The sequence below is a fragment of the Rhizobium sp. L9 genome, from assembly GCF_002531885.1.
Lineage (GTDB): Bacteria > Pseudomonadota > Alphaproteobacteria > Rhizobiales > Rhizobiaceae > Rhizobium.
Map to the genome: position 1 here is coordinate 1 of NZ_NWSZ01000005.1, position 113141 is coordinate 113141.

The window sequence follows — 113141 nt, forward strand, 5'->3', positions numbered from 1 at the left end:
CAGATATTGTATTCGGTTCTTTGATTTCATGATTCCCACGTCCTTTGCTTCATTGCTGAAGCGGACGTGCAGCGACTTAAGAGCCGCCCCTCAGTTGGGAGGATAATCCTCGCACAAGACGACGCCTATTGGCGTCACTCCGCAGTCTTTGAACGGTACGACGCGGCTAAATCCGCGCTACGCTGACGGTGTTCGACCGACCCCAAGCAAGCCAATAGCTTGCCTCCGTCCGATCTCAAGCTAGCAAGACCGGTCCGGTTGTCAACTCGGCGCTGCATATCTGCCTACGGGCGCGCCGGTATGGATGGCCGGTCACCTAATCTTGCCCCCAGTGCCCAAAAATCAAAGCGCCCTGACGTACTTCACCAGTTCGAGCGCGTCTTTGAGTACGAGAAGGTCCGTCTTGTCGTCGTCGAACTTGTCGTACGGCCACACGACGATCCGGCTGACGAGCTGCTTGCCTTTAAGCATCTGGGCGATGTACCCGCCGCCGAGACAGCCGTCGTCGCCCGTTTCGACCGCCTTGTTCTTGTCGACGCGCATGAACGCCGTGCGCCCTGGGAAATCATGGCCGGGAAGACAGATTTCGGTCGGATGGTCAGTGGTGTCGAACCCGACAACGACCCGCTCGAAAATGTCGTATGTGCCGCAGTTCTTGTCGTCGTTAATAGGGTCGACCTTGCAGCTGACGACCCAGATGACACCTTCTTTCGCAATGGTGGCGGTTTTGTCGGGCATGATCCGATATTCCGCTCCGCTGGGAGTTGTCCCCGTGCGGATGCCTTGTTCAACGGTATGCTCGTTCGGATACCAGCTTCCAGCCGCCGCATTGACGGCAGCGAACAGGAAGGCACTGAGAAACGCTAGAAACCTTCGCATCGCTGCGGCCCTAGAGGTTGCACTCGGCGACGCTGGAGCCGCTGACAGGCGAAACAATCTGAAGTGTCCAGCCCGGCGCGAATTGAGCACCGACCTGATGCATCTGGCTGACGGCACCGGCGCAGAAGGTCCGAGCCTCGCTCGACACCATGTTGATGGTAATCGTAACCGTGTGGCTTGCGGTGGACACGGTGCAGACCGAAGCAACTCCCGTGTTCTCCATTGCCGAACACATGCGGTAGGCGTGGTCGGTGCTTTCATCGGCAAGGGCCGCCATTGGTGAAGCAATTGCCGCGGCAAGAAATAACCAAACGAATCTCAAGTAAACCCCCAAAAGACATTTATCAGGTTATGCAAATTTCCACGGTTTTCCAATACCAAGTTCGACCAAGCGCGGGTGCGAAGTTGAACGCACTGGTTCGCCTGTTAGCGGAAGCCGGAAAATTCAGCTGTCGTCGAGCTGATCATTCGACAGAGTTTGAAGATTGTGCTTTCAGTGCGTTGATGAATTCGTTGACTTGGTGAATTGCTGTCACCTCGGTAGAAAGCTTCCTCAACGCTTCCGCAATCTCTGCGCAGTCACATTTGGAGAGGGTCCGAAGATCGGAGCTTACGACATTGTAGGCGGGCGTCCCGCGAGAGGCGATAGAGCGGTTTATAACGAAGCGCTCGACCCTTCCGTCAATTCGTTCGACAAACAGCGCCCGCGAGCCGCCGTCAGTTGCCATGGCGCTGTCAACAATCGATGCGTACATGTTCACTCCGATCTGATCCCGGTTGTCCGCTATCGGCTTCCATCCCCGAAAAAATCAGCAGGAGTTATCATATAGCTGAACGGCAATTCGCGGTGGGGACGTGAGACCCCTGGAGGATCGCGCGGTAAAATTTTTCGCGGTGCAGCGGTCATGTCAAGCCAGGGAAGCCGGTCTCGCAATTTGTGGGTGAACCGATCCGTCGTTATTTCAATGCCGAGGCCCGTGAACTGGACGCCCGGAAAGTGCCGACCTAAATCCTGCGGCCGAACCTCAAATATCGTTTTTGGATCGGCTTCGCTCTTGAATGACACGAAGACGGGCAGTCTGCCTGTCTTATAGTATCTGAACGGGCGACGGCCCCTGGCATCACGTAGTAGCGCAAAGTCTGCTTCCGACAGTGATCCAATGCTATTCTTCACGCCCAGGCTTGTTAGTACTCCGCCCTCGTAAACTTGCGTCAGGCTGTTATTGGGATCGTGCTGAATTGGCAGAATGTAGACGGTCTCCTTGCCGCCAAGGTCGAAGATCCTCTTGTCCAAGCAGGCGGTCAAAGAGACAGTGAAGGACGTTGGAAACAGCCGGAAAAAGGTCGAGGACGCCTTGGATCGACAGGGCTAATGCCGGGCAGCTGCTAAAGGGGTATCCATCAACGTGACAGGAAGCAATGACCTGCTGCATGCATGATCGAACGAGGTCCCCCGGGAGACCGCCTTGATTGGCTCTCACGTGTCGTCATCTTCTGTGTCAGCAATGTCGTCAGCCAAGACAGCGGCGTGCTCGGATAGAATGGTAGCCACATTGTCGAGAAGCATCGCCAGGTCAGGGTCGCTGTCAAAAAGCTGTTCCTGCTTAGCTTTCAGCTTTCCGATATAGAAGTTGTGGATATGGAGTGATCCAGTCATCTGCGCGAGGGTTGGCATGCTGATGCTCCATTCATGTTCGCACGTCGGTGCCCACCAAGAATACGCTGCTCAGGCACTCCCATCAACGTCGCCATCTTCGTCGAGTTCGTGGACCGGGAGATAGGTGTTCTTCTCCATCCACTCCCTGACGATGAACCTGACCGTATCGTTGCGCGTTTTACCGAACTCGCCTGAGAGGTCCCGAAGGGCTTCGTCCACATCGTCATCAAAGGCGATCGATCCCGCGTTGCGCAACAGAAGCGCCGCACGGCGAAGCATGATCTGAATATCCGCTCGTGAGATATCGGCGATCCGATCGGCGGCGTCTTCGAGGAGGGCGGCGGTGTCGGGCATTGTCATGGCTTCACTCTGCCGCTGTCATTGGGCACTGCACAGCGAAATTCATGTTTCTCCACGATTTGCTGCTCTAACGGGCACCGGCCCAAGTGCGGCGGGCGCGTCTGTTAATATTATCTTCACCGCTTCGACGAATGAGCTTGCATTGTATGCAACCGAAGCACTACTGGTGTTTCGCCATGAAACTTATGGGGGTGCATTTTCCGTGGCATTGGTTGAAATCCTTGCAAAGTCTCTCAATCGGTGGTGGCCCTCCTGGTTAATCCCGGCTGCGGCACGCTCGGGATTGGTTAGAAGGCCTGTCCCTTTTGCCGCAGTTCTGGCCTCTCTTGCGTTCGCGTCGGCACTTCATGCCCCGTCACCCGCCGCCGCCACAGCAGCTAGAGATGAAGCTTTGTACGCCTATGTCTCGCGGTATCCACTTCATCGCGGCTATATGTATTGCTTGGTAGCGATAGAGTACTCAGGCGACTATCAAAGCCGGTTCTGTCCGGGCAGCCGAGGAGCAATAATTCTCGCGCAGAGGGCCTTGAAACAACCTCTTCTCGATCTGCACGATGACGGGGAGCTTCGGCGAATCCTGTTGATGTTCGCCAAATTTGCACAAGCGAGCCGAGATGCTCAGCCGGAGCATGGAGTGCAAGCTCCGGTCGCTCCCAGCACACTGGAGCATATATCTCGCCAATACGAGAAAACCGGTGTTGAGAGGCCATTTTTGTATTGTTATGCGGATATATTGTATTTTGCTGATCCCGATAGCGCTTACTGCAGATACGCAATAGCTAAAATAAACTTAGAACTATTCGAGGAAGGCGAAGGGGTTTTACCTGATCGTGATGTCCCAGTTCTTTTCTCAATACTGAAATCCATCATATTGAAGGAGAAACTCTGATGGGAATTCAAGATGTTCTGGCCAAGCTCGTTTTTGAAGATGCCGTCGGCGATGAGAAGGGACGCATCGAAACGCTGATAACTGATCTGTATAGGCTCTCACCAACGGCGCGGACTGTTTTCGATGTTGTGGCAGCTGGCACACAACTCCTTACGTTCAAGCACGTCCCAAATACGATGAAGTCGGAAGAAAGCTCATTTTTGGTTAAGTACGACCCGCAGGCCCTAGACGGCAAGTGCGTTATCGATACTGAGGGGACAGTATCACATTATTCCTTCGAACAGGCGCTCATGCATGAGATTATACATGGCGTCATGGGCTATACAGACGGTGCGAACAGGGGCGTTCCTCCTAATTTTCTGACAGGGAATTATGACTACGTGGGTGACACGGTCCGAACTGAGCAGATTATTGCTGGTGAAATGTCTAAGGACTCTTATTACGATCCTCTTTTCGTCGAGCGCGCGTCCTATCATTCGACGCTCTCAGAGGACCAACTAGCGACGCTTGACCCTTTCGGGGACTTCTTGAGTGATCTGACCGGGTTGGTGCTTGTTGATGATCTCGGAGAAGCGGGAATACGCGGGGGAAATGAGATCGACACAAGGGACTTCTCGGACCCGGTCTTATTAGTTGGCCTCAGCGGTGATGACGTAATCCACGCTGGTTCTGGGAACGACTATCTGTACGGGGGCACGGGTGGCGACAAATTGTTCGGTGGAGACGGCGATGACTACCTTGCGGGAAATTCGTATTCCGACAAGCTATTTGGGGAGGCTGGTAGCGACTACATTTTGGGAGGAGCAGACGACGATATCCTGATCGGTGGAGCGGGTAATCCAGATCAGTTAAACCTCTCCACCCTTCATTCTGAGTGGTATGATGGCGAGGTAGACTTCCTTAGGGGAGGCGATGGTTTCGACACGTACTACATTTTCGCCACCGAGGGATACTACGGCGGAGTCCAGAGTAGTCAAATTACTTGGGATGCGATTGAAAAATCAGACTGGCTTGATAAGAGCGACAATGACTTTGTCGCCAACATTCAAATCGTTCAGGATAACGTATGGGCCAACTTTGTACTGACGAGTGAAATGGTAGCCGCAGCCCTGAGTGGCTATAGTGGTGACCCATACCTCATCGGATTAGCCACTTTCAATACCGGCGGAGGATCGTTCCAGGAAGAGGTCCTCGGTAAAATGGTGGACGATTTCTTCGTGGTCTACACTGAAGTGAACGATGCAAAAAAAATCCTCTGCGTCTTCCCTAGTCTCCCGGAACCAGAGCAGCAACTGATAGCTGATCCGTCTTCGCCGGACGGCTTCGAACTGTGGCAATCCGCACAGCGATCTTTCGATGCCGATCTCCTGCTGGTCTAGTTAGCAAAAAGACGTCCGCAATCTCGCAAACCTCAGTCGGTGTACTCGCTCCGGCTGAGGTGTTTTGTTCTTCCTCGTATCATTCGCCGGGGCTGGCGGTGTTTCCACGCCCACGCAAACGTGGCGACGAGGGTGCAAATAATGACCGCCTGACCGTCTTAGTCCGGCGTCGAACTCGTTAGACCGCACGAACTTCGCCAAGCCGTCTAACCGAGTACTCGTCCGGCCAACATACGGCGGCTTCCCATGCGGCGGACGCCTGCGCGGCGACGTCATGCGCACCATCGTCGAGACCGGCGGCATTGCCGGGCAGCACCAGGTCGAGGTCGGGAACGTCGACATGTGACTCGTCCCAGTCGATCAACGCGACCCGATCGGCGGTCATGCGGATGTTGGCAGCACTGTTGGGGTTGCCGTGGACAACGCATGTCTGACGTCCGATGAGCCGCGCCCACGCTGCTCGACATCGAATGACGCCCTCGGGCGGCATCGAGGCAAGGTTGATCCTCGTTCCGGATTCGGCGTGAAGGAGATCGGTCGACGATCGCCAGCCTGGGCGCTGCGGCCAGCCCTGTGTCAACCGATGCAGCTCGCGGAGTGTGTCGGCGACGCGACGCCAGCCGGATTCCGTTTCAGGCGGTCCGCCTTCCATATACTTGATCACCACCAAACCATCCACGAACAGCCGACCGTCAGTCGTCGGAATCGGCACTGGAACGTGCATTCCTTCACTGTCGAGGTATCGCATCAGCTCGGTTTCCCATGCGAGATCGGCATCGGTTCTGCGGCCGAGACGACCAACCGCGATGTGCCCTCGGACGCGAACACTCCACACATCGTTGGCGACGCCACCCGTGAGCCGTTCGATGCGAACCGCGTCTTCACCCCAATGCCTGAGTGCGTCCCATCCCATCGGCAATATCCTTGGTGTACCTTCTTGAAATCAGTGCAAGAACTAGAGCGCGTCCACTTTACTCGGGGTATCCGCAGGATTTGAAGTAGTTGACGCACTCCTGCGGCTGGGTTGTGGTTACGACCTGCCCGACCGGTGTCCCATACCTGCCGCACCGCTTGCAACAGGTGCATTGCACCTCCCGACGCCTGTGAAATTCGATTAGTCGGGGTGCGGATACCATGGCGGCACACTCTAGCTCTGACCGGCCGCATTCGGTCAGGGAATGTTTGGGACTTTCTTACACCGCCATGAGGTGCAAACTGATGGTCGAACCGTTCTTTGAGGAAGGTAAGAAACTGCAAACGGGCAGTAAGTTACAATCACCGGCATTCGTTTGGCGCTCACCCAAAGACGCCGTAAGAGGCGTCGGTACATCCAGGAGGAGGCGGTTTGGGCGTGACGGTAACTTTGGCCAATACCATGGCGCGCGGCATCACGTCGGGAGCGGTTTTGATGCTGGTGGGATGCGGCTTGCCACTCCATGAGACCGTCCAACCAGAGGCGTCGCTTACAGTGAGATCGGAGACGGGCACGCCGATTCAAGGGGCGCAGGTGAGGCTCAACATGCACGCGATCCCCAGTACCAAGCGCGGGGTAGCCGTCGTGTTGACGGACACCGATGGGAGGGCCTCATTTCCTGAGGTGAAGGAGTGGCATACTAGATATCCGCTTATGATGCACGGAATGGTGGAATACCGATGGGCTTGGTGCGTTTCGAAGGCGGGTTATCAGGACCACGATGAAAGATGGTCTGAGTTTAAACCCTATGCGGTTGTGACCATGAAAGAAGGAAAATCAAGTGGCTGCGCAGACATGCCGCAGGATTTGAAGTAATTGGTGCACTCTTGCGGCTCGAACATGGTGACGACCTGGCCCTGCAGAACAAGGTCAACCGGTGGTCGATCAGGAGGTCATCATCCACGTCGTTGCAGATCAGGCTCAATATCTTCATCGCCGAGATCGAGCCACATCCAGGCTGCGTAGCCAAGATCGTGCATCCGCAGTCCGGGTGATGCGCTGTCGAAGTCGATGACCGCCACCGGTCGCCCCGAACGAAATACGAAGTTGCAAGGCGACAGGTCGTTGTGGCACACGACCTCAAGTTCAACGCTCTGCCCCGCAGGTGAAGCCACAAGTCCCTCCGTCGCATCGTGATTTCGGCGGATCAACCGCGCTGCGTCGCCGCCAAACCATCGTAATGCCAATGACCAACCACCCAGCACGAGCACACCCCATTCGCTTGGCCTGTCCGGGGTGAGGAGCGTTCCCTGGACCTTTCCGATCAAGCTCGTCTGGGAATGATTCAAGTTGTGATTCCGTTTGCGGTGTCAGAGAGGATCGCAGTCTCTTCGATGCATGTCGAGACATTACCGCCGATCAAATTTTGTTGTCGGTGTGCTCCACCTAATTGCGGCCCGCAGGACCCGGCGCGCAACCATATGCTTCTTACTCGTTGTTATCGTTGAACGATGGTCAGAGCAGCGATGCCCGCTTCATCGGCCGCGCGCAGGAACGCTTCCCAGAATTGCTCCGGAGCGATCTTCCCGCTGATCGCATCGACGCAAGCCTTCACCGCAGTCACATATTCTTCGCCGTCATCAATAGGCCAGTCCTTGAGCAGCATATATGCCGCGTCACGAAGGGTGCGGACGATCCTGTGAGCTGGCTGGCCGCGCAGAGCCAGCCCGACGGGTGTGAATGCAGAGGTGGCGTCCCAGCCCATGTTCTCGACCGCTCAAGGTATGGATTGTAGTCCTCGAGCTTCTAATATACGCGCGTATTCCATATTTCTAATTGACGATTGATTAACCGGAGTGACGGGGTGTGAAGGTATGCCACGAGAGGAGGGCGCTCTACGATGTCGTATCGGAGCGCCCCAAACTGCACCGGCTATTGTTGCGATGACGGCCGATGGCAGGACGCCCAAATGACGCAATTCTGGCCAGATTGCAACCTCAATCGCGTTTCGTAATCATTTACCAGATTCAAACGTGGACGCAGTCCTCGCTTGGAGAGTTCGGTTGTTTTTCCTATATCGAAGTTGCTAACAAGGGTTGCGCTTGGTGCTCTTCATTGCGATTGGCGTTCTCATTGCTAATGCCGCTCTCGCTGTGGCTGTTTTCGCCCTTCGTGACGGGCAGCATACTTGGGTGCTCACTCTCATCGTCACTTGGTATAGTTTCGCTACGCTCGCCCTCATCGCAACCGCATGGCTTCGTCGTAAGAATTCGACGCTGCCCGTAGCGCCCTCCGACTAACTGAAAGGGCCTCCAGCCATGCGGCCATTCCAGACGACAGGGCGCACTTGCTGATACCAGGGAGCTGAATCACCAAATGACCGAGGCACATCGTTGGACCACTGACCGCGACAGCGGCGCTACGCAGCCGGTGCTCGTCTTGCGTGGAAGAGTTCGATATCTACTCACGGTCCTCGGCGTCATGACACTCTGTTTCGGCTACCTCACACTCATCGCTCTTGGGCAGATCAAAATGAGCAGACCTACGAGCGGTGTCGGAGAGGGCCTTTTCGCGATAATCTTCCTCGGCGTCATCGTTTATGTTTTGGTAAACGCTCGGAAGGTTGACTTCGCGAAGCCGATAATGGTGATCGGGCCGGACGGCATCGCTGCACAGAGGCTACCGAAGCTCATCCCCTGGTCGATGATCGAACGTGTCGATACCCCCGAGACCTGGCGGGCGGGATTCATCTATCTGACAGTTCGCAAAGACGCTGATCCGGAGATTCTTGGACATTTGCGCAAGCGACAGCCTCTTGAAAGGACCGTCGCGATACCGCACAGATGGATTCCTGGGTTCACGTCAAGCGAAGTCAAGGACATCGTTAAGCGCTATTACGAAAGCGCCAAACGCGGGTGAAGAGGCGGCTCCTTGCTGACGGAGGAGAACTGAAAAGCCGCCGTGCCGAGGCTACGAACTCGCGAGCCAACGTAGCCAGTTATTCCCCAACCGCCGAAACGTCAATTTTCGTGCGGACGCGCGGTATGCTGCTCACGGACCTGCCCCCGGTACGGGGCTCCTCGTGATCCGCTGTCTTCAATCATTGCGAGCGGGAATGTCGGCCGGAGACAGTTACGGTGTGATCAGCAGGCGAGGGGATTGCCCCTATTTTGGGAAAATTTTGCTGACGCCACCGCTGTCCCGATTGGGCAGAATGCCCCGCGCACTAACGAGGCATTCTGTACTTCCGTTGCAACGAGCCGCGGGGGACACGGTAAGAAGAAAGATGACATGGTTCGGAATTTGGTCAATTAGCCTTAGCTTACTAATCTTGCTGCGGTTATTTCGCGCCAAGACCAGTCCAGCGTTTGTATCAGTCTGCGCGGCGGGTAATCAGCCGTATCGGCATTGCCTCGGCATCAAATCGCGTCATCATGCCAAACGGATCGGTCGGGGCAGCCTGCGCTAATAGTCATTCCGATGCAGAGCGACGGGCATACGGTCATGGATCGTCGCCATCATCTGAGACGTGAGTATTCGAACATGCTCGCAGTCCATTTCGTGGAGCGGCGGAACGATATTTTATCGGCAGCGTTGTGCTCGGACATTCAAAGTCCTGGAGGATAACATGAAAATTCTGGTCATCTCTGCCGCATCGCTGTTCCTGTCACTCGGCGGAGCGGCGGTCGCGCAGACTACGGTCGTCGTCCCTGGCGAGGTTAAAACCTATGTCATGAAACAGGAAACGCCATCTGTTACATTCGAAGGTGACGTTGCAGTCGGTACGGCACTTCCTGACACGGTCGAGATTCACACAATCCCCGACCAACCTGATTACGGTTATGTGGTCGTCAACAAAAAGCGTGTGCTCGTTAATCCGAAGACCCGCACGGTCATTGAGGTCATTCAATAAACTCGAGTGTATCGCGGGCCGACTGGCTGGCCGTGCAGAGCCAGCCCAACGGATGTGAATGCAGAGGTTGCGTCCAAGTCCAGTGCCGTCGACCTCGAGGCAGGGATCGATCCTTGGGGGCAATTTACGCGCGTATTCCGAAATCGTAATTGACGATTGATTACTCTGCGTGACCAGGTGTGAAGGCATCCAGCTATAAGGGAGTGGGTGCTTCACCATTTCGTATCGTTCGAGACGATCCGAATTTCGGTAGATTGCGGGCGCGTTCGCGCTATGATGACTCGGTTGGTCTTTGGGGGCCAGCTTGGGAGATGTTGACGCTCTCTGCCTCTGTCTGAGGGGTGGGAATTGGGCCTGCTTTCTGATTTCGCGATTGACATCGAGGATGTTGAATTCCTTGAGGCGATCCTTGTCGATGCATGCAACGAGCTGAAGATTTCTCCAGACCATCAGGGCTTCGTGACGCGTGTCGTAGACCTGCGCTCCCAAGGTCACTCCCGTGAGGAAATCCTTCAATGTCTTTGGGTGGAGTTCGCGAGTCACCTGACCGTGGGCACACTGTCGATTGATACATGAGGATTGTGGTAAATCGGATCGAGATGCTAGCCTGCCCGTATGACGAACAAAGACCTGATCGAACAAGCTGCAGAGCAAATTAAACCTTATCAGACCCCAGGTGGTCGATTATTCGGCGATGTCGGTGCGGTGGTTATTTCCCGCACGGGAAACCGATATGTCGGAATTTGCGTCGATACTCCAAGCTGGGGACTATGCGCCGAGAGAAGCGCAATGGCGGCGATGATCACTAACGGCGAATATCGCATTCACAAGGCGGTGGCGGTTTGGCGGAACGATCAAAACGGACAGCTTCACGTTCTGCCGCCTTGTGGCGTCTGCCGCGAATTCATGCGGCAGGTCGATGATAGCAATCTCGACGCAGAAATCATCCTTGACGCCGAACGAACCAAGACGCTTCGTGAACTGATCCCCGAGTGCGAGTGGCCGAAGGCACTTCTCTAAACAGGTGGAATCACGCCGCAATGAATGCCTCGAAGCAGAGGAGAGCAACTTGCGTTCCGCACTACTCGCACGAGGTAACCAGGACAAATTCGAGAGATGAGATGCCGAATGCGGCCGTACCAGGACGCTCGCGAACTGATCCCAGAGTGCGAGTTGCCGGAGCCGACCGGAGGACTGTGCACGGCTGCCTTCGACGCTCACAGCACCGAAGTTGACAGCCTCTATCAACGTCGCAGATAGCTCTTCGACCCGTCATCGGTAATGCAATAATGCCCGCCACGCGGACCTGTGCAATAGGAGCCATTTCGACACGAACAGCTCGTCGAGCTGCTCGGCTCCATCTCAGTTGCGCCAGACCCCAGGAGACCCAGACCGCCACCCATCACCGCTTCACAAGACTTCTTGCTTCCACTCACTGAGCCGTCACGACAGATGAAGGTCGATCCCTGGCAATGATCAATGCCACCCTTCTTGCCACTGCAGGGCGTGTTAGTTGCGAATGCCGAAGAGGACAACATGCAACTCGCGATTAACGTCACGACCGTCAGTGTCCGGAAAAGAAATGCCGATAGGTGGTTGAGCATGCTGACCGCCGCAAATATCGATCAGAGAATATAATCCGTTACACGTAAAAGACGAGTTACCGGTCGCCCTTTGGAGAAAGGCATAGCCCTCTCGAACATTTGCGGGTCGCCCAAAACTTCGCAGAAAACTCATAGTGATCGTTCGAAGAGAAGCTCGTTATCCTTCTCTCCAATATGCTCCCATCCAGTCGCTCGGTAGAACCTCTCGGCTCGGGTATCCGGATCAGTGGTGAGCCAAGCGCGTTCGATGCCCGCCTCCTTCAAGCAGGCGCAGGCTTCGGCCAGCAGAGCCGAGCCGATCCCTCTTCCTTCAAATCCGGGAGCGACAAAAAGCGCCCAAATGTTTCCGTCGCGTGGATCAGCGGCGGAAAAGCCAACCACGGTGCCGTTCTCTTCCCAAACGGCGACTCCAGGGTTCGTCACATACCACTCGTAGTCCGCGTCGGTGACCTTGGAGACGTCGCTTAAGGTATTTTCAACGACTGACGACCGGACAGCTTTGAGCGCCATTATGTCTGTCACGAGCGCTTTTCGGAGCATGCCACCATCTCACGTGCTTCCAAGGAGCTGTAAAACGCACAGCAAAAGGCCTTCATCACTGCCGCCTCCATTTGAAAGAGCTGACTTGTGGACGTGATCAAGAACGCGGATAAGAGTTATGACGACCCGATATCCAGCTAGCTCGACATGAAGCGGTTGAGTTCACCAAAAAAGCGTCAAGAAAACCGCTAAAAACGGAGCGCGTGTGCTGAGTTTTGAGATTCCAACAGACGAGTCAGCGACCACTTCGCGTTTTTTCGTCCAGTGCCCTCGAAAGCCAAAGGTCGCGTCTTTCAGAATAGCAGTCATGGCGACCAGACATGCAATCCCTCTCGTAGGTGTAGCGGGTTGGATTCATTCCCTCCAGGGACAACCCTAAAAGCGAATAGCCTCCAGCAATACCTGCGAACAGGCAGAACAAAACGACCGCAAGCGTAAAGTGACGTTGTGTGATCAATGGCTCCACCTCGACATTGATAGCTTACACCTCGATGACTGCCGGTTCGTCAAGAAAACGGCTAAAATTGCAAATGATCCACCCTGTTCGCAAAATGGAAAAGTCGCCGTCGGCCCAAGGACCATCACCGGGTGCGCCAAGAGTGCATTCGATCCACTGGGGACCACCATGCCCGTCGGACGCCTTTGAGATGAAGCGTTATCCGATTATCTCTTCGCGGTCTCGCATCCGGTCGTGTACATTCTCCGGACCCAATCATTGCGGCGATAGCCGTCGCTTTCTCCCGATCACCGAAATCGGACACATAGCCCTCCAACAGGACGCTTCTGCCGACCATTGCTCACAGAGATCGACGAGCTTTCCAGTTCTGGTCGGCGGACATCGCCGCCTGCACGCTCGCAAGCTGATCGGGGGCGAGATTTTCCGGCTCAATGGGCATGGCAGTCCTCCTTCGTCATGCGAAGGAAACAGCGGACAGCCGATTTGGTCGCGGTAGGGACTTAGGTCGGAGAAGGCTGTGGGCGGCCCCCGCAGTCGACCTGGGAGTTCATTCATCAGACATTGGATCGCCCGAAATCAAGTACAAACAAATTTACTTACGAGCTGTCCTGCAACAAGGACAGAAACTACAGCTGCGAGAAACGCCGAAACACCTGCGCCTGTAGGCGTGCGCCATATTCTGATTATCACGAGGATCGGAAAATAAGTCGCAAGGAAGCCTGCAGAAGCTGCGACATGCCTGAGGTAATGGAGTCTAATATTGTTGTAGCAAGCCTCATCGCCAAGTATTTTATGGTTTAAAACCAAGTTATACTGCGAGAAATAATTGTACCATATAAATAGTAAAAACACGGTGGGGTAAATCCCCAGAATAAGCGCTTCTCTAAGGCGAATGTGCCTATGTTTCCCCATTTCACCCATTAAGCTGATGTGACAGAAAACTGCCTTTACCATCAGCCCTCCCTTATGTGAATTCGAACTGCATCGGGTCATAACGAAGCATCAGGCCACCATCGACATCGCAGATGTTTATCACGCGAAGGGTCCTACTTCACTTCGAGATGCCCGCAGCCGGTCAAGAAATGAGCGACACACATACCAGGTTAAATAGGTCGCAAAAATGGCTAGCTGCTGCAAGGAGATGTACGACGGTCGGCGCGTCCATGGCAGACGCAAGCTCCTTCAAGGTGGCAAGCTCCCTCGTCCTCGCGACGAGAAGATCAAGCCAATTGTCGAAATAGCCCGCGAGGTCGGCGGTGGTCTCGCGAACATCGAAGGTGATGAGCGGTTGCATGCATACGCCACCCATCGCCTTTCACGCCGAGGTCGAAAGCAGCGGTATTCCGCCAACCTGTGTCGTCGACGATTAGGCCGACTCGCTTTCCTTGAAGTGTTTGCGGCATGGTGCGGGCGGCCACTGCTTCGCGAGGTGGCCCGCTCGGTCAATGATTGAGGTGATTGCCGCCAGCGGAAGCGAGTGGAACTCAAGGAAATCTCTGCTCGATTCAAAGTTCATGGTGCTCGCAACCGTGAGAATGTTGGTCTTAGCCTGGTGTGGACAAAGCTATCCCGCTGCTGTGCAAGTCTGCTTCGCCGCTGATAAAACTGATCTCCCCGTTCTTAAGGCAATGGAACGCATTTTGGGGCACGGGAAGTTCGAGCATGTCTTTCCGTGACATACCTGCGTAGACGCCTCGGATTATCCGGCCGAAGAGACCATGTGAAATCGCGACAGTCGGTCGCTTGACGCTAGCAATCCAACTGGATGCCCGACTACATGCAGCGTCGAAGCTCTCACCGTCAGGTGATCTAAAATACCAATTAAAAGCGTCGGTCCCATCGAGGATACCAGGAAATTCGTTGTCGATCTCGAACCGGGTCATTCCGTCCCATGAACCGACGGTCACTTCCTTAAGCAGATCAACCTCCCGGATAACTATGGGGAGAACATGATGTACCCTCTGGGCGGTCTCTCGGGCTCTTCCTAAGGGGCTTACTTGCATCTCGAACGAGCCGAGGTCGCGAGATACCGTCGCATGAAGAAGCCTCGCAACAATATCCGCTTGTTCAATCCCACGGTTTGTCAGCTGCGAGTCTAACTGCCCCTGAAATCGGCCAAGCCTATTCCAAACGGTCTCACCGTGACGCAGGAGATAAATCATATGTTTGCTTTCCGGCAACTGACCTTGCCGAATCAAGATCGAGTACGAGTGATGGGATTGGGGTTGTGTAGTCGACGAGGTTCATGAGCTTTTTATGACTGTGTTTTGCGCCGTGCTGCCGCACCTCATCGTCAATGCGCCGTCGAGGGTATTTTCCCCCTCGAATTTGGGCAGCATTGTTAACGCAACCTGCTGGAAAAATGACGCCATAGGTTGTTGCTTCATGACGAAGCCAAAGCTCAATGGCGGCCATCATGACATCAATCATTACAAATAACGGAGCCATGGCTGCCCTGCAGACCTTGCGGACGGTCGATGGCGACTTGACGAAAACACAGCAGCAGGTGTCGTCCGGCCTTCGCGTCGCGAACGCATCGGACAATGCCGCCTACTGGTCGATTTCCACAACGATGCGATCCGACAAAAAGGCAATGTCGGCAGTCTCTGACAGCATCGGCTTTGCGAAGGCCGTTCTTGATACGACCTATAACGGCATGGACAGCATCCGCGAGGAACTGACCACCATCCGCAATCTCGTCATCACCGCCCAAAGCCTGCCGCCGCCAGCAACCGATGGTTATACCAATTTTGTCCAGGATCAGCCCGATAGCGTCTACGATTCCTCGCTGGTCGCCAAAGTGGATGCGGAAATCTACCAGCACTGGCAGCAGATCAACTCCATCGTGGATTCTTCCTCATTCGGCGGCGTCAACCTTCTAAGGAACGACAAGGATGAGCCGGACCTGCCGGGTGCAAAGACAGAGTTCACCACCGGCTTCGTTAATGGACAGGTACTGACGATATCCCTCGATACCAAAGACACGACTATGATCAATTATGGTCGTACGGTCGACAATTCCTGGGGTGCTCCGGGTTCGGAAAACATGGGCTACCTCGACGGTGTCCTTTATTTCGGGCAAATCACCTCCACGCTCACCTATGTCGATGGCGGCGGCGAAGTGATCAAGAACGAGAACCAATATACGCTTCGCAACTCTGAGGTACGCATCGCGCAGAGTGGTTTGGACCGCGATCAGCAATACAATATCTTCATCAACCAGTTGGACGAGCGTATCCAAGCCGTCGTCACCGGCATGTCGTCAGTAGGCTCTGCTCAGAAGCGTGTTGCGATCCAGGACGAGTTCAATAACCACATGATCGACAACGTCGACAAGGGCGTTGGCAGGCTCGTTGACGCCGATATGGAGCAACAATCGGCGAAGCTTGCTGCCCTGCAGACACAGCAGCAGCTTGCCATTCAGTCATTAAACATGGCCAACCAGAGCCCGCAGGCGATTGTGCAGCTGTTTAGGTGATCATGGACTGACTGTACCCTTGGCAAGGCATCGCCGGATTGTCCTTGGGTGCACATTGTATCGTTCCGCCAATTTGCTTGGTAGCTCCAGTCCAGACCTCGCCAACTCTATGATCTCCGCCTGTTGTTCAACGCTCAACAATGGACGCCGCCCGAGCCGCTGTCCCTTGTCACGGGCGGCAGCGAGACCGGCGAGCGTTCGTTCCCGGATAACCTCTTTCTCGAACTCGGCAAATGCGCCCAACATGTGCAACGTCATGCGGCCAATTGGGGAGGAAGTGTCAAAGGCTTCGGTTAATGACATAAAATGGACGCCGCGCTTCTGGAGTCGGCTGATCAGAGTCACCAAATGCTCCAAGGAACGGGCAATGCGATCCATTTTCCACACAACTAACGTGTCGTCGCGTTTGAGGCTTCGTAGCGCGTCCGAGAGGCCAGTGCGGTCCCTTCGAGCACCTGATTTCTTGTCGCAGAGAACAGCATCGCAGCCCGAAGCTTTCAACGCGCTTATTTGTAGATCAAGGTTTTGATCGAGCGTCGAGACCCGCGCGTATCCAATTCTCATACGTATTCCTTGCCACTTCTCACGTTGACAAAAACCACCGTTTCCGCCACTCGGCTTCGGGCTGATTGGAAAATGAGCGTGGCAAGGAAATTGGCATCCGACAAAAGGTGATACCTTGGGGATGACAAAAACGGTCGTTTTCGCCGGATTTCAGCAAGGCCCAGAAAACCGCCGACCGGATTTCTCGCCGATGAAGCCCAGGAAGGGCTTTACTTACGCGTCCAGAGAAATTTGGGATGCGTGGATTCACAGCGAGGCCGACAGCTCTCCGGAACTCGTCTACCGTCCGGGGTTGAGCCTCTTCACTTCCAGCATGGTTCTCGCTGTTCTTGTGGACGGAAAATGCGTTGTCCCAAGGGGTTACGAGGCGGTCGACGGAGACGCACCAATTGCCAATGAGATCGCTCGCGAGCGGCTCGCTCTCCGGCACCACGAAACGCAGACGCATAAGCGACCAGTTGCGAACAAGGAAATGATCGAAAAAGCCGGGAGGTTTGCCGCGCTGGATTCTTTGTTGCTTCCACAAAAAGGTGGGGGCTGGTGCATCGCGGTCATTGATATCCGGCTGTTGCTTCCAATCCCTGTCGGCGACATGCATGCGGATGAAACCGACCATGGGATCCTGCAGGCGTTATACAGGGGGCTCTCCGCAAAGGAGATCGCGCAACAGGTCGAACTGTCTCATCGTACCATTGAACATCGGATCGAGCGGATGAAGGCAAAGACTGGCGCTCGCACAATTCCACAGCTGGTCGCCCTCACTATTGCCAGTCAACTGATGGGGAAAGCCTCGCCGTCTTAGCTGTCCTCGGAGCAAGATGTAGGAAATTTCGGAATAGCACTGGTGACGTAAGAAGGTACTCGACTCTCGATTGTAATTACCAATAGTATTGTTCCCATTTAGGGGGCGACCATGAAAATGATACTTTTTATACCTTTGTTTGCAGTGTTCATTTCGGGATGTGCGGACGTCTTAAGCTTACAGGGCGCAAAAAGATATCAGAGCAGCGTTGAGTCGGCTTCGTACGACCAAATAAAGATGCAACTTTCGAAAGCTATAGATGATCCCTATACCGTTCCAGCTTTTGCGAACATCTCGGGCGCAAGCCTGAAATATGACAGCTCGATAAATGCGTCTCCGAAGCGTACTTTTGCGCCTCCAGGTGTTACGAGCGAGGTCGCGCTGAGTGTCGGAGACTTTTCTAGTTCGTCAACGCTTTCGGTAACGCCGGTTAATAGCGCGAAAGCAGTCCAGGTTATGCGCGATCTGTATGCAAACGCTGTAAATGGCGATCCGATTCGGGCTGAAGACCTGGCAGCATTGACGATAAAACCTCCCCGGCATGGATGGCTATACCATGGTCGCAGTTCGACCCCGCCAAGCGGCTGTGGAGCGGCTGACTTACCGTGTGTGGCCTTGGGACATTACGGCAAGTATTGGCTATTTTCACAGGGAGGAAAATCATACAGCGATTTCGCACTTGCCGTGCTGCAGGCAATGACGCTAACGGAATCGCAGTCCGTATCAGCAGCGGCGCCATCTGGAAAGAGAGGCGGGAGTGCAAAGCCGACGCCTTCTGGCAGAGCGCCATCCAATGTCCAGAAACGAATTCAAAGCGATGGCCTCATCACACCGATGTATGTGCCGCCGGTTATCTTACAGCAGCAATGAAAAAGTTAAAATTTTAAGTTTTGACGGCGAAATGTCTCGCGGACCGACCGCGCTACCTGTCTTACGGGTTAAAAAAGGTAATATCGATGCCCGCAGTTGGCTTGATGAACTGGCACAAACGAGGAGACTTCCCGCCCTTGTCGCTCGTGATCAGGGGCCAAGCAAACGACAGACTGATCCGATCACTTGCCGATATCGCCGACGTGCTTATCGCAGGATGGCCAACGGACGATGGAGAGGAATATGTCGCGGCAGTGAAGACGTGTGTAGATGCCATTCAGGGTAATATTTCGGCAAAGGTCGCGCGTGCAGCGCTAGTTCGCGCTGCGGAGGGGGCCGGGATTCCAGTTGTCGCAGTCGTCCACTGATAGCCATGCGCCTCGGATTGGCCAAGGGGCGCGATCCGCTTCGAAGACATTCTGTATTTCGAGTGATTGCTCAAGCCCCGAGAGGAGGACAATTGTGACGACCCGCGTACCCTTCGACCTAGATCGCTACCTAGAAGGAATCAAGACGCGACCATGCTTCATCTGCGGCTGTGTCGCGAATGATCCAAGCTTCTTTCATCACCGCGTTTATGAAGACTCCGAGACGATCATTTTCTTGAGCAAGTATCCGACCCTGCAAGGGTATTGCCTCGTATGCCCTCGTGAGCATCGTGAGGACTTATCGAAAGACTTGAACAAAGCCGAGTACCTTCGCTTACAAGAGATGGTCTACCTCCTGTCTCGGGCGTTGAAAACGGCATTCAACGCTGAGCGGATATACGTGCTCTCCCTTGGCAGTCAGCAAGCAAATAGTCATCTTCATTTTCACGTTGCACCGCTACCAAGAGGTGTTCCACTAGAAAAGCAGCAATACAATGCACTGATGGTCGAGAATGGCATCCTGCAGATTGATGAGCTCGAAATGGCGCGGTTAGCAGAGCGCATTCGGATTGCGCTTACCGCTGAAATGACAGACCAACAAGCTAGCTCTTCGGATTGAGGATCGGTTTGCGCCGTCTAGAGCAGCGTCCTGACCTATTTCATTTAGGTTGCTGCCAATTGGTTTTTATGAATAAAAACATCCTCATCGTCGGCGGAAGCTCCGGCACGGTCTTGAACTTGCGAGATGCTGATCCGCTATTGCCTTTGCCCACATAGACATCTCACTCAAATCCTATCGGAGTTTTAGATGAATGAGCCTCGGCAAAACGATCTGCGGGTCGTTCAGGTGTCGACCCCACAACAATGGGAAGCCTATCACGAAATCCGCCGATCTGTTCTGTTCGACGTTCGGGGACTGGCAGGATATGACGCGAACCACCCCGATGACAGGATGCCTGGGCATCTGCCGATGCTCCTTATGATTGGAAGCACGCCTGTCGGGGCGGCGCGTCTCGATCTGATCGGCGACAACGAAGCCACGGTGCGGACGGTCGCGATCCACTCGGATTTCCAGCGGCGTGGGCTCGGTCGGGCGTTGATGAAAGGTCTCGACGAATTCGCAGCTCTGCATGGAATTGAAAGACTGATGGTTCATGCCGCGAGAGATGCTGTTGGGTTTTACGAGGCGCTCGGATGGACCATCATCGACGCCGCGCGAGAAAATCCGGTGCTGATGAAGGAATTGCGGGGCAATACCTAGTGGTGCTGGCTCTTGCCCATCATTGCACAGTTGGAGCAACACGTGACCTCGAATGAACCGGTAGAGATATCCGACTGGTCTCCTGAATGGACGACAAAATTCCGGGCAAAGGCGACTGCGCTCCGTGAAGCGCTCAGTAAACAGGCGCAGCGTATCGATCATATCGGATCGACCGCTATCCAAGGCTTGGCGGCGAAGCCAATCATCGATATTCAAATCTCAGTTGCTAACTTTGATCATATGGACGATTTGGTCGAAGCTCTCGAAACCGTTGGCTACGTTTGGCGCTCTTCCAACCCTGAGCTGACAAAGCGATATTTTCGAGAAATTCCTGGTCATGAGCGCACCCATATTCATATCCGGCGTCTGGGTAGCTGGCACGAGCAATGGACGTTGCTTTTTAGGGATTATATGCGGCTCCATGTCGAGGAGCACGGGACATATGCTGCTCTGAAGCGGAGCTTGGCTGCACAGTTTCGAAACGACCGGCTGGCTTACATTACGGGCAAAGAGGATTACCTGTGGCAGGTCATCCGTCGCGCAGATCGTTGGGCCGCAACGACCGGCTGGTCGCCTGGTGTTTCGGATGCCTAGACGATGGGCCGCACCACGACTGCAGCACCTGTGTGATCGCTGTCCATGCAGCCTCGCCAAGCCGCGCATCCGCTTCGTCGCTGCCGCCGTGAGCGACCTGGGTGTTCTCTCGCCCGGCAAAAGAGCCCGATGTCGAGCCTCAGGGTCATAGATCAAATCTGCGTCCAGGCCGATCATTTGACGTCGATCGACAATTGATCGCGCAAAAGCATCCGATGGCCAACGAGCATCGCCTCCGCACGCTACAACGATTATCCGAGCGGCGGGCATCTCAACGGAATAATCTGACCGAGGAAAGGGCGAAAGGGCGGGGATTTTGCCCGTCACGAGAACCTAGCCCGCCGCCGATACTCGCATGTCATCACCTGGAGCAAAGGCAGTTTCGATCTGCCTCTCAAGAGAAATGAGAGACCTCATTCCACGGCGTGCAATCTCTCCAGCCGGAAGTAACTTTAGCGCATCGCTGAAAATTTCCAGCGAGACGGGCCCCCGATAGCCGGTTGCAAGGACAGCCGCCAAGAACCCTGAAACGTCTAAATCTCCGTCGGCGGGAAGGCATCGATGATGTCGACTCCACTCAATAACCGGCAAATCCAGCTTCATAGCATCGGCGATTTGAACGTAAGCAATTCGACTTCCATCAATCTCAGCAATCGTATCCCAAGCAAAGGGGAGGGCGAGCGTATGGAAGCTGTCAACTACCAACCCAAGTGCCGGATGGTCCGCCTCCGCGATTATGCGATAAGCGTGATCGAACGTGCAAATGTGCGTTCCCCAGGACAATGCTTCAAAGCCAACCTTCAGGCCGTGCTTCGCTGCCTTTCCTGCCAAGTCCCGCAGTTGCGATGCACTCAGCCTATCGTCTCGAAGCGCTTGCTCCTGCGTATTGGAGCAAACCAGCATTCTGGCTGCTCCCAGTTCGTTCATACGATCGAAAATACGGTCCGCTTGATCAAGGTTGCGTTCATGTTGAAAGGATGAAATTCCTTCAAAATTTCGAAAGGGTTGAAGAACGTCTATTTGCAAGCCCCAATCCATCGCCATGGAGGCGATATCCCTTAGCGATATTTCTCCGATGTCGGCTTCACACAGCTCAATCCCTCCGAAGCCAGCGGCGCTAGCTGCTCGAAGCTTTTCAGGAAGTGTGCCAGTCATCGTCACCGTGGCAATGCTACGTTTCATCTTTCTCTCCTGGTTTACAGGCGCAAAATTTTCGACGGCTTTGGCCCGCCTTAGGAGGCTGGCGATGTGTGCCTTTCCGACAACTTAAAGAAGGGTGCCGGGAGAAGGATTTCGGAACGCATTTCTTGGATGAGCGGAGTGACCTTCGGGAGATAGGCATGCCAGGCCGAATCAGCCGCCAAAACCGAGCGGCGACGAGCACGATCGTTGATGTCCTGATATTGCCAGAGATGAATCACGGAATTTAGGACGCCGATATCCGTGAAATACCACCCGATCGGGTCTCCGAGGTGTCGGCTCTGCAGCTCCAATCCCTCTTCCTCATACAGCTTCATGTAATTGTGCAACTGGCCGGGGGTGATACGATAGGTTCGATGTTCAACTATCATTGAAATCCCCTACGCTGTTGACGCCGCGAGATAGACGTCGTCCTGCCCCTCGTGCGCGACGATTTTACCAAGTCGCTCGATTCCTTCGGTGATCTGTGCCGCCGAAGCCGTTGCAAAACTCAGACGGCAAAAGTTTTTCTTCGATCTATCTGCGTAGGACAGAACCCCAGGGACGAAGGCAACCTTTGCTACCGCTAGGGATTTTGAAAGAAGCGTGGACGTGTCCATGGCTTCAGGGAATTGCAGCCAAACGAACAGCCCGCCCTCAGGCTCCGTCCATTTGCAGTTACGTGGCATATGCTCTGAGAGCGCGGCTATCATACGGTTCCTCTTCGCATGATAGGCTTTCTTCACGGTTTCAACATGTGACGGCAGCACGGTGGACGCCACATGGGCAACGACGATCTGGTTGAAAACGCTCGCGTGCACATCGGCCGCGAGTTTCAGCGCGGACAGCTTTTTGATTAGAGCCGAGCACGCCGATAGCCATCCAACCCGCAGGCCAGGAGCGATCGTTTTGGAGAACGAGTTGATGTAGATGACATTGCTTCCAAAACCAGCCTCATCCGCCATGCTGGCTACAGATGAAATGTCGTCGCCAGTGAAACGAAGACGTTCGTATGGGCTGTCTTCGACAATGGGGACCTCAAACTCGATACAAAGTTTGAGCAACGCCAGGCGGTCGTTTTTGGAGATGCATAGCCCCGTGGGGTTCTGAAAATCGGGAATGAGATAAAGGAATTTTGGTCTCTTAGAGAGCACAGTCCGCGCCACATCGAGGTCAAAACCACTCTCGTTGAATGGAATATTTTCAAAAATTGGCCGATATACGCTGAATGTATCAATGGCAGCAAAGAATGTTGGCGCTGTTACGGCGATGCGGTCGCCGGGATCGATGAGAAGTCTGCCGACCAAATCCAGGGCCTGCTGAGCCCCGTTTGTGATCAGTATCCGAGACGCGTCAGCATTTATGCCGTTGGCTTGCATTTTCTCGGCGATCAGATGGCGGAGTGGCTCATATCCAATACTCGGCGCATACTGAAATGAGCGACTGCGCAAATCCGCATTTGAAAATGCCGTTGTGACCGCCTCATGAAGGGTCTCGTATGGGAAAAGTGATCCGTCGGGAACTCCCCCCGCAAATGAGATCACATCAGGTTGGTTTGCCAACGCCAAAAACGTAGGTGCTTCCGCCAGTGCCCCGGCGGAAAGGGAAAGCCCGTGGGGCCAATCAAACCTCATTGTGAGATATCTCCGTTGCAACAGATGGGCTAGGCAGCGGTCGCCTTGTTCCAGCGGTCGGAGACAGGAATTCCGGGAGATGCGAACATTTTCGAAGGCGGGGCACCCCACAAATTAAGCCATTCTTCATCGGGTGCTGGGTTCGCGGGCCAGACCTGGGGCTCGTAGATTTCTTCGTTGTCGATCTTTGTCATTCCGAAGGAATGTTCAACGATGCAACCATTTCCGTCCCGGTAGTATGTAAAGTAACTTTGAGCGTTGGCTCCGTGATGGCCGGGACCCCACACGAGTGTACGGTCAAAGTGGCGCAACTGATCGCACACTCGAAGGAGGTCGCCGAGATGGCGAGCCTCAAAAGAAAAATGATGCAATCCTGGCGGCCCTTTCACCACAGCAACAGTGTGGTGAAACCGATCAGCCGCCCGCATAAACACGAATTCTTCATTGTCGGCAGTGTCAGACAGCTGCATACCGAGGACATCCCTGAGCATGTCTCTTGTTTGGGGAACGTCGCCCACCATGATGCTCACATGATCTAACCGCGACGGCCGCACGCCCATCGTCAGATATTCCGCAGGCTGATCACGGGGAACAGGAGTATGGATTTCGAAGGTGTGCCCACTCGGCCCCGCAAAGACGAAGCCTGCCTCTGCTCCGTCCGCGATTGGATGATCAGAAACCAGTTGCAAGCCACTGTTCAATACCCGTGATCGTGCCACCTCCAACGTAGCGTGTGAGATTGCTTCAAAACCAATGGAGGAGACAGCCGCGATGGGAGCCGAGATGAAAGAAAGTTCGACGCGACGAGTGTTTGACGTGAGGCCTACGCGTCCCTCGGAGCGGGAGGAAACGCGCATACCTAATAGTTGCTCCGCTTCGCGAACGCTTTGCTCGATGTCCGGGGTTTCAATCGTAAGGTGGCCCATTTGAGCGATCAAATGCATGAAAACATCCTCTATGTGACTGAAGAATAATGCGACCTGTCTGATGCGCCCACCATTGCAGAAGACAACCAAGGCTAGAAGTGCGTAACAGCGAACATCGCTGTTGCGGTTTTTCAAACATCAGATGTCGCGGGAATATTCGGTGCCGAAGACTTTCGAGGAAGCGCGACCTAAGTGGCCCATCAGCGGTGTTGCATTTTATCGAAAATGCTGTCCGCGCTGCGGCACTCCCCAAGGGCAGCGATGCCCTCTACCTTGCAACCATCGATTTGCAAACATTGTGGGAGTTTCGAATGAACGTCGCAGTCGGCAGCGTTACAGACTTAATCTTTGGTAGGTGGAAGAGCCAGATACTTTATGCTGGTGTGGCCCTCAACGTGTTCGACCATCTGGACCTGTCCGACTTCAAATCCGGCTCCGACCTGGCCGCCGAGCTAGCTGTTGAACCGGAGCTGTTAACCAGATTGCTTCGGTCGCTCGCCGCGCTTGGACTGCTGGTGGAAAATGAAGAGAGACGATTTGCGCTCTCCGAAAACGGCAATCTTCTGCGGAGCAATGTGGATGGCTCACTAAGATACATGGCCCTGCTTGAGGAGGGACCGGAGCACTATGCCATATGGTCACATCTCGTGCCGATGATCAGGGATGGGAAACAGAACGCGTTTGTTCGTGAATACGGCCAGATGGCTTTTGAATATGCGCATACCAATGCTGACTACGGCTCTGTGTTTCGTCGTGCGATGTCAAGTTTTTCGACGATCCAGTCCGCCTTGGCACTCGAAGCGCTGCGACCCTATGATTTTACCAAGTTTCACAAAATCTGCGATGTAGCGGGTGGGCAAGGGCACTTGGCGTGCTCGTTGCTTCAAGCGAATCCGCATTTAACTGGAACCGTTCTCGACCTCCCTGAAGTCGTTGCCGACACAAACGGGCATTGGGCACCAAGGATGGGGCTCTCTAACCGGTGCGACTATGTCAGCGGAAATATGTTCGAGGATGTTCCCGACGCTGACGCATACTTCCTAAAAATGATCCTCCACGATTGGAACGACGACGAGTGCGTCACAATCCTAGCCAACCTCAGGCGAAGGGTCTCCAATGGGGGAAAAGTCTTCATCGTCGAACATGTTGTCCCCGCAACGTCCGAGCCGCATTTTGCCAAACTCTACGACATCCACATGATGTGCTGGGGCTCGGGGAAGGAGAGAACGGAAGGCGAGTATCGCATGCTGCTTGAGCGAGCCGGATGGTCGATGGCCGCTTCCTATTACCCTGAATCCCGTTTGATGGGTGTGGTCGAAGGCACCGCTGTCTAGTCACCAAGGAGCCGCCACATGTCTGATGTCCTTATAATTGGGGGAGGGATCGGCGGTTTGACCCTCGCTCTAGCGCTACATGCGAAAGGGATCGGTTGCCGCGTCCTCGAAGCTGCAAATGAGTATCAACCGATCGGCGCAGGGGTTAACCTTTTGCCTCACGCCGTGGCGATATTCGCGCAGTTGGGCCTGGAAGCTGAACTGGCACGCGTTGCGAACAAAACCACTGAATTGAAATTTTACAACCAGCATGGACAGGAAATCCACTCTGAGGCGCGTGGTCTTGCCGCAGGACACGCGTGGCCGCAATATTCAATTCACCGGGGGCATCTGCATGGCGTCCTTCTGAATGCCTTCAGAAACAGGATTGGCCCTCAAGCACTGATTATGGGGCACCGATGTAAGCAGATCGATCAGACGCCAGGACGCGTGGTCGTTACAGCAGCGCACCAGGGAACTGAAGGCAATTTTGCCGCTGACGTGGCGGTGGGTTGTGATGGTATTCACTCCAGAGTGCGCAATCAGCTATGTCCGGAAAACGATACCCCCATATTCTCCGGGGTAACGATGTGGCGCGGTGTTTCAGAAATTGCAGGTTTTCTAACCGGAGGAACCATGATCCTTGCTGGTTCCCTGCGGACCGGCAAGATAGTCGCATATCCAATCCAAACAGCGGATGCCAAGACCGGGCTCCAACTCGTTAATTGGGTAGCGGAACTTCGAACTGGCCATTTACATGACGTTCGGTGGGACGATGCGGGTGATCAGCATGAGCTGTCGTGGGCCAACCGGGATTGGAAACTTCCAGGACTGGATGTTCCGACAATGCTCCGTGCGGCACGGACCGTACTGCGATATCCGATGGTCGATAAAGAACCATTGCGGCGTTGGACATTTGGACGGGTCACATTGTTGGGCGATGCGGCTCACCCGATGTACCCATTCGGTTCCAATGGTGCATGCCAAGCGATTGTGGACGCCCAGACGTTGGCCGATTGCATTTCGAATTGCACCTCAACGGAAGTTGCTCTTCAGCGTTATGAGGCGCTTCGGCTGCCACTTACAAGAGAAGTGACGCTTCTCAACCGTGTCAGTCCTCCTGATGTCATTTTGGACGAGATCGATCGCTTGACGGATGGACGCCCTGTCCCGGACATCCGATCAGTCATGAGTGCCGAAAACATGGCCGCCATCCTCACGCGATACCAGTTCACGACGGCGAAACCGGTTACCGCGCCGGAGTTTCGCCGCGCGGCCGTTTCCGAGATGAATATTGCTGAGGGAGCCATGACATGACACTTGGAATCATAGCCGCACTTTTTGCGGGAGCCATGTGGGGCATAACTTTTGTGGCTGCTCGCGCTGTGGTTCCTTTCACAGAACTGGAACTGGCGCTCGCGAGAAATCTCGTATTTGGTGGCGCATCGATACTGCTAATGGTGCTCCCATCATTTCGACCGACCGGCATTTCCGTGCGTAACTGCTTGATCTCTATGTTTCTGGGGTTTGTAGGATACGTGGGGATTTTCCTGAGCGTTTCGTTTGCCGTGACGTCGGCGGGAGCGTCAATCCCACCTCTCATTGTCGGTTTGATGCCCGTAATCCTTTCCATAACAGGGAACATGAGAGATCGGTCGGTAAGTTGGTCCGCGTTAACAATGCCGCTTGGTTTGATCGCCTCAGGTATCTGTCTGGTCAATATCTGGGCCATGCAACACGCTGGAGAGGTGAGCAATGTTCCCAATCTTTACCTTGGCATTCTTTCCTCAATTGCCGCCCTTCTCCTTTGGATTCTTTACGGCGTGATCAATGCTCGCGTAATGGAGAAGCCTGATGCACCAGCAGCGCTTCCATGGACGTCTCTTCATGGTGTTGGTGCCCTTTTAGGCTCCCTGCCAATTCTTGCTTTGTCCAACGCCGATCGAGGCAACGCAGTTCTCGATATTTCATTGTCGAATGAACCAAGCTTAAGGTTTCTTTTGTGGGCCTTGGTATCGGGTCTAGGGGGTTCGTGGATCGCATCGTGGGCATGGGCCGTTGCTTCTCGCCGCCTGCCATTGTCGCTCACAGCGCAGTTGATCGTGAGTGAGGTATGTTTTGGCCTGGCGTATGGGTTCGCTTTCGAGGGCAGGTGGCCGTCGGTCGAGGAATGGGCAGGGTCAGCCCTAATGATCGCAGGCGTACTGATGGCCATCAGAGTTTTCAAAAAAACGAGAGACAGCCAGCCAATGCCTAAGATAGCTGCGGCTGAAACATAGCTCCGCCCAAGCGTCTTAGGTCATCGTATAAAAAGCTGTTTGGACGGGATTCGATCTGACTTCGCCAAGGGCTGTCGACAGAATGAACCTTGCTATGCTGCTGGAAGGCGATCCGTTGCCAAATGCACGGGGCTATAGCTCTTGAGGCCACTGGCGTCCGGCAAAGGTTTTTTCCATCTGGCCGCCAAGAAGTCGACCACAACCCTGACCTTGGCGGGGAGGAGTGCATTGGGAGGGAAGAGCGCGAACAATCCCATGTCTTCTAGCGGATGATCCTCCATCACCATGATCAGGTCCCCGTTTGAGATCGCATTGCTCACAACGAACATCGGGAGCACCGCGATGCCCATGCCCGCTATTGCTGCGTCTCGGATCGATTCTGGGTTATTGCTGGATAGCCGCGCGTTCGGCCGTTGACTGAGCCACTGACCGTCCGCCCGGAAGCGCCACGGAGGCGGGCAAAACGGGTTGGAATAGACGAGGCATTCGTGCCGCACCAGATCGCGAGGATGGATTGGTAAGGGGTTTTTCTTAGCGTAATAAGGGCTGCACACCACAACCTGGCGCACAGGCTTAAAATATTTCGCAATCAGAGATGAGTCTTTAAGAATTCCTATCCTAAGCGCGAAATCGGTGCCCTCGCTGAACAGATCACCAGGCTGATCAGTTAAGTCAAGCACGAGTTCAAGTCGGGGGTGCTTTGCGAGAATATCCTGCACCGCAGAGGTAAGGTACATTGTTCCAAACAACGTCGGTGCCGAAATACGGACTAGACCGCTAATCTCCGAAATCGCTCCCGTCACGTAGCCGACTGCGTCATTCATCTCCTGCAGTATTCGCTTGACCCTATCATGAAAAGCATAACCCAACGTGGTAGGCGTCACATAGTGGGTTGTCCGGTTTAGTAGTCGAACTCCAAGCTCCAGCTCAAGCTGTGCAATTCTACGACTGATCAAGGAACGAGAAAGCCCCAGCCTCTCCGCCGCCCGCGTAAAGCTTTCGGTTTCGACGACAGCCGAGAACGCTTCTAGTTGATCAATTCCAGGTAACATCACATCCCTTTTTTAATTGGCAGCCGACCTCGATTTGTCCCATAATGCACGATAAATGGGAAGTTTCTACTGCGATGCACGCGATGGGTTTGCAGTGCAGCGTTTTTTCGTCTTTTCCGTACCAATTAGTTCCCTGGACATCAGGACGATTGAATGTGAAGCGTATCAATCGTTGGTGTTCCGACACGCTTGCCATGTCTTCAATATCGACTGCCTCGTCAGGATTCTTATAGATCGATGACGAAATCAGCGCGAAATCCAGTTATTTCGCGCTCGCCGCCGTAACCGCGAGGGTTGCAGATCACCCTAGTTTTGTCCGCCATATAGTCGCGGAATTTGTCGACGTGGCCGTGAATCCAAACCGATGGCAGTCGACGCGCGATCAGATCGGAAAGATCGCTTCCGAAGGCTGCATTGGTTATGTGGCCATAGAAGCGAGGGTCGAAGCTCTGTATGAGCGGTGCGTGATGGGTAATAACGAATGTGCGGCCGTCGAAGGGCTTTTCGAGTTCATGGTCAATAAAAAATCGGCTCGCGATATGGCGCTCAAGGGTTTCGTGCACGGTCACCATGCCGTTTTCATCAGGGCGTCGCGCGTCAGACCGATAAATGCAGGAGAAGTCTGCCATTGAGAACGGCACCAGGCCGAATGCTTTGGCCCGCCGCTCCTCTGGCGGAATATGTTCGTCGTCACCGACGGAAACCGCAAAATCGGTCCACAAGGTTGCGCCGATAAAGCGGCAACCGGCCATCTCGATGCTTTGATTTTCGAGGAGGTGGATGCGGGTTCCTTCGATCTCGCGACGGGCCGTTTTCAACGCGAAATCAATGCTGCTGTTGTAATAGTCGTGATTTCCGAGCACCAGGATCACAGGCATATGCCGCTCGATCTCGCGCCGCAGGTAGGCAATGCTCCTCGAAATGTTCTCGGAGATGTCGCCCGCGCAGATGCAGATATCAGCATCCGGAATACGAAAGGGTGCCCCGCCGAGGGCGTCCATTGCGGAGTAATGAAGGTCACTGATGATCCAGGCTCTCACTTGCCGATCCTTTCGTGCAGACAAAGGGGTAGAGAGGACGCGCCGGGATTTATGCCGCTGTCCTTCTGGTTCAGGATTTTCTGGGAGCTGGCTGCGTCAGCCAGATTTCTTGGCGTTGCCAGGCCCGCAGCTTTGGCCGTTCACCAGCAAGGAAATGGGGGCCGAAAGACCGCTCAATATTTCCTTGCGTGCTCACCTAACCCCGATGCCCCCGGCCAAAGCTTTTCCAGCTGATCTCCTTGCAGCCGTTTGTGTTTGGCCAGCTCGGCGGCGAATATCGCCAGCGTGTGCCGCAGGGCGCTGAGGATGTCTCTTGCTCGGGAGTATTCCGTCTGAAGGATTTCATCGACTTCAGCTCTCAATCGGTGATCGCGCCAAAGCGATGCCGGACTGCTGTCATCTACGGAGCCCGGCAGAAAGTAGGGTGATTTCCCGAACCCCCATTTGGTGACCATTTCGACTGCAATCTCTGTTGCTGTCGCGAAATCGCTCTGACCCGAACCAGACGCCATAGTCGAACGATCTTTGTAATAGACTTCCTCCGCAGCCGCGCCAGCTAACAGAAAAGCTATCCGGTTCATCATTTCCCGTTTAGTTCGGAAAGGTGGATTCGGATATTCGATTACCGTGACGCCGTGGGCGTCTAAATCCGTTGCGAAGGTCGTCACGTTATCAAAGATTTCCACGCGTTTGACCTCGCCGATCTGCAGGGCATGGGCAAGAAGCGCGTGTCCTGCTTCATGGACGGCAATTTGGAGCTGATAGCCCTCGTTCAAAACGGGAAGGGGTTCGATCTTCCCTCGAAGGTCATCAATTGTTACAGATCGACGCTCCCGTCGTGCAATTCGACGAGCATCCCGAGACAGCCGTTCCAGATCGGCACCGCTTTTGCCGGGAAGTCTCGCCGCGATTTCCTTCAAGTCAGCATGTTCGGCCAGAGATGGCGTATGGAAAGCAAGGATTTCGGCTCGCGCTTGCGCGTCCGGCAAGGGGAAATAAACGTGCTTCTCTAACCGGCCGCTTCTGATTAGCGCGGGGTCAATGCGATGGGGGTGATTGCACGCGCCGACGACGACAACTCCCTCGCGTCCCTCGATGCCGTCGAGGCACTCTAAAAGTCCGTTGACCACATGGGTGCTGTAGTCCGCGTGTCGCGACGGGAATTTGGCCCGGTCGCCAATCGAGTCAAACTCGTCGAGGAATAAAAGGCATGGCGCATTTTCCTTGGCCAATGCGAATGTCCTGTACATTGCTTTGAGCATATCGCCCAGAGCGCCATCCCCATTGCTCTGCCATTTCGAGATCGATGTGGCTATAAGATGCATGTCGCATTCGGCGGCAAGGGCAGCGGCAAATTTGGTTTTCCCAGTTCCGGGCGGGCCATACAGCAAGCATCCTTTGTCGACATCGGACCAGTCAAGCTTGCCGTCGCGCCAATCCTGTAGGTCCTTCTTCAGCTCCAGTGCCCAGACCGAGGCCTCTCCGAAGCCTTTCGAGATATCCAGCCGTTTGGTTTCGCTGGGGCGCGGACCTTGCCTGCTTTCCTTTAGAAGTGTTTGCGCCGCCCGCGCGGCTGATTGGCCAATCCGGAAGATGGCTTCCATCCTCTCGGAAGGCTGTTTGGCGATCGCCGCGATATGGTCGTCTGAAAGATTGCCACAGCCCCGGAGTGTCGCGAGGGCTCGGAGATGGTGGGGCTCACACAGTCGGAGGCGGTCACGGATCGTGGCCGCAAGTTCGAAATCCTCGTGGATCATCGATCCCTCGGTCACGAATACAAGTAGTCGGCCTGATGTAAGATACGCAGTGGGATCGATGTCCCAGCCGCGCCTCGTCTTGGACTCCGGATGCAGACAAATGCGAATGTTTTCATGCTTGAAGATGATTTCTGCCGCTTCTTGAACGTCCTTCAGCCGCCATTCGGCTGGCACTACGACAAGGGCAACGCAAAATGGATCAGAGATCGGCTTTATGTTTCTCCGAACCAGGCTCACCATGGCGCAATAGGCGAGGAATAGGCGAGCTGACTTCATTGCGAGTGCCGCACCATCACGCCCGGCGCTGAACGGGCGAGCGGATCGCGATCCGTTCAGCTGGATGGCGATCCGCTGAAGTTTGCTGATGTATTGAGGTAGGTTGTCTCGGAGGGCGGTGTCCATCAGTATTCTCCGCGTCCGATCAAATGAGGCCTTCGTCGAACCGGTACCAACGGCTCAACGTTCTGGCCACCTTCCGCTTCCTGTCGAGATAAAACAGCTCCGATGTAATACCAGGGCCGTTCTTGATTGACGGATGTCCCGAGAACTCGCCCATCAGGCAGGGAACCGAGCGCTGCGCGAGCATGCAGTTGCGGATGATGACGGCATCGTCGGCGCCAGCGAACCCGCCGGGGGACGCCAACCTTTCGAGATCAGCGAGCAGAGATCGCAGGCTTGGAATGATCACATCGGGCGGTGTGCCCAGCCATTTGTCGTTCATCTAAGGAGTTCCTCGATTCGTTTAAGGCGCATTTCCTTAGACCGCACATATCTGATTCGCGCAATACCAGTTGGTTTTGCGCAATAGGCGTTGGTTAAACGCACCAAGCGTTAAATGTTGACATTGGCATTTTTTGCTTCTTTCTCAACCACATGGCGGCTTATTTAACCTACAGCCAACTGAGAGCTGGGCGGTCCATGCTCAGGCTCACACAACAGGACCTCGCCGAAAAAGCGGGGATCGCACGACACGTTCTGCAACTACTTGAAGACGCAAGGCGGGCGCGACCGTCGATCGAGGCGCTACTGAGGCTCCAAAGAACTCTAGAGGCTGAAGGTCTTGAGCTTCTCGAAGCGACCGAGGAGCAGGGTGAGGGCATTCGTTGGCGGCTACCGACAGGGAAACGTTGGATCGATCAGCTTCGCCCCGCCCGCCTGATGCTCGGAATGACCTTGGACGACCTAGAAGCGATATCCGGTGTCAACCGTTACACAATTGTACGCATCGAGAACGATTCATTGACGCGCATGCCGGAGCAAGCGGCGATGAAGTTGCGAGAAGCCCTCGCGGCGAACGGAGCTATTGTCTTACCTGAAGACCCAGGTGCGGGCGCGGGTGTTCGGATGACGTTGGTCACACGCGTACGTTATACCTACAGGCACTTTGGCGGGGCTTAAAGTTTTGCCCCTCTGGAATGAGGACCTCCAAGCGGCCGCGCGGCTGGCGAATCAAGCCAAGTTTGCTGCCCAGAACGCTGCCCAAAATTTGATCGCCGACCATAATCATTTGGCTATCCATGTGTCTGTCTGGAGATCAGCAAGGTACCCGAACCTGAGGCCGTCCGGGCCCAGAACAGTTGAACCACTTTTTGAATGGCTCTACATCAATCATGCCCAGGTCTGGAACTCATAATTGTTTGATTTAAAACGAAAAATGTGCTAATCTGAAGATGTGGGACGAGCTTTGTCAGGTTTCGTTCCGCTGCCCAGGAACGCCGACGAAACGGGCAGTAAAGTGCGAAAAGCGCGGAAAAAATGGTGGGCCCGGAGGGACTCGAACCCCCAACCAAGCGGTTATGAGCCGCCGGCTCTAACCATTGAGCTACAGGCCCTTGGTGCCGGAAGCCGGCACCTGGATGCCGGGGCAATGGTTCCCACGGCATCGGTTCGCTCTAGCCCAAATTGCAGGGAGCCACAAGCGGGCAGGGCAACATCTGTGGATGATGCATATTTCGTGGGCAGAGGCACTGGAACCTTCGCACGGCGGAAACACTTATTCGAATCATATTCCGCTGAAAAGGGCGATTGCAGATGGTGGCTTCGAGCAGTGCCGTGGTGCTCATCGTGGAGGATGAGCCGCTGATCCGGTTCAATATCCTCGATGTGCTTGAGGATGTCGGCCATGTGGCGCTGGAGGCGGCGAATGCGGATGAGGCGCTGGTGGTGCTGAAGGGCCGGCAGGATGTCGATATCCTGTTCACCGACGTCAACATGGCCGGTTCGATGGATGGCATCCAGCTTGCCAAGCGGGTGAGGGCGATGCGGCCGAATATCGGCATCATCATCACCTCGGGCATGGTGCGGCTCGATCCGATGGCCCTGCCTGCCAATACCGCCTTCCTGCCCAAGCCCTATCTGCACGATACGCTGATTTCGACGATCGATTCCCTGATGGCTTGACGTCCTTGAGGCGTTGACGAACCGAGGTGACCGGGTGCGCGCAGCCGCAAAACGGGGACAGGTTTTGCGGCCGCGCGCGACGCGCTGGGAGGCGTGCCCCTCTTCAGGCGCGGCGGAGGGGACCCGCGCCCTCAGCCGAAGCTGCTCTTCAGCGCCTCATTCTCATGCTGAGCCTTCTTTTCGTAGATCGTGAACAGCGCCATCGAAAGCAGATAGGAGAGGAAGGGATCCCCTATCTGCGTGGCGATGTCGCGGGATGCGAGGACATGGCGCTCCAGCGCGGAGATGTCTTTCGGTGTTGCGGTTTCAATGAGGCGTTTCATGCTGCCATCTCCAGGAATTGCGTCACGACCGAGCGGGCCGGAACATGTCTGACATAAAGGGGTAGGGTCAGGCCGAGGGCGGCGCGCATCTTGCGCAGCACGCGGTCAGATACTTCGAAGGCGCCGCAGCAGACGGGATACTTGCCGTAGCCGTCTGCCCGGCCGAGTTCTTCCACTTCGGCGCCTGCGCGTTTGTAAACACGCTTGAGATAGGGTTCGTAATTGGAAATCATCGTGTGGATGCCGTGGTCGAGCGCGCATTCGCAGAGCGCCAGCAGCATCATCGAGAAGGCGCGGCCGGCATCGATGTTGGGGAAATCCCTGGCGATCGCCTCTTCGTCGATGCACATACGCGTGCCTTCCCAGATACCCGGAGCCACGAGATCGGCGGCGGCCGGAAAGGTCTCACGGAAGACGTCGTAGAGAAGCGTCGGACCGGTGGTCGGCATCAGGCGCATGCCGCCATAAAGGCGCGTGCGGCTGTCGTTGCACCAGACGAGGTAGGCCGGAGAAAGCGAATCGTAGCTGTCGCGTTCGTAGGGGCCGATGACAGGAACGTCCCAGCCGAGCTGGTCGGCGAAGACCTTCTTGCGCAGGCGGAACATCTGCTCAAGTACGGCGGCGTATTTCTGATACTCATGTGCCTGAATGATAACGAACATCTTGCCCTCCAGCGTTTGCAGTTCGTGGAGAGCAGAATGGTTCAGGCGTGCCGGATCGGAAATTCCCTCAGATGGGCCCCCTCAGATGGGGGGATTAGCCCAAAAGTATGAGTATTGACTCACGCAGGCGAAGACGAGGCGCGGCCGGGAAGGATCACGATCCTCCGGCTTTTGAATCGACACGTCGTATCTTCAGAAATTCGATTCCGATTCTCAGGGATTGATGATGCGCAGCTGCACTGCCCGCGAGGCGGCCGCCGAAATCGTGGCGCAGCCGAGCTTGAAGCGGGCGGTTTTCAGGTAATCGCGCGTCGTGTGCTCCGATATGCCCAATATCACCGAGATATCCTTGTAATCCTTGCCGAGCGCCGTCCAGTGCAGACACTCGATCTCGCGCGGCGACAATGTCGGCACCGGATCATGCTCGCCATGCAGTTCATAGACGGCCTTGCGGTGGATCAGATGGGCGATCTCGATCCATTCGTTGCGGCAGCGGCGCACAAGCTGGGCCCATTCCTCGACGGGGATGCGGGCGTTCAGCGACAAGAGCGCGCGGCGTTGCGCCTTGTCGGCGACGGGAATGGAATAGCCGTTGCCGCCGATGCCGTGTTTCTGGGCGTCGACCAGCATGGCATAGGCTTCCGGGGTCGGCTCGACCTCGCTCCAGTCGAAGGGCAGTTGGCGCTCGAAGCCCTGCTTGACGATCGGATCGACTTTCACATAGCTGTTCAAGAGGTAGCGGGAGACCCAGGCATCCGGATAGGTGGTGCGCACGAACGGGGAATCGATCTTGCTCGCGATCGTCTGGGCGAGATGGTAGGTCACGAAATCGAGACCATATTGCGCCTGGAGAATACGGATGGCGGCATCCACATTGGCTGCAGCCTTGATCTGTTCGAAAGCGGGTTCGAACTTGTCGCTGTAGGTATTCTCGATCATTTCCATTGTCCCAGTTCTCTCAATCTTACCGCGAGGACCGTCATAAATACAAGGCATCCCCACATATGCGGGGAATGACAATCCAGCCGCCGCCTGCTAGCGCCTTTCATGAGGAGACCTCATATGGACAGCAAGAGACCGTTCGAGATTGCCGAATGCCGACAGGCCGCCAAGGGCCTGAAATCCAGCTGGCAGGACATGGCAGGTTCCGAAGCGTTGATCCGTGCCCTTGTTGCCGAACGCAACGGCGACACCCCTTTGGCGCTGTTCTGGACCGAGGTCCACCGGGCGCTTTGCCAGGAAAACAACGCTTTCTGACATGGCCCGCCCCGGCGGGCGGTGTAAGGCTTTCCCCGACATGAGAGGCCCGGCCGGGCAGCAATCAGCGCCGGGGCCGGATGGAATCACGCTTCGCGCATGCGCACTTTTTCATCCCTGTTCCGTTTCCGATTTTGCGAGGAGAGTGTCGAGCGGCAATGTCGCGGGTGGGTGAAAGAAAAACCCGTACTCCATGGATTTATGCCAATATGCTTGACGAAGTGTTTCAAGCGGAAACAGCGGCGTTCGGGGAAGGGGTGGACTGTGCCATTATCTACGCGCCCGCCGTCTTCGGCGCGCCGCTCCGTCTTCCGTTGAAGCAAGCCGCACCCTCTCTCCGCCCTCCGGCGAGGCAAGCCGCATCCCTCTCTCCGCCATCGTGAGACCGCACCTCTCTCCGCCCTTATCCTGAGGCCCCCAGCAGGGGCCTCGAAGGACGAGGGTCGGCCACCGACGTCTCCTCCGCAGGCGAGGGTGCTGCTCATCACCCGCCCCCGTCCTTCGAGGCTCCGGCCTTTGGCCTACGCGCCTCAGGATGAGGGCTGATCGGGGTGCCGTGTAGCTGATGGTTGATCGGCGAGCCGGGTGGCTGGTGATCTGACGGTGTGCTGCGTGACGGGTGGCTGGAGGCTGATCACTGCGCCGTGGTTGGCGAGCTGAGGCGGCTGGGCGGTCCCTCGCGGTATCTGGCGTTTACACGCCCAAGACCGTCCGGTGCCACAACCCGCACCATCTCTCCGCCCTCATCCTGAGGCGCCCCGCAGGGGCCTCGAAGGACGAGGGTCGGCCACCGCCACTGGTGCTTACCGGGCCTTGACCGACCCTCGTTTGGACAAATCTGGCAATGTCTCGTAGTCCAAGGCGATCAGCGCCTCCTTCTTTGCGGCGCGACCAGCCCTTGATCTGCCGCTCGCGGGCGATGGCGTCGATGATGCGGTCGTAGGTTTCGGTAAAGACGAGTTCGACCGGAAGGCGCTTTGCGGTGTAGCCGTCATAGGTCCCGGCATTGTGCTCCCACACACGAGCCTCGATCTCCTGCTTGGTCAGCCCGGTATAATAGGAGCCGTCGCTGCAGCGGAGGATATAGACGGTGACTTCCATGGCGGCAGGCTAGCACGGGGAGCGAGCGGGGGGCAATCGCGCGGCAGGGTGCTCCCGCCGCCAGGGAGGCAGGCTGCGCCCTCTCTCCGTTCTCCGGTAAGGCAAGCCGCACCTTCTCTCCGCCCTCATCCCGAGGCGCCCCGCAGGGGCCTCGAAGGACGAGGCCGGCCACCGGCGTCCTGGATTAACCGGCCTTGGCGGGCGGAGTGAGCCAGCCGTCGCGCGGCAGTTCCGGCCGTTGCGGCTTCGGGCGGAACTTCACCAGCACCTCGCGTCCGTCGACGGAGGCCTGCGTGCGTTCCAGCGCGTCCCGCTCGGCGACTGCCTGGCGCCAATGTTCGCTGTCTCGGCCGTCAGGGCGGCCCTGTTCTTCCCAGATCGCATAGGCCCGTTTGCTGATCCACTCATGGCGTCTGTCGCTCATCTATCGATTCCGTTCGTGAAAGGCGTTATTCGGCAATTCTGTCCGACAGAACAGGCGCGCGGCGCTTGGCTGCCATCAGCAAATCGAGTTCGATCGAGGAGGGCCCGAAACGGGTAAACAGACTCTCGGCCTGGTCGCTGCGCAGGCCATATTTGGAGGCGAATTCATCAAGGCTGTAAGGACGGCCGCGCAGGACTTTGGCCCGCCGCTCCGGTTCACGGATCTGCGTCATTGGTGGTAACCCCATCTGCATTTACGAAGTGCGCGAACAAAACAGATTACAGCTGCAAAAGTTCCGTGATTTTTCAGGGTTTTTCCCGCCTCCCGCACAATCACACGCGGCAGGCATGGATTTTCACGAATCCGACTCATTGAGAAATTTTCGCCTAAAACATGCAGGAATTTCATGCGTTTAGGAAAACGGGTGCCGCCTCGGCCGAGAAATGGGCTTTATTCACGAAAGATTACTCTATAGAATCAATCGTGTTATTCGGTCCGCAGGGGCAAAAAACGCTGTGTTCCCCGCGTTCATGCTGACCGAGCCAGGAGGATTTTGGCTTAATCCATCAAGAGGAGACAGACATGATGAATGCCCTGCCGCCACTTCATAACGGCCACGCGCCGTTTACCCTCCAGCAGCTATTTCGCGAAGCACTTTACGCCTTCGAGGAATGGGACAGCGAATTGACCGAACCGATCGTGACCCATGAAGGAAGGGTCATCCCGATCAGCTTCGTTTTCGAAGCCATGCGCGAATGCACCGACATCGTGCCGATGAATATCGTCGGTGCCGTCACCGAGCGGCTGACCAAGCCCTGGGAGGGCGAAGGTCCGCTTGACCAGATGACCTTCTCGACGGCCGCACGCGTCATGCGCGTGCTCGTGCGCAAACGCCTGCTTGCCAACGGCACAGCGGACCTCGTCGCCGTCTCGGCGCATGCCGCCGAGGACCAGAGCCGCGACTGACGGGAAAGGGATCGCGGCTAACGGATGTTGAGCTGCGATCCTTTTCCGCTTCGTCGGAACCTCCCCCATTTCCAGCCGTTTACTGCATGATCCCAGTTCGTACCGGATTTGGGAATTATTCGGTTATTCAGCGCTTTACAGCGTTCTCGCGCGTCTTGAATGCGCCGGCGCTGGGATGGCGCAGTCACAGCCCGTAGATGACGGGCGAGGAATAGCACCATGCTGAGATCCATCGTTCATGAAATCATCGGCACGCCGCGACGTGAGCCGGAACTTCCGCAATCGCTCGAGCAGTTTCGAGACAGCAAACGGGTGCTGATCATCTTCGCCGATGCGCAGGACGACCGCGCGGCAACCCAGGACGAATGGTTGCGGAACGCGCAGATGCGCCTCATCGAGGAAGACGTCGAAGTGTTCATGATCGCCGGCGGCGGCGCTTTCTCGCTGTTCGACGATGGCTGGGAACTTGATGCGGACGATATTCGCGAGCGGCTGCAAGGGCCATCTTACAGCGAGTTCGGGCTGATCCTGATCGGGCGTGACGGCGCGGTGAAGCTGCGTTCAAGCGAGCCGCGGACGGCGGAAGAGATTTTCGCCGCGCTGGACAAGCTGCCGAAGAAGGCGTCGTGATAGCTGCTGGCGACGTGCGCCCAACCGCTCAGAGTTCGAAGGCTTCCTTGAGGCCGAGGCTCTTGCGTTCGCGCAGGTCGAGATCGGACTCGATATGGGCGATATGATGCAGCATCAGCTGGCAGGCGCGGTCGAGTTCCTTGCCTTCGATCGCCGAGATGATATCGCCATGTTCGGAATGGCCGCAGCTGGAAGCGGTCGACTGGCCGTAGAGCGCGATGACGAGGGATGAGCGGGCGACGAGCTCCTCCATGAAGCGCTGCATGATGGCGTTGCCCGAAATTTCCGCCAGCATCAGGTGGAAATCGCCGGATGCCTTGATCTCGGCGCGCCGGGCCGTCTGTCCGCGCTCGCTCATCAGGCGGCCTTCTTCCTGCAAAAGCTCTCGCAGATTCCCGATGTCATCAGCGGTGATCCGCGCCGCCGCCTCCCGCAATATGCCGGGCTCGACGAGGCGCCGGGCGGAAAAGATCTGGCGGGCCTCATCAGGGGAGGGATAGGCGACGAACGCGCCGCGGTTCTTCTCGACGCTGACGAGGCCCTCATAGGAAAGCGCCTGCAGCGCCGCGCGGGCAAGTGTGCGGCTGACATTGAAAAGATTGCCGACATCGCTTTCGGAAAGCTTGGTGCCGGGGGAAAGCCTGCGCTCGACGATTGCCTCGCGAATGGCATCGCGGATCTGATGCGCGCCGGTTTCGGCGACTTCTTCGGCCTGCATGGCCTTGGCGGCGGATTTCATGAAAACTATTCCCTGATGGCGGGCAAACCATACCCGGCTTCGCGGCAAAAGTTAAACGGAATTTGTCATCGAAATGGCGGCTAAATTGTATACGATTTTTTGAGTAAATTGCAGACGATAGCCTAAATCATGTGCAGACGATGCGGTGCTTATAAAATGGGCCTGCACGGCTTTGAGTGTTAAAATCCTTTCCCGCTAAGGGCTTAGTTGGCGTTGGAAGCGATTGGCACGGCAGATGCATCATCTTTCCCGAACAGGGGAAGGCATGATGTCGAAAGCGGCAGAGATCGATATAGTATCCGTTTCGAAGGTCTACGGAGCGACGACGGCCGTGCACGGGATCAGCCTGAAGATTCCGGCCGGTTCCTATTGCTGCTTCCTCGGCCCGTCGGGCTGCGGCAAGACCTCGACGCTGCGCATGATCGCCGGCCATGAGAGCATTTCTTCCGGCGACATCAGGCTCGGCAAAACGGTCGTCACCGATCTTCCGCCTGCCAGGCGCGGCACGGCTATGATGTTCCAGTCCTATGCGCTCTTCCCGCATCTCGACCTGGTCGACAATGTCGCCTTCAGCCTGAAGATGAAGGGCGTCGACAAGGCGGAGCGGCGGGCCAAGGCGCTTGAGATGCTGAAGCTGATGCAGATGGAGCCCTATGCCAACAGGCGTCCGGCTCAGCTTTCGGGCGGCCAGCAGCAGCGTGTGGCGCTGGCCCGCGCCTTGATTACCGATCCGGAGGCGCTGCTGCTCGACGAGCCACTGTCGGCGCTCGACCCCTTCCTGAAGATCCGTATGCGCGCAGAGCTCAAGAAGCTGCAGAAGTCGCTCGGCATCACCTTCGTCCATGTCACCCACAGCCAGGAAGAGGCGATGGCGCTCGCCGACGTCATCGTCATCATGAATGACGGCCGGATCGAGCAGGCGGCGGCACCCCGCGAGGTTTTCGAGAAGCCGGCAACCGCCTTCGTCGCGCGGTTCATGGGTGATCACAACGTCTTGTCCGGCCGGGTGACGTCGAACGCGGACGGCATGCTCGTCATGACCGTGCCGGAGGGGCAGAGCTTTTCCGTGCGGGGCGAGGGCAGGGAAGTCGGCGAACCTGTCGATATCGGCATCCGCACCGATCGCGTGCGTCTGCAGGTGGCGACAGAGTGGACGCTCGGCTTCAACGGCATAGTCTCCAACGTCGAATATCGCGGCTCCTCGGTGAAGATCACCGTTTTCGGCGCCGGCAGCGACGACTTCACCGTCATTGCTGACGATAGCGACTATTTCGCCCGTCCGGTCGCCGTAGGCGACGCGGTCTCGCTCAGCTGGGAACGTGAGGATGCGGTGCTTCTCGGCCGAGCCTCTGCATGAACAATCAAAAACATCAACTTCCACATCAAGAAAAGGGGAACTGACATGACGACTGAAACGACACCGACCAAGGCGGAAAAGGGTCTTTCCCGCCGCACGCTCTTGAAGACGGGTGCTGCCGCCGTCGGCGCCATCGCCGGCTCCGGAGCCATCACCGGCTTTCCCACGATCTGGGCGAAGACGAACATCACGCTTCGTCAGTTCGGCACTGGCGTTTCGAACATCAACGCCATCGCCGAGAAGTGCAAAGCCGATCTCGGCATCACGCTGGAGATGACCGCGACTGATTCCGACGCTGCCGCCCAGCGTGCCGTCACCCAGCCCGACAGCTACGACATCGCCGACATCGAATACTGGATCGCCAAGAAGGTATTTCCAACAGGCGTGCTGCAGCCGATGGACGTCAAGAAGCTCAAATATTACGACAAGATCGTGCCGCTCTTCATCAACGGCAAGATGAAGCCGGACAGCGTCATCGCCCAGGGCACTGCACCACACACTGTCGGCTTCGTCGAGGCGCAGGGCGCAAAGAAGTTCGCCAAGGAGCCGACGCAGTGGATGACGATGGTTCCCACCATCTACAATGCCGATACGCTCGGCATTCGTCCCGATCTCGTCGGCCGCGACATTACCACCTGGGCCGATATCATGGATCCCAAGTTCAAGGGCAAGACATCCATCCTCAACATCCCGTCGATCGGCATCATGGATGCGGCGATGATCATGGAAGCCATGGGCAACATCAAATATGCCGACAAGGGCAACATGACCAAGGAAGAGATCGACAAGACGATCGAATTCCTCATCAAGGCCAAGAGCGACGGCCAGTTCCGTGCCTTCTGGAAGAGCTTCGACGAGTCGGTCAACCTGATGGCTTCGGGCGAGGTCGTCATCCAGTCGATGTGGTCGCCGGCCGTCGCCGCCGTCCGCTCCAAGGGCATCGCCTGCAAATACCAGCCGCTCAAGGAAGGTTATCGCGCCTGGGGCGGCGGCCTCGGCCTTGCCTCGCATCTGAAGGGCGCACAGCTCGATGCGGCGTACGAATACATCAACTGGTATACGTCGGGCTGGGTCGGCGGTTATCTCAACCGCCAGGGCTACTACTCCGCCTGCATGGAGACGGCCAAGAACTTCATGACGGCAGACGAATGGGGTTACTGGATCGAGGGCAAGCCGGCGCAGGGCGATATCCTCTCTCCCGAAGGCAAGGTCATGGAAAAGGCCGGTGCGGTGCGCGACGGCGGTTCCTTCGAAGCCCGCATGGGTGCGGTCGCCTGCTGGAACTCGGTCATGGACGAGGACCGCTACATGGTCCGCCGCTGGAACGAGTTCATCGCGGCTTAAGCGGTTACCGCTTCCCCTCACCAACCCTCCCCACAAGGGGAGGGAGTCCGTGAGCGCGCGGCACAGAACTCCCTCCCCCTTGTGGGGAGGGTTGGGGAGGGGTCTTTTGAGCCCTCCACGAAAGCAAGCCTTGCGGCGGCCCAGGCGTCGCCGCGATTCTCTTCTCCCCAGCGGGGAGAAGGTGCCGGCAGGCGGATGAGGGGGCGACACGGGCACTTCTTCCGCTTGACGTAATCAGAACGGAGAACCGGATATGGCGACCATCGCAGCGGAAACGGAGGAGGGCGGTCAGAGCGTGCGCAGCAGGCGTGGACTGAGGCTCTCTCCCTCCACCATCTCCTATCTCCAGGCGACGCCGCTGATCGCCATCCTCGGCTTCTTCTTCCTGCTGCCGATCGCCATGATCGCTGTCGTCAGCTTCTGGGATTATGACTTCGCCGGCCTCTATCCTGATTTCCTCACCATGAACTACACCGACACGCTCGGCTCATGGGTGACGTGGAAGACCTATCTCAACACGCTGAAATTCACTGCCATCGTCTGGGGGCTGACGCTCGTCATCGGCTTCTGGGTCGCCTATTTCCTGGCCTTCCACATCCGCAAGACTTCGACGCAGATGATCCTCTTCCTCGTCTGCACCGTGCCGTTCATGACCTCGAACATCATTCGCATGATCTCCTGGATCCCGGTGCTCGGACGCAACGGCCTCGTCAATTCGGCGCTGATCAAGATGGGCATCATTCCGCAGCCGATCGAATGGCTGCTCTATTCCGATTTCGCCGTCGTGCTTGCCATGGTGCATCTCTATACCTTGTTCATGGTGACGCCGATCTTCAACACGCTGATGCGCATCGACCGGTCGCTGTTCGAGGCGGCGCGCGATGCCGGCGCATCGGGCTGGCAGGTGCTGTGGAACGTCGTCATTCCGCTTGCCAAACCCGGCATGGCGATCGGCACGATCTTCGTCGTCACGCTCGTGATGGCGGACTTTTCGACTGTGCAGGTGATGTCCGGCGGCCAGAGCGCCTCGGTAGCGCTGATGATGAAGAACCAGATGTCGCTGCTGCAATATCCGGCGGCCGCCGCCAATGCGGTGGTGCTGCTTGCGGTCGTGCTGCTGATGGTCGCCGCCATCCTGCGGGTCGTTGATATTCGCAAGGAGCTTTGAGATGAGTCACGAAAAACGCGGCCTCGAATTCTATCTGCTGGCGATCTTCTTCGTCGTCTTCGTGCTGTTCCTCTACGGTCCGCTCTCGGCGATCCTGATCCTCTCCTTCCAGGGACCGGATGGTGGCCTGACCTTCCCGATGAACGGCGTTTCCACGCACTGGTTCTTCAACCTGTTCGAAAAGCAGGCGGTCGGCGATTTCGGTGCCTCGTTCCGTCGCTCCTTCACCCTCGGGCTGATGGTGATGGTGGTGACCGTCGTCGTGTCGCTGCTGGCCGGCCTTGCCTTCCGCCGCCGTTTCCGCGGTTCGACTGTGCTGTTCTACGCCACGGTCGCCAGCCTGGTCGTGCCGTCCATCATCATTTCGCTCGGCATCGGCGTGGTTTTTCAGGAGGGCGGTCTCAAGCCCGCATGGTATTCCTCGGCCTTCGGCGCACATCTGACCTGGACGCTGCCCTTCGGCGTATTGATCATGTTTGCCGTCTTCAACCGTTTCTCGCCCGCTTACGAGGAGGCGGCCCGCGATCTTGGCGCCACCTCCTGGCAAACCTTCCGCCACGTCGTGCTGCCGATGATCGCACCGAGCCTGATCGGCGTCGGGCTGTTCGGCTTCACGCTGTCTTATGACGAATTCGCGCGCACATTGATGACATCGGGCAGCTACAATACGCTGCCGCTCGAAATCTACGGTATGACCACCAACGTCACGACGCCGGTGCTCTACGCTCTCGGCACGGTGACGACGCTGTTTTCTTTCACCATCATTCTCATCGCGCTCGGCATCATGACCATGCTGGGGCGGCGGCAGACAAAGATAGACTGATATGCGCATCCTCATCGTCAATCCGAATACCACGGCCTCCATGACCGAGAAGGCTGCGGCCGCCGCGCGTGCGGTGGCGGCGTCCGGCACGGAGATCGTCGCCGCGACATCCAGCATGGGGCCGGTCTCCATCGAGGGACATTATGACGGGGCGCTGGCGATTCCTGGCCTGCTCTTGGAACTTAAGGAGCGGCAGGCGGCGGGTTACGACGCGGCGGTGATTGCCTGCTTCGACGATACCGGGCTCGAAGCGGCGCGGAGTTGTGCCGATGTACCGATTCTCGGTCTCTGCGAATCCGCCGTGGTCACGGCGGGCTTCCTGGCGCAGCGTTTCACCGTGGTGACGACGCTGGAGCGGTCGCGGGTGCTGATCGACAATCTGGTACGCCGCTACGGCATGGGCGACCGGGCGAAGGTGCGCGCCTCTGATATTCCGGTGCTGGAGTTGGAAAACGCGGCCTCGGGCGCGATCGGCAAGCTGAGGGCCGAGATTGAGCGGGCGCTTGTCGAAGACGGGGCCGAAGCGATCGTGCTCGGCTGCGCCGGCATGACCGATCTGGCCAGGGAATTGCAGGAGACTTACGGCGTGCCCGTCGTCGACGGTGTCGCGGCCGCCGTCAAGCAAGCCGAGGCGCTGGTGTCGCTCGGGCTTTCCACCAGCAAGCGCGGCTCCTACGCCTCGCCGCTGCCGAAACCCTTTATGGGCGCGATGAGCGGTTTCTCGCCGGCCCCGAAAATCGGCTGAACCATGGCGGTCTCTTTCGATTTCAAAGAGCTCAGCGAGCGCGAGCGTTACAAGCTGATGATCGGCACGATCATCCCGCGGCCGATCGCGCTGGTGACGACGGTCGACGAACATGGCCGGATCAACGCCGCGCCCTTCAGCTTCTTCAACTGCCTGTCGGCCGATCCGCCGATCCTGGCGATCGGCGTCGAGAACAATGCCGACATGTCGTTCAAGGACACCGGCCACAATATTCGCCTGACCGAGGTCTTCACGGTCAACATCGTCTCCTTCGCCATCGCCGAGGCCATGCATGTCTGCGGCGCGAAATATCCGCGTGGTGTCGACGAGTTGAAGCAGGCGGGGTTGACGGCGATACCTGGCGCGAAGGTGGCGTCGCCCTTTATCGCCGAGGCGCCGGCCGCCTTCGAATGCCGGCGGCATGTGACGCTGGAGCTCGGCCGCTCACGGCAGATTATCCTCGGTGAGATCGTCTATGCGCATTACCGCGACGGCGTCGTCGATCCGGAACGGCTGCATGTCGATCCGGCCGCGGTCGATGCCATTGCTCGATTGGGCGGCGATACCTGCGCCACCATCCGCGACCGTTTCGAAATGCTGACGCCGAAGCTCTGACTTCTCCTTAGGCCAAGTTTTGCTTTACTTTTTCTCTCCTGATGAGAATGGTCTGCAGCGGATCATTGCAGGAGAGGAGCGCCTATCATGACAATCGACAACGATCTCAGTCGGATCGCCGAGCAGGAAAAGGCGCTGAGCTTCGATGCCTTCGATCTCACCACTGCCTGGCAGCTCGGCAAGCTTCTGCAGGAGCTCGCCAGCGAGCGCGGCCTCGGCATCGCAATCGATGTGACGCTGCATTCGATGCCGGTCTTCTATGCCGCGCTCCCGGGCGTGACGCCGGACAACGTCAATTGGGTCAGGCGCAAGCGCAACATGGTGCTGCGTTATTTTCGCAGCAGCTATGCCTCCGGCCTGAAGCTCAGCAAGGATGGCAAGACGGTCGAGGACAACGGGCTTGATGGCGCCGATTATGCGCCGCATGGCGGCAGTTTTCCGATCAATGTCAAAGGCACGGGTTGCATCGGCGCCGTCACCGTCTCCGGTCTGCCGCAGCGTGACGACCACAATCTTGTGGTCGAGGCCCTGGCGCTGATGCTGGCGAAGGATCTCGATACGTTGCGGCTCTCTCCGCTGTGACGCCGCCGCATCTGCCGGAACAATCCGAGCGCCGGAGGGTTGGCGCCGGCCGCTCAAACAGCCGTCAGAGCCTGCCGCCAGCCTCGGCGATGCCCTTCGTCAGGCTGCCCGTTGCCGGGAAAAGCGGGATGAGGCAAGCCTGCAGGGCGTGATAAATGTCGCCCTTGCCGGGGAAGAGCGCGTGCGAGGGAACGAGATCCTCCGTCAGTTCCTCGTGCCAGCCGCCGTTCCTGTGGTCGATGAAGGCGCGTTCGATCACGTTCCAGATCTTGCGGTAGCATTCCTCGTGATAGTCGCTCGGCAGGTGCTCATTGAGGAAATGCGCGGCAGCCGCACCCTCGCAGGCCGGCCACCAGAGCTTGTTGCGCTTGGCCGGTTTGTCGTCCCAGTCGAGCGTGTAGAAGAAGCCGCCTTTGTCATTGTCCCAGCCGAGGGCCATGGATTGTTCGAAAAGGGCTTTCGCCGCATCCGGCATCCATTCGATGCGTTTGCCGCCGAGGGCGCAGAGCTGCAGGATGAGGCGCGCCCATTCTAACCAGTGGCCTGGCGTCGTGCCGGCCGGGCGGAACATTTCGTTTGGATGATAGTAATCCTTGTCGAGGTTCCATTCGGCGTCGAAATGTTCGGCGACGCGCCAGTCGACCGAACCGGCCGCACGGCGGATGACGAGATCGGCGATGCTTTCGGCCTTGGCGAGGTAATCCCTGTCGCCGGTGGCTTCAAAGGCCGCCATCAGCGCCTCGGTCAGGTGCATGTTGGAATTCTGGCCGCGATAGGCGCCGCCGTCGAGCGGCTGCCAGTCGGCGGTGAATTCCTCGGCGATCGCGCCGTGGCGCGGTTCCCAGAACTTCTTGTTCAGGATCTCGGTGATATCGGCCAGCATACCGTCGGCCAGCGGATGCCCGATTGTCTTTGCCGAGGAGGCGGCGAGCAGGACGAAAGCGTGGCCGTAGCCCTGCTTGTTGGAATCGACCGGACCGTCATTGTCGAGCGACCAGAAGTAGCCGCCGTTCTTGCGGTCACGATGGTGGTTCCAGAGATAGTCCATGCCGTGATCGACGACGTCGGAGGCGCCGGGACGCCCGAGCAGGGCGCCGATCGAGAAACAATGGACCGCGCGCGCCGCAATATGGATGCCGCGCACCTGGCCCTCGGCATCGAGCGGCCTGCCGGTGTCGTCGAGATCGTAGAAGCCACCCTTGGGATTGATCGAATCGTGCTGAAAGAAATCGAAGAGGCCATTTGCCTGCGCCAGCAGCCAGCTGCGGTGATAGGCGCGGCTTGTCCAGTTTCCAAGCGCAGCGTTGCCGGTTGCGGGTGCCATGATACTCCTCCGATTTCGTGCACAAGACTAGCAAAGGCCTATATAGAGCTCGGGCGAACCTGTCATCGCCGAAGCTTTGCAAAGCACGAAATCGATAGCCATATATTGACATAAAGATATCTTTATGTGATCTGGAAGTCTGGTCTTACGACGTCAAGGAGCCCTCCCGTGTTTGATACTCTCTTTGGTCCGGAAACGGGCAAGCGTGACGGCAGTGAAGTTTTCGCCGCTTTGAAGAAAGCCGCGAGCGAGCGCATTCTTGTTCTCGACGGCGCCATGGGTACGCAGATCCAGGGCCTCGGTTATGACGAAGACCAGTTCCGCGGCACCCGCTTCATCGGCTGCGCCTGCCATCAGAAGGGCAATAACGATCTTCTGATCCTGACCCAGCCGGATGCGATCGAAGAGATCCATTACAAATACGCCAAGGCCGGCGCCGATATTCTGGAGACCAACACCTTCTCCTCGACCCGCATCGCCCAGGCCGATTACCAGATGGAAGGTGCCGTCTACGACCTCAATAAGGAGGGTGCCGAGATCGTGCGCCGGGCAGCAATCCGCGCCGAGCGCGAGGACGGCCGCCGCCGCTTCGTCGCCGGCGCCATCGGTCCGACCAACCGCACCGCATCGATCTCGCCCGACGTCAACAATCCCGGTTTCCGTGCCGTCACCTTCGACGATCTGCGCGACGCCTATGGCGAGCAGATCGACGGGCTGATCGACGGCGGCGCCGACATCATCCTGATCGAGACGATCTTCGACACGTTGAATGCCAAGGCGGCGATCTTCGCCTGCGAGGAACGCTTCGAGGCCAAGGGCGTGCGACTGCCGGTGATGATCTCCGGCACGATCACCGACCTTTCCGGCCGCACGCTCTCCGGCCAGACGCCGTCAGCCTTCTGGAACTCGGTGCGCCACGCCAATCCTTTTACGATCGGGTTGAACTGCGCCCTCGGGGCGAACGCGATGCGTCCGCATCTGCAGGAGCTTTCGGGCGTTGCCGATACTTTCATCTGCGCCTATCCGAATGCCGGCCTGCCGAACGAGTTCGGCCAGTATGACGAAACGCCGGAGTTGATGGCGGCGCAGATCGACAGTTTCGCGCGTGAAGGCCTGGTCAATATTGTCGGCGGCTGCTGCGGCTCGACGCCGGAGCATATCCGGGCGATCGCCGAGGCTGTCGCCAAATACAAGCCGCGGCCGATCCCGGAGCATCGTCCTTTCATGTCGTTGTCGGGCCTCGAGCCCTTCGAGCTGACCAAGGACATTCCCTTCGTCAATGTCGGCGAGCGCACCAACGTCACCGGCTCGGCGAGGTTCCGCAAGCTGATCACCAATGCCGATTACACGGCAGCCCTAGATGTCGCCCGCGACCAGGTGGAAAACGGCGCGCAGGTGATCGACATCAACATGGACGAAGGCCTGATCGATTCCGAAAAGGCGATGGTCGAATTCCTCAACCTGATCGCTGCCGAGCCCGACATCGCCCGCGTGCCCGTGATGATCGACTCTTCCAAGTTCTCGATCATCGAATCCGGCCTGAAGCGCGTGCAGGGCAAGCCGATCGTCAACTCGATCTCGCTGAAGGAAGGCGAGGAGAATTTCCTCGCCCAGGCGCGGCTCCTGCGCAATTACGGCGCGGCCGTCGTCGTCATGGCCTTCGACGAAACGGGACAAGCCGACAGTTATGAGCGCAAGGTGGAAATCTGCGAGCGCGCCTATAAGCTGCTGACCGAGAAGATCGGGTTCCCGCCCGAGGACATTATTTTCGACCCGAACATCTTCGCGGTCGCGACCGGCATCGAAGAGCACAATAATTACGGCGTCGACTTCATCGAGGCGACGCGGACGATCCGTGAGCGCATGCCGCTCGTGCATATCTCGGGCGGTGTCTCCAACCTGTCCTTCTCCTTCCGCGGCAACGAGCCGGTGCGCGAGGCGATGCATGCCGTGTTCCTCTACCACGCCATCCAGGCGGGCATGGACATGGGCATCGTCAATGCCGGCCAGCTCGCGGTCTATGATAACATCGATCCCGAGCTGCGCGAAGCCTGCGAGGACGTGGTGCTGAACCGCCGTCCCGACAGCACCGAGCGGCTGCTCGAAGTGGCCGAGCGTTTCCGTGGCGCCGGGGCAAAGGAGGGTCGTGTCCAGGATCTCTCCTGGCGCGAATGGAGCGTGGAGAAGCGTCTCGAACATGCGCTTGTCAACGGCATCACCGAATATATCGAGGCCGATACCGAAGAAGCGCGCCGGCAGGCGGCCCGTCCGCTGCACGTCATCGAAGGGCCGCTGATGGCCGGCATGAATGTCGTCGGCGACCTGTTCGGCTCGGGCAAGATGTTCCTGCCGCAGGTGGTCAAGTCGGCGCGGGTCATGAAGCAGGCCGTCGCCGTCCTGCTTCCCTACATGGAAGAGGAAAAGCGCCTCAACGGCGGCGACGACCGACAGTCGGCCGGCAAGATCCTGATGGCGACCGTCAAGGGCGACGTGCACGATATCGGCAAGAACATCGTCGGCGTCGTGCTCGCCTGCAACAACTATGAGATCGTCGATCTCGGCGTCATGGTGCCGGCAACGAAGATCCTCGAAACGGCGATCGCCGAAAAGGTCGATGTCATCGGTCTTTCCGGCCTGATCACGCCGTCGCTGGACGAGATGGTGCATGTCGCGGCGGAGATGGAGCGGCAGGGCTTCGAGATCCCGCTGCTGATCGGCGGCGCCACGACCAGCCGCGTGCATACGGCCGTGAAGATCCATCCGGGCTATAACAAGGGCCAGGCGGTCTATGTCACCGATGCGAGCCGCGCGGTCGGCGTCGTCTCGGCGCTGCTCTCGCCTGAAACCCGGCAGGGCTATGTCGACGGTGTAAGAGCCGAATATGCCAAGGTGGCGGCTGCCCATGCCCGCAGCGAAGCGGAGAAGGTGCGCCTGCCTTTGGCGCGGGCTCGCGAAAACGCGCACAAGACCGACTGGTCGGCCTATCAGCCGACGAAGCCGCAATTCTTCGGCACGCGGGTGTTCGAGGATTACGATCTGGCGGAGCTTGCCAGATACATCGACTGGACGCCGTTCTTCCAGACTTGGGAAATGCGCGGCCGTTTCCCCGCCATTCTCGAAGACGAGAAGCAGGGCGAGGCGGCGCGTGCGCTCTGGGCCGATGCCCAGGCCATGCTGAAGAAGATCATCGATGAGAAGTGGTTCCGCCCGCGAGCCGTCATCGGCTTCTGGCCGGCCGGCGCCGTCGGCGACGATATCCGCCTCTTCACCGACGAAAGCCGCAGCAAGGAGCTTGCCACCTTCTACACCTTGCGACAGCAGCTTTCGAAGCGGGACGGACGGGCGAATGTCGCGCTTTCGGACTTCGTCGCACCTGTCACGAGCGGGGTCCAGGATTATGTCGGCGGTTTCGTGGTGACAGCCGGAATCGAGGAAATCGCTATCGCCGAACGCTTCGAACGGTCGAACGACGACTATTCCTCGATCCTCGTCAAGGCGTTGGCCGACCGCTTCGCCGAAGCTTTCGCCGAGCGCATGCACGAGCAGGTGCGGCGCGAATATTGGGGCTATGCGAGGGATGAGCAGCTCAGTAACGAGGATCTCATCGGCGAAGCCTATGCCGGAATCCGCCCGGCGCCCGGTTATCCCGCTCAGCCCGACCACACGGAAAAGGCAACGCTCTTCAGGCTGCTCGATGCAGAAAAAGCCGCCGGCGTGAAGCTGACGGAGAGCTATGCGATGTGGCCCGGCTCATCGGTCTCCGGCATCTATATCGGCCATCCCGACTCATATTATTTCGGCGTCGCCAAGGTGGAGCGCGACCAGGTGGAGGACTATGCCAAGCGCAAGGGCATGGAGATTTCCGAGGTCGAGCGTTGGCTTGGGCCGGTGCTGAACTACGTGCCGCGCAAGACGGACGAGGAGATCGACGACGCGGCGTAGAGGTGCGCTCGTTGCCGTTCTTAATGCAATGAATCAACAGATGATGAAGCCGGAAAATGATTCACTTTCCGGCTTCATGCTTTTGATGTGGCGCGATAATTTCCCGTGGTCAGGCGGTTTGAATTCGATAGCGGAAGTGACGACGGAATGGCATCCTTAGCTAGGTGAGGGAAGCCCAAGTAACCATCCGAGCCGCACAGGCCAGTCTGTCGAAATTGATCGATGCCGCTCTTTCCGGTGAGGAGGTGGTGATCACCAAAGGGCGCAAGCCCGTGGTGAAGCTTGTTCCGGTTGTACGATCCTCCTTCAAAATTGGCCTGCTCAAAGGGCAAGTCTTAGGAGACGGGCCGGATTTCTTTGAGCCGATCGACGAGGGCGCCCTCGCTCTCTGGAAAGGGATCGGTTGAGTTTGCTTCTGCTTGATAGGTTTCCAGCCTTCGATGCCCGAATTATCCGTATAATTTGGATAGCCTCAAGCCGTCAGCTCACGCCGATCGTCAGCTCGGCCACGAAGTCATAGGCATCGCCGCGATAGAGCGAGCGGGTGAATTCCACGGCGCGGCCGGAGCCGAGGTAGGAGATACGCTCGATCGACAGGCCGGCCGCACCGACAGGAACGCCGAGAAGCTGGGCGTCGGTCTCCTTCATGTTCGTCGCCGAAATGCGCTGTACGGCGCGTACCGGGCGGACGTTGAGGCGTTCCAGTTCTGCATAGAGCGAATTGGTGACGGCGGAGGGGTCCGGCAGGAATTCGCCGGAGACGCTGGCGTTTTCGATTGCCAATGGCTGGTCGTCGGCGATGCGCAGGCGCGAGAGTCGCGACACCTTCATGCCGGCGGGTAGGCCTAGGATCATCATTTCGTCGGGCGAGGGGGTATGCACGCCCTTGTGCAGCCATTCGGAGCGGGAGGACATGCCGCGGCGCGCCATGTCCTCGGTGAAAGAGGTGAGCTGCGACAGGCGCTGCTCGACCTTGGAGACTGGTTTGGCGACGAAGGTGCCCGAGCCGTGGCGGCGCACCAGCAGGCCATCGGCGACGAGCTCGTCGATCGCCTTGCGGACGGTGACGCGGCTGACGGCGGCAAATTCGGCAATGTCGCGTTCCGGCGGCAGCGCATCGCCCTGGCCGAGCGTGCCGGTGCGCACGGCTTCTTCGAGCGTGCGGCGCAGCTTGACATAGAGGGGTCCGGTACCCGCAGCCTGCAGGCGCTGCAAAGACAGAAGGGTGGCGAGATCGTCGGTCATGCCGTACCTCTCTGCTGATCGTTGAGGAGCTTGACCGCGAGTTCCACCGCGCCCTGCAGGGCATCGTTCTTCGGCCTGGCGAGCAGCGGCTTGTAGCGTTCGGAAAGCCAGGGCTCGTAAGCTTCCGCAAGACCGCCGAGCAGGCAGATCGACGGGCATTCCGGCCAGAGCAGCGCGTCGAGGCTTTCGCCGATCGCCGTTGCGGCGTCCCTGACGATACCGACCGCGACGACGTCGCCTTCTGACGCATGTTTGAAGACCATGGGCGCGTAACGGGCAAAATCCGTTGGCCGGGCCGTATGGGCGAAATTGACGATCTGCTCCGGGTCGTTGCCGTATTCGATGATGACCGCTTCGGTGATCGGCGATGCCGGCCGCACCCCGTCACGGGCGAGTAGCGACCGTTCCATGAGGTCACGGCCGAGGCGGGCGCCGCTTGCCTGGTCGCCGACAACGAAGCCCCAGCCGCCGATGCCCTTCAGCCGGCCATCCCTTCGCGCATTATAGACCGAACCGGTGCCGAAGGCGCCGACGATGCCGTCGGCATCGCCGAGCGCGCCCTGTAGGGAGATCAAGGCATCGGTGACGACACAGCCTTGGGCAAAGGGCAGGGCTCTTTCGATTCGTTTGCCGTAGTCCAAGACGTTGGCGCCCGCGACGCCGACGACCGATACAACGGAGGATAGGGCTTCAGCGTTGAGACCAGCGTCGCTGAGCGCCTGCCGGGCGGATTCGACGATGTTGAGCAGGGAGTTTTCCAGGTCGGACAGGATATTGGCAGGGCCTGCCTTACCGCGGCCAAGGACGTTGCCGTTTCTATCCGCGACCGCTGCCCGGCAGCTCGTCCCGCCGCCGTCTATGCCGATTGCAAGCTCCGTCATCGGGCCTCCGATACGCCGTTCCCCTTGGATTTTCTTACAATACCAAAAAAATACCATTTACCAAGTGGGGGCAGCGGCGAAAATTTATCTTTTTATCGCATTGATTTTGTTCAGCAAAATTTTTTAATGAATTTTTGAAGGCCGAAAAGTTAATTTTCATCTGGACAATTGGTATTTTTTTGGCCTTAATTCGGAAAAAGGGAACAGCATTTCGAAGCCCACGAAACCCGGCAGCAAAGCCAAGCCGGACCCGCTTCGAAGATGATCGGAGAATGATCCGCCGGCTTGGTAGGCTGGCGGATAATTTAGGATCCATAGCTTTCCCCCTCAGTCATCGCGCGGCAGATTATCTGCAGGGTGCGCAGCCGGACCGCAGGCGATCGCCTTCGGCCTATCGAGCTTTCGGGGCCGGCAGTTGCTGGCGGCCCTCCAAGGGGCATTGGGCGTTTCCTCAGGCGCGCCAATTGCTTGTTTCAGATCGAAAACGGCGCCTCGGCGCTAAAAACAGGAGAGGGAAATGAAAAACACTGCTCTGAAAAGCCTGCTGCTTGCCTCAAGCCTGCTGACCTCGGCAGGTCTCGTCCATGCCGCCGATGTCACGCTGACCGTCGAGAGCTGGCGTAACGACGACCTGCAGATCTGGCAGGAGAAGATCATTCCGGCGTTCGAAGCGAAAAACCCGGGCATCAAGATCGTCTTCTCGCCGACAGCGCCGACCGAATACAACGCTTCGCTGAACGCCAAGCTCGATGCCGGCTCCGCAGGCGATATTATTACCTGCCGTCCGTTCGACGCCTCGCTCGAACTCTTCAACAAGAAGCAGCTCGTCGACATCACCAGCCTGTCGGGTATGGAGAACTTCTCGCCGGTCGCCAAGGCTGCCTGGACGACCGACGACGGCAAGTCCACCTTCTGCGTGCCGATGGCTTCGGTCATCCACGGCTTCATCTACAACAAGGATGCCTTCGACAAGCTCGGCATCTCCGTGCCGAAGACGCAGGACGAGTTCTACGCAGCCCTCGACAAGATCAAGGCCGATGGCACCTATATTCCGCTCGCCATGGGCACGAAGGATCTCTGGGAAGCCGCGACCATGGGCTACCAGAACATCGGCCCGAACTACTGGAAGGGTGAAGAGGGCCGCCTAGCCCTGATCGCAGGCAAGCAGAAACTGACCGATCCCGCATGGGTCAAGCCCTTTGAAGAGCTTGCCAAGTGGAAGCCTTATCTCGGCGATGGTTTCGAAGCCCAGACCTATTCGGACAGCCAGAACCTCTTCACGCTGGGCCGCGCCGCCATCTACCCGGCCGGTTCGTGGGAGATCGCGCTCTTCAACACGCAGGCGCAGTTCAAGATGGGCGCTTTCCCGCCGCCGGTTCCGAAGGCAGGCGACCAGGGCTATATTTCCGATCATCCTGATATCGGCGTCGCCCTGAACGCGAAGAGCACGCATCCTGAGGAAGCCAAGAAGTTCCTCAGCTGGGTCGCTTCGCCCGAATTCGCCGATATCTATGCGAACGCGCTGCCGGGCTTCTTCAGCCTGAACTCCAGCCCGGTGAAGATGTCCGATCCGCTCGCTCAGGAGTTCGTTTCCTGGCGCGGCCCCTACAAGTCGACCGTCCGCTCCACCTACCAGATCCTGTCGCGCGGCACGCCGAACCTCGAGAACGAGACCTGGGTCGAATCGGCCAATGTGATCAACGGCACGGATACGCCGCAGGTCGCCGCCGAGAAGCTGCAGAAGGGCCTCGACAGCTGGTACAAGCCGGCCAAGTGAATGTGATCAGGGGTGGCGTTTGCGGCCCCTCGTCCGGCCTGCCGGCCACCTTCTCCCCGCTTGCGGGGAGAAGGAGACTCGCAGCGACCTCCCAGCCCGTTATCGCATCCCCAGCAGGGCGTTTCCTCTCTTGCCAAGCGCAGAGAGTTCGGGTGAGGCGCAACATTTTCCATCTGCGCCAGCAAGATTGCGGCGAGGCGACAAGAACAGGCAAAAGCCATGAGCGAAACCGACAACGCGGCCGATATCGTCCCGATCAAGCGCCCGGTGCGCTGGCACATCTTCATTTTCATGCTGCCTGCGGTGATCGTCTACTCCGCCGTCATGGTGCTGCCGCTCATCGAAACGCTGAGGCTCTCGCTCTATAACACTGTCGACGGGCAGCCGGCCTTCGTCGGGCTTGCGAATTTCAAGGTGCTGTTCGGCGATCCGCGTTGGGCGCATGATTTCTGGAACGCCCTCGTCAACAACGTGATCTTCTTCGCCATCCACATGTGCGTGCAGAACCCGATCGGCATTGCGCTCGCAGCCCTTCTTTCGGTACCGAAGCTGCGAGGCGTCGCCTTCTACCGCACGGCGATATTCCTGCCGACGCTGCTCTCCTTCGTCATCGTCGGCTTCATCTGGAAGCTGATCCTGTCGCCGATCTGGGGTGTGGCGCCCTGGATGCTCGACCTCATCGGCTTGAAATTCCTGTTCGCGCCGTGGCTCGGCAAGCCGGGTTCGGCGCTGATCGCCGTGTCGCTGATCTCCAATTGGCAGTACATCGGCATTCCGATGATGCTGATCTATGCAGCGCTGCTTAGCATTCCCGAAGAGGTGATCGAGGCGGCCGAATGTGACGGCGTCACCGGCTGGGCCCAGTTCTGGAAGATCAAGCTGCCGCTCATCCTGCCGGCGATCGGCATCATCTCGATCCTGACCTTCGTCGGCAATTTCAACGCCTTTGACCTGATCTACACGGTGCAGGGCGCGCTTGCCGGACCCGACATGTCGACCGACATTCTCGGCACACTGCTTTACCGCACCTTCTTCGGTTTCCAGCTGCAGCTCGGTGACCGCTCGATGGGTGCGACGATCGCGACCGTGATGTTCCTCATCATTCTCGCCGGCGTCTCGCTTTATCTCTTCGTCATCCAGCGGCGCATGCGTCGCTACCAGTTCTGAGGAGCGCGCATGTCCAAGGCACGCACATCTCCGATCCGCACCGGCCTCGTGCACTTGGCGCTCGGCGCCTATACGCTGGTCGCGCTGTTTCCGGTGTTCCTGACCATCGTCAACTCGTTCAAGGATCGCAACTCGATCTTCCGCGAACCGCTGATGATCCCGACGCCGTCGACCTTCAGTCTCGTCGGCTACCAGACGGTGCTGGGGCAAGGCGATTTCGCCACCTATTTCCAGAACAGCTTCGTTGTGACTGTTGTTTCGATCCTGCTGGTGCTGCTGTTCGGCGCCATGGCCGCCTTCGCTCTGTCTGAATACCGCTTCCGCGGCAATCTGCTGCTCGGGCTCTACATGGCGATTGGCATTATGATCCCGATCCGCCTCGGCACGGTGGCGATCCTGCAGGGCATGGTGGCGGCCGGTCTCGTCAATACGCTGACGGCGCTCGTCCTCGTCTATACCGCGCAGGGCATACCGCTGGCGATCTTCATCCTGTCGGAATTCATGCGCACGGTTTCGGACGATCTGAAGAATGCCGGGCGCATCGACGGGCTTTCCGAATATGCGATCTTCTTCCGCCTGGTGCTGCCGCTGGTGCGCCCGGCCATGGCGACAGTCGCCGTCTTCACCATGATTCCGATCTGGAACGACCTCTGGTTCCCGCTGATCCTGGCGCCTGCCGAAAGCACCAAGACGGTGACGCTCGGTTCGCAGATCTTCATCGGCCAGTTCGTCACCAACTGGAATGCGGTGCTGGCGGCCCTGTCGCTAGCCATCCTGCCGATCCTGATCCTTTACGTCATCTTCTCGCGGCAGCTGATCCGCGGCATCACGTCGGGAGCCGTCAAATGAGCCAGGAGAAACCGATCCGCGTCGTCGTTGCGGGCCTCGGCAATATGGGCCGCAGTCACGCGCTCGCCTATCACAACAATCCCGGCTTCGAAATCGTCGGTCTCGTCAATCGCTCGACACCGGAATTGGAGCCCGCGCTGCAGGGCTATACTGTTCATCCCGACTTCGCGACGGCGCTTGCGGAGCTGAAGCCGGATCTCTGCTCGATCAACACCTATTCCGACAGCCATGCCGATTATGCCGTCGCCGCCTTCGAGGCCGGTTGTCATGTCTTCGTGGAAAAGCCGCTGGCGACCACCGTCGCCGATGCCGAGCGGGTCGTTGCGGCAGCGGAGAAGGCGGGGCGAAAGCTGGTGATCGGCTATATCCTCCGCCATCATCCGTCCTGGATGAAGCTGATAGCAGAGGCGCGCAAGCTCGGCCCGCCTTACGTCTTCCGCATGAACCTCAACCAGCAGTCCAGCGGTCCGACCTGGGCGACGCACAAGTCGCTGATGCGCACGACCCCGCCGATCGTCGATTGCGGCGTGCATTATGTCGACGTCATGTGCCAGATCACCGATGCGAGAGCCGTCGAGGTGCGCGGCATGGGGCTGCGTCTCTCCGATGAAATCGCCGCCGACATGTATAATTACGGCCACCTACAGGTGCTTTTCGAGGACGGTTCGGTCGGCTGGTATGAGGCCGGCTGGGGACCGATGATCTCCGAGACAGCCTTTTTCGTGAAGGATGTAATGTCGCCGAAGGGCGCGGTGTCGATCGTCATGGATCCGAATGCCAAGTCCGACGATATAGACACGCACACCAAGACCTCGGTGATCCGTCTGCACACGGCTGAAACCGGCCCGGACGGCAAATTCATCAGGCCCGACCAGGATATGAGGATGACAGGCGAGCCTGGTCATCAGGCGCTCTGCGACCGGGAACAGGCCTTCATGCTGAGGGCGATCCGCGAGGATCTGAACCTCGATCGCCATATGGCGGATGCGGTGGCGTCGCTGCGCATCTGCCTTGCCGCCGACGAGAGCGTGCGTACCGGCCAGCCGGTCAGATTGTAAGGGAAACACAGTGGGATCGCTTCAACTCAAATCCATCCGCAAGACCTATGGCACGCATGAGGTGCTGAAAGGCATCGATCTCGAAGTCAAGGACGGCGAATTCGTCATCTTCGTCGGGCCGTCCGGCTGCGGAAAATCAACGCTGTTGCGCAGCATCGCCGGCCTCGAGGACGTGACCTCGGGCGCCGTCGTCATCAACGGCCGCGACGAGACGCTGACGCCGCCGGCCAACCGCGGCATCGCCATGGTGTTCCAGTCCTATGCGCTCTATCCGCACCTGACGGTCAAGGACAATATGGGACTCGGCCTCAAACAGGCGGGAACGGCCAAGGACGAGATCGATAAGCGCGTCGGCAAGGCGTCCGGCATGCTCTCGCTTGCGCCTTATCTGGCGCGGCGGCCGGCCGAACTATCCGGCGGCCAGCGCCAGCGCGTTGCGATCGGCCGCGCCATCGTGCGCGAACCGGAACTCTTCCTGTTCGACGAGCCGCTGTCGAACCTCGATGCGGCGCTGCGCGTCCAGACCCGGCTCGAAATCGCCCGGCTGCACCGAGGCCTGAAGGCGACGATGATCTACGTCACCCACGACCAGGTGGAGGCGATGACGCTTGCCGACAAGATCGTCGTGCTGAATGCCGGCTCGATCGAGCAGATCGGCTCGCCGATGGAGCTTTACAACCGCCCGGCCAACGTCTTCGTCGCCGGCTTTATCGGCTCGCCGCAGATGAATTTCGTCCCCGGCGAAAAGGTGGGCGATCATAGCGCCAAGACCATCGGTGCGCGTCCCGAACACATGACGCTGTCGCGCGAGCAGGGGACGTGGCGTGCGAAGGTCGTGCATGTCGAGCATCTCGGCGCCGACACGATTATCTATCTGGAATCCGAGCAGTGCGGCCTGCTGACGGCGCGCCTTTTCGGCGAGCACCAGTATGAGCCCGATGAGATCGTCTATGCGACGCCGGATCAAGCGCGTGTGCATCGCTTTGACGCGGACGACCGGGCGATTCGGTGAGAGCGGCATTGTCAATTGTTTGGCGATAGCCGGCATTGTGGGTTCACTGGCAGACGGCATTCCTGACATGAGGGTCTGCGCGCGATTGTTCCACCAGCCAAGCCCACACTCCGGCATGCTCGGCCTTGAGCCGAGCATCCAAACCGCATCCATCAGCAGCTACGGGCATGGATCCCAGGCTCAAGGCTGCTCAAGGCCTGGGATGACGGAGAGTGGGGTTGGCGCTCAAGCCAAACCTGCCCCTGGCGTGGAGGCACACCGCGCCGGGTGTTTCAGGCGGTCACGACCTCTACTCGATCATTCCTAACAATGAAAAGGCACCGTTTCGCGGCGCCTCTTGGGTGAGCTATATTGGTGAACTCAGTCGCGGATGATCAGCAAATCGGCAGCCATGAAGCGCAGCGTCACGGTTTCTCCGGCCTGGGGCGGGGTGACGCCGGGGCTGTTGAACATGTCGAAGGAAATGACGTTGCCGCCGACATTCATGCGGGTGCGAATGACTGAACCGAGGAAGTGAGCCGAGACGACCTGGCCGGTCAGCGCCGTATCGCTTCTGGCGGTGTCGGAGAGCGAGCCTGCTTCCGGGCGCAGCGCCAGAGAGATGATTTCGCCGGCCTTGTGAGCTGCGACCGACTGCTTCAGCGTAATCTTCTGATCGCCGATCCGAATGACATTGGCGTCGGGGTCCACGACCTCGGCTTCGATCAGGTTCAGCGTGCCGACGAAGGAGGCGACGAAGCGTGTGGCCGGCTTGTTGTAGATCTCGAAGGGCGAGCCGATCTGGTCGGCCTTGCCGGCGTTCATGACGACGATGCGATCGGAGATCGACAGCGCCTCTTCCTGGTCGTGGGTGACGAAGACGGTGGTAATGCCGAGCTGCTGCTGGATCTGGCGGATTTCCTCGCGCAGTGACACGCGAATTTTGGCATCGAGCGCCGAGAGGGGTTCGTCGAGCAGCAGCACCTGCGGTTTAACGGCGAGCGCGCGGGCAAGTGCCACGCGCTGTTGCTGGCCGCCCGACAGCTGATAGGGGTAACGGTCGGCGAGATGATCAAGCTTGATCAGGCCGAGCATTTCCTTGACGCGGGCGTCGATCTCCGGCTTCGGCGCGCCGGCAACCTTGAGGCCAAAGGCGACGTTGTCGTGCACCGACATGTTGGGGAACAGGGCATAGGCCTGGAAGACCATGCCGATATTGCGCTGGTTCGGCTTCAGCGCGCTCTGATCCTTGCCGTTGATGGTCAGCGTGCCGCCGGTCGGGGTTTCGAAGCCGGCGATCATGCGCAGGACGGTGGTCTTGCCGCAGCCTGACGGGCCGAGGAAGGAGATGAATTCGCCCTTCTCGATGTTCATGTTGAAATTCTTGACGACCTGAACCGGGCCGAAGGATTTCTGGATGTTATTCAGAGTGAGAAAAGACATGAGCCGGTTACCTTAAGCCTTTGCCGGGCGGGCTTTGCCGAAGCGGGAAACGAGATTGAGCAGGCCCATGCTGAGCCAGGTGATCGAGAAAGCGATGACGGCGAGCGCCGAAGGTTCATAGGCCTTGTTGGCGCCGACGAGCTGCAAATAGGGGCCGAAGGCCGGACGGTTGAGCAATGCGGCGAAGGTGAACTCGCCCATGACGATCGCCAATGTGATGAAGGCGCCGGAGAGTACGCCGCTCATGACGTTCGGGAAGATGCAGCGGAACATGATGGTCGTCCAGCGGGCGCCGAGGCTTTCGGCCGCTTCCGTCAACGTACGGACATCGATGGCGCGCATGGCAGTATCGACGGCGCGGTACATGTAGGGCAGGGACAGCGTGATATAGGAGAAGACCAGCAGGGCGTTGGTCCCGGTCGTCGAACCCGTCAGCGGCAAGTAGGATGACGAATTGTACATTCTGAGATAGCCGAAGACGATGACGATCGCCGGAATGACGAGCGGCAGCAGCGTGATGAACTCGACAACAGGACGCATCTGCGGCAGGCGCAGCCGCACCCAGTAGGCCGTCGGCACCACGAGCAGCATGCCGAAGACGATGGTGAGCAACGCCATCAGCATGGAGTAGCCGAAGGTCTCGCGAAATTGTGTGTCCGAGAAAACCGACTGATAGGCGTCGAGGCTGTATTCGCCGCGGCGCATGCGCAGCGAAAATTCGATCGTGCCGATCAGCGGGATGATGAAATAGGATGCGCCGAGAATGATGGCGATCCAGGCTCCAAGACGTTGTGTTTTCATTTCTGCCACCGCTCGGCGCGCATGCGCAGCATGAGGTAAAGGACGTTGGAGACGCCTGTGATGACGATCATGCCGAGCGCAATGGCGTAACCAAGATTGGCATTGTGCAGAACGTCGCCCCGGATCTGCGCGTAGAGCAGGATCGGCACGATGTTGAGCGAGCTGCCAGTCAGCGCGAAGGCGGTGGCAATGGCGCCGAAGGCGTTGGCGAAGAGAAGCAGCGTGGTGCCGAGCAGGCTCGGCCACAGGATCGGCAGGGCGACCATCATCCAATATTGGCGGTTGGTGGCGCCGAGAATCTCGGAGGCCTCGCGCCATTCCTTCTTCATGCCGTCGAGCGCCGGCGTCAGGATCAGCACCATCAGCGGGATCTGAAAATACATATAGGTGATGGTTAGGCCGAAGAAGGACAGAAGGTTGAAGCCGGTACCATAGAGATTGAAGCCGAACCATTCCCGCAGGAATACCGTCACGAGGCCGGTGCGGCCGAGCGTCGCCAGGAAGGCGAAGGCAAGCGGCACGCCGGCGAAATTCGAGGCTACGCCGGAAAAGGTCAAAAGCGTCGAGCGCACCGAGGCGGGCAGACCACCGAGCACGACGGCCCAGGCGAGAAAAAATCCGATCAGCGCGCCGCCAAGGGCGGATGCCACCGAGACCTTGATACTGATCCAGTAGGCGCTCATGATCGATGGAGTAAAAAGATCGCCGATATTCTTCAGCGTGAAATCGCCGTCGGGCGTCAGGAATGCGCCCGCCACAAGATAGAGCGTGGGGATGATCAGGAACAGCAGAGAAAAAATGATGAAGGGCGCAATGCCCAGCCAGTCGATCACGCGGTCTTTCTTGATCAAGGGGGCGCTGCTCACCATCGGCGTTGAAACGGTACTCATGAAAAGCTCATCCTGGGCATCGGAGTGAGAAGACCTCCCCGCCCTTGGGGCGGGGAGGCCGGATCGGAGTTTACTTAACGTTGGCGCCGACGACGGAATCCCAGTTCTTGGTGATGGTTTCCTTGCCTGCCGCTTGCTCTTCGAGCGTCGGGAAGACGGCCTTTTCATAGGCTGCTGCCGGCGGCAGCTTATCGAGCAGTTCCTTCGGGATCTTGTTGTTCTTGGCAAGATCGTTGAAGCGGATCGGGTGGCAATAGCCCTTCAGCCAGCCGAGCTGACCTTCGTCGGAATAGAGATATTCCATCCAGAGCTTGGCAGCATTCGGGTGCGGAGCGAAGGCGGAGATTGCCTGGACATAAACGCCGGCGACGACACCCGTCTTCGGAACGACGACTTCGAACGGAGGATTGCCCTTCAGGCTTTCACCCCAAGAGAGCGCGTTGTAGTCCCAGGCGACGATGATCGGCGTGGATCCCTGTGCGAAGGGAGCGGCCTTGCCGACGACGGGGACGAAGTTGCCGTTCTTGTTGAGTTCGGCGAAGAATTTCAGGCCTTCTTCGCCTGCCTTTGCGGCGTCGCCGCCAGATGCCGAAAGACCAGCAGCATAGACGCCCTGGACAGCCTGGTTGGCGGTGCGCGGGTCACCTGCCAGCGCGACACTGTTCGCGTAGTCGCTCTTCTTCAGGTCGGCCCAGTCGGCCGGCGATTCCTTGACGAGGTCCTTGTTCACGAGGAACGAGAGAACGCCGTAGTAGTCGCCGTACCAGTAGCCTTCCGGATCCTTTGCTGTATCCGGGATCGAATCCCAGGTGGAGACCTTGTAAGGCTGGATCAGACCGTCCTTCTTGGCGGACGGGCCGAAGGAGAGGCCGACGTCGATGACGTCGGGGGCCTGCGGACCGGTGTTGCCCTTGTTGGCCTTGATCGCTTCGATTTCGTCACCCGAGCCGGCATCCGGGTTCAGCTCGTTGACCTCGAGGCCGTACTTGGCCTTGAAGCCCGCAATGACCTCGCCGTAGCCGCACCAGTCGTGCGGGAGAGCGATCGTGGTCAGCGTGCCTTCCTTTTTGGCGGCGGCGATCAGTTCTGCGCTCGGTTCTGCGGCGGCAATCGCGGTCGAAGCCACGATCATCGCAGTAGAAAGCGACAGGAGTCGAGAAATGTTAGAGATCACTGTTGTTCTCCTTCGGGTTTTCAGTGTCTGGCGATGCTGTTAATCAGCTTACATGAAGCTTGTGTGACGGTTGGATGACGTTCGTTTTGCCGGAATAGCAGGCGCTTGTGACTGATGTTTCATTTGCGACGGCATCGTTCACTTCCGCCAAGTCCGCGTTTGTTTTTCCCTCTCTTTTAGCCTTGCCCTCTTAACCCGGTTTGCGGAAAAGCCTGCTCTGCTCGAACAGCCCTTCCAGCGTCTTCATGCGCTCCTTCGTCTCGTCCCAGGTGGAATTCTGGACGGCCTCGATCAGAGCCTCGACGATGAAAAGAGTGACGACCGACGAATCCCAGGCCGATGGCGCCTCGATGCGGACGCGGAAAGCGTGCCGCGCGAGTTTGGCAGCGGGCGAGGCCCATTGGTCGGTGAAGACGACGATTTCGGCACCGCGCTTGCGGGCGGCGGTGGCAAGGCTGACCATTTCCTGCTCATAGCGGCGGATATCGAAGATGATCAGGATGTCGCCGGCGTTCATGTTGAGGGCATATTGCGGCCAGCTGCTGGAATTGGACGACAGCAGTGTCGTGGCCGGCCGGATGACCTGCATATGGGTGAAGAAATACTCGGCCAGCGCGCCGGTGATGCGGCCGCCGACGAAATAGAGGCCGCGCTTGCGATCCGACAGCAGCGAGGCGACGCTGTCGAAGGTCGCCGTATCGAGATCGGTCAGTGTCTGGCGCAGATTGCCCATGATGGCATCGGCGAAACGGTTGAGGATATGAGTGCCCGGCGCGTTTTGCGCCCAGCGATCGTGCTTGGTGATGGGATTGGAAATCGTCGCCTCGACCTCCTGATGCAGGCGCGCCTGAAAATCGGGATAGCCCTTGAAACCGAGCTTCTGCACCATCCGTACGACGGTCGGTGTTGAAACGCCGGCGTTCTCTGCGATCGTGGTGATGCTGCCGAGGCCGGAAACCGGATAATTGTCGAGAAGGCTTTCCGCCAATTGTTTCTCGGCACGTGTCAACACGCCGAGATGCGAATGTATGACGTCCGAAACCGTCTTCGACGCAGTGGTCACTTGATCTTGCTCCCCAGGGGTGGTCTGGCGCCACTCCTCCGACCAAAGTTAACAACGCTGTCACAATCCATGTCAACCACTGTCATGAAAAGAAATTTTCAGCGACTGCTTGACAGTCGCCAAAAGCTGAAGAATTCTTTTCTATAAAGCTTTTATTAAGGGATAGGAGTGGCGCCGTTGGTGCTGGCCCGGCCAAAAATCCTCAGCGAAGCGGATGGCGATTGCGTCGGGATCGAACGCAACGACGGCCGGAGCCCAGTGTTGCTCGTCTGCGAACACGCTTCGAAGACGCTTCCTGCCCGGTTCGGCGATCTCGGCCTGCCCAACGAAGCGCTGTCGAGCCATATCGCCTGGGATCCGGGTGCGCTCGCGGTTGCCCGCGGCGTGTCGCAGGCACTCGACGCGACTCTCGTCTTCCAGCGCTTCTCCCGGCTGATCTACGACTGCAACCGGCCGCCAAGTTCATTGGGCGCCATGCCGGAAACCAGCGAGATCTATGCCATTCCCGGCAACAAGGATTTGAGCGCCGAGGAGCGTCTGGCGCGCACCGATGCGCTTTACGTGCCTTTCCATGATGCCATCCGCGGACTGATCCGCGATCGTCGGGCGAGGGGGCAGGATACCGTCATCGTGACGATGCACAGCTTCACGCCGGTCTATCATGGACGGCAACGCGCCGTCGAACTCGGCATATTGCACGATGAGGACAGCCGGCTCGCCGACCGCATGCTGGAGGCTGCGGCCGGCGCGCCGCTTTACAGGACTGAACGCAACCAGCCTTACGGGCCTGCGGACGGCGTGACCCACACGCTGATCCTGCACGGGCTTTCGAACGGCTTGCGCAATGTAATGATCGAGGTCCGCAACGACCTCATCGCAGACGATGGCGGCCAAGGGGTCATGGCCGACTATCTGACAGGACTTCTCCAGCAAAGCCTGGAAGCCTGAATAAAAAGAGAAGACCCGAGGGAGCAGTTTATCTGCGGACGTCCGCATGGCGAAAATGCCGCGGGCAATTGGCACTGAATCGGCCGCAATTCCGCGGCCGATCGTGAACAGGGGGAAGTCATGTCGGATTATACCGAGCTTGATAAGAAGCAGGATGTGCACATCCTGCATTCGATGGGCTATGCCCAGGAACTCGAACGGCGAATGAGCTCATTCTCGAATTTCGCCGTATCATTCTCCATCATCTGCATTCTTTCCGGCGGCATCAATTCGCTGGCTCAGGCGACTTCGGGCGCCGGCGGAGCGGCGATCGGCATCGGCTGGCCGGTCGGTTGCTTCATCTCGCTCGTCTTCGCCGTCGCCATGGCGCAGATCAGCTCCGCCTATCCGACGGCTGGCGGCCTCTATCACTGGGGCTCGATTCTCGGCAACCGCTTCACCGGCTGGCTGACCGCCTGGTTCAACCTGCTTGGTCTCGTCACCGTGCTCGGCGCCATCAATGTCGGCACCTATTATTTCTTCATGGGCTCCTTCGGCACAACTTACCTCGGCCTGACGGATTCCACGACGGTGCGCATCCTGTTCCTGGTGATCATCACCGGCGCTCAGGCCCTGGTGAACCACATGGGCATCGGATTGACTGCGAAGCTGACCGACTTTTCGGGCTACCTGATCTTCGCGACTTCGATCGCGCTGGCGGTCGTATGCCTTCTCGCGGCGCCCTCCTATGAATTCGGCCGGCTCTTCACCTTCGCCAATTATTCCGGCGAAGTCGGTGGCAACGTCTGGCCGTCCACCTCGGGCGCCTGGGTCTTCCTTCTCGGTCTGCTGCTGCCGATCTACACCATCACCGGCTATGACGCCTCTGCGCATACGTCGGAAGAGACCGTCAAGGCCGCCGAGTCGGTTCCTCGCGGCATGGTATCGTCGGTGCTGTGGTCGGCACTCTTCGGCTACATCATGCTGTGCGCCTTCGTTCTCATGTTGCCGAACATGGACGATGCGGCAAAACAGGGCTGGAACGTGTTCTTCTGGGCGATGGACAGCCAGGTGAACCCGGTCGTCAAGGACCTCCTTTATCTTGCGATCTTCGTCAGCCAATGGCTGTGCGGCCTTGCGACCGTCACCTCGGTCTCCCGCATGATCTTCGCCTTCTCGCGTGACGGTGGGCTGCCGGCCTCCAAGGCGCTGTCGAAGGTCAGCCCGCAGTATCGTACCCCGGTTGCCGCGATCTGGACGGGCTCGATCCTGTCGATGCTGTTCGTCTGGGGCTCGTCGCTCGTTACGATCGGGGATACCCCGGTTTACACGATCGTCGTCTCGTGCACGGTCATCTTCCTATTCTTCTCCTTCGCGATCCCGATTACGCTCGGCCTCTTCGCCTGGGGCACGTCGAAGTGGGACAAAATGGGCCCGTGGAACCTCGGAGAGGGCGTCTTCAAGCTGTTCGCGGTGCTGTCGATCATAGCGATGATGCTGATCTTCATTCTAGGCATCCAGCCACCGAACGAATGGGCGCTCTACATCACCGTCGGCTTCCTCGTGGTCACCGGCATCGTCTGGTTCGGCTTCGAGAGCCGTCGCTTCAAGGGGCCGCCGATCGGCGCCGACGTGGCGAAGCGCCAGGCCGAGATCGCGGCGGCCGAGGCGGCCGTCGGCGAAAGCGGCGAACGTTAAGCATCGACGCTTCCCTCTCAAGTGGCGGGGCCGCATCCTGCGGCCCCATCAACGGATCAACGAAAAGGCATCGGGCCGTGTACCAGGCCGAGCGCATGCGATTTCGTTGCCCCGATTTCTTCAATTCCAGTTCAGGCGGATCAATCATGAGCAGCAGCTACACAATCGACGATCTTAGGAAGGATGTTGCCGAAGGGCGCATCGATACGGTTCTCGCCTGCCAGGTGGATATGCAGGGCCGGCTGATGGGAAAGCGTTTCCAGGGGGAATATTTCGTCGAGAGCGCCTGGAAAGAAACGCACAGCTGCAACTACCTGCAGGCGACCGACATAGAGATGGAAACCGTCTCCGGCTACAAGGCGACGAGCTGGGAGAAGGGATACGGCGACTATACGATGAAGCCGGATCTTTCGACGCTGCGCCGCATTCCCTGGCTCGCGGGTACCGCCCTGGTGCTCTGCGACGTGCTCGACCATCACACCCATGAAGAGGTCGCCCATTCGCCACGCGCGATCCTGAAGAAGCAGGTAAAGCGCCTCGAAGATATGGGCATGAAGGCCTATATGGCCTCGGAGCTCGAATTCTTCCTGTTCGACCAGAGCTATGAGGCCGCGCATGCTTCGGGCTACCGCAACCTCAAGCTCGCCAGTGCCTATAACGAGGACTACCACATCTTCCAGACCACCAAGGAGGAAGAGGTGATGCGGGCGATCCGCACTGGCCTGCAGGGCGCCGGCATTCCGGTCGAGAACTCCAAGGGCGAGGCTTCCGCCGGCCAGGAGGAGATCAACGTGCGCTATGCCGATGCGCTCGCCATGGCCGACAGGCACGCGATCATCAAGAACGGCTGCAAGGAGATTGCCTGGTCGAAAGGCAAGGCCATCACCTTCCTTGCCAAGTGGAACTACAATGCTGCCGGCAGTTCCTCGCATATCCACCAGTCGCTGTGGAGCCTGGAGGAAAAGCCGCTGTTCTTCGATCATACCGGCAAATACGGCATGTCTCCGCTAATGCACAATTACGTTGCCGGACTTCTCGCCCATGCGAGCGAGATCACCTATTTCCTGGCGCCCTATATCAATTCCTACAAGCGCTTCATGGCCGGCACCTTTGCGCCGACCAAGGCGATCTGGAGCAAGGACAACCGAACTGCCGGTTACCGCCTCTGCGGCGAGGAGACGAAGGGGATCCGCATCGAATGCCGCGTCGGCGGCTCCGATCTCAATCCCTATCTCGCCTTCGCAGCGCTGCTCGCCGCCGGCATCGACGGGATCGAGAACAAGCTGGAGCTCGAAGCCCCCTTCGTCGGCGACGCCTATGGCGGCAAGGATATTCGCGAAATACCGCGCACGCTGCGCGCGGCAACAACTGAAATGACGGAATCGGCGATGCTGCGCAAAGCCTTCGGCGACGACGTCATCGACCATTACACTCGTGCTGCCGAATGGGAGCAGGAAGAATACGACCGCCGCATCACCGATTGGGAAGTGGCGCGGGGTTTTGAAAGAGCTTAATACGGATTTCGCGGGTTTGCCCCTCACCCTCACCCTCTCTCCGTAAAAAACGGGGAGAGGGGACTTGCCATGCGAGAGGTGACTGGGGACGGAGAGGCCGCGACAATCCCCCTTCGCCCCGCAAGCGGGGAGAAGGTGGCGGCAGCCGGATGAGGGGGCTATCACCCTCACTCAATTTTGACGAATACGAGGACAGGAAATCGATCATGGCAATGATCCAATGCATTTCACCGGTCGACGGATCGGTTTACGCGGAGCGCGCAGCACTTTCGCTCGACGCCGCCAAGGACGTGGTGGCGCGCGCCCGCAAGGCGCAGAAGGCCTGGGCGAAACGGCCGCTTGAAGAACGCGTTCAGCTTGTCCTGAAGGGCGCTGCCCTGCTGAACGAGATGTCCGACGTCGTCGTGCCGGAGCTTGCCTGGCAGATGGGCCGGCCGATCAAGTATGGCGGCGAATATAAGGGCTTTAACGAGCGCTCCAACTATGTCGCATCGATTGCGGCGGATGCGCTGGCCCCGCTCGTCGTCGAAGAGAGCGATCGTTTCGAGCGCCGTATCGAGCGCGAGCCGCACGGCGTCGTCTTCGTCGTCGCACCTTGGAACTATCCCTATATGACGGCGATCAACACGATCGCTCCGGCGCTGATGGCCGGCAATACGGTGGTGCTGAAACATGCCTCGCAGACATTGCTCGTCGGCGAGCGGCTGGTGCAGGCCTTCATCGAAGCCGGCGTTCCCGAAGACGTGTTCCAGAATGTCTTCCTCGACCATGAAACGACGTCGGCGCTGATTGCCGCCAGCAGCTTCAACTTCGTCAACTTTACCGGATCGGTCGAAGGCGGCCGCTCGATGGAGCGGGCCGCTGCCGGCACCTTTACCGGCCTCGGCCTCGAACTCGGCGGCAAGGACCCGGGTTACGTCATGGAAGACGCCGATCTCGATGCGGCCGTCGACACCCTGATGGACGGCGCGACCTACAATTCCGGCCAGTGCTGCTGCGGCATCGAGCGCATCTATGTGCATGAATCGCTCTATGACGCCTTCGTCGAGAAATCGGTCGCCTGGGTGTCGAACTACAAGCTCGGCAATCCGCTCGATCCCGAGACGTCGCTCGGGCCGATGGCGAACAAGCGTTTCGCCAAGGTGGTGCGCGAGCAGATCGCCGAGGCGGTTTCCAGGGGCGCCAAGGCGCTTGTCGACCCCAAGCTTTTTCCCCAGGACGACGGCGGCGCCTATCTCGCACCGCAGGTCCTCGTCGATGTCGACCATTCCATGGCCTTCATGCGCGAGGAGACCTTCGGCCCGGCGGTCGGCATCATGAAGGTGAAGAGCGACGAGGAAGCGCTCGCTTTGATGAACGACAGCCAGTATGGGCTGACGGCCTCGCTCTGGACCAAAGATGCCGAGCGGGCAGCACGTCTCGGCCGCGAGATCGAAACCGGCACCGTCTTCATGAACCGCGCGGATTATCTTGATCCGGCGCTCTGCTGGACCGGCGTCAAGGAGACCGGCCGCGGCGGCTCGCTGTCGATCATCGGCTTCCAGAATCTGACGCGTCCGAAATCCTTCCACCTGAAGAAAGTCACAGCATGAGCAGCAGCAACATCACCGCAAACTGGAGCTATCCGACATCGGTCAAGCTCGGCCGGGGCCGCATCAAGGAACTGGCCGACGCCTGCAAGAGCCTCGGCATCAAAAAGCCGCTGCTCGTCACTGACCGCGGCCTGGCCTCGATGGCGATCACCAAAACCGCGCTTGATATCCTCGAAGATGCCGGCCTCGGCCGGGCGATCTTCGCTGACGTCGACCCGAACCCGAACGAGAAGAACCTCGATGCAGGCGTCAAGGCTTTCAAGGATGGCGGCCATGACGGCGTCGTCGCCTTCGGCGGCGGCTCAGGTCTCGATCTCGGCAAGTGCGTTGCGTTCATGGCCGGCCAGACGCGGCCGGTCTGGGATTTCGAGGATATCGGCGACTGGTGGACGCGTGCGAGCCTCGAAGGCATCGCCCCGATCGTCGCGGTGCCGACGACGGCGGGCACCGGTTCGGAGGTCGGGCGCGCCAGCGTCATCACCAATTCCGTCACGCATGTGAAGAAGATCATCTTCCATCCGAAGTTCCTGCCGGGTGTGGTCATTTCCGATCCGGAACTGACCGTCGGCATGCCGAAGATCATTACTGCCGGCACCGGCATGGACGCTTTCGCGCATTGCCTGGAGGCCTATTCCTCGCCTTTCTATCACCCGATGTCTGCCGGAATCGCCCTCGAAGGCATGCGTCTCGTCAAGGAATTCCTGCCGCGCGCCTATCGGGAAGGCACCGACCTCGAAGCCCGCGCCAACATGATGTCGGCCGCCGCCATGGGTGCCGTCGCCTTCCAGAAGGGGCTCGGCGCCATCCATGCGCTGTCGCACCCAATCGGCGCCGTCTACAACACTCATCACGGCATGACCAATGCCGTCGTGATGCCGGCGGTGCTGCGCTTCAACCGCGCCGCGATCGAGGAGAAGATCGGCCGCGCAGCCGCCTATCTCGGCATATCGGGCGGCTTTGACGGCTTCTACGACTATGTGCTGACGCTTCGTTCCGAGCTCGGCGTGCCGGAGACGCTGACGGCGATGGGAATCGCGCCCGACCGCATCGACGAATTGTCGGCCATGGCGATCGAGGATCCGAGCGCCGGCGGCAATCCGGTGGCGATGACGCTCGAAAATACCAAGGCGCTTTTCAAGGATTGCTTCTGACAAGATCGCGGCGGACCTGCAGACCGGCCCGGAAAGCTCTTGCTTTCCGGGCCTTTTCGTCTCGGAAACATCCTGAATTTTAGGGATGTGAAAAATACAGGCTGCAATTTCGCCGCGCGCGTTCGCAATTTGTTAACCATGATTGTAAAGGATGGGTTAACCGCACGATGCTCCGACAGTGCGCAAAAGAGCGATGCCGACTCGCGCCATTTCCTCCGAGGACCGAACATGCCAGTCATTACATTCGCAAATACCAAGGGCGGCGCCGGCAAGACGACCGCTGTTCTGCTGCTCGCGACCGAGCTTGCCCGTCAGGGCTATCGCGTGACCATTCTGGATGCCGATCCGCAGCATTGGATTTCACGCTGGCACGAGATATCGGGGCACGTGCCCAATATTTCGGTGATCGATTTCGTGACGACCGCCTCGCTGCCGCAGCATATCAGCGAGAACAAGCATAATACCGACTATTTCATTGTGGATCTGCCGGGCGCCCGCAATCCGCTGCTTGCCACCGCCGTCGGCCTTTCCGATCACGTGCTGATCCCGATCCAAGGCTGTGCCATGGATGCGCGCGGCGGCGCGCAGGTGCTCGAACTGCTGCAGTATCTGGACGAGAAGGCGGGCATCAAGATCGGTCATTCGGTGGTGCTGACCCGGGTCAACTCGATGGTGACGACGCGGGCGCTGCAGCTCGTCAAGTCGCTGCTCAGCGAGCGGCACGTGCCGGTGCTGGACACGGCGATCATCGAACGTTCGGCCTTCCGCGACATCTTCGACTGTGGCGGCACGCTGCAGACCATGGACCCCACGCGCGTCAGCAATCTCGACAAGGCGCGTGAGAACGCCACCTGTTTCGCCGAGGAAATCATGCGCAAGGTGCCTGTTCGGTTGACCGCCTCGGCTCGCATGGCGACAGCGGCCTGAATACCCAAGCATTGAAACAGAAAGGCTGTCGGAGCGATCCGGCGGCCTTATCGTTTGTGACCAGTTTGGCTTTGGCTCAGTCGACGAACTCGACCGTCACACCGGGCTTGACCATTTTCGCGAGCTCGGTTGCATCCCAGTTGGTCAGGCGAATGCAACCGTGGCTCTGGGTGCGCCCGATCTTGGAGGGCTCTGGCGTGCCGTGGATGCCGTAGGTCGGCTTGGAAAGCGCCATCCAGACGGTGCCGACCGGGCCGTTCGGGCCTGGGGGGATGTTGAGGATCTTGTCGTTGGCGCCCTGCTGAAAGTTGATCTTCGGGTTGTAGGTATAACCGGGATCGAACGCGACGCGCTCGACCGTCACCGTGCCGGACGGGGAGGGGGTGTCGGTTGAGCCGATCGATGCGGGGTAGGCGGCGATGAGATTGCCGGCGCCGTCATAGGCGAAAACCTGTTTGCGCCCCTTGTCGGCGATGATGCGGGCGACCTCGCCGGTCTTCATCTCGCCTGGATTGACGACCTTGATCACCGTGCCGGGAACGCTGAAATCGGCGCCGGGGTTCATCTCCTTAAGGAAGGCCTCGTCCATATGGAAACGCTCGGCCAGCATTTCAGTGGTCGAGGTATAGGCGAGCGACGGCAGCAGCGCCTTATGCGAATAATCTTCCGGGATCTCCGCGACGAAGGGGCCGGCGGCATCGGCCGGCGTGATCGTATAGCTGACGACGGGCAGGCCGCCGTTCATGCGCAGCTCTTCCAGAATGGCATCGGTGTCATTGGGATCGAGATTTGACCCCGTCATCTGATTATAGGCATAAATGCCCTTGGTGACGTTCGAACCCATGTGCCCGTCGATGACGCCGGGAGAGATGCCGGCGCGGTCGAGGAAGACCTGCAGCGCGACGATCTCGGACTTCGATTTGTTTTTCAGCGTGATCACGGGCTCGTCGGGTGCTGCCTTCGGCGCATCGGCGGGCGGGATCTGCTGATCGGGATCGATCGAGGCGTAATCGTCGCCCGACTGCGGATTGCCGATGCTGTTATCGTCCGGATAGGGCTCCTCCCCGAGCGGCAGGCGCTCGATCGCTGCGTCGCGCGGAATGCCGCCGGTGACGGCGCCCCGCTCAGAATAACGCGTGTCGCCATAGGGGTTGTCGTCGGCGTAATAAGGGTCGTTGCCGCCTTGGTCGGCATAGACATCGCGTGAGGCGGGCGGCGGCGGGTAATAACCGCGGGCGCGCATTTCGGTGGCGACGACGTTGCCGTAGGCGTCGATCAGCACGCGGTTGCCGCTGCGGTCGCGGGCATAGGCAAAGCCGCGGGGGACATAATCGAGGATTTCGCCGTTTGGCGTGACCAGCACGACGTCGCTCTGGCGGCGGTCACGAAACTGCTGCGCGCCAGCCTGCGGTGCTGCAGCCGCAACGGCTGCCAGCAGGGCCGCAAGCGAAAATGCCGACTTCAAAAAGCGATTCACGTCTCACACCTCGAACAGTGACTGGCCGACACACACCCGCGAATTTTGACGCTAGTGTGGAATTTATGAAAGCGTGCTGAACAAAATATGAAAATCCCTAAGATTTCCTTTTACTCATAAACGTTTGCGTCTCTCTGTCCGTTCCGCAAAATCCACGGTTGCGGCAAAAGCGCAAGAGGAGAACGGCGCCGATTGACGAAGGCCAGTGCGAAACCTAACGCTACGGCGGCCGATAAATCCTTGAGGAGACCCGAGATGATCGAATTTGCCGCTGCAAACGGGCCGCGCCTGATGCTCGATGAAACATCGGTGCTGGATATCGGCGGATGCATCGTCGACGGCGTCGATATCGCGCCAAAGCGCGCCATTCCCGACGATGGGGATCCGCGAATCGACCACTCGCTCGAAGGTTTTCTCTTCACCTGCGGGCCGGATCATATCCGCCATCGCCAGCCGATCGCCGGCCGTGCCGACGGCAAGGTCTATCCGCTGCACGGATCGGCCTCCAGCCACGCCGCCAAGATCCTGTGGACGAAATACGAGAATGGCAATGCCGAATGCCGCGCCGATATCGACATCATCACCGTCGAGGGATTGCCGCAGCGCATCGAGCGGCTGTGGCGGATCGACGGCGTGAACGGCGAGGTGCGGCTCGAAGACCGGGTTATCAATACCAGCGATCAGGTGGTGCCGACCTTCCTGATGTACCATATGAATGTCGGCGGCAAATGGCTGGACGACGGCACGCGGCTCGAAGGCCGGATGCTGGAGAATGGCGGCTTCCCCTGGACATTCGGCGAGGAGCCGGGCGGCATCTTCTGTGTGCCGGCGACGGTGGAGGGCTTGGCGGAAGTCCGGCTCGGGCCGATCGCCGCAATCGGCGGCAGGACGCTCAGCGTGCGCTTCCGCGCCGATACGCTGCCTTATCTGCAGGTCTGGCGAAACCAGAAGGCGCCCGCTCATATTATCGGAATCGAGCCGGTGTCGCATCGCTGGGTATCGCGCGACGAGCTTCAGGCGGCCGGTGAATTCAACATGCTCGCCCCAGGCGAAAGCCGCAGCTATGCGCTGACCTTTGCGTTCCTGTGAGTGAAGTGTTGTTGACGCTTGCGGGCCTCCCGTCGTAGACCATCAGCCCACGATCTTTGAGGAGACAAGACGATGGATATTCGCCAGATCGACGATGAATATTCGGTTTCGGGGCAGATCACGCTTGAGGACCTCGACGAGATCAAGGCGCTCGGCTTCAAATCGATCGTCTGCCATCGCCCCGACCATGAAAGCCCCGACCAGACATCATTCTCCGTCATCGAGGCGCGTGCCAAAGAGCTCGGACTCGATATCGCCCACGTCCCGGTTGGACCGATGGGCGTGACCGAAGAGGCGGTGCAGGGAATGGTTGACGCGCTCGATGAATTCCCGCGGCCAATGCTCGGCTACTGCCGCTCGGGCGCGCGCTCGACGGCGATCTACCAGAAAACCCACCATATCCGCAGTTGAGCGTTGTGTGGGACGCTGATTTTCAGGCGCTGCTCCGCAGCGCCGCCACTTCCAATCACCCAGGAGACGATAATGAGCATTAAGCGTATCGACGTCGGCGCACGTATGAGCGGCGCCGTCATTCACGGCAACACGGTCTACCTCGCAGGCCAGGTGGGCGAGGGCGAAAGCGTCACCGATCAATGCAAGTCGGCGCTCGCCGAAGTCGACCGTCTGCTGGCGGCCGCCGGCAGCAGCAAGTCGAAGATCCTGCAGACCCTCGTCTATCTTTCCGACATTGCTTATTTCGGCGAGATGAACGCAGCCTGGGAAGCCTGGATCGATCCGGCCAATCCCCCGGCACGCGCCACCAGCGAAGCCAAGCTCGCCGCGCCGAAATACAAGGTCGAGTTCATCGTCACGGCTGCGCTCGACTAAGGTCGCCGCAGTTCCGTCTCTGTAAAGCCGGTGGGGCAACCTTACCGGCTTTTTGTTTGCGCGATTTCCGAAAGCGTTCTGGTCGGTGTGATCGCTTCCGGATCGAGCTTCACTTCGATGATCGCCGGTTTGCCGCTTGCGCGTGCGCGCTCGAAGGCGGGAGCGAATTCCTCTGTGCTTTCCACCGTCTCGCCGTGGCCGCCATAGGCGCGGGCAAGGGCTGCGAAGTCGGGGTTGGTCAGATCGGTGCTGCTGACGCGACCGGGATATTCACGCTCCTGGTGCATGCGGATCGTGCCGTACATGCCGTTGTTGATAACGATTGCGATGATCGGCAGATCGTAGCGGATGGCGGTTGCGAATTCCTGACCGTGCATCAGGAAGCAGCCGTCGCCGGCAAAACAGATGACCTCGCGCTCGGGAAAGAGCCGCTTGGCAGCCACTGCCGCCGGCAGGCCGTAACCCATCGAGCCGGAGGTGGGAGCGGCCTGGGTGTTGAAGCGGCGGAACCGGTGGAACCGGTGCAGCCAGGTGGCGTAGTTGCCTGCGCCATTGGTGAAGATCGTTTCCGGCCCGATATTGTCTTCCAGCCACTCCATGATCGGTCCCATATGGACGGCGCCAGGACCCGTGGCCGGCGGCTTCGACCAGGCGAGATAGGCCTGATGCATATGCGCGGTCCGCTCCGCCCAGCGCGGCTCGGCTGGGGCTTCGAGATCGGCGAGTGCTTCGACAAAATCGGCGGGGCTGGCGCAGATGGCAAGATCGGGACGATAGACGCGGCCGAGCTCCGACGGGTCCGGATAAATATGAACGAGCGACTGGGCCGGGTAGGGGATGTCGAGCAGCGTATAGCCGGAGGACGGCATTTCAGACATGCGGCCGCCGAGCAGGATCAAGAGGTTGCTCTCCTTGATCTCCTTGGCGAGCCCCGGATTGATGCCGATGCCGACATCGCCGGCATAACAGGGGTGAAGATGATCGAACAGCATCTGTCGGCGGAATGAACAGCCTACCGGCAGCTGAAAACGTTCTGCGAAGGTTGCGAAATCGGCGACGGCATCGGCATCCCATCGCGTGCCGCCGAGGATTACCATCGGCCGTTCGGCTTTGAGCAGGCGCAGATAAAAATCGTCGATCTGGCTGCGGCCGGGATGGGCCTCGACGCTGGCATAACGCCTGGCGCGGGGTGCCTCAACCTCGTCGCGCAGCATGTCTTCCGGCAGGATGAGCACCACGGGGCCGGGGCGGCCGGAGGTTGCGACCGCAAAGGCGCGGGTGACGAATTCGGGAATGCGGGCGCCGTCGTCGATCTCGCCCACCCATTTGGCGAATTCGGTGAAGGCGCGGCGGAATTCGACCTCCTGAAAGGCTTCGCGTTCACGCGCCTCTCGCTGCACCTGGCCGATGAAGAGGATCATCGGGATCGAATCCTGTTTGGCGATGTGCAGGCCGGCGGAGGCGTTGGTGGCGCCGGGGCCGCGGGTCACCATGCAGATGCCCGGCTCGCCGGTGAGCCGGCCCCAGCAATCGGCCATCATCGCCGCCCCGCCTTCCTGCCGACAGACGAGGACGTCGATATCGCTGTCGCGCAATGCGTCGAGAACGGCGAGGAAACTCTCGCCAGGCACGCAGGAGAGACGTTTGACGCCATTTGCCTTCAGCGCCTCGACAATCAACTCCCCGCCCGTCTTTTTCATGATGATACCTTCTTCATGACGATGCCTTCCTCTCAAGCTCGGCCAGTTCCGCCAGAATTTCCTCTCTATGCTCGCCGAGCCGCGGGCTGGGCCTGGCGTAGCGCAAAGGTGTTTCCGACAGCACGACTGGCGTCCTGACCCCGGGGATGACGGTGCCAGCGGAATCGGCAAGGTCGATGCGCAGACCGCGAGCTTTCACCTGCGGGTCGGCGAACATTTCCTCGATCGTGTTGATCGCGCCTGATGGGACCGCGTTCTGCTCGCAGGCCTTCAGGAGATCCGCTTTCTGCCATTTCAGCGTCTCGGTGGAGATCAGGCGGCGCACCTCGCCGCGGTTGGCGACGCGGGCTTTGTTGGTGGAGAAACGCTCGTCATCCGCGATCGTCTCCAGGCCGAGGATGGTAGAGAGGCGGCGGAACTGGCCGTCGTTGCCGACGGCCAGGATGAGATAACCGTCGGCCGTCGGCACGACTTCATAGGGCGAGATGTTCGGATGGGCGTTGCCGAGGCGGGTCGGTGCGGCGCCGGAGACGAGGTAATTCATGTTCTGATTGGCGAGCACGGCCGATTGCACGTCGAGCAGGGCCATGTCTATCAACTGGCCTTCGCCGGTTTTCAAGGCATGGATCAGGGCGGCCTCGATCGCCGAGACGGCATAGATGCCGGTAAAGATGTCGGCGATCGCCACGCCCGCCTTCATCGGCTGGCCGTCCGGCTCGCCGGTGATCGACATGAAGCCGGACATGCCCTGAACGATGTAATCGTAGCCGGCGAAGCCGGCATAGGGGCCGGTCTGGCCGAAGCCTGTGATCGAGCAATAAACGAGCCTCGGGTTCACCTCGCGAACGCTGTCGTAATCGAGCCCGTATTTGACGAGGCCGTCGACCTTGAAATTCTCGATTACCACGTCGGCAGTGGCTATGAGACGACGGACGAGCTGCTGGCCCTCAGGGCTCTTGAGGTCGGCGGTGATGGAGCGTTTGCCGCGATTGGTGGCGTGGTAATAGGCGGCCGAGAGATTTTCGCCGTCCGCACCTTCGACGAAGGGCGGCCCCCATTGGCGAGTATCGTCGCCGCCATCGGGATTTTCAACTTTGATGACGTCGGCGCCGAGATCGGCGAGCATCTGGCCCGCCCAAGGGCCGGCCAGCACGCGGGCAAGCTCGATCACCCGGATGCCGGTAAGCGGCGGCTTTTTCGTCGCGGTCTCGGTCATGGTCCTCCCGTCCAGTGTCTACGGCGCCAGCGTCACCTCAGATGTATCGGATACGGGCTTTGAAGCAAAGCGGCGCTCTCGCCAGAGGATGTAGAAGCCCGACGCCATGATGATCGTGATGCCGAGCCATTTGATGGCATCCGGAAAGTCACCGAAAACAAGCCAGGCGAAGATCGTAGCTGAGACGATCTCGAAATATTGCAGCGGTGCCAGCGTCGACGCCGGTGCTGCCCGATAGGCGTAGACGCCGAGGATTCCGGCTGTGGCGGCCATAGCCCCGACGCCGGCGACATAGAACCAGGCGCTGCCTGCGGGCATGACGGGATCGAAGAGATCGGAGCCGCTTCCTTCACCGATAAAAAGCAGGAGGGTGCAGAAGAGCAAGCCCCACATGCCCATCTGAAACTGCATCGACCAAGGGTCCTCGCTGTGTGAGAGGACGCGGGTCATCAACACGAAGGTCGCGACGCAGAGCGCCGTCAGGATGGGCAGGAGCGCGATGTAGCCGACCTCTTCGAAACTCGGCTGAATGATCAGCATCGCCCCGAAGAAGCCGACGCCGCAGGCGGTGTAACGCCGCCAGCCGATCGTCTCCTTGAGGAAAATGCCGCCGAAGATGGTCACGATGATCGGCTCGATGAAGAAGATCGCGATCGCGTCGGCGACCGCCATGTATTTCAACGTGGTGACGAAAGAGATCATCGAGACGGTGATGATGAAGCCGCGGATGGCGTGGAACAGGCTCTGACGCCAAGAGAAATCGGCAAAGCTGCGCCGCCATAGCACGATCGGCAGCATGCAGAGCGCCTGCACGACGAAGCGGCCGGCAGTGATCTCGGCTGATGGGACGGTTACGACGGCAAGCTTGGCGAAGATATCGATGAGCGGCGAGACCATCACCGACAGAAACATCAGCGCCAGCCCTATCGTCACTTCGGAGGCGGACGAAGCGGCGCGGGCGGAGGGGCTACTCATGACGGATTCTTTCTGGCTTTGGATGTCGCGAGTGCCTCTTCGCACCAGTCCGCGAAGGCTGCGATCGCCGCGTCGGCGCCAATTTCGTTCAGCGTCTCATGCCGCATACCCTGATATATCACTGTACTGATACGAGAGAAGCCTCTGGCTTTCAAATTGTTTGACAGCCAGCGCACGGCTTTTCCACTCTCCGTCGCGGGATCATTGGCGCCGCCGACGAGATGGATTGGCATATCACGCGGCAGCCGATCCAGATGGAGTTTCTGCGGCGCGCGAAAAGTCAGCTCGAAGAGATCGAGCCAGAGCGAGACTGATGCGTCAAAGCCGCAGAGCGGATCGGCGATATATTTGTCGACTTCATCGGCGTGGCGCGACAGCCAGTCGAACTCGGTGCGGCGGTCCGGGATCGATTTTCCCCAAGCTCCGAAGGTGAGCTTCGGCAAGAGGCCGCTCGGGACGTCGGAGCCCTTCAGCATACGTTCCGCAAGGAGGATCGCCTGGGCGGCTCGGCCGGCAAGGCCGACTGCGAAATTCGAATTCCAGACGGCGACAGCATCGAAGTCGGAGGGAGCGGTGACAGCGGCATTGAGCGCGATGAGGCCGCCCATCGAGTGGCCAAATAGGATCACCTTCAGGCCGGGATTGCGCGAGGCCGCATGGGCGCGCATGGCAATGACGTCGCCGATCACCCGATCGACGCCATTCCAGCGGGCGAAGCGGCCAATCGGCGCGTCGGGCGCGGTCGTCTCGCCGTGGCCACGGTGATCATGGGCATAGACGTGATAGCCGCGCCCCGCCATCGCCTCGGCAAAGCGGCCATAGCGCTTCGAGTGCTCCGCCAGGCCGTGCGATATCAACAGGATGCCGCGTGCCGGAGCGGCGGCTTCGGCATGGTGATAGGCCAGAGACGCTTCCCCTACGGCGAGCCTTTGCGTATCAGAAAACATCCGGATCCTCCCTGCCGCAGCAGAGCAGATCGCTACTGCATAATTCCTTAAAGCGGAATCGATTTGGGCAGAATATTCTGCAACCATAAGTGCGACAGCGTCCGTGCGTAACTCAAGAACAGGGAGCTTCCCGGAACAGCCGACTGTTTCCGACGACGCAGTCGAGAACAAATTCCAGGATAGTTGCGATTCAGGGTTGCTGCCGTTTATGCTTTGTGCTTATCTGTTCCTGCATTGTTCTTCTTTTGGGGGTTGAAATGAGCAGCATGCAGTTGCGTACCTTTACATTCGTCGCGTCGATGATCCTTGCCGGCGCTGCCGTGGCGCAGGAGGCCGAGGGCCGTACCCGTTTCATTCTTGCTGCGAGCTGGCAGCCCGCCTTCTGCCAGACGAACCAGAAGAAGCCCGAATGCGCCAGCCAGACCGGCGAGCGCCATGACGCGACGAATTTCTCCCTGCATGGCCTGTGGCCGATGCGGCAGGATTATTGCGGCGTCAGCGACGATCAGAAGGCTGCCGACAAGGACGGCAAATGGGATACTTTGCCTGATGTCGCGCTTTCGGCCGAGACGAAGGCGTCGCTTGCAAAGGCGATGCCCGGCACGCAGTCCGGCCTCGAACGGCACGAATGGATAAAGCATGGCACCTGCACGAAAATGAGCGTGGAGGATTATTTCGGCGTCGGCGTCCATCTGGTGGATGCGCTCAATACATCGGCCGTGCGCGATCTCTTCGCCGCCAATATCGGCAAGACGGTCAAGGCGGAGGCGATCAAGGCTGCTTTCGACAAAAGCTTCGGGCCGGGTGCGGGCGAGCGCGTCAAGATGAGCTGCCGGCGAGCCGGCAGTGTCAGGGTGATCAGCGAGTTGACGATCGGACTGTCTGCGGATGCGGGAGCGGCATCGGCCAAAAGCGCAAGCCTTGCCGATCTGATCCAGGGGGCGGGAAAAACCTCGTTCGGCTGTGACGAGGGCGTTGTCGATGCGGCGGGCTTCTGACCGGAATCCGGCGTAAACGGGTTTCGGCGTTGCTCACAGGCGCTGTTTCGCCTACATAGCGGCACGAAACGAAGTTTCCCGCCCGGAGCAGCGCAGCATGGCACGTCAATTCATCTATCATATGTCCGGCCTCAACAAGGCCTATGGCAACAAGAAGATCCTGGAGAACATCCACCTTTCCTTCTACCCGGATGCCAAGATCGGCATCCTCGGACCGAACGGCGCCGGTAAATCCACTGTGCTGCGCATCATCGCCGGCCAGGACAAGGAGTATACCGGCGAAGCCTGGCTCGCCGAGGGTGCCACAGTCGGCTATCTCGAGCAGGAGCCGAAACTCGACCCCACCAAGACGGTTTTCGAGAACGTCATGGAAGGTGTTGCCGCGAAGACGGCGATCGTCGATCGTTACAACGAATTGATGATGAATTACTCGGACGAGACAGCGGAAGAGGGGGCGAAGCTCCAGGACATCATCGACAGCCAGAACCTCTGGGATCTGGAAAGCCAAGTCGAGATGGCGATGGAAGCCCTGCGCTGCCCGCCGCGCGATGCCGAGGTCACCAGCCTGTCCGGTGGTGAGCGCCGCCGCATCGCACTCTGCCGCCTGCTGCTCTCGCAGCCGGATCTGTTGCTGCTCGACGAGCCGACTAACCATCTGGACGCCGAAACCATCGCCTGGCTCGAAAAGCATCTGCGCGACTATCCCGGCGCCGTGATGATGATCACCCACGACCGCTACTTCCTGGATAACGTCACCGGCTGGATCCTCGAACTCGATCGCGGCCGCGGCATCCCTTACGAAGGCAACTACTCCGCCTATTTGCAGGCCAAGGCCAAGCGCATGCTGCAGGAAAACCGCGAAGAGGCATCGCGCCAGAAGGCGATCAGCCGCGAGCAGGAATGGATTGCTTCCAGCCCGAAGGCTCGCCAGGCCAAGTCGAAGGCGCGTATCAAATCCTACGAGCAGTTGGTGGAGGCGGCCGAGAAGCAGCGTCCCGGCGACGCGCAGATCATCATCCCGGTCAGCGAACGGCTCGGCCAGGTGGTCATCGAGTTGGAAGGCATCACCAAGGGCTTCGAGGGTCGCACGCTGATCAACGACCTGTCGATCAAGCTGCCGCCGGGCGGCATCGTCGGCATCATCGGCCCGAACGGCGCCGGCAAGACGACCCTGTTCAAGATGATCACTGGCCAGGAAAAGCCGGATAGCGGCTCGATCCGTATCGGCGAGACCGTGCATCTCGGTTATGTCGACCAGAGCCGCGACGCGCTGGCCGCCGACAAGACGGTCTGGGAGGAAATCTCCGGTGGCGCCGAAATCATCAAGCTCGGCAAGTTCGACATGAACTCGCGTGCCTACTGCGGCGCCTTCAACTTCAAGGGTGGTGATCAGCAGCAGAAGGTCGGCAATCTCTCGGGCGGTCAGCGCAACCGCGTGCACCTCGCCAAGATGCTGAAGGCCGGGGGCAATGTTCTGCTGCTCGACGAACCCACCAACGACCTCGATACGGAAACGCTCGGCGCTCTCGAAAACGCGCTCGAGAATTTCGCCGGCTGCGCCATCATCATCAGCCACGACCGCATGTTCCTCGACCGTCTGGCGACGCACATCCTGGCTTTCGAAGGCGAGGGCCATGTCGAATGGTTCGAAGGCAATTTCGAGGATTACGAGCAGGACAAGATCCGCCGCCTCGGCCCCGACGCCCTCAATCCTGGCAGTCAGGCTCACAAGCGCCTGACGCGCTGATCCTGCTTTATTTCTGCTTGCAAAGGCCCTGGTTCGACCGGGGCTTTTTCATCTCGGACCTTGTCGCAATTTGCGCAGGCAATTTCGCGAACAGTGCGAATTGCCGCTTGCCACCGCTTTTCAAATCACATAAAGATATCTTTATATCTTGATTGGGCCAATGATGAGCGAACCTTTGAAGCTGGGACTGGATGGGTTGGTGGACGTCTTGAAGGCGGCCGGCGAACCCACGCGTCTGCGTCTTCTGGCCCTTCTCGACGGCGGCGACCTGACGGTCACGGATCTTACCGAAATCCTCGGCCAATCGCAGCCGCGAATCTCCCGCCACCTGAAGCTGCTCGGCGAGGCCGAACTGATCGAACGCTACCAAGAAGGCGCCTGGGCCTATTTCCGTCTCAAGCAGGACGGCAAGGCGGCCATGCTCGTGCGGGCGCTGCTGAAACATGTCTCCGAGAATGACCCGACCATCCTTCGCGACGGCGAGCGGCTTTCGCAGGTCAAGCGCCAGCGAGCCGAGCGGGCGCAGGCCTATTTCAGCCGCAACGCCGCCGAATGGGACGAGCTTCGTCGCCTGCACGCGGCCGATGAGGAGGTCGACGCCGCCGTCATTCGGCTGCTCGGCAACCAGCCGATCGATTCGCTGCTGGATCTCGGCACCGGCACCGGCCGCATCCTCGAACTCCTGTCCGGGCTCTACCGCCGCGCTGTCGGTGTCGACGCCAGCCGCGACATGCTGAGCGTGGCGCGCGCCAATCTCGACAAATCGCGTATCACCAAGGCGACGGTGCGCCACGCCGATATCCTCAACCTTCCGTTCGAGGGGCAGGATTTCGACCTGGTGACGATCCATCAGGTGCTGCATTTCTTCGACCAGCCGGAGATTGCGATCGCGGAAGCGGCGCGCATGCTGCGGCCGGGCGGGCGGCTCGTGGTCATCGATCTCGCACCGCACACGCTCGAATATCTCCGCGACGAACATGCCCATGTCCGTCTCGGCTTTTCGCACCAGGCGATGTCCGACTGGCTGCGCAAAGCCGGGCTCGACGTCGAGCAGGTCGTCGATCTTCATCCGGGTCAGCAGGGCGGGCAGGGGTTGACGGTCACCGTCTGGCTCGCGCGCGATCCGAGGCGCCTCATGGCTTCGCAGACCAGCGAAGGCGCCGAAGCTACATTTGCCGGGAGAGTATGAACATGGCTTTGAAAAGCGAAGGACGCGGGCGCAACTTCGGGATCTCCTTCGAGTTCTTTCCACCGAAATCGGAAGAAATGGAGGCGCAGCTCTGGGATGCCGTCGCTAAGCTGCAGGACTGGGATCCGGATTTCGTGTCGGTGACCTATGGCGCCGGCGGCACCACAAAGGCGCCGACGCTGTCGGCGGTGACGCGCTTCCTGTCGCAGACGCCGCTTGCCACCGCTTCGCACCTGACCTGCGTCGGTGCGACGAAGGAGGAAACGCATCAGATGATCGATACGTTTCGCAAGGTCGGCGTAAAGCATTTCGTGGCGTTGCGCGGCGATGCGCCTGGCGGCGTCGGTGCGCCCTATCAGCCGCATCCCGGCGGTTACGCCAATGCCGCGGAACTGGTGGCCGGTCTCAAGTCGGTCGGTGATTTCGAGATTTCGGTCTCCGCCTATCCTGAAAAACACCCGGAAAGCCGTAATACGGCCGCCGATATCGAGATGCTAAAGCGCAAGGCCGATAACGGCGCTGACCGGGCGTTGACGCAGTTCTTCTTCGACAACGACAATTTCGAGCGCTACCTGGAGCGGGTGCGCGCCGCCGGCATCTCGATCCCGATCGTGCCCGGCATCATGCCGATCCAGAACCTGACGCAACTGAAGCGTTTCGCCGGTGCCTGTGGCGCGGTCATCCCGGCCTTCCTCGATGAGCGTTTCGCGGGCTTCGACGACAAGCCCGAGGATCGGGCAAAGGTCGCGGCCGAAGTTGCTGCCGAGCAGATCGAGGATCTCGTCCGGCGCGGCATCGGTGATTTCCATCTCTATACGATGAACCGCGCGCCGCTGGTTTCCGCGGTGCTCGACAATCTCGGCTACTCCCGCCGGGCGGCAAAGAGCGCGGGCGCCGCCGCCTGATCCTTTCAGACGTTCAAAAGTGAAAAAGCGCATGTCGGGCGGGACATGCGCTTTTTCGTTGGCGGATTGATCAGGGGAGTTTAGGCACTATCAGCGCTACCAGCCCGTCAGTTCAAATAAAGAGCATGGACAGGACGAAAGCAAACGCTGCACTGACCAACAGAACATTCAAGGATTGCGTGAGTCCCATGTCTGTCTCCTCGCGTTAACCGGCCGATATTATGTCTGAAATATGTCGGTTGAAAAGCGGATTTTATGCTGCGCTGCCGAAGCGGTCGGCGGATAAGGCGAATAGCGTTTTCACAAATTATTGATATCACAGGATAATTTCGTGCTTATTTTTGTTCACAGATTTTAACGCCGCGTTAAATCAGGCGATTGAGGATTTACCTATGCGCCCGAATCATGGCGGCTCGGCAACCGGTTGAAAACATAGGGAATATGCAACCATCCTTCAGGCAGCTTTCACCACCAGACGGTAGGCGCGGCCATCGAGGATGACAAGGCCGAAACCGATCAGCGCCATGCCCGCGAATTCGCCAACCGCCAGCCGTTCTCCGAGGAAAAGCACGCCGAGCAGGATGGCGCTTGGCGGCACTAGCAGGGTGACAAGCGAGGCGTTGGTGGCGCCCGCCGCCGCCATGATTCGGAAATAGAGAATGTAGGCGAAAGCGGTCGACACCAGCGCCAACGCCAGGACGGCGAGCAGGATATCGAGCGGCGGCAAGGAGAGCGTCCAGGGGCGATCGGCCAGCAGCGACAGCGGCAAAGTGATCAGCGAGGACGCGGTCAACTGGCCGGCTGCGGTGACCGGTGCCGGAACGTCCTTGAATCGCTTGCCGTAGGTGGCTGCGAACCCGTAGGAGATGGCGGCAAGCACAGGGAGCAGCAGCGCCCAGAGGGGGGCTTGGCCGCTGGCCGACAGGCCAGGGCTGACCAGCACAATCGTTCCGGCGAGGCCGACGAGGCAGCCGGCGATCTTGGCCGAGGACAGCTTTTCGTCGGAGGTGAGATAATTGGCGATCAGCACGGTCCAGATCGGCGTCGTTGCGTTCAAGATCGCCGCAAGGCCGGCGCCGATGCGGGTCTGACCGAAGAAGATCAGCGCATGCGGCAGGGCATTGTTGATCAGCCCTAGGATCAGGAATTCGCGCCAGCGGGCTTTCAGGGTCGAATAGATATCGAAACGGCCGGCGATATAGACGTGCAGCGCCAGCCCGGCCAGCAGCAGACGGAGGAAGACGAGCGTCAGCGGCGGGATATGCTGGACGGCGATGCGCGCGAAGAAAAAGGAGCCGCCCCAGATAAGACCAAGCAGGAGCAGCAGGCTCCAGATCCAGGCACTCATTTTGCTGTCCATGCCATCTTCCTCCATCCAAAGCCGCATCGTCTAGACCCGGCGTCGCTCCTCAGCATTATGCTTTAACGCGGACGGTGAGCGGCGCCACCCGTTTCTTGCGAAACGAGCGGCGGGAGTGCCAGAGGCGATCAGAGAGCGTTGAGAAGGGCAGGCGTCGCCCAGCCGTCGGCCGGTATGCCCAAGCGCTGCTGTTCCTTCTGGATTGCGATACGCGTGCCGGAACCGAGAATACCGTCGATCTCGCCGACATCGTGGCCGAGTGACTGCAGCTTGGTCTGCAGCGTCTTCATCTGGTCGTTGGCAAGACCCTGTTCCGGTGTGCCCTTGAGATAGGTCGGGGCGCCGGAAAGGCGGGTGGCGAAATAGGCGGCCGACGTCGTGTAGATGAACGATTTGTTCCATTCGAGATAGATCTTGAAATTGGGATAGGCGATGAAGGCCGGTCCCATGCGGCCCTGCGGCAGGACCAGATCACCCTCCAATTCACCGAAGGCCGTGTTTCCGTCGCGCGGCTTGACGCCGAGCGCGAACCACTCGCTCGCCTTCATTGCGCCGCCAAGGCCGGATTTCTCCCAAGGCAGGTTGTCGGGGAGGGTGACTTCCTGCAGCCAGGGCTGACCGCGCTCGAAGCCGAGATGCTGGATGAATTTCGCTGCCGTCAGGATGGCGTCCGGGCCGCTCTGCTTCAGGCGGACATGGCCGTCGCCGTCGCCATCCATGCCATAGGCGATGATGTCGCGCGGCAGCATCTGAACCTGGCCTATCTCGCCGGCCCAGGCGCCGGTGTTGGTGGCGGGGTCGAGGTCGCCGTGCTCGACCATCTCGATCAAGGCGATCAGCTGCGGGCGGAAGAGCTCCGGGCGGCGGCAGTCGTGCGACAGCGTCACCAGGGCATTGCGGGTGTTGAAATCGCCCTGGACGGCACCGAAATCGGTTTCCATCGCCCAGAATGCAGTGATCACGCCTGGGGGAACGCCGAATTCCTGCTCGGCCCGGGCAAAGACGTCGGCATATTGCTTCATCTTCTGGCGGCCGATGTCGAGGCGGGCCTGGCTGACGGTGCGCTGCGAGAATTCGAGGAAGGTCTGCTTGAAGACGCCTTGGGCGCGGTCCCGGCTCAGGACCTTGGGATCGATTTCGGCGCCGGCCAGCGCCTCGTCGGCGGCCGCGGCGCTGGCGCCTGCGGCGACCGCATCAGCCTTGACGCCCTGGAGGAAGGCCGACAGATCGCCGCGGCAGGGAGCTGCCGGAGCCGAGGCCGTGGGCGCCTGCTGGGCGGCCGCGCCGCCTGCAAAAGCAAGGCCAAACAGGAGGGCGAGTGCAGAGCGGCTTGCGAGCGAGCGGTGCATGAAGGTGGTCCTTATAGCAAATGGATATCCGTCGCTTTCACAGAGGAATGTGACGGAAGCAAGAAAGATTGAAAGACGTTACTAAGAATTTCTATCCTTGGAAACGGCCGCGACCCAATTGTTCCAGTTCTTTGCGCTGCCGGCAAAGACGTTGATGTCGGTCGGCCCCTTGATGCCGGGAATAACGCCGGTCGAGGTATATTGCCAGAAGGCCCAGCGGCGGTCGGAATAGGTCACTTCGGGATGTTTCGCCACCGAGCGGACCCAGAAATGATAATCCTGGAAATAGCCCGCGAGATTGTCGCGGTGGAAATCCACCGAAGTATAGATGATCGGGCGCTTGCCGTAATAGGCCTCCAGCCGGTCCATGAAGCGCTGCATTTCGGAGCGCACCGTTACCGGGTCGGGACGATAGCGGCAGGTCTTCGATTCGGCGTTCCACTCGACGTCGAGCACCGGCGGCAGGCGCATGGCCTCCTTGGGCACGTTGCGGATGAACCAGTCGGCCTGCTCATCGGCCGAGGAGCAGAAATAATAGAAATGGTAGGGGGCGTGCGGGATGCCGGCGGCGCGCGCCTCGCGCCAATATTCGTCGAAGCGCGGATCGACACTGTCCTTGCCTTCCGTCGCCTTGATGAAGGCGAAGCCGACGCCGGAATTCCTCACCGTCGCCCAGTCGATGTCACCCTGCCATTTGGAAATGTCGATGCCGTGGATCGCGTTCTGCTGCGGATGCTTCGAGCCGAAATCCTGAGGATCGGTGTCCTGGAAGCGCGTCTTTGGCTTTATCGATGCGGTTTCGAGATAGTCATGACCGGAGGAGGAGCAGCCCGCCAGCAGGATGGCCAGGGGCAGAACGCAAAACAAAAGCCGGCGCATGGGTATCCCGTCGTGAACCGAATGATCTCTTTGCCCCACAGCCTGACCTTCGAAAATGACGAGCCCAGCAGAGGAATAACCCTCTTTTCATCATATCAACGTAAAAAATCGGTTAGTTTCAAGCGAATTATGAGCGCCTGCTGATAATGGCCGCCCGCCAGGCGTAACCGCCGCCGACTGTTTCAAAGGACAATCGCGCATTGTGTTCCTCGGCTTGCGCTTCCAGGACCTCCTGCAAATCGGCGCGCGGAGTGACATGGAATTTCGCAAGCCAGGCCTGCAGCATGTGGCGGAACCAAGGCGGCAGGCCTTCCTGCTGGCCGAAATCGACGATATGCAGCTGGCCACCGGGATTGAGTGCGGCGATCGACGCATCGACGGCGCGTTCCCAGTCAGGGATCATCGACAGGGCATAGGAGATCAGGATACGGTCGAAGCCGCTGACGCCGAATTCGCGCGGGGTAAACGCCGTGGCATCGGCGACGCGGAAATCCGGAATCGCCGCCTTGGTGGCGAAGGTCTTGCGAGCCGAGATCAGCATTTCCTGGGAAATGTCGAGGCCGAACAGCTTGGCGCTCGGGAAATGCCTGTGAGCCAAAGCCATGTTGCGGCCGGTACCGCAGCCGACTTCGAGCAGGGTGCCGCTGTCTGGCACGTCGAGATTGCGAATCGTGCTGTCGCGGCCGAGGAGGTAATATTTGCGGGTCAGGTCGTAGATATGGCGCTGGTAGCGGTACATGCCATCCATCAGGCTGGCATGTTGAGCGCTCTTTCCTGCCGTCTCGGCTCCGATCTTGCTCACGCCTTCTTCCCGTAAATGTGGAAGCCGCCGTAGATCGCCGAGCGATCGAGCGCGGTCAGCTCTCGCGACTTCTCTTCGAAATAATCCCATTGGTCGCGGATCGAAGGTGACAGACGGCCTTCGATGATGCTTCTTTCGGCGGCGGTACGGAAGATTACGCGAGCGCCTTCGCGCGCCGTGCGGGTGATCTCCCGCCAGACGTCGTTCAGCTGTCCGTCGGTCATCCAATCCTGCGCGTCGAGCAGGATATAACGGTCGCGGGAAGCCGCCGGCTCGCGGGCCAGAAGTTCGGTGAAGCTTGCGTGGTGGACGTTGACGCGGTCGATATTGGCGCGGATCACCTCGTAGTGCTCCGGCTTCAGATAGGTTGGCAGCGGGCCTTCTTCTTCGGTGCCGTAGCGGCGACCGAAGGCCTGCCAGGCGAAATAGTTGTCGCGCATCGGGAAATGACAAGCGAGCTTTTCCAGGCGATGCTTCAGCACCGGCGCGATCGAATGATCGTCAGCAAGACTTGCGAGCTCATCATATTGCTGCGGCGGAATGCCGAGGCCGAAGAGCGAACTTTTGCGGCCGGTGATCCAGCGTACGACCGGCTTTTCGAACAGGGGTGCGATCTGCTCGTCGAAGAACTGGCGCTGCTCGCGGATCGAACGGGTTTTGGTCATTTCGCGCAGCTTGACGCCGTGCAGACGGGCAAGGAGGTGGGCAGCACCGATGAAGCGGCCGAGCAGGCCGGTTTCATAGATGTTGCGGTCGAAGACGGTGACGCGGCGGCGGCCGAATTTGCGGCCGTTCCAGTAACTGCGCGTCGCCTCGTCGAGTTTGGCAGCGAGATGCTGATCATAAGCGCGGCTGTTCGATTTCTCGTTCGGCATCGCCAGGAAGCGGATGAGATCGGCGTGACAGGGAAGGTGCTTGAAGGCGGCAAGCTTCAGGCGGTTCAGCGCGATATGGTGCGGGTTGAGGTCGACGACGTCGATCGAAGCCGGCGCCTTGGAGAGATAGGCGAGCATGTTGCAGCCGCCCGAACCGATGGTGACGATGCGGTGATTGGGCTTCAACTCCATCGCCCGCATGTCGAGATCCGGATCCTCCCAGATCTGCGGATAGACGAGGCCGGAGAAGAGAAGACCGAAGAGCCGCTCGGAGAAGCCCTCCTTCGAAAAAGCCTTGTGGCGGAGAAGGGCGTCCTTGAGTTTCCGGTTCTTGCGGAAGCCGGCATCCGGTGCAAATTCTGACATGAGTCTGTCACCTTTTTAGCGTTCAGGGCGTGTAGCGCGCCACTGCTACAGTTTGATGACGTGGGCTGTGGGCCTGCGCCGTTCGGGAACATCGCCCTCCTCGGAAAGTGATTGGGTGACGGAATATTCTTCGCGCCGGCCCTTTCCGGCAGGCGGAATTCCTGCTTCTCTCCAAGCATTCGGAGGAATGCCATGCGATTTGTCCTGCGTGTCCTGAAGGCGCTTGCTCTCCTTGTCGTTCTCATCGTCGTTGCCGGCGCCGCCTGGCTGCTCGTCCGGCCGCCGGAGCTTCTGCGCGTCGGCGGCGGCTATGCCGCCAAGATCGTCTGCTCCAATGTCTTCATTGCCGGCCGGGAGGCGGATGATGTGCTCCATGACGATGTCCAGGCGCCCGGAAATCCGTTGCTTCGGCTGATGAGTGTAAGCGTCGATCGCGAAAACAGCCGTGTGACGGCGCGCTTCATGGGGCTGTTCGCGCCGAGTTACGCCTTCTATCGCAGCGGTCTCGGTTGTACGAGCGTGCCGGACGGCGACTTCGAGGCGGCGGCGAATGCCGTGCCCTTCGATGCGGCCGTCAAAGCGGAGACGAATGATGCCTTATGGCCGCAGGGCGAGGGCGTAGGTGATCCCGACGAGAAGATCGCCGCGCTGCTGGGCGATGCCGGACTTTCCGGCCCGGCGATGCGGGCGATCGTGGTGGTGCGTGACGGCCGCATCGTGGCCGAAGCCTATGGCGCCGGATTCTCGGCGAAGACGCCGCTGATCGGCTGGTCGATGACGAAGACGGTTAATGCGGCGATCCTGGGACGGCTGATGCTCGACGGCAAGATCTCCTTCGACGACGATCATCTTCTGGCGCAGTGGAAGGACGATGCGCGCGCCAATATCAAGGTTTCCGACCTGCTCGGCATGGAGAGCGGCCTTGCCTTCAATGAGAATTATGGCGATGTCGCGGATGTGACGCGCATGCTCTATCTCGATCCCGACATGGTGTCGCTGCCGGCCAATGCGCCGATGGAGGCTGCACCGGGGCAGCGCTTCCGCTATTCGAGCGGCACGGCGGTGCTCTTGTCGCGCATCTGGATGGACAGGGTAGGCAGCGCGCCGGCAGCCTTCTCCTATCCGCACGACGCGCTCTTCTCCCCACTCGGCATGACGAGTGCCATCTTCGAACTCGACGCGCGCGGCACCTTTGTCGGAAGCTCCTATCTGTACGCGACGGCGCATGATTGGGCCCGCTTCGGGCAGTTCCTGTTGCAGGATGGCGTGTGGAACGGCCAGCGGCTGTTGCCGGAGGGCTTCGTCGGCGCCATGCGCACGCCGACGGCGGCGTCGAACGGCCGGTATACGCAAGGTCAGGCCTGGCTTGCGCCCGGTGGCTCAAGCGCCGCGTTCGGGCTGCCCGAGGATACGTTCTGGCTCACGGGGCATGACGGGCAGAGTATGGCGATCGTGCCTTCCGCCAATCTGATCGTCGTCCGGCTCGGCCTGACACCAGGCTGGCTCGGCTATCAACCGCAGACGCTTCTGAAGGCAGTCCTGGCGGCGTTGCCGCAAGCGCGAGCGCCGCAACAGCAAGCCGAATCACACCGGCAGGCTCAACCGCAGCCGTAGGCTACGACCGCTGTTTCAATTGGTTTGTTTTGTTAGCTGCCCGGTTTCAGTAATTACCCTGGGCGACATCATTCATGCCCTTGCGCTTGGCGTCGTAGTAATAGCCCCGCGCATAGAGGCGGACAGCATCGTCTTCCTTGTTGTCGGAGACGAGCCAGGCGCCGCGCAGATATTTTGCGGCATATTTGATGTTGGTCTCGGCGTCGAAGAGGCCGCCCGGCGCACCGTCATAGCCCATAGATTTGGCGGTGTTGTATTTGATTTGCATGAGGCCGAAATAGCCGCGCTTGTTGTAAGCCTTCGGATTGTAGCGGCTCTCGCGATGGACGATGCGGTGGAGCAGCGTCTCGGGAATTTCGTAGATCTTCGAATATTTCTGGATGAGCTTGGTGACGAAGCTCTTCTCGACGGTCGGCGCATCGTCCCTGTCGTCGTCGCTGAACATCGGGGGAGCCGTCGGCGGATCGATCGGTCCTGACTCGTCGAAGCCGTAATCCATGGAACGCGGCGTGGTGTCGACTGCGGCAAGTGCTGCAAGCGCGCTGTTCTGCGGGGTGGCGGCAAAGGCAAGCTGCGTCGCCGGCTGTGACGGCGTTCCCGGGCGCGGCGTCGGCACGACGGATTGGATCGCTGTCATCTCGGGCGTCAGGGGGATCTGCGCATAGGCCGCCGGCTGTATGCCGGGCTGCATGGTCAGATCGGCAGGCTGGGAGCCCGGCGCGGTCGGCATCGCCGTTGCAGTAAGCGACGGAGCTGCCTGGGGAAGAACGCTGCCGGCGATCGCCTGGCCGGCAGCACCTTCAGCTGTCGGGACTGCGGCAAGCATCGCATCTTCGCCGGGCTTCGGCGTCGGCACCACGGTCTGAGCGGCTGTCAGTTCGGCCTGAGAGGTATATTCGACGCTCGTGCAGCCGGTGATCACGCCGCAGCAGAGCACCGTAGAAACGACAAGACTGCGTTTCAGGCCGGACAATCCGATCGCTACCATTCCGTCACTTTCGTGAAATCGCGCCGCCCCGGCAGCGTTATAAAAGTTACTAAAAAGCTTAAACCCGATGACCCCATTAACCTATTCGTTGCATTCCGGCAACCACGGAATATTTCTAAGCTGCAATAGCGCGATACGCGGATTTCTAAGCCGCAATACGGCGATACCCAGCCGTGACGGCGCCTGCAGCGATCAGCAGGGTGCCGCCGGTGCGGTTCACGGCGCGCTGAACGCTCGCCTTGCGAATCAGTCCGCGAGCGGAATGGGCCAGAAAAGCGTAGGTGGCGGCGTTGAGGATCGCCAGCACCAGGAAGGTCGCTTCCATGATCGTCATCTGCCCGAAGAAGGGCAGGGCCGGATTGAGGAACTGCGGCACGAAGGCGACGAAGAAGACGATACTCTTCGGATTGAGGGCGGTGACGATATAGGCGTGGAGGAAGATCTTAAGCGACTTTTCCTCCGGCAGATTGTCGTTGTCGGCGACCGGCTCGCCAATCACCGGAGCCCGCCAGAGCTTGATTCCCAGCCATATCAGGTAGGCGCCGCCGATCCACTTCAAGAGGGTGAAGAGGGCGGCGGAGGTGGCGAGCACCGCGCCGAGACCGAACAGGGACGCGGTCATTGCGGTGAAGTCGCCAAGCGCCACGCCGCTCACCGTCGCAAAGGCCGTCCGACGGCCATGACCGAGCGCATAGGAGACGACGAGCAGTATCGTCGGTCCCGGTATGGCCAGCATGATGGCGGATGCGGCAGCAAAAGCGAGCCAGGCTTCAAGCGACATGGAATCTCCTCCTATTCCGTCGGGAACAAGCAAAGACACCATATTAACCGTCCGTCAATCATGCTTCTTTGTATTTCTGGCCTATATTGTGCATGACTTCGGCAAACCATGCCGTCGACAGGTCAAAAGCTTTGCCACCTTTGATGCGGGGAAATTCTATAGTGCGCAACTTACCGTTCTGCGCTTCGTCATGGCCGGTGACGCCGGAGACCTTATTGAGCGCGCTTTCGACAGCGAGATCGACCATGCTCTGGATCAGCCTGAGGTCGTCGGCATTGGCCGGGGCCGAGCGAGCGAAATAGCCCGACTTCTGCACCAGCGAACGCTCTGCGTGCAGCAGGCTGGCGAATTGCTTCTGGAACCAGGCGCCGACATTGATCGTGTCGATCTTCACGTGACCGAAAGCGTCACGCTTGACGGTCTCACCCGCAGCTTCGCGCTCGGCGACGATGGCGTCGAGGCAGGCGCCTTCCGAGACGAAGACGGTGGCATGGCCGGTGCGGTCCATGATGTCCTTCAGGCGGGCGGCCTCGGCGTCGAGGTCGAAGGCCATTTCGGGCAGATAAACGGCGTCGATGCTCTTCAGATGCGCGTCCATCATCAGGCCGTCGACATATTGGTTGCGACTGGTGCGCTGAAGATAGGCATGGGCGGTGGCTGCCGTCAGCCAGCCGCAATGGCGGCCCATCACCTCATGGATGACGAGCGTGCGCGGCGCGGCCGTCTGCTCGTTGCTGACATTGTCGAAGAAATGCGCGCCGACTTCGGCGGCCGTCCAGGCGCCGAGCGACTGGCGGATGGGGACGACATCGTTGTCGACCGTCTTCGGCAGACCGACGACCGTCAGGTCGTAGCCGTTGGCGGCGAGGTAGGCGGCAAGGTCGGCGGCGGTGGTATTGGTGTCGTCGCCCCCGATCGTATGGAGAATGGTAATGCCGTCATCGGCAAGACGCTCGGCGGCGACCCTCAGCGGGTTTTCGCCTTCCTTGACAAGGCCGCGCTTGACGCAGTCGGCGGCATTGGTGAGCTTGACGCGGCTATTGCCGATCGGTGAGCCGCCATAGCGGTGCAGCAGCGGCGCCGTTTCTCGCATTTGACTGGTGATCTCGATGCGGTCACCGAGCAACACGCCCTGATAACCGGACTTATAGGCGACGATGTCGATTTCGGGCGCGACGTCGCTGTAGCGTTCGATGAGGCCGCCAACTGCGGAGGAAAGACAGGGCGCCAGGCCTCCGGCGGTCAGCATTGCGACTTTCTGTTTGGCCATGATCCCTCCTATGGTGTTCAGTGCGGCAGCGTTAGCTAGCGCATGGATGCGGCAGGGAAAGGGCTCTGTAAAGTAAAGAATTTACGAAAAAAGCGGCTTTTTGCCGGGTTGAACGGCGAAGGTGGCGCGAAGTATCGATATAATCGTTTCAAGCCTGCTTTGCTTGTCGGGAACTGTTTGTGGAAATCGGCGGCTAAGTATCGAGTGGAATCGTGCGGCACTCTCTTCCGGCAGATCCGGCGAAAGCGACCGACCGCTTGCTGCGATGCAATAATTACCGAATTGTGAAAACTGTTTTCGATCCTACGACCAATCGTCGCCTTGCAAAGGCTCAGATTCTTTGGTCAAGCTGATTGCTCATACTTGACAAGCGTGCGAGAGATTTCGATGTCCTTCTGGGAAAAACTGTTGAATGCCATTGGCACTACCGCGGGCAATGCGCTTTCCGCGGTCGTCGAGGCGATCCGAACGGTTTTCGAAGGTGATCCCGAAACTCGGCGCAAAGTGGCGTTTTCCGTTGCGATCATTGCGCTTTCGGCCAAGATGGCCAAGGCCGACGGCGTCGTCAGCGAGAAAGAGGTCGAGGCCTTCCGCGAGATCTTCGAATTTCCCGAAGATCAGGCCAAGAATGTTGCCAGGCTCTATAATCTCGCACGCCAGGATGTCGCCGGCTACGAAGCTTATGCCGAGCGGCTTTCGACGCTCTGCGTTACCTGCGCGGCCAATTGCCCGGTGCTGGAAGACGTGCTCGACGGCCTGTTCCACATTGCCAAGGCCGATGGGCTGATTCACGAGAAGGAGCTGAATTTCCTCAGCCATATCGCCGAGATCTTCCAGATGAGCGAGACACGTTTCGAGCAGATCGCCGCTCGCCACGTCTCGTCCGGCGGCGATCCCTACAAGGTGCTCGGCGTGTCGCCTTCCGACGATTTTCCGACGATCCGCCGCCGTTACCGCGGCCTCGTCAGCGAGCACCACCCAGATCGGCTGATCTCGCGCGGGGTGCCGAAGGAGTTTCATTTGATCGCCAATGAGCGCATGGCGGCGCTGAACGCAGCCTATGCGGCGATCGCGAAGGAACGCCGCGCCGCATGACCTCTTTCGAGGCCGATTACCGAGGCGCTTACGTGCGGCCGTCTCCCAACCACGGCGAGCGGGCGGACGGGCGGCGTCCCGATATGATCCTGCTGCACTATACGGGTATGCCGACGGCCGATGGTGCGCTCGACTGGCTCTGTCGGGACGAGAGCCAGGTTTCCAGCCATTATTTCGTGCACGAGAATGGCGAGGTGATTCAGCTCGTTCCGGAGGCGCGGCGCGCCTGGCATGCGGGCAAGAGCAGCTGGCACGGCGAGAGCGATATCAATTCGCTGTCGATCGGCATCGAAATCGCCAATGCCGGTCATCCCGGCGGCCTTCCCGACTATCCGAAAGAGCAGATCGCAGCAGTCATCGAATTGTGTCGCGACTGTGTCAAACGTTGGTCGATTGCGCCGGAAAGAGTGCTCGGGCATTCCGATGTCGCACCGATTCGCAAGGTCGATCCGGGCGAAAAATTCCCCTGGGCCGAGCTTCATCGGGCGGGTGTGGGCCATTGGGTCGAGCCAGCGCCGATCACCGGTGGGCGTTTCTTTCAGCGCGGGGACGCCGGCCAGCCGGTGGAAGCGCTGCAGTCGATGCTGTCGCTCTATGGTTACGGCACTGAAATTACGGGGGAATTCTCCGAAAAGACGGCCGGCGACGTCGAAGCTTTCCAGCGTCATTTCCGGCCCGGCCGGGTGGACGGGATCGCCGATTTCTCGACGATCGACACGCTGCACCGGCTGCTGTCGGCGCTACCGCGTTACTCTTGATTCTCGGAAATTACTGAACCGCGAAATTTCGCATTGCAGCGCGAAATTCGGCCTGCCACATCATTTCCCTATTATCTCCTCATTGCGATGGTCTAAGAACGTCCGCCAAGCGGTGCTCGGGGTTGTTTTTCGAGTTAAACCACGGGCGATATGTGAAACGATAAGAATTACCGTGAATCCCGATCGGTCCTTGATCTGGTATTCATTATGACAGCGAGGCGCGCGTCCGGAAATTCTTTGGGTCGGAGTGTTCAAGACTACATGAGAAAACTGATTGTTGTTGCTGCAACATGCGTTGGCATGGTGCTGGCGGGAAATAGCTTTGCGTTTGCGAATGATTGGGGTGTGCGAGCCGATGCGCCGGTGAAGAAAGTCGAGCGTCCTTCGAAGAACGCAGAGCGTCCGTTGAAGAAAGCGGAACGTTCGGTCAAGCCGGCGAAGCGTCCGCTCAAGACGGCGGAACGCCCGCTGAAGACGGTCGAGCGCCTGAGCGGTTATCCCGTCGCCAATGTTTCCGGCAATTCCTATTCAGGGCTGATCAGCAAATATGCGAACCAATATGCTGTACCGGTTGCGCTTGCGACCGCGGTCATCCGCGTCGAAAGCAATTTCAATCCGAATGCACGTGGCAGCCACGGTGAAATCGGCCTGATGCAGATAAAGCCTGCAACGGCCCGCATGATGGGTTATTCCGGCAGCGCCAAGGGCCTGTTCGATCCGGAAACCAACATCAAGTACGGCATGAAATATCTGGCTGCTGCTCATGATCTCGGTGGTGGAGAGACCTGCAACACCATCCTAAAGTATAATGCCGGCCACGGCGCAACGCGCATGAACCCGGTCTCGAAGACGTATTGCGGTAAGGTCCTAGCGATGCTCGACTGAGCCGCCGAGCGGACCGGAGGAAAATCCTCCGCCACTGTTTTTGCGATATGAATCGGCACGCGCGCCATGATATCCCAGTTCGAAACGAGGTGGGCCACCTCGAGATGAGGTGAGATATGGCAGTCGATTTCAGGTTCATCGTCATCGGACGCGGCATGATGGGGGCGGCGGCGGCACGGCACCTCTCCTCCATGGCCGACGGCATCGCGCTGATCGGCCCGCCGGAGCCCGAGGAGCGCAAGGTCCATCACGGCGTCTTTGCCAGCCATTATGACGAAGCACGCATTACCCGCACCTTCGACGGCAATCTTGCCTGGGGAACCTTCGCCGCGCGGGCGCTCCGGCGCTACCGCGAGATCGAGGCGAAGAGCGGCATTTCCTTCTTTTCGGAAGTCGGCTGCCTCTTTGCCGGTCCGCCGCCTAGGGATGAGCAGGATTTTCTTCTGAGGGCGCTGGCCGTCAGCCGGAGGCTCGGCAGCGATATCGAAACCGTCGCGCCGGCGGAGCTCGGGCAGCGTTTTCCCTATCTTACCGTCGGTCCTGATTTCAGTGGGTATTTCGAGCGCAAGCGCGCCGGGCACATCAATCCGCGGGCCCTAGTGCGCGCGCAAGCCAAGCTTGCCGAGGAGGGCGGCGTCTTGCTGATCGACGCGACCGTGACATCGGTGCGCGATACAGGCTCCTATGTCGAGGTGACGGCCGGCGACAGAAGCTACAGCGCCGAGCGCGTGTTGGTCGCGGCCGGGGCTTTCAGCAATTTCCATGCCCTGCTGCCGCGTCCCGTCGATTTGAGAGTGATGGCGCGCACCGTTGTCTTCTACGAAATCGGCGAGCGCGAGATGGCGGTTTTCGGCGACATGCCGTCGACCATCGTGCTTGGCGACCGGGAGGAGGACCACATCTATATCCTGCCGCCGGTGCGTTATCCCGACGGTAAGACCTATCTGAAGCTTGGCGGCGATACCGAAGCGCTTTCCTTCAGCCGGCTGGAAGAGGCCGGCACGTGGTTCCGTTCCGACGGCAGTGTGGCCGAGCGCGATCATCTCTCGCGCATCGCCCTGCAACTGATGCCGGAGCTTGCCGGCTGTCCGGCCACGTCGGCTCCGTGCGTGGCGAATTTCACGCCGACCGGTTATCCCTACGTCGGCTTCACGCCGTCGCCGCGGGTCGCAGTGCTGACCGGCGGCAATTTCGTCGCGGCCAAATCCTCCGATGAACTCGGGCGTCTCGGCGCCGTGCTTCTCAGGGAAGGGCGGCTCGGGGATGAGGATTTCGGCCGCGAGCTGACGCCAGTCTTCACTTGAGAGGAATATCATGGCAGTCGATTTCAAATATATCGTCGTCGGCCGCGGGCTGATGGGAGCCGCTGCCGCGCGGCATCTGGCGCGGCAGACTGATGGTGTCGCGGTGATCGGCCCGGACGAGCCTGATGATCGCAAGGCGCATCAAGGCGTTTTCGCCAGCCATTACGACGAGGGGCGCATTACCCGCACCATCGATCCCGACCGCAACTGGGCGCTGCTCGCCAATCGCTCGATCGGTCGCTACCGGGAGATCGCGAACGAGAGCGGCATCGACTTCTATCGGGAGGCCGGCTGCGTCGTCGTCGCGCCTGATGGAAGCGATTATCTTGAAAGGACTCGGCAGGCCGCCGTTTCGCTCGGCATCGAGACCAGGCTTCTGGACGTGGGCGGATTGAAGACTTCATTTCCCTTCTTTGCCTTTCCCGCCGGCAGTGCAGGTGTGTTCGAGGCGAGGGGCGCCGGACATATCAGTCCGCGCAAACTGGTGAATGCGCAATCACTGCTGGCAGAAAGGGCAGGCGCGACTGTCATCCGGGATCATGTGGTCTCGATCCGCGAGGAGGGCGGGCTGGCGACCGTCAACACTGCCGGAGGCCTCACCTATCGCGGTGAAAAAGTGCTGCTGGCGGCGGGCGGATTTTCCATTGCCGAGAATCTGTTGCCACGGCCAGTTGCCATGACGGTTTATGGCCGGACCGTCACGCTATTCCAGGTCGGCGAGGCTGATGCGCTCCGCCTTGGAGCGATGCCGTCACTCATTCTCGACGTGCCCGGCATCCACATCTATCTGCTGCCGCCGATCCGTTATCCCGATGGCAAACTCTACCTGAAGATCGGCGGCGATCCCGACGATCTGATTTTACACAACGACATCGAGATGCGGGCCTGGTTCAGGACCGAAGGGCGCGAGAGCGTGCGCTCGCATCTGCAGCGCATCATCGCCGACCTCGTGCCTGATATGACGCCGCTGTCGATTTCGACGGCCGCCTGCGTCGTCTCGTTTACGGAAAGCAGCTATCCGATGATCGGCTATACCTCTTCGCCCAGGATTGCGGTGCTGACGGGCTGCGCCGGCACCTCGGCCAAGAGTTCGGACGAAATCGGCAGGCTCGGCGCGGAGCTGCTTTTGTCAGGCAGAATCAACGAACAGGGCTACTCCACGGATTTCACACCTAATTTCCGTTAAGCCTGTCCCCTATATTTCAGTAGCAATTACGGGCTCTCTCGTTTATGGGAGCCCTGCCAGTTGGCCGGGCAGCCGCGCTTTACCAATGCCGAAAGGCGGTAAGGTGAGGAAAGTCCGGGCTCCACGGAAACACGGTGCCGGATAACGTCCGGCGAGGGCGACCTCAGGGAAAGTGCCACAGAAAGCAAACCGCCTGTCATGACAGGTAAGGGTGAAAGGGTGGGGTAAGAGCCCACCGCATCTCCGGCAACGGATATGGCACGGTAAACCCCACCGGGAGCAAGACCGAATAGGGATGACGCGGCGGGCCGAAACGCTCTCCGGCCGGTTTCCAGGCCAGTCATCCGGGTGGGTTGCGTGAGGCAGCGTGCGAGCGCTGCCCCAGAGGAATGGCTGCCACGTTCCGGTTCACGCCGGAGCCATACAGAACCCGGCTTACAGGCCAACTGGCGATTAACATCCGTGCTGCGGCAGGGCCGGGATTTCACCCTAAGCTGCTGAAACCAGCTGTTTTCAAGCTAATATTAACGCACTTTCTGGCTGTTTGTTTGTGTCACGCTACCAATGCGCGCCATGCTGAAAATGACGCCGCTAACCCTTTGTTAAACTTAACAGCTTATAAATGTTTGATCATGCGTCCGTTGCAAAACGGGCGTATCCCATTGACGCCCATATGGTCCCATGCTATCCCAAATGCGCACTGCATCAGGGCAATCATTTGCCCATTCATCGCAAAGCAAAGGCGTCTTCCTTTCCGGATGCGTCGGGTGGGATTTGGCTCATCCGGCTTGCGAAGCTGTGCCTGATATTGGGACTTTCGGGCGTCTTTTTGTCCGGCTCCCTGCGGAAACGGATGTTTCGAGTCATGAGCCGCTTCCTTTCGAACGCGACCAACAGGATCGACGCCAAGGGCAGGGTTTCCGTGCCTTCGGCATTCCGTTCCGTGCTGGCGCAGCGCAACGTCCAGGAGCTCTACTGTTTCCAGGACTTTGTGTTTCCGGCGATCAGCGTCGGCGGCCCGGATCTTCTCGAAAGATTCGAGCGGCAGATTGCTGCGGAAGATCCGTTTTCGCCGGACGCGAACGCGATGTCGCTTCTGATCCACGGAGGCGGGGTCTTCATGAAGCTCGATGCCGAGGGGCGGCTAATGGTCACGGATTTCATCCGCGACTTCACCGGCGTCTCGGACGAAGTGACCTTCGTCGGTCGGGCGGATCATTTTCAGCTCTGGCAGCCGCAGGTATTCTTGGCTGCGCAGGCGCAGGCACGAGGGGAGCGCAAGCTGGCGGGCAAGCGTTCCTGAAGGAACGAGGGAACGGAATGGTGACGAATCCTGGCGGAGGTTCAGCTGATGCCGGTGGCGGACCGGTTCGTCACATTCCTGTTCTTCTCAATGAAGTCCTCGCGGCGCTCTCGCCCGCACCCGGCAAGCTCATTCTCGACGGTACATTCGGCGCGGGTGGTTATAGCGCGGCCATTCTTGCGGCCGGGGCCGAGGTGATCGCGCTCGATCGCGATCCCAGCGCAATTGCCGCAGGCCAGGCCATGGTTGCCGCCCATGCCGGTCGTCTCACGCTCATTCACTCGCAGTTCTCGAATCTCGCCGATCATGCGCCGCGGGGCGGGCTCGACGGCGTCGTGCTCGATATCGGCGTCTCTTCCATGCAGATCGATGAGCCCGAGCGCGGCTTCTCCTTCCAGAAGAGCGGGCCGCTCGACATGCGCATGTCGGCAACAGGTGTTTCGGCCGCCGATGTCGTCAATCGCGCCAAGGTCGCGGATCTGATCCGCATCTTCCATTTTCTCGGTGAGGAAAACCAGGCGCCGCGAATCGCACATGCGATTGAGAAGCGGCGCGAGGAAAAGCCCTTCGAAACGACCCGCGATCTTGCCGGCCTCATCGAGCTGGTCACCCCGCGCAAGATGAAGGACAAGATCCATCCCGCGACGCGCGTCTTCCAGGCCTTGCGCATTTTCGTCAATGACGAGCTCGGGGAACTGGCGCAGGCATTGTTTGCGGCGGAACGAGCTCTGAAGCCCGGCGGCCGGCTCGTCGTCGTGACCTTTCATTCGCTTGAAGACCGCATCGTCAAGAAATTCTTCTCCGACCGCGCCGGCAAGGCGACGGGCTCGCGGCACCTGCCGGCCGCACATGAGCGGGCGGCGACCTTCACGGCGATCGGCAAGCCGATGGTTTCGGCGAGCGAGGCGGAGGCCGAAGCCAATCCGCGCGCCCGCTCCGCCAAGCTGCGCGCAGGCCTGCGGACGGAGGCGGCCGCCGAGGCGGCGGATATGTCGCTCTTCGGGTTTCCCAATCTTGCCTCTCTCGGAAAGCTCGGAGGTTGACATGCTGAAAACGTTCGATCTCGTGCTCATCGGCGTCATGACGGCGACTGCCGCTGTCACCTACACGATCAAGCATCGCGCCGAATTGAAGCTCGAGGAGGTTCATCGCCTCGAAGCCGAGATCAAACTCGAGAAGGACACAATCGATCTTCTCAAGGCCGATTGGGCGCTGCAATCGCAGCCGAACCGGCTGGAGCGGCTGGTCAACGCCTACAATGCGGAATTGCAGCTGCAGCCGACGGATTCGACGGCGCTCGTGCATGCGAAGGAGCTGCCGATGCTGAAATCCGAGGTTCCGGTACCCGACGTAACGGAGGCCAAAGCCGGTGCCAGGGGTGCGACCGTGGCCAGCGCCAAAGGCGCAACCGGCAAAGCGCAGCCCCCGCCGATGCCCGTGCCACGCGGCGCAGCACAGCAGCGAGACGCTGTCGAGCAGCGTGGTGTGGTGGCGGATGAAGCAGACGAGATCGAAACGGGGTCGGTGGAATAATGTCGTTTCTTTCCCGCATCATGGTCCTGAAGAGCCAGGCGCATTTCTCCGCCGGCGTCTATAACCGCTTCGGCGGCCCTTCTGCCGGCGTGGCCATCGAGGGGTCGCGCAAGAAGAAGACGGGGCAGGCAAAAAGCCGCGTAGGGCTGCTGATCCTTGGCTTCATGGGTCTCTATGTCGTCATCGGTGGCCGTCTGGTCGAATATGCCATGAAGGATCAGGAGGTCGTCTCCAGCATCCTGCCGCCCGACCGGCTGATGGCCTCGCGGCCCGACATTCTCGATCGCAACGGCGAGGTGCTGGCGACCGACATCCGAACGGTCTCGCTGTTTGCCGAGCCGAACAAGATCGTTGACGTCGACGAGGCGGTGGAGAAGCTTGCAACTGTTCTGCCGGAGCTCGACGTCAAGGACACCTACAAGAAGCTTTCCGTCAAGAGCTCGCATTTCGCCTGGCTGCGCCGGCAGCTGACGCCGAAGCAGCAGAGCCAGATCCTGGCGCTCGGCATTCCCGGCATCGGCTTCCGGCCGGAGAAGCGCCGCTTCTATCCCGGCGGCTCGACCGCGGCGCACATCCTCGGCTATGTCAACATCGACAACCGCGGCGTGGCCGGCATGGAGAAGTTTATCGACGACCAGGGGCTCGCCGATCTCGCCTCGGTCGGGATGACAAGCGACCAGCCGCTGGAGCCGGTGCGGCTGTCGATCGACCTGCGCGTGCAGAACATCGTTCGCGATGCGGTCGTCAACGCCGTCAACAATTTCCAGTCCAAGGGGGCCGGCGCGGCTGTTATCGACGTGCACACCGGGGAAGTGCTCGGCATGGCATCGGCCCCCGACTTCGATCCGAACAATCCGCAGGAGGGCGCCAAGGAAGGCTGGCTCAACCGGATGACGAACGGCACCTTCGAAATGGGGTCGACCTTCAAGACCTTCTCGCTGGCGATGGCGCTCGACAGCGGCAAGGTGAAGATGTCGGACACATTCGACGCCAGCAAGCCGATCTATATCGGCGGCTTCACCATCCATGACTTTCACGGGCAGCGCCGCTGGCTGACTGTTCCCGAAATCTTCCAGTATTCCTCGAACATCGGCACGGCGCGCGTGATCGATCTCGTCGGCATCGACTCGCAGAAGGATTATCTGACCAAACTCGGCCTGTTGACGAAGATGCAGACCGAGTTGCCGGAAGTGAAGATGCCGAGCCAGCCGCGTGTCTGGAAGAAAATCAATTCGATCACAATTTCCTTCGGTCACGGTGTTTCGACGACCGCGCTGCAGACGGGCGTGGCGGCGGCTGCTCTGGTGAACGGCGGCAAGCTGATCGAGCCGACATTCCTGCCGCGCACCCGCGAAGAGGCCGATCAGATCGCCAAGCAGGTGCTCAAGAAGTCGACCAGCGACGAAGTGCGCTACCTTCTGGATTTCAATGGCTACAAGGGGTCGGGGCGCGTCGCCCGCGTGCCGGGCTTTGCCGTCGGCAGCAAGACCGGTACGGCGGACAAGGTGGTGAACGGGCGTTATTCCTCGACGCTCAACTTCAACTCCTTCATCTCCGCCTTCCCGATCGATAATCCCCAATATGTCGTCATCACCTTCTGCGACGAGCCGAAAACAGGCGAAAAGCAATATGGTGGAACGATCTCCGCCGGTACTGCCGGCCCGATCGCTCGTGAGATCATCCGCCGCGCGGCTCCCATTCTCGGCATCGAGCCGAAATTTGGGGAGGGCGGTTCGGCCTTGCTGGTGTCTTATTGAGTGTGAATGAATACCGACGCCGATTCGCGAGGGGTGAACCGGCTTCAAGAGAGAAAAGTGCGTTCGATGAAATTGCGAGACTTGGCCGGAGATCAGTTTCCGGAACTTGAAGCACAGCTCGAAGGCCCGGCAGGCTTGCTTGATATCTCAGGCCTGTCTTCGGATAGCCGCAAGGTGGAACCGGGCATTGCTTTTGTCGCGGTCGCCGGCACCAAGGCGGATGGCGCGGGCTTCATCGCGGATGCCGCCGGCCGCGGGGCCGCCGTCGCGATCACCTCCCAGGCTGTCGATGCTCCCATCCCGGTGCTTGCGGTCAAAGAACCGCGCCGCTTTCTTTCCATCGCCGCCGCCCGCTTTTACGGCAGGCAGCCTGAAACCATGGTCGCCGTCACCGGCACGGCAGGCAAGACTTCGGTCGCCTCTTTTACCCGCCAGATCTGGGCACATGCCGGTCATGCAGCCGCGATGATTGGCACAACAGGTGTCGTTTCGCCGACGCGCAATGAATATGGCGCGCTGACGACGCCGGATCCGGTGTCGTTGCACAAACTACTGGCCGAGCTCGCCGACGAGGGTGTTACGCATGCCTCGATGGAGGCTTCCAGTCACGGCCTCGACCAGTGCCGTCTCGACGGTGTCAGGCTCGCCGCCGCAGCCTTCACCAATCTCGGCCGCGATCACATGGATTATCATCCCACGATCGAGGCCTACATGGCCGCCAAGATGCGGCTGTTCGATACGCTGCTGCCCAAGGGTGCGCCGGCGGTCGTCTTCGCGGACGATGCGTGGTCGGCACAGGCCGTCAAGGTGGCTGCCGATGCCGGTCATGACGTCCGCACCGTCGGGCGCAAGGGTCAATATCTGTCACTGAAACGCGTCGAGCATTTCCGCCACAAGCAGACGGCCGAGATCCATATCGGTGACGAGATCTTCGAGGTGGATATTCCACTGGCCGGCGATTTCCAGGTCGCCAATGCGCTGGTCGCGGCGGGCCTTGCCATGTCCACTGGGGTCGAGCCGAAGGTCGCGATGGCGGCGCTTGAAAAACTGGCCGGCGCGTCCGGCCGCCTCGAACTGGTCGGCCATACCAAAGATGGCGCACTCGCTTACGTCGATTATGCCCACAAGCCGGATGCGTTGGAAAATGTGCTGAATTCGGTGAGGCCCTTCACCACCGGCCGCGTCATCGTCGTCTTCGGCTGCGGCGGCGACCGTGACCGCGGCAAGCGGCCGATCATGGGTGAAATCGCCTGCCGCCTTGCCGATGTCGTGATCGTCACCGACGATAATCCGCGTTCGGAGGAGCCGGCTGCGGTCCGGGCCGAGATCATGGCGGGAGCAGGTTGCGCCTCCGAGATCGGCGATCGCGCGTCGGCTATCCGTGAGGCGGTTGGCATGCTGAAATCCGGCGATACGCTGATCGTCGCCGGCAAGGGGCACGAGGAAGGGCAGACGATCGGGAGCGTCACACTGCCGTTCTCCGATCATGCGGAGGTGCGCAAGGCCTTGGAGGAACTGAAATCTTGAGCTGGCTCTGGACGACCGAGGACATGATTGCAGCAATGGCGGGGCGCCCTTTCGGCACTTTGCCCGAAGGCATCACCGGCATTTCCATCGACAGCCGCTCGATTACATCAGGCGAAGCGTTCTTCGCCATCAAGGGTGACCGTGTCGACGGTCACGACTATGCATCGATGGCGATGGCGAACGGCGCTTCCCTTCTCGTCGTCAGCGAGGCGAGGCTTCCTGCCCTCGGCCGCCTGACGGTACCGATGATCGTCGTCGACGACGTGCTGGCGGCACTCGGGCGTCTGGGGCAGGCTTCTCGCGAGCGCTCGCGGGCAAAGATCATCGCCGTCACCGGTTCCGTCGGCAAGACGACCACCAAGGAGATGCTGCGGCACGTGCTGTCGCCATCGGGCAAGGTGCACGCCTCCGTCGCTTCCTTCAACAATCACTGGGGCGTGCCGCTGACACTGGCGCGGATGCCTGATGACACGGATTACGGCGTCTTCGAAGTCGGAATGAATCATCCCGGCGAGATCCGACCGCTGGTGGCCATGATCCGTCCCGATGTCGCCGTCATCACGACGATCGCACCGGCGCATCTCGGCAATTTCAAGAGCATAAAGGAGATCGCTGCCGCGAAAGCAGAGATCTTCGAGGGGCTCGAGCCCGGCGGCCATGTTGTGCTCAACCGGGACAATGACCAGTTCAATTTCCTCGATCGAACGGCGCAGTCGCTCGGCATCGAGCATATTCATTCCTTCGGCCAGCATGCCAAAGCGGAATTCCGGCTCGCGGAATTCAACGGTGCGGACGAGAATTCGACACTATGGCTGACGATCGGCGGAGAGACGCTGGAGGTGGCGATCGGTGCGCCGGGCCGCCATATCGCCGAAAATGCGCTCGCTGCCCTCGGTGTCGTCACGATCGTCGGCGCCGATCTGGACAAGGCGATTGCGGCACTTGCGACGCTGAAGCCGGAAAAGGGCAGGGGCAAACGCCACCGGCTGTCGATCGGCGGCGGTAACGGCAGCTTCACGCTGATCGACGAGAGCTACAATGCCAATCCCGCCTCGATGCGGGCGGCGATCGCGTTGCTCGCAGCAGCCGAGCCGACTGGGCGCGGACGCCGTATCGCCGTGCTCGGAGACATGCTCGAGATGGGCGAGTATGCCGAAAAGGTCCACAGCGATCTCGCCGGACCGCTGCTTGCGGCCGGCATCGAACATGTCTGGCTCGCAGGCGCCGAAATGGCTGCGCTGAAGGAATCACTGCCGGAAAGCGTCCACGTCCAGTATTGCGAAAAGACGGACGACATGACGGACTATGTCTTGAATTCGGTCGCACCGGGCGACGTGTTGATGGTGAAATCGTCTCTGGGCATTGGTTTCGGCAAGATCGTCGCCGCGCTCCTTGACAAGTTCCCGGCATTTGCCGACACGCAACGCGAACTTTGATCGGGTAAACAAGGGGCCCTGAATGCTGATCTGGCTTGTCGAACTGTCGGAATATTTCAAATTTCTGAATCTGTTCAGATATATCACTTTCCGCACAGGGGCCGCTCTCTTCACCTCCGCATTGATCGTCTTCCTGTTTGGGCCGACGATCATCAATTCGCTGCGCATCCGCCAGGGCAAGGGCCAACCGATCCGCGCCGACGGGCCGCAGACGCATTTCAAGAAGGCCGGTACGCCGACCATGGGCGGCCTGATGATCCTGGCCGGCATCGTCGGCGCTTCGCTGCTCTGGGCCGATCTTTCCAACGTCTATGTCGTCGCCACGCTGCTGGTGACGCTGGGATTCGGGGCGATCGGCTTTTATGACGATTATCTCAAGGTGACCAAGCAGAGTCACAAGGGCTTCTCCGGCAAGGCGCGCCTCGGCATCGAGTTCGTCATTGCCGGTATTGCGGTCTATTTCATGATGCGCACGGCCCTTGCCTCCGGGGCGGCGGGCTCGACCTTTGGCTCTTCAATCGCCTTTCCATTCTTCAAGGACTTCCTGATCAATCTCGGCATTATGTTCGTCGTCTTCGGCGGATTCGTTATTGTCGGTGCCGGCAATGCCGTGAACCTGACTGACGGCCTCGATGGGCTTGCCATCGTGCCTGTGATGATCGCCGCCGCCTCTTTCGGCGTCATCGCCTATCTCGCCGGCAACGTCGTGTTTGCGAACTACCTGCAGATCAATTTCGTGCCTGGCACCGGCGAGCTTGCCGTCGTGCTCGGCGCCGTCATCGGCGCCGGCCTCGGCTTCCTTTGGTTCAACGCGCCTCCCGCCGCCATCTTCATGGGCGATACGGGCTCGCTTGCGCTCGGCGGCACCATCGGCACCGTTGCCGTCGCCACCAAACATGAGATCGTCATGGCAATCATCGGCGGTCTTTTCGTCATGGAGACGCTGTCGGTCATCATCCAGGTGGGCTTTTTCAAGATGACCGGCCGGCGCGTCTTCCTAATGGCGCCGATCCATCATCACTTCGAGAAGAAGGGCTGGACCGAGAGCCAGGTGGTGATCCGTTTCTGGATCATCGCCGTCGGCCTCGCTCTGCTCGGCCTCTCGACGCTGAAACTCCGGTGAGGCGGCGATGATCCCGGTCACGACGCTCAAGGACAAGAAGGTCGCGCTCTTCGGGCTCGGCGGCTCCGGTTTTGCCACTGCCCGCGCGCTGGTCGCCGGCGGCGCCGAGGTGACGGCCTGGGACGACAATCCCGACAGCGTCGCCAAGGCCTCGGCGGAAGGCATCCGGACGGAGGATCTGCACAATATCGACTGGGGTCAGCAGGCGCTGTTCGTGCTGTCGCCCGGCGTGCCGCTCACCCATCCGAAGCCGCACTGGACAGTGGACCTTGCGTGGGCGGCCGGCGTCGACATCGTCGGCGACGTCGAGCTCTTCGTGCGCGAGCGCCGCGCCCATGCGCCGGATTGCCCCTTCATCGCCATAACAGGCACCAACGGCAAATCGACGACGACGGCGCTGATCGCCCACATACTGAAATCCGCCGGCTACGACACCCAGCTCGGCGGCAATATCGGCACGGCGGTGCTGACGCTCGATCCGCCGAAGGCGGGACGTTTTTACGTCGTCGAATGCTCTTCCTACCAGATCGATCTGGCGCCGACGCTGAACCCTTCCGCGGGCATCCTGCTCAATCTGACGCCCGATCATCTCGATCGTCACGGCACGATGCAGCACTACGCCGACGTCAAGGAACGCCTGGTTGCGGGCAGCGATGTCGCGATTGTTGGCATCGACGACAGCCATTCGGCATTGATCGCGGACCGCATCGAGCGGGCTAATGTCAAAGTGGTCCGCATCTCGCGCCGGAGTGTGGTGGCTGACGGTATTTATGCCGAGGGCACCAAGCTCGTTCAGGCCGCTGGCGGCGCCATGCTGCCTTTCGCCGATCTCGACGGCATCCAGACGCTGCGTGGCAGCCACAATGCACAGAATGCCGCCGCGGCGGTTGCCGCCTGCCTTGCCATCGGGGTTTCCCACGACGCCATCCGCGCCGGCCTCGCCTCTTTCCCCGGCCTTAAGCATCGCATGCAGCCTGTGGGCAAACGAGGTCGCGTCGTCTTCGTCAACGATTCGAAGGCGACGAATGCCGATGCGGCCGCACCGGCGCTTTCAAGCTACGATCGCATCTACTGGATTGCCGGCGGCTTGCCGAAGGCGGGCGGCATCACGACGCTGGCGCCCTATTTCCCGCGCATCGCCAAGGCCTATCTGATCGGCGAGGCGGCGGCGGAGTTCGCTGCCACCCTCGGCGAGGCCGTGCCCTACGAAATCTCCGGCACGCTGGAGCGCGCAGTCGTACATGCGGCGGCCGATGCGGAGCGCGACGAAGCTGCTGCTTCCGCCGTGATGCTATCCCCGGCTTGCGCAAGCTTCGACCAGTATAAGAATTTCGAAGTCAGGGGCGATGCCTTCGTCAGCCATGTGGCCGCCCTTGACGGAATGACGATGCTGATCGATTCGGCAATAGGAGAGAAATGACATGGTAAGCCGCGCGGAACGTGGGCCTCTGGCCGATTGGTTCTGGACCATCGACCGCTTCTTCCTGGCGATGTTCATCTTCCTGATGGGCATCGGCTTCATGCTGTCGTTTGCGGCATCTCCAGCTGTTGCCGAGCGCATCGGGCTCGAACCCTTCCACTTCGTCAAGCGTCATGCGGCCTTCATGATCCCCTCGATCGCCGTCATGCTCGGGCTGTCCTTCCTGACGCCGCGCCAGGTGCGGCGAACCGCAATCCTGCTTTTGATCATCTCGCTTGCGATGATGGTGCTGGTGCTGTTCGTCGGGCAGGAGGTCAAGGGCGGCAGGCGCTGGATCTGGATCGCCGGCCTTTCGATCCAGCCGTCGGAATTCATGAAGCCCGCTTTCGTCGTCGTCTGCGCCTGGCTGTTTGCCGAGCATGCGCGTCAGCCTGAAATCCCCGGCAATCTCTTTGCCATTATCTTGTTCGGCATTGTTGCCGCGCTGCTCGTTGCGCAGCCCGACCTCGGCCAGACCATCCTGACGACCGCCGTCTGGGGTGGCATGTTCTTCATGGCCGGCATGCCGTGGATCTGGATCATGCTGCTCGGCATCGGCGGCGCCGGCGGTCTGCTCGGCGCCTACTACGTCTTTCCGCACGTTGCGCTGCGCATAGACAAGTTCATGACCGGCGAGGGCGACACGTTCCAGATCGACACGGCTCGTGAGGCGATCATCCGCGGCAGCTGGTTTGGTCAGGGACCGGGCGAGGGCATCGTGAAGCGCATCATCCCGGACGCGCATACCGACTTTATCTTCTCCGTCGCTGCCGAGGAATTCGGCATCGTCTTCTGCATGGCGCTCGTCGCGCTGTTTTCGGTGCTGGTGCTGCGCGGCCTGTCGCATGCCTATCGCGAGCGCAACGATTTCAACCGTTTTGCCGTCGCCGGTCTCGTGCTGCAGATGGGCATCCAGTCGATCATCAACATCGGCGTCAACCTCGAGTTGCTGCCGGCAAAGGGCATGACGCTGCCGCTTATCTCCTACGGCGGCTCGTCCATGGTGGCGATCTGCGTCACCGCCGGCTTTATTCTGGCGCTGACGCGCCATCGCCCGGAAAAACGTGCGCAGGACCGGAGCCTCTTCCGCGTCCCGCACGGAATGCCCGCGGAGTAAGAGGTCATGAGCAAAGGCATCGTGCTGCTTGCCGCCGGGGGGACC

General features: G+C 59.3%; 114 protein-coding genes, 1 tRNA gene, 1 other RNA gene and 1 pseudogene (1 of these 117 running past the window's edge). 66 read left to right on the plus strand and 51 right to left on the minus strand.

Features of this window, described 5'->3' with window-relative positions; translation table 11 throughout:
- Positions 1 to 342: 342 nt before the first annotated feature.
- The 5 genes from CO660_RS05290 to CO660_RS05310 form a co-directional block, all read right to left on the minus strand.
- Positions 343 to 738 (minus strand): hypothetical protein, encoded by a 396-nt coding sequence (locus CO660_RS05290; protein WP_097597873.1) that lies wholly within the window; start codon positions 736 to 738, stop codon positions 343 to 345.
- Between the two features lie 151 nt (positions 739 to 889).
- The gene (locus CO660_RS05295; RefSeq protein WP_141504789.1) at positions 890 to 1201 is read right to left on the minus strand and encodes a hypothetical protein; all 312 of its coding nucleotides are present in this window, start codon (positions 1199 to 1201) and stop codon (positions 890 to 892) included.
- 142 nt (positions 1202 to 1343) lie between these two features.
- A complete protein-coding gene (locus tag CO660_RS05300; RefSeq protein WP_097597875.1) occupies positions 1344 to 1634 on the minus strand; it encodes a hypothetical protein in 291 nt (96 codons plus the stop codon).
- 722 nt (positions 1635 to 2356) lie between these two features.
- Positions 2357 to 2554, minus strand: coding sequence for a hypothetical protein (locus CO660_RS05305; RefSeq protein ID WP_141504791.1), 198 nt, complete (start codon positions 2552 to 2554; stop codon positions 2357 to 2359).
- Between the two features lie 51 nt (positions 2555 to 2605).
- Complete coding sequence (locus CO660_RS05310) at positions 2606 to 2896, minus strand: CopG family transcriptional regulator (RefSeq protein WP_097597876.1); 291 nt, start codon at positions 2894 to 2896, stop codon at positions 2606 to 2608.
- Between CO660_RS05310 and CO660_RS32670 the strand changes: the two genes are divergently transcribed.
- Positions 2880 to 3785, plus strand: coding sequence for a hypothetical protein (locus tag CO660_RS32670; RefSeq protein WP_141504793.1), 906 nt, complete (start codon positions 2880 to 2882; stop codon positions 3783 to 3785). The genes CO660_RS05310 and CO660_RS32670 overlap by 17 nt on opposite strands.
- Positions 3785 to 5164 carry a calcium-binding protein gene (locus CO660_RS05320; protein ID WP_097597878.1) on the plus strand — a complete coding sequence of 460 codons (1380 nt, stop codon included), beginning with the start codon at positions 3785 to 3787 and terminating at the stop codon, positions 5162 to 5164. Before CO660_RS32670 ends, CO660_RS05320 begins: the two co-directional genes overlap by 1 nt.
- Positions 5165 to 5342: 178 nt before the next feature.
- Here the strand turns inward: CO660_RS05320 and CO660_RS05325 are convergent, their stop codons facing one another.
- Entirely contained in the window at positions 5343 to 6077 is a 735-nt protein-coding gene (locus tag CO660_RS05325; protein WP_097597879.1) for a phosphotransferase, read from the minus strand.
- 438 nt (positions 6078 to 6515) lie between these two features.
- Between CO660_RS05325 and CO660_RS05330 the strand changes: the two genes are divergently transcribed.
- On the plus strand, positions 6516 to 6953 hold the full coding sequence (locus tag CO660_RS05330; RefSeq protein WP_245421300.1) for a carboxypeptidase-like regulatory domain-containing protein: 438 nt from the start codon (positions 6516 to 6518) through the stop codon (positions 6951 to 6953).
- Between the two features lie 80 nt (positions 6954 to 7033).
- Here CO660_RS05330 and CO660_RS05335 read toward each other — a convergent pair whose 3' ends face one another.
- Both CO660_RS05335 and CO660_RS05340 read right to left on the minus strand, forming a co-directional pair.
- Positions 7034 to 7426, minus strand: coding sequence for a phosphotransferase (locus CO660_RS05335; protein WP_097597880.1), 393 nt, complete (start codon positions 7424 to 7426; stop codon positions 7034 to 7036).
- Between the two features lie 149 nt (positions 7427 to 7575).
- Positions 7576 to 7842, minus strand: coding sequence for a DUF982 domain-containing protein (locus CO660_RS05340; RefSeq protein ID WP_097597881.1), 267 nt, complete (start codon positions 7840 to 7842; stop codon positions 7576 to 7578).
- A gap of 611 nt (positions 7843 to 8453) precedes the next feature.
- On the opposite strand from CO660_RS05340, the gene CO660_RS05350 reads away from it, so the two are divergent.
- The 4 genes from CO660_RS05350 (at position 8454) to CO660_RS32675 (ending at position 11010) form a co-directional block, all read left to right on the plus strand.
- Positions 8454 to 8996, plus strand: coding sequence for a hypothetical protein (locus CO660_RS05350; RefSeq protein ID WP_097597882.1), 543 nt, complete (start codon positions 8454 to 8456; stop codon positions 8994 to 8996).
- Between the two features lie 709 nt (positions 8997 to 9705).
- Positions 9706 to 9990 (plus strand): DUF1236 domain-containing protein, encoded by a 285-nt coding sequence (locus CO660_RS05355; protein WP_097597883.1) that lies wholly within the window; start codon positions 9706 to 9708, stop codon positions 9988 to 9990.
- Positions 9991 to 10338: 348 nt separating this feature from the next.
- On the plus strand, positions 10339 to 10566 hold the full coding sequence (locus CO660_RS33185; protein ID WP_176536232.1) for a hypothetical protein: 228 nt from the start codon (positions 10339 to 10341) through the stop codon (positions 10564 to 10566).
- A gap of 39 nt (positions 10567 to 10605) precedes the next feature.
- Positions 10606 to 11010 (plus strand): cytidine deaminase, encoded by a 405-nt coding sequence (locus CO660_RS32675; RefSeq protein WP_141504795.1) that lies wholly within the window; start codon positions 10606 to 10608, stop codon positions 11008 to 11010.
- A gap of 713 nt (positions 11011 to 11723) precedes the next feature.
- Here CO660_RS32675 and CO660_RS05375 read toward each other — a convergent pair.
- From CO660_RS05375 to CO660_RS33200, 5 genes are all read right to left on the minus strand, one after another.
- Complete coding sequence (locus CO660_RS05375) at positions 11724 to 12134, minus strand: GNAT family N-acetyltransferase (protein WP_097597885.1); 411 nt, start codon at positions 12132 to 12134, stop codon at positions 11724 to 11726.
- A 1033-nt stretch (positions 12135 to 13167) separates the two neighbouring features.
- Positions 13168 to 13545, minus strand: a complete 378-nt coding sequence (locus CO660_RS32680; RefSeq protein ID WP_141504797.1) for a hypothetical protein — start codon at positions 13543 to 13545, stop codon at positions 13168 to 13170.
- Between the two features lie 121 nt (positions 13546 to 13666).
- On the minus strand, positions 13667 to 13885 hold the full coding sequence (locus tag CO660_RS33195) for a hypothetical protein (protein ID WP_176536233.1): 219 nt from the start codon (positions 13883 to 13885) through the stop codon (positions 13667 to 13669).
- A gap of 250 nt (positions 13886 to 14135) precedes the next feature.
- Positions 14136 to 14753, minus strand: a complete 618-nt coding sequence (locus tag CO660_RS05390) for a histidine phosphatase family protein (RefSeq protein WP_097597887.1) — start codon at positions 14751 to 14753, stop codon at positions 14136 to 14138.
- Positions 14728 to 15009, minus strand: coding sequence for a hypothetical protein (locus CO660_RS33200; RefSeq protein WP_176536234.1), 282 nt, complete (start codon positions 15007 to 15009; stop codon positions 14728 to 14730). The genes CO660_RS05390 and CO660_RS33200 overlap by 26 nt, the downstream gene beginning before the upstream one ends.
- Between CO660_RS33200 and CO660_RS05395 the strand changes: the two genes are divergently transcribed.
- A complete protein-coding gene (locus CO660_RS05395; RefSeq protein ID WP_097597888.1) occupies positions 14996 to 16069 on the plus strand; it encodes a flagellin in 1074 nt (357 codons plus the stop codon). The genes CO660_RS33200 and CO660_RS05395 overlap by 14 nt on opposite strands.
- On the opposite strand, the gene CO660_RS05400 is transcribed toward CO660_RS05395, so the two are convergent.
- Positions 16070 to 16633, minus strand: a complete 564-nt coding sequence (locus CO660_RS05400) for a recombinase family protein (protein WP_097597889.1) — start codon at positions 16631 to 16633, stop codon at positions 16070 to 16072.
- A 121-nt stretch (positions 16634 to 16754) separates the two neighbouring features.
- Here CO660_RS05400 and CO660_RS05405 point away from each other — a divergent pair, with 121 nt between their 5' ends.
- The 6 genes from CO660_RS05405 to CO660_RS05430 all read left to right on the plus strand — a co-directional run bounded on the left by CO660_RS05405 (position 16755) and on the right by CO660_RS05430 (position 20528).
- Positions 16755 to 17435, plus strand: a complete 681-nt coding sequence (locus CO660_RS05405; RefSeq protein ID WP_097597890.1) for a helix-turn-helix transcriptional regulator — start codon at positions 16755 to 16757, stop codon at positions 17433 to 17435.
- Positions 17436 to 17546: 111 nt separating this feature from the next.
- Positions 17547 to 18305 carry a hypothetical protein gene (locus tag CO660_RS05410; protein WP_097597891.1) on the plus strand — a complete coding sequence of 253 codons (759 nt, stop codon included), beginning with the start codon at positions 17547 to 17549 and terminating at the stop codon, positions 18303 to 18305.
- A gap of 86 nt (positions 18306 to 18391) precedes the next feature.
- On the plus strand, positions 18392 to 18673 hold the full coding sequence (locus tag CO660_RS05415) for a DUF982 domain-containing protein (protein WP_097598110.1): 282 nt from the start codon (positions 18392 to 18394) through the stop codon (positions 18671 to 18673).
- A 94-nt stretch (positions 18674 to 18767) separates the two neighbouring features.
- Positions 18768 to 19292, plus strand: a complete 525-nt coding sequence (locus CO660_RS05420; protein ID WP_097597892.1) for an HIT family protein — start codon at positions 18768 to 18770, stop codon at positions 19290 to 19292.
- A gap of 189 nt (positions 19293 to 19481) precedes the next feature.
- Entirely contained in the window at positions 19482 to 19934 is a 453-nt protein-coding gene (locus CO660_RS05425) for a GNAT family N-acetyltransferase (protein WP_097597893.1), read from the plus strand.
- A 42-nt stretch (positions 19935 to 19976) separates the two neighbouring features.
- Positions 19977 to 20528, plus strand: coding sequence for a GrpB family protein (locus CO660_RS05430; RefSeq protein WP_097598111.1), 552 nt, complete (start codon positions 19977 to 19979; stop codon positions 20526 to 20528).
- 333 nt (positions 20529 to 20861) lie between these two features.
- On the opposite strand, the gene CO660_RS05435 is transcribed toward CO660_RS05430, so the two are convergent.
- From CO660_RS05435 to CO660_RS05450, 4 genes are read right to left on the minus strand one after another with little or no spacing between them, the layout of a single operon-like run.
- A complete protein-coding gene (locus tag CO660_RS05435) occupies positions 20862 to 21710 on the minus strand; it encodes a sugar phosphate isomerase/epimerase family protein (RefSeq protein ID WP_097597894.1) in 849 nt (282 codons plus the stop codon).
- Between the two features lie 50 nt (positions 21711 to 21760).
- Positions 21761 to 22099 carry an NIPSNAP family protein gene (locus CO660_RS05440; protein WP_097597895.1) on the minus strand — a complete coding sequence of 113 codons (339 nt, stop codon included), beginning with the start codon at positions 22097 to 22099 and terminating at the stop codon, positions 21761 to 21763.
- Positions 22100 to 22108: 9 nt separating this feature from the next.
- Entirely contained in the window at positions 22109 to 23341 is a 1233-nt protein-coding gene (locus CO660_RS05445) for a PLP-dependent aminotransferase family protein (RefSeq protein WP_097597896.1), read from the minus strand.
- 29 nt (positions 23342 to 23370) lie between these two features.
- Complete coding sequence (locus tag CO660_RS05450) at positions 23371 to 24285, minus strand: VOC family protein (RefSeq protein WP_141504799.1); 915 nt, start codon at positions 24283 to 24285, stop codon at positions 23371 to 23373.
- Between the two features lie 293 nt (positions 24286 to 24578).
- On the opposite strand from CO660_RS05450, the gene CO660_RS05455 reads away from it, so the two are divergent.
- From CO660_RS05455 to CO660_RS05465, 3 genes are read left to right on the plus strand one after another with little or no spacing between them, the layout of a single operon-like run.
- Positions 24579 to 25601: a methyltransferase gene (locus CO660_RS05455; protein WP_097598112.1), complete on the plus strand. Its 1023-nt coding sequence runs from the start codon at positions 24579 to 24581 to the stop codon at positions 25599 to 25601.
- 18 nt (positions 25602 to 25619) lie between these two features.
- Positions 25620 to 26897, plus strand: coding sequence for an FAD-dependent monooxygenase (locus CO660_RS05460; protein WP_097597898.1), 1278 nt, complete (start codon positions 25620 to 25622; stop codon positions 26895 to 26897).
- On the plus strand, positions 26894 to 27859 hold the full coding sequence (locus tag CO660_RS05465) for a DMT family transporter (RefSeq protein ID WP_097597899.1): 966 nt from the start codon (positions 26894 to 26896) through the stop codon (positions 27857 to 27859). Before CO660_RS05460 ends, CO660_RS05465 begins: the two co-directional genes overlap by 4 nt.
- A gap of 92 nt (positions 27860 to 27951) precedes the next feature.
- On the opposite strand, the gene CO660_RS05470 is transcribed toward CO660_RS05465, so the two are convergent.
- The 4 genes from CO660_RS05470 to CO660_RS05485 all read right to left on the minus strand — a co-directional run bounded on the left by CO660_RS05470 (position 27952) and on the right by CO660_RS05485 (position 32429).
- Positions 27952 to 28911: a LysR family transcriptional regulator gene (locus tag CO660_RS05470; protein WP_097597900.1), complete on the minus strand. Its 960-nt coding sequence runs from the start codon at positions 28909 to 28911 to the stop codon at positions 27952 to 27954.
- Between the two features lie 227 nt (positions 28912 to 29138).
- Positions 29139 to 29951: a metallophosphoesterase gene (locus CO660_RS05475; protein WP_097597901.1), complete on the minus strand. Its 813-nt coding sequence runs from the start codon at positions 29949 to 29951 to the stop codon at positions 29139 to 29141.
- A gap of 173 nt (positions 29952 to 30124) precedes the next feature.
- The gene (locus tag CO660_RS05480) at positions 30125 to 32110 is read right to left on the minus strand and encodes an AAA family ATPase (protein WP_097597902.1); all 1986 of its coding nucleotides are present in this window, start codon (positions 32108 to 32110) and stop codon (positions 30125 to 30127) included.
- 19 nt (positions 32111 to 32129) lie between these two features.
- Entirely contained in the window at positions 32130 to 32429 is a 300-nt protein-coding gene (locus tag CO660_RS05485) for a hypothetical protein (protein WP_097597903.1), read from the minus strand.
- 197 nt (positions 32430 to 32626) lie between these two features.
- Between CO660_RS05485 and CO660_RS05490 the strand changes: the two genes are divergently transcribed.
- Positions 32627 to 33106, plus strand: a complete 480-nt coding sequence (locus CO660_RS05490; RefSeq protein WP_097597904.1) for a hypothetical protein — start codon at positions 32627 to 32629, stop codon at positions 33104 to 33106.
- Between the two features lie 358 nt (positions 33107 to 33464).
- On the opposite strand, the gene CO660_RS05495 is transcribed toward CO660_RS05490, so the two are convergent.
- Positions 33465 to 33540 (minus strand) — tRNA-Ile (locus CO660_RS05495).
- A gap of 199 nt (positions 33541 to 33739) precedes the next feature.
- Here CO660_RS05495 and CO660_RS05500 point away from each other — a divergent pair.
- Positions 33740 to 34108 (plus strand): response regulator, encoded by a 369-nt coding sequence (locus CO660_RS05500; protein ID WP_097597905.1) that lies wholly within the window; start codon positions 33740 to 33742, stop codon positions 34106 to 34108.
- Positions 34109 to 34239: 131 nt separating this feature from the next.
- Here CO660_RS05500 and CO660_RS05505 read toward each other — a convergent pair whose 3' ends face one another.
- The 3 genes from CO660_RS05505 to CO660_RS05515 form a co-directional block, all read right to left on the minus strand.
- On the minus strand, positions 34240 to 34431 hold the full coding sequence (locus CO660_RS05505; protein ID WP_097597906.1) for a hypothetical protein: 192 nt from the start codon (positions 34429 to 34431) through the stop codon (positions 34240 to 34242).
- A complete protein-coding gene (locus tag CO660_RS05510; RefSeq protein WP_085778842.1) occupies positions 34428 to 35093 on the minus strand; it encodes an acyl-homoserine-lactone synthase in 666 nt (221 codons plus the stop codon). Before CO660_RS05510 ends, CO660_RS05505 begins: the two co-directional genes overlap by 4 nt.
- A gap of 213 nt (positions 35094 to 35306) precedes the next feature.
- Positions 35307 to 36032, minus strand: coding sequence for a LuxR family transcriptional regulator (locus CO660_RS05515; protein ID WP_097598113.1), 726 nt, complete (start codon positions 36030 to 36032; stop codon positions 35307 to 35309).
- Between the two features lie 123 nt (positions 36033 to 36155).
- On the opposite strand from CO660_RS05515, the gene CO660_RS05520 reads away from it, so the two are divergent.
- Positions 36156 to 36350 carry a hypothetical protein gene (locus tag CO660_RS05520; protein ID WP_020921837.1) on the plus strand — a complete coding sequence of 65 codons (195 nt, stop codon included), beginning with the start codon at positions 36156 to 36158 and terminating at the stop codon, positions 36348 to 36350.
- An 803-nt stretch (positions 36351 to 37153) separates the two neighbouring features.
- On the opposite strand, the pseudogene CO660_RS05525 reads toward CO660_RS05520, so the two are convergent.
- From CO660_RS05525 to CO660_RS05535, 3 genes and pseudogenes are all read right to left on the minus strand, one after another.
- A pseudogene (locus tag CO660_RS05525) lies at positions 37154 to 37451 on the minus strand (GIY-YIG nuclease family protein).
- Positions 37452 to 37635: 184 nt separating this feature from the next.
- A complete protein-coding gene (locus CO660_RS05530) occupies positions 37636 to 37875 on the minus strand; it encodes a DUF2934 domain-containing protein (protein WP_097597907.1) in 240 nt (79 codons plus the stop codon).
- 25 nt (positions 37876 to 37900) lie between these two features.
- Entirely contained in the window at positions 37901 to 38107 is a 207-nt protein-coding gene (locus CO660_RS05535) for a hypothetical protein (protein ID WP_097597908.1), read from the minus strand.
- A 350-nt stretch (positions 38108 to 38457) separates the two neighbouring features.
- Between CO660_RS05535 and CO660_RS05540 the strand changes: the two genes are divergently transcribed.
- Together CO660_RS05540 and CO660_RS05545 are read left to right on the plus strand one after the other, a co-directional pair.
- Positions 38458 to 38841, plus strand: coding sequence for a hypothetical protein (locus CO660_RS05540; RefSeq protein WP_038690240.1), 384 nt, complete (start codon positions 38458 to 38460; stop codon positions 38839 to 38841).
- Positions 38842 to 39060: 219 nt separating this feature from the next.
- The gene (locus CO660_RS05545; RefSeq protein WP_097597909.1) at positions 39061 to 39471 is read left to right on the plus strand and encodes a DUF4174 domain-containing protein; all 411 of its coding nucleotides are present in this window, start codon (positions 39061 to 39063) and stop codon (positions 39469 to 39471) included.
- Positions 39472 to 39499: 28 nt separating this feature from the next.
- Here the strand turns inward: CO660_RS05545 and CO660_RS05550 are convergent, their stop codons facing one another.
- Positions 39500 to 40210 carry a GntR family transcriptional regulator gene (locus CO660_RS05550; protein ID WP_097597910.1) on the minus strand — a complete coding sequence of 237 codons (711 nt, stop codon included), beginning with the start codon at positions 40208 to 40210 and terminating at the stop codon, positions 39500 to 39502.
- 268 nt (positions 40211 to 40478) lie between these two features.
- On the opposite strand from CO660_RS05550, the gene CO660_RS05555 reads away from it, so the two are divergent.
- From CO660_RS05555 to CO660_RS05585, 7 genes are all read left to right on the plus strand, one after another.
- The gene (locus tag CO660_RS05555; protein WP_097597911.1) at positions 40479 to 41567 is read left to right on the plus strand and encodes an ABC transporter ATP-binding protein; all 1089 of its coding nucleotides are present in this window, start codon (positions 40479 to 40481) and stop codon (positions 41565 to 41567) included.
- Between the two features lie 45 nt (positions 41568 to 41612).
- The gene (locus CO660_RS05560) at positions 41613 to 42911 is read left to right on the plus strand and encodes a PotD/PotF family extracellular solute-binding protein (protein ID WP_097597912.1); all 1299 of its coding nucleotides are present in this window, start codon (positions 41613 to 41615) and stop codon (positions 42909 to 42911) included.
- A gap of 253 nt (positions 42912 to 43164) precedes the next feature.
- The gene (locus CO660_RS05565; RefSeq protein WP_097597913.1) at positions 43165 to 44079 is read left to right on the plus strand and encodes an ABC transporter permease; all 915 of its coding nucleotides are present in this window, start codon (positions 43165 to 43167) and stop codon (positions 44077 to 44079) included.
- 1 nt (position 44080) lies between these two features.
- On the plus strand, positions 44081 to 44902 hold the full coding sequence (locus CO660_RS05570; RefSeq protein WP_097597914.1) for an ABC transporter permease: 822 nt from the start codon (positions 44081 to 44083) through the stop codon (positions 44900 to 44902).
- 1 nt (position 44903) lies between these two features.
- Entirely contained in the window at positions 44904 to 45647 is a 744-nt protein-coding gene (locus CO660_RS05575) for an aspartate/glutamate racemase family protein (RefSeq protein WP_097597915.1), read from the plus strand.
- A 3-nt stretch (positions 45648 to 45650) separates the two neighbouring features.
- Complete coding sequence (locus CO660_RS05580) at positions 45651 to 46262, plus strand: flavin reductase family protein (RefSeq protein ID WP_097597916.1); 612 nt, start codon at positions 45651 to 45653, stop codon at positions 46260 to 46262.
- 87 nt (positions 46263 to 46349) lie between these two features.
- The gene (locus CO660_RS05585; protein ID WP_011426147.1) at positions 46350 to 46844 is read left to right on the plus strand and encodes a heme-degrading domain-containing protein; all 495 of its coding nucleotides are present in this window, start codon (positions 46350 to 46352) and stop codon (positions 46842 to 46844) included.
- 64 nt (positions 46845 to 46908) lie between these two features.
- On the opposite strand, the gene CO660_RS05590 is transcribed toward CO660_RS05585, so the two are convergent.
- Positions 46909 to 48168: an AGE family epimerase/isomerase gene (locus CO660_RS05590; RefSeq protein ID WP_097597917.1), complete on the minus strand. Its 1260-nt coding sequence runs from the start codon at positions 48166 to 48168 to the stop codon at positions 46909 to 46911.
- A gap of 168 nt (positions 48169 to 48336) precedes the next feature.
- On the opposite strand from CO660_RS05590, the gene metH reads away from it, so the two are divergent.
- Positions 48337 to 52110, plus strand: coding sequence for a methionine synthase (gene metH / locus CO660_RS05595; protein ID WP_097597918.1), 3774 nt, complete (start codon positions 48337 to 48339; stop codon positions 52108 to 52110).
- A 164-nt stretch (positions 52111 to 52274) separates the two neighbouring features.
- The gene (locus CO660_RS05600) at positions 52275 to 52517 is read left to right on the plus strand and encodes a type II toxin-antitoxin system prevent-host-death family antitoxin (RefSeq protein WP_097597919.1); all 243 of its coding nucleotides are present in this window, start codon (positions 52275 to 52277) and stop codon (positions 52515 to 52517) included.
- Positions 52518 to 52590: 73 nt separating this feature from the next.
- Here the strand turns inward: CO660_RS05600 and CO660_RS05605 are convergent, their stop codons facing one another.
- Together CO660_RS05605 and CO660_RS05610 are read right to left on the minus strand one after the other, a co-directional pair.
- Positions 52591 to 53355, minus strand: a complete 765-nt coding sequence (locus tag CO660_RS05605; RefSeq protein ID WP_097597920.1) for a GntR family transcriptional regulator — start codon at positions 53353 to 53355, stop codon at positions 52591 to 52593.
- On the minus strand, positions 53352 to 54236 hold the full coding sequence (locus CO660_RS05610; RefSeq protein WP_097597921.1) for an N-acetylglucosamine kinase: 885 nt from the start codon (positions 54234 to 54236) through the stop codon (positions 53352 to 53354). The genes CO660_RS05605 and CO660_RS05610 overlap by 4 nt, the downstream gene beginning before the upstream one ends.
- Positions 54237 to 54753: 517 nt before the next feature.
- On the opposite strand from CO660_RS05610, the gene CO660_RS05615 reads away from it, so the two are divergent.
- The 5 genes from CO660_RS05615 (at position 54754) to CO660_RS05635 (ending at position 60099) form a co-directional block, all read left to right on the plus strand.
- Positions 54754 to 56013, plus strand: coding sequence for an ABC transporter substrate-binding protein (locus CO660_RS05615; RefSeq protein WP_097597922.1), 1260 nt, complete (start codon positions 54754 to 54756; stop codon positions 56011 to 56013).
- A gap of 219 nt (positions 56014 to 56232) precedes the next feature.
- Positions 56233 to 57180: a sugar ABC transporter permease gene (locus tag CO660_RS05620; protein WP_097597923.1), complete on the plus strand. Its 948-nt coding sequence runs from the start codon at positions 56233 to 56235 to the stop codon at positions 57178 to 57180.
- Positions 57181 to 57189: 9 nt separating this feature from the next.
- Positions 57190 to 58029, plus strand: a complete 840-nt coding sequence (locus tag CO660_RS05625) for a carbohydrate ABC transporter permease (protein WP_097597924.1) — start codon at positions 57190 to 57192, stop codon at positions 58027 to 58029.
- The gene (locus CO660_RS05630) at positions 58026 to 59087 is read left to right on the plus strand and encodes a Gfo/Idh/MocA family oxidoreductase (protein WP_097597925.1); all 1062 of its coding nucleotides are present in this window, start codon (positions 58026 to 58028) and stop codon (positions 59085 to 59087) included. Before CO660_RS05625 ends, CO660_RS05630 begins: the two co-directional genes overlap by 4 nt.
- Before the next feature lie 10 nt (positions 59088 to 59097).
- Positions 59098 to 60099, plus strand: coding sequence for an ABC transporter ATP-binding protein (locus CO660_RS05635; RefSeq protein WP_097597926.1), 1002 nt, complete (start codon positions 59098 to 59100; stop codon positions 60097 to 60099).
- 360 nt (positions 60100 to 60459) lie between these two features.
- On the opposite strand, the gene CO660_RS05640 is transcribed toward CO660_RS05635, so the two are convergent.
- The 5 genes from CO660_RS05640 to CO660_RS05660 form a co-directional block, all read right to left on the minus strand.
- Complete coding sequence (locus tag CO660_RS05640; protein ID WP_085778822.1) at positions 60460 to 61521, minus strand: ABC transporter ATP-binding protein; 1062 nt, start codon at positions 61519 to 61521, stop codon at positions 60460 to 60462.
- A 12-nt stretch (positions 61522 to 61533) separates the two neighbouring features.
- Positions 61534 to 62322, minus strand: coding sequence for an ABC transporter permease (locus tag CO660_RS05645; protein ID WP_097597927.1), 789 nt, complete (start codon positions 62320 to 62322; stop codon positions 61534 to 61536).
- Positions 62319 to 63212, minus strand: coding sequence for an ABC transporter permease subunit (locus CO660_RS05650; RefSeq protein WP_097597928.1), 894 nt, complete (start codon positions 63210 to 63212; stop codon positions 62319 to 62321). The genes CO660_RS05645 and CO660_RS05650 overlap by 4 nt, the downstream gene beginning before the upstream one ends.
- A 70-nt stretch (positions 63213 to 63282) precedes the next feature.
- Positions 63283 to 64386, minus strand: a complete 1104-nt coding sequence (locus CO660_RS05655) for an ABC transporter substrate-binding protein (RefSeq protein ID WP_097597929.1) — start codon at positions 64384 to 64386, stop codon at positions 63283 to 63285.
- 190 nt (positions 64387 to 64576) lie between these two features.
- A complete protein-coding gene (locus CO660_RS05660) occupies positions 64577 to 65449 on the minus strand; it encodes a MurR/RpiR family transcriptional regulator (protein ID WP_085778818.1) in 873 nt (290 codons plus the stop codon).
- 177 nt (positions 65450 to 65626) lie between these two features.
- Here CO660_RS05660 and CO660_RS05665 point away from each other — a divergent pair, with 177 nt between their 5' ends.
- From CO660_RS05665 to CO660_RS05690, 6 genes are all read left to right on the plus strand, one after another.
- Entirely contained in the window at positions 65627 to 66397 is a 771-nt protein-coding gene (locus CO660_RS05665; protein WP_097597930.1) for an N-formylglutamate amidohydrolase, read from the plus strand.
- 120 nt (positions 66398 to 66517) lie between these two features.
- Positions 66518 to 68074, plus strand: a complete 1557-nt coding sequence (locus tag CO660_RS05670; protein WP_097597931.1) for an amino acid permease — start codon at positions 66518 to 66520, stop codon at positions 68072 to 68074.
- Between the two features lie 146 nt (positions 68075 to 68220).
- Positions 68221 to 69588 (plus strand): glutamine synthetase family protein, encoded by a 1368-nt coding sequence (locus CO660_RS05675; RefSeq protein ID WP_097597932.1) that lies wholly within the window; start codon positions 68221 to 68223, stop codon positions 69586 to 69588.
- Between the two features lie 206 nt (positions 69589 to 69794).
- Positions 69795 to 71180, plus strand: a complete 1386-nt coding sequence (locus CO660_RS05680; RefSeq protein ID WP_097597933.1) for an aldehyde dehydrogenase family protein — start codon at positions 69795 to 69797, stop codon at positions 71178 to 71180.
- Positions 71177 to 72331, plus strand: coding sequence for an iron-containing alcohol dehydrogenase (locus tag CO660_RS05685; RefSeq protein WP_085778813.1), 1155 nt, complete (start codon positions 71177 to 71179; stop codon positions 72329 to 72331). Before CO660_RS05680 ends, CO660_RS05685 begins: the two co-directional genes overlap by 4 nt.
- A 228-nt stretch (positions 72332 to 72559) precedes the next feature.
- A complete protein-coding gene (locus tag CO660_RS05690) occupies positions 72560 to 73258 on the plus strand; it encodes a ParA family protein (protein ID WP_085860059.1) in 699 nt (232 codons plus the stop codon).
- Between the two features lie 76 nt (positions 73259 to 73334).
- Here CO660_RS05690 and CO660_RS05695 read toward each other — a convergent pair whose 3' ends face one another.
- Positions 73335 to 74735, minus strand: a complete 1401-nt coding sequence (locus CO660_RS05695) for a L,D-transpeptidase (protein ID WP_097597934.1) — start codon at positions 74733 to 74735, stop codon at positions 73335 to 73337.
- 255 nt (positions 74736 to 74990) lie between these two features.
- Here CO660_RS05695 and CO660_RS05700 point away from each other — a divergent pair, with 255 nt between their 5' ends.
- The 3 genes from CO660_RS05700 (at position 74991) to CO660_RS05710 (ending at position 76652) form a co-directional block, all read left to right on the plus strand.
- A complete protein-coding gene (locus tag CO660_RS05700; protein ID WP_097597935.1) occupies positions 74991 to 75824 on the plus strand; it encodes a DUF4432 family protein in 834 nt (277 codons plus the stop codon).
- 72 nt (positions 75825 to 75896) lie between these two features.
- A complete protein-coding gene (locus CO660_RS05705) occupies positions 75897 to 76235 on the plus strand; it encodes a TIGR01244 family sulfur transferase (protein ID WP_085778809.1) in 339 nt (112 codons plus the stop codon).
- A gap of 72 nt (positions 76236 to 76307) precedes the next feature.
- A complete protein-coding gene (locus CO660_RS05710) occupies positions 76308 to 76652 on the plus strand; it encodes a RidA family protein (RefSeq protein ID WP_097597936.1) in 345 nt (114 codons plus the stop codon).
- 41 nt (positions 76653 to 76693) lie between these two features.
- On the opposite strand, the gene CO660_RS05715 is transcribed toward CO660_RS05710, so the two are convergent.
- Genes CO660_RS05715 through CO660_RS05730 form a run of 4 tightly spaced genes read right to left on the minus strand, consistent with a single transcriptional unit; the run spans position 76694 to position 81490 of the window.
- Positions 76694 to 78352 carry a thiamine pyrophosphate-binding protein gene (locus CO660_RS05715; protein ID WP_097597937.1) on the minus strand — a complete coding sequence of 553 codons (1659 nt, stop codon included), beginning with the start codon at positions 78350 to 78352 and terminating at the stop codon, positions 76694 to 76696.
- A gap of 13 nt (positions 78353 to 78365) precedes the next feature.
- Positions 78366 to 79568, minus strand: a complete 1203-nt coding sequence (locus CO660_RS05720) for a CaiB/BaiF CoA-transferase family protein (protein ID WP_097597938.1) — start codon at positions 79566 to 79568, stop codon at positions 78366 to 78368.
- 18 nt (positions 79569 to 79586) lie between these two features.
- The gene (locus CO660_RS05725) at positions 79587 to 80543 is read right to left on the minus strand and encodes a DMT family transporter (protein WP_097597939.1); all 957 of its coding nucleotides are present in this window, start codon (positions 80541 to 80543) and stop codon (positions 79587 to 79589) included.
- Positions 80540 to 81490 carry an alpha/beta hydrolase gene (locus tag CO660_RS05730; protein ID WP_097597940.1) on the minus strand — a complete coding sequence of 317 codons (951 nt, stop codon included), beginning with the start codon at positions 81488 to 81490 and terminating at the stop codon, positions 80540 to 80542. Before CO660_RS05730 ends, CO660_RS05725 begins: the two co-directional genes overlap by 4 nt.
- A gap of 257 nt (positions 81491 to 81747) precedes the next feature.
- Here CO660_RS05730 and CO660_RS05735 point away from each other — a divergent pair, with 257 nt between their 5' ends.
- From CO660_RS05735 to metF, 4 genes are all read left to right on the plus strand, one after another.
- Positions 81748 to 82488 (plus strand): ribonuclease, encoded by a 741-nt coding sequence (locus CO660_RS05735; protein ID WP_097597941.1) that lies wholly within the window; start codon positions 81748 to 81750, stop codon positions 82486 to 82488.
- Positions 82489 to 82585: 97 nt separating this feature from the next.
- Positions 82586 to 84235, plus strand: coding sequence for an energy-dependent translational throttle protein EttA (ettA, locus tag CO660_RS05740; RefSeq protein WP_011426118.1), 1650 nt, complete (start codon positions 82586 to 82588; stop codon positions 84233 to 84235).
- A gap of 163 nt (positions 84236 to 84398) precedes the next feature.
- Positions 84399 to 85424: a metalloregulator ArsR/SmtB family transcription factor gene (locus tag CO660_RS05745; protein ID WP_097598114.1), complete on the plus strand. Its 1026-nt coding sequence runs from the start codon at positions 84399 to 84401 to the stop codon at positions 85422 to 85424.
- Positions 85425 to 85426: 2 nt separating this feature from the next.
- On the plus strand, positions 85427 to 86329 hold the full coding sequence (metF, locus tag CO660_RS05750) for a methylenetetrahydrofolate reductase [NAD(P)H] (RefSeq protein WP_097597942.1): 903 nt from the start codon (positions 85427 to 85429) through the stop codon (positions 86327 to 86329).
- Between the two features lie 454 nt (positions 86330 to 86783).
- Here the strand turns inward: metF and CO660_RS05755 are convergent, their stop codons facing one another.
- From CO660_RS05755 to CO660_RS05775, 5 genes are all read right to left on the minus strand, one after another.
- Positions 86784 to 87689 (minus strand): DMT family transporter, encoded by a 906-nt coding sequence (locus CO660_RS05755; RefSeq protein ID WP_097598115.1) that lies wholly within the window; start codon positions 87687 to 87689, stop codon positions 86784 to 86786.
- 128 nt (positions 87690 to 87817) lie between these two features.
- On the minus strand, positions 87818 to 89038 hold the full coding sequence (locus tag CO660_RS05760; RefSeq protein ID WP_097597943.1) for a lytic murein transglycosylase: 1221 nt from the start codon (positions 89036 to 89038) through the stop codon (positions 87818 to 87820).
- 81 nt (positions 89039 to 89119) lie between these two features.
- Positions 89120 to 89917: a GH25 family lysozyme gene (locus CO660_RS05765; protein WP_097597944.1), complete on the minus strand. Its 798-nt coding sequence runs from the start codon at positions 89915 to 89917 to the stop codon at positions 89120 to 89122.
- A gap of 127 nt (positions 89918 to 90044) precedes the next feature.
- On the minus strand, positions 90045 to 90719 hold the full coding sequence (locus CO660_RS05770) for a class I SAM-dependent methyltransferase (protein WP_097597945.1): 675 nt from the start codon (positions 90717 to 90719) through the stop codon (positions 90045 to 90047).
- Complete coding sequence (locus CO660_RS05775; RefSeq protein WP_097597946.1) at positions 90716 to 91960, minus strand: DUF3419 family protein; 1245 nt, start codon at positions 91958 to 91960, stop codon at positions 90716 to 90718. The genes CO660_RS05770 and CO660_RS05775 overlap by 4 nt, the downstream gene beginning before the upstream one ends.
- A gap of 192 nt (positions 91961 to 92152) precedes the next feature.
- Here CO660_RS05775 and CO660_RS05780 point away from each other — a divergent pair, with 192 nt between their 5' ends.
- On the plus strand, positions 92153 to 93574 hold the full coding sequence (locus tag CO660_RS05780; protein WP_097597947.1) for a serine hydrolase: 1422 nt from the start codon (positions 92153 to 92155) through the stop codon (positions 93572 to 93574).
- A gap of 46 nt (positions 93575 to 93620) precedes the next feature.
- Here the strand turns inward: CO660_RS05780 and CO660_RS05785 are convergent, their stop codons facing one another.
- The 3 genes from CO660_RS05785 to CO660_RS05795 form a co-directional block, all read right to left on the minus strand.
- Positions 93621 to 94562 (minus strand): lytic transglycosylase domain-containing protein, encoded by a 942-nt coding sequence (locus CO660_RS05785; RefSeq protein ID WP_085778794.1) that lies wholly within the window; start codon positions 94560 to 94562, stop codon positions 93621 to 93623.
- A gap of 145 nt (positions 94563 to 94707) precedes the next feature.
- Positions 94708 to 95343, minus strand: coding sequence for a LysE family translocator (locus CO660_RS05790; RefSeq protein WP_085778793.1), 636 nt, complete (start codon positions 95341 to 95343; stop codon positions 94708 to 94710).
- 58 nt (positions 95344 to 95401) lie between these two features.
- Complete coding sequence (locus CO660_RS05795; protein ID WP_097597948.1) at positions 95402 to 96613, minus strand: pyrophosphate--fructose-6-phosphate 1-phosphotransferase; 1212 nt, start codon at positions 96611 to 96613, stop codon at positions 95402 to 95404.
- Positions 96614 to 97000: 387 nt separating this feature from the next.
- On the opposite strand from CO660_RS05795, the gene CO660_RS05800 reads away from it, so the two are divergent.
- The 16 genes from CO660_RS05800 to murG all read left to right on the plus strand — a co-directional run.
- Complete coding sequence (locus tag CO660_RS05800) at positions 97001 to 97708, plus strand: DnaJ family molecular chaperone (RefSeq protein ID WP_097597949.1); 708 nt, start codon at positions 97001 to 97003, stop codon at positions 97706 to 97708.
- Positions 97705 to 98466, plus strand: a complete 762-nt coding sequence (locus tag CO660_RS05805) for an N-acetylmuramoyl-L-alanine amidase (RefSeq protein WP_097597950.1) — start codon at positions 97705 to 97707, stop codon at positions 98464 to 98466. The genes CO660_RS05800 and CO660_RS05805 overlap by 4 nt, the downstream gene beginning before the upstream one ends.
- Positions 98467 to 98727: 261 nt before the next feature.
- Positions 98728 to 99351: a lytic transglycosylase domain-containing protein gene (locus CO660_RS05810; RefSeq protein ID WP_097597951.1), complete on the plus strand. Its 624-nt coding sequence runs from the start codon at positions 98728 to 98730 to the stop codon at positions 99349 to 99351.
- A gap of 116 nt (positions 99352 to 99467) precedes the next feature.
- The gene (locus CO660_RS05815; protein ID WP_097597952.1) at positions 99468 to 100655 is read left to right on the plus strand and encodes an FAD-binding oxidoreductase; all 1188 of its coding nucleotides are present in this window, start codon (positions 99468 to 99470) and stop codon (positions 100653 to 100655) included.
- A gap of 10 nt (positions 100656 to 100665) precedes the next feature.
- Positions 100666 to 101841, plus strand: coding sequence for an FAD-dependent oxidoreductase (locus tag CO660_RS05820; protein WP_097597953.1), 1176 nt, complete (start codon positions 100666 to 100668; stop codon positions 101839 to 101841).
- 56 nt (positions 101842 to 101897) lie between these two features.
- Positions 101898 to 102295, plus strand: an RNA gene (gene rnpB, locus CO660_RS05825) — RNase P RNA component class A.
- A 411-nt stretch (positions 102296 to 102706) separates the two neighbouring features.
- Entirely contained in the window at positions 102707 to 103144 is a 438-nt protein-coding gene (mraZ, locus tag CO660_RS05830; RefSeq protein WP_221112217.1) for a division/cell wall cluster transcriptional repressor MraZ, read from the plus strand.
- Between the two features lie 17 nt (positions 103145 to 103161).
- Entirely contained in the window at positions 103162 to 104187 is a 1026-nt protein-coding gene (gene rsmH / locus CO660_RS05835; protein ID WP_085778785.1) for a 16S rRNA (cytosine(1402)-N(4))-methyltransferase RsmH, read from the plus strand.
- Between the two features lies 1 nt (position 104188).
- Positions 104189 to 104677, plus strand: a complete 489-nt coding sequence (locus tag CO660_RS05840) for a hypothetical protein (RefSeq protein ID WP_097597954.1) — start codon at positions 104189 to 104191, stop codon at positions 104675 to 104677.
- Positions 104677 to 106434, plus strand: a complete 1758-nt coding sequence (locus tag CO660_RS05845; protein WP_097597955.1) for a penicillin-binding protein 2 — start codon at positions 104677 to 104679, stop codon at positions 106432 to 106434. The genes CO660_RS05840 and CO660_RS05845 overlap by 1 nt, the downstream gene beginning before the upstream one ends.
- A gap of 6 nt (positions 106435 to 106440) precedes the next feature.
- Positions 106441 to 107961, plus strand: coding sequence for a UDP-N-acetylmuramoyl-L-alanyl-D-glutamate--2,6-diaminopimelate ligase (locus tag CO660_RS05850; protein WP_176536235.1), 1521 nt, complete (start codon positions 106441 to 106443; stop codon positions 107959 to 107961).
- On the plus strand, positions 107958 to 109397 hold the full coding sequence (locus CO660_RS05855; protein WP_097597956.1) for a UDP-N-acetylmuramoylalanyl-D-glutamyl-2,6-diaminopimelate--D-alanyl-D-alanine ligase: 1440 nt from the start codon (positions 107958 to 107960) through the stop codon (positions 109395 to 109397). The genes CO660_RS05850 and CO660_RS05855 overlap by 4 nt, the downstream gene beginning before the upstream one ends.
- 22 nt (positions 109398 to 109419) lie before the next feature.
- Positions 109420 to 110520, plus strand: a complete 1101-nt coding sequence (mraY, locus tag CO660_RS05860) for a phospho-N-acetylmuramoyl-pentapeptide-transferase (protein ID WP_085778781.1) — start codon at positions 109420 to 109422, stop codon at positions 110518 to 110520.
- A gap of 7 nt (positions 110521 to 110527) precedes the next feature.
- Positions 110528 to 111940 carry a UDP-N-acetylmuramoyl-L-alanine--D-glutamate ligase gene (gene murD, locus CO660_RS05865; protein WP_097597957.1) on the plus strand — a complete coding sequence of 471 codons (1413 nt, stop codon included), beginning with the start codon at positions 110528 to 110530 and terminating at the stop codon, positions 111938 to 111940.
- A 1-nt stretch (position 111941) separates the two neighbouring features.
- Positions 111942 to 113096, plus strand: a complete 1155-nt coding sequence (gene ftsW / locus CO660_RS05870) for a putative lipid II flippase FtsW (protein WP_085778779.1) — start codon at positions 111942 to 111944, stop codon at positions 113094 to 113096.
- A 6-nt stretch (positions 113097 to 113102) separates the two neighbouring features.
- A protein-coding gene (gene murG / locus CO660_RS05875) for an undecaprenyldiphospho-muramoylpentapeptide beta-N-acetylglucosaminyltransferase (protein ID WP_097597958.1) crosses the window boundary here: on the plus strand, positions 113103 to 113141 show its start. The gene runs 1086 nt beyond the window's last position; only the first 39 of its 1125 coding nucleotides appear in the window; it begins with the start codon at positions 113103 to 113105; its stop codon lies off the right edge, out of view.

Bases quoted from the DNA above. Each gene is read 5' to 3' on its own strand.
- mraZ (WP_221112217.1), top strand. From the start codon at position 102,707: ATGAGCCGCTTCCTTTCGAACGCGACCAACAGGATCGACGCCAAGGGC.
- CO660_RS05790 (WP_085778793.1), bottom strand. From the start codon at position 95,343: ATGTCGCTTGAAGCCTGGCTCGCTTTTGCTGCCGCATCCGCCATCATG.
- CO660_RS05610 (WP_097597921.1), bottom strand. From the start codon at position 54,236: ATGACGGAGCTTGCAATCGGCATAGACGGCGGCGGGACGAGCTGCCGG.
- mraY (WP_085778781.1), top strand. From the start codon at position 109,420: ATGCTGATCTGGCTTGTCGAACTGTCGGAATATTTCAAATTTCTGAAT.
- CO660_RS05680 (WP_097597933.1), top strand. From the start codon at position 69,795: ATGGCAATGATCCAATGCATTTCACCGGTCGACGGATCGGTTTACGCG.
- CO660_RS05540 (WP_038690240.1), top strand. From the start codon at position 38,458: ATGATGAATGCCCTGCCGCCACTTCATAACGGCCACGCGCCGTTTACC.
- CO660_RS05755 (WP_097598115.1), bottom strand. From the start codon at position 87,689: ATGGACAGCAAAATGAGTGCCTGGATCTGGAGCCTGCTGCTCCTGCTT.
- CO660_RS05570 (WP_097597914.1), top strand. From the start codon at position 44,081: ATGAGTCACGAAAAACGCGGCCTCGAATTCTATCTGCTGGCGATCTTC.
- CO660_RS05630 (WP_097597925.1), top strand. From the start codon at position 58,026: ATGAGCCAGGAGAAACCGATCCGCGTCGTCGTTGCGGGCCTCGGCAAT.
- CO660_RS05555 (WP_097597911.1), top strand. From the start codon at position 40,479: ATGTCGAAAGCGGCAGAGATCGATATAGTATCCGTTTCGAAGGTCTAC.
- CO660_RS05715 (WP_097597937.1), bottom strand. From the start codon at position 78,352: ATGAAAAAGACGGGCGGGGAGTTGATTGTCGAGGCGCTGAAGGCAAAT.
- rsmH (WP_085778785.1), top strand. From the start codon at position 103,162: ATGGTGACGAATCCTGGCGGAGGTTCAGCTGATGCCGGTGGCGGACCG.
- CO660_RS05815 (WP_097597952.1), top strand. From the start codon at position 99,468: ATGGCAGTCGATTTCAGGTTCATCGTCATCGGACGCGGCATGATGGGG.
- CO660_RS05745 (WP_097598114.1), top strand. From the start codon at position 84,399: ATGAGCGAACCTTTGAAGCTGGGACTGGATGGGTTGGTGGACGTCTTG.
- CO660_RS05575 (WP_097597915.1), top strand. From the start codon at position 44,904: ATGCGCATCCTCATCGTCAATCCGAATACCACGGCCTCCATGACCGAG.
- CO660_RS05445 (WP_097597896.1), bottom strand. From the start codon at position 23,341: ATGAGGTTTGATTGGCCCCACGGGCTTTCCCTTTCCGCCGGGGCACTG.
- CO660_RS05850 (WP_176536235.1), top strand. From the start codon at position 106,441: ATGAATACCGACGCCGATTCGCGAGGGGTGAACCGGCTTCAAGAGAGA.
- CO660_RS05410 (WP_097597891.1), top strand. From the start codon at position 17,547: ATGAAAATGATACTTTTTATACCTTTGTTTGCAGTGTTCATTTCGGGA.
- CO660_RS32680 (WP_141504797.1), bottom strand. From the start codon at position 13,545: ATGGTAAAGGCAGTTTTCTGTCACATCAGCTTAATGGGTGAAATGGGG.
- CO660_RS05400 (WP_097597889.1), bottom strand. From the start codon at position 16,633: ATGAGAATTGGATACGCGCGGGTCTCGACGCTCGATCAAAACCTTGAT.
- CO660_RS05465 (WP_097597899.1), top strand. From the start codon at position 26,894: ATGACACTTGGAATCATAGCCGCACTTTTTGCGGGAGCCATGTGGGGC.
- CO660_RS05455 (WP_097598112.1), top strand. From the start codon at position 24,579: ATGAACGTCGCAGTCGGCAGCGTTACAGACTTAATCTTTGGTAGGTGG.
- CO660_RS05340 (WP_097597881.1), bottom strand. From the start codon at position 7,842: ATGGGCTGGGACGCCACCTCTGCATTCACACCCGTCGGGCTGGCTCTG.
- CO660_RS05565 (WP_097597913.1), top strand. From the start codon at position 43,165: ATGGCGACCATCGCAGCGGAAACGGAGGAGGGCGGTCAGAGCGTGCGC.
- CO660_RS05685 (WP_085778813.1), top strand. From the start codon at position 71,177: ATGAGCAGCAGCAACATCACCGCAAACTGGAGCTATCCGACATCGGTC.
- CO660_RS05440 (WP_097597895.1), bottom strand. From the start codon at position 22,099: ATGATAGTTGAACATCGAACCTATCGTATCACCCCCGGCCAGTTGCAC.
- CO660_RS05705 (WP_085778809.1), top strand. From the start codon at position 75,897: ATGGATATTCGCCAGATCGACGATGAATATTCGGTTTCGGGGCAGATC.
- CO660_RS05760 (WP_097597943.1), bottom strand. From the start codon at position 89,038: ATGCACCGCTCGCTCGCAAGCCGCTCTGCACTCGCCCTCCTGTTTGGC.
- CO660_RS05710 (WP_097597936.1), top strand. From the start codon at position 76,308: ATGAGCATTAAGCGTATCGACGTCGGCGCACGTATGAGCGGCGCCGTC.
- CO660_RS05460 (WP_097597898.1), top strand. From the start codon at position 25,620: ATGTCTGATGTCCTTATAATTGGGGGAGGGATCGGCGGTTTGACCCTC.
- CO660_RS05320 (WP_097597878.1), top strand. From the start codon at position 3,785: ATGGGAATTCAAGATGTTCTGGCCAAGCTCGTTTTTGAAGATGCCGTC.
- ettA (WP_011426118.1), top strand. From the start codon at position 82,586: ATGGCACGTCAATTCATCTATCATATGTCCGGCCTCAACAAGGCCTAT.
- CO660_RS05840 (WP_097597954.1), top strand. From the start codon at position 104,189: ATGCTGAAAACGTTCGATCTCGTGCTCATCGGCGTCATGACGGCGACT.
- CO660_RS05785 (WP_085778794.1), bottom strand. From the start codon at position 94,562: ATGGTAGCGATCGGATTGTCCGGCCTGAAACGCAGTCTTGTCGTTTCT.
- CO660_RS05520 (WP_020921837.1), top strand. From the start codon at position 36,156: ATGGACAGCAAGAGACCGTTCGAGATTGCCGAATGCCGACAGGCCGCC.
- CO660_RS05490 (WP_097597904.1), top strand. From the start codon at position 32,627: ATGCTCAGGCTCACACAACAGGACCTCGCCGAAAAAGCGGGGATCGCA.
- CO660_RS05645 (WP_097597927.1), bottom strand. From the start codon at position 62,322: ATGAAAACACAACGTCTTGGAGCCTGGATCGCCATCATTCTCGGCGCA.
- CO660_RS05765 (WP_097597944.1), bottom strand. From the start codon at position 89,917: ATGCGCCGGCTTTTGTTTTGCGTTCTGCCCCTGGCCATCCTGCTGGCG.
- CO660_RS05615 (WP_097597922.1), top strand. From the start codon at position 54,754: ATGAAAAACACTGCTCTGAAAAGCCTGCTGCTTGCCTCAAGCCTGCTG.
- CO660_RS05310 (WP_097597876.1), bottom strand. From the start codon at position 2,896: ATGACAATGCCCGACACCGCCGCCCTCCTCGAAGACGCCGCCGATCGG.
- CO660_RS05810 (WP_097597951.1), top strand. From the start codon at position 98,728: ATGAGAAAACTGATTGTTGTTGCTGCAACATGCGTTGGCATGGTGCTG.
- CO660_RS32675 (WP_141504795.1), top strand. From the start codon at position 10,606: ATGACGAACAAAGACCTGATCGAACAAGCTGCAGAGCAAATTAAACCT.
- CO660_RS05505 (WP_097597906.1), bottom strand. From the start codon at position 34,431: ATGAAACGCCTCATTGAAACCGCAACACCGAAAGACATCTCCGCGCTG.
- CO660_RS05300 (WP_097597875.1), bottom strand. From the start codon at position 1,634: ATGTACGCATCGATTGTTGACAGCGCCATGGCAACTGACGGCGGCTCG.
- ftsW (WP_085778779.1), top strand. From the start codon at position 111,942: ATGGTAAGCCGCGCGGAACGTGGGCCTCTGGCCGATTGGTTCTGGACC.
- CO660_RS05350 (WP_097597882.1), top strand. From the start codon at position 8,454: ATGACCGAGGCACATCGTTGGACCACTGACCGCGACAGCGGCGCTACG.
- metF (WP_097597942.1), top strand. From the start codon at position 85,427: ATGGCTTTGAAAAGCGAAGGACGCGGGCGCAACTTCGGGATCTCCTTC.
- CO660_RS05690 (WP_085860059.1), top strand. From the start codon at position 72,560: ATGCCAGTCATTACATTCGCAAATACCAAGGGCGGCGCCGGCAAGACG.
- CO660_RS05515 (WP_097598113.1), bottom strand. From the start codon at position 36,032: ATGATCGAGAATACCTACAGCGACAAGTTCGAACCCGCTTTCGAACAG.
- CO660_RS05325 (WP_097597879.1), bottom strand. From the start codon at position 6,077: ATGGGATGGGACGCACTCAGGCATTGGGGTGAAGACGCGGTTCGCATC.
- CO660_RS05395 (WP_097597888.1), top strand. From the start codon at position 14,996: ATGGCGGCCATCATGACATCAATCATTACAAATAACGGAGCCATGGCT.
- CO660_RS05500 (WP_097597905.1), top strand. From the start codon at position 33,740: ATGGTGGCTTCGAGCAGTGCCGTGGTGCTCATCGTGGAGGATGAGCCG.
- CO660_RS05700 (WP_097597935.1), top strand. From the start codon at position 74,991: ATGATCGAATTTGCCGCTGCAAACGGGCCGCGCCTGATGCTCGATGAA.
- CO660_RS05620 (WP_097597923.1), top strand. From the start codon at position 56,233: ATGAGCGAAACCGACAACGCGGCCGATATCGTCCCGATCAAGCGCCCG.
- CO660_RS05605 (WP_097597920.1), bottom strand. From the start codon at position 53,355: ATGACCGACGATCTCGCCACCCTTCTGTCTTTGCAGCGCCTGCAGGCT.
- CO660_RS05510 (WP_085778842.1), bottom strand. From the start codon at position 35,093: ATGTTCGTTATCATTCAGGCACATGAGTATCAGAAATACGCCGCCGTA.
- CO660_RS05585 (WP_011426147.1), top strand. From the start codon at position 46,350: ATGACAATCGACAACGATCTCAGTCGGATCGCCGAGCAGGAAAAGGCG.
- CO660_RS05485 (WP_097597903.1), bottom strand. From the start codon at position 32,429: ATGAACGACAAATGGCTGGGCACACCGCCCGATGTGATCATTCCAAGC.
- CO660_RS05405 (WP_097597890.1), top strand. From the start codon at position 16,755: ATGACAAAAACGGTCGTTTTCGCCGGATTTCAGCAAGGCCCAGAAAAC.
- CO660_RS05480 (WP_097597902.1), bottom strand. From the start codon at position 32,110: ATGGACACCGCCCTCCGAGACAACCTACCTCAATACATCAGCAAACTT.
- CO660_RS05670 (WP_097597931.1), top strand. From the start codon at position 66,518: ATGTCGGATTATACCGAGCTTGATAAGAAGCAGGATGTGCACATCCTG.
- CO660_RS05470 (WP_097597900.1), bottom strand. From the start codon at position 28,911: ATGTTACCTGGAATTGATCAACTAGAAGCGTTCTCGGCTGTCGTCGAA.
- CO660_RS05375 (WP_097597885.1), bottom strand. From the start codon at position 12,134: ATGCTCCGAAAAGCGCTCGTGACAGACATAATGGCGCTCAAAGCTGTC.
- CO660_RS05435 (WP_097597894.1), bottom strand. From the start codon at position 21,710: ATGAAACGTAGCATTGCCACGGTGACGATGACTGGCACACTTCCTGAA.
- CO660_RS05590 (WP_097597917.1), bottom strand. From the start codon at position 48,168: ATGGCACCCGCAACCGGCAACGCTGCGCTTGGAAACTGGACAAGCCGC.
- CO660_RS05390 (WP_097597887.1), bottom strand. From the start codon at position 14,753: ATGATTTATCTCCTGCGTCACGGTGAGACCGTTTGGAATAGGCTTGGC.
- CO660_RS05795 (WP_097597948.1), bottom strand. From the start codon at position 96,613: ATGGCCAAACAGAAAGTCGCAATGCTGACCGCCGGAGGCCTGGCGCCC.
- CO660_RS05730 (WP_097597940.1), bottom strand. From the start codon at position 81,490: ATGTTTTCTGATACGCAAAGGCTCGCCGTAGGGGAAGCGTCTCTGGCC.
- CO660_RS05650 (WP_097597928.1), bottom strand. From the start codon at position 63,212: ATGAGTACCGTTTCAACGCCGATGGTGAGCAGCGCCCCCTTGATCAAG.
- CO660_RS05720 (WP_097597938.1), bottom strand. From the start codon at position 79,568: ATGACCGAGACCGCGACGAAAAAGCCGCCGCTTACCGGCATCCGGGTG.
- CO660_RS05780 (WP_097597947.1), top strand. From the start codon at position 92,153: ATGCGATTTGTCCTGCGTGTCCTGAAGGCGCTTGCTCTCCTTGTCGTT.
- CO660_RS05820 (WP_097597953.1), top strand. From the start codon at position 100,666: ATGGCAGTCGATTTCAAATATATCGTCGTCGGCCGCGGGCTGATGGGA.
- CO660_RS05800 (WP_097597949.1), top strand. From the start codon at position 97,001: ATGTCCTTCTGGGAAAAACTGTTGAATGCCATTGGCACTACCGCGGGC.
- CO660_RS05415 (WP_097598110.1), top strand. From the start codon at position 18,392: ATGCCCGCAGTTGGCTTGATGAACTGGCACAAACGAGGAGACTTCCCG.
- CO660_RS05675 (WP_097597932.1), top strand. From the start codon at position 68,221: ATGAGCAGCAGCTACACAATCGACGATCTTAGGAAGGATGTTGCCGAA.
- CO660_RS05625 (WP_097597924.1), top strand. From the start codon at position 57,190: ATGTCCAAGGCACGCACATCTCCGATCCGCACCGGCCTCGTGCACTTG.
- CO660_RS05450 (WP_141504799.1), bottom strand. From the start codon at position 24,285: ATGCATTTGATCGCTCAAATGGGCCACCTTACGATTGAAACCCCGGAC.
- CO660_RS05545 (WP_097597909.1), top strand. From the start codon at position 39,061: ATGCTGAGATCCATCGTTCATGAAATCATCGGCACGCCGCGACGTGAG.
- CO660_RS05355 (WP_097597883.1), top strand. From the start codon at position 9,706: ATGAAAATTCTGGTCATCTCTGCCGCATCGCTGTTCCTGTCACTCGGC.
- CO660_RS05775 (WP_097597946.1), bottom strand. From the start codon at position 91,960: ATGTCAGAATTTGCACCGGATGCCGGCTTCCGCAAGAACCGGAAACTC.
- CO660_RS33200 (WP_176536234.1), bottom strand. From the start codon at position 15,009: ATGATGGCCGCCATTGAGCTTTGGCTTCGTCATGAAGCAACAACCTAT.
- CO660_RS05560 (WP_097597912.1), top strand. From the start codon at position 41,613: ATGACGACTGAAACGACACCGACCAAGGCGGAAAAGGGTCTTTCCCGC.
- CO660_RS05305 (WP_141504791.1), bottom strand. From the start codon at position 2,554: ATGCCAACCCTCGCGCAGATGACTGGATCACTCCATATCCACAACTTC.
- CO660_RS05845 (WP_097597955.1), top strand. From the start codon at position 104,677: ATGTCGTTTCTTTCCCGCATCATGGTCCTGAAGAGCCAGGCGCATTTC.
- CO660_RS05735 (WP_097597941.1), top strand. From the start codon at position 81,748: ATGAGCAGCATGCAGTTGCGTACCTTTACATTCGTCGCGTCGATGATC.
- CO660_RS05550 (WP_097597910.1), bottom strand. From the start codon at position 40,210: ATGAAATCCGCCGCCAAGGCCATGCAGGCCGAAGAAGTCGCCGAAACC.
- CO660_RS05805 (WP_097597950.1), top strand. From the start codon at position 97,705: ATGACCTCTTTCGAGGCCGATTACCGAGGCGCTTACGTGCGGCCGTCT.
- CO660_RS05425 (WP_097597893.1), top strand. From the start codon at position 19,482: ATGAATGAGCCTCGGCAAAACGATCTGCGGGTCGTTCAGGTGTCGACC.
- CO660_RS05290 (WP_097597873.1), bottom strand. From the start codon at position 738: ATGCCCGACAAAACCGCCACCATTGCGAAAGAAGGTGTCATCTGGGTC.
- CO660_RS05535 (WP_097597908.1), bottom strand. From the start codon at position 38,107: ATGACGCAGATCCGTGAACCGGAGCGGCGGGCCAAAGTCCTGCGCGGC.
- CO660_RS33195 (WP_176536233.1), bottom strand. From the start codon at position 13,885: ATGCAACCGCTCATCACCTTCGATGTTCGCGAGACCACCGCCGACCTC.
- CO660_RS05640 (WP_085778822.1), bottom strand. From the start codon at position 61,521: ATGTCTTTTCTCACTCTGAATAACATCCAGAAATCCTTCGGCCCGGTT.
- CO660_RS05725 (WP_097597939.1), bottom strand. From the start codon at position 80,543: ATGAGTAGCCCCTCCGCCCGCGCCGCTTCGTCCGCCTCCGAAGTGACG.
- murD (WP_097597957.1), top strand. From the start codon at position 110,528: ATGATCCCGGTCACGACGCTCAAGGACAAGAAGGTCGCGCTCTTCGGG.
- CO660_RS05530 (WP_097597907.1), bottom strand. From the start codon at position 37,875: ATGAGCGACAGACGCCATGAGTGGATCAGCAAACGGGCCTATGCGATC.
- CO660_RS05580 (WP_097597916.1), top strand. From the start codon at position 45,651: ATGGCGGTCTCTTTCGATTTCAAAGAGCTCAGCGAGCGCGAGCGTTAC.